The sequence below is a fragment of the Pseudoalteromonas luteoviolacea S2607 genome (assembly GCF_001625575.1).
Taxonomy (GTDB): Bacteria; Pseudomonadota; Gammaproteobacteria; order Enterobacterales; family Alteromonadaceae; genus Pseudoalteromonas; species Pseudoalteromonas luteoviolacea_E.
In genome coordinates this window covers 57,672-173,014 of record NZ_AUXV01000002.1, presented here as the reverse complement: position 1 = coordinate 173,014, position 115,343 = coordinate 57,672, and the positions used below count along the sequence as shown (strand labels likewise).

General features: G+C 42.5%; 94 protein-coding genes (1 of these 94 only partly in view). 54 read left to right on the top strand and 40 right to left on the bottom strand.

What is annotated here, in order from left to right; all coding sequences use genetic code 11:
* Positions 1 to 26 precede the first annotated feature (26 nt).
* From N480_RS02175 to N480_RS02115, 13 genes are all read left to right on the top strand, one after another.
* Positions 27 to 2,237: a CapA family protein gene (locus N480_RS02175; protein WP_155732737.1), complete on the top strand. Its 2,211-nt coding sequence runs from the start codon at positions 27 to 29 to the stop codon at positions 2,235 to 2,237.
* A gap of 14 nt (positions 2,238 to 2,251) precedes the next feature.
* Complete coding sequence (locus tag N480_RS02170) at positions 2,252 to 4,222, top strand: hypothetical protein (RefSeq protein WP_231102212.1); 1,971 nt, start codon at positions 2,252 to 2,254, stop codon at positions 4,220 to 4,222.
* Entirely contained in the window at positions 4,222 to 7,338 is a 3,117-nt protein-coding gene (locus N480_RS02165) for a poly-gamma-glutamate biosynthesis protein PgsC/CapC (RefSeq protein WP_063370889.1), read from the top strand. Before N480_RS02170 ends, N480_RS02165 begins: the two co-directional genes overlap by 1 nt.
* Positions 7,325 to 9,616: a hypothetical protein gene (locus N480_RS02160; RefSeq protein WP_063370888.1), complete on the top strand. Its 2,292-nt coding sequence runs from the start codon at positions 7,325 to 7,327 to the stop codon at positions 9,614 to 9,616. Before N480_RS02165 ends, N480_RS02160 begins: the two co-directional genes overlap by 14 nt.
* Complete coding sequence (locus tag N480_RS02155) at positions 9,603 to 10,370, top strand: hypothetical protein (protein WP_063370887.1); 768 nt, start codon at positions 9,603 to 9,605, stop codon at positions 10,368 to 10,370. The genes N480_RS02160 and N480_RS02155 overlap by 14 nt, the downstream gene beginning before the upstream one ends.
* Positions 10,349 to 14,650: a hypothetical protein gene (locus N480_RS02150; protein ID WP_063370886.1), complete on the top strand. Its 4,302-nt coding sequence runs from the start codon at positions 10,349 to 10,351 to the stop codon at positions 14,648 to 14,650. Before N480_RS02155 ends, N480_RS02150 begins: the two co-directional genes overlap by 22 nt.
* Complete coding sequence (locus N480_RS02145) at positions 14,640 to 18,740, top strand: hypothetical protein (RefSeq protein ID WP_063370885.1); 4,101 nt, start codon at positions 14,640 to 14,642, stop codon at positions 18,738 to 18,740. The genes N480_RS02150 and N480_RS02145 overlap by 11 nt, the downstream gene beginning before the upstream one ends.
* Before the next feature lie 171 nt (positions 18,741 to 18,911).
* A complete protein-coding gene (locus tag N480_RS02140) occupies positions 18,912 to 20,120 on the top strand; it encodes a DUF642 domain-containing protein (RefSeq protein WP_155732736.1) in 1,209 nt (402 codons plus the stop codon).
* Between the two features lie 275 nt (positions 20,121 to 20,395).
* A complete protein-coding gene (locus N480_RS02135; RefSeq protein WP_063370884.1) occupies positions 20,396 to 21,832 on the top strand; it encodes a peptide MFS transporter in 1,437 nt (478 codons plus the stop codon).
* Positions 21,833 to 22,262: 430 nt separating this feature from the next.
* On the top strand, positions 22,263 to 23,309 hold the full coding sequence (hppD, locus tag N480_RS02130; RefSeq protein WP_063370883.1) for a 4-hydroxyphenylpyruvate dioxygenase: 1,047 nt from the start codon (positions 22,263 to 22,265) through the stop codon (positions 23,307 to 23,309).
* A gap of 133 nt (positions 23,310 to 23,442) precedes the next feature.
* Positions 23,443 to 24,756, top strand: coding sequence for a fumarylacetoacetase (gene fahA / locus N480_RS02125; protein WP_063370882.1), 1,314 nt, complete (start codon positions 23,443 to 23,445; stop codon positions 24,754 to 24,756).
* 122 nt (positions 24,757 to 24,878) lie between these two features.
* The gene (locus N480_RS02120; protein ID WP_063370881.1) at positions 24,879 to 25,979 is read left to right on the top strand and encodes a M23 family metallopeptidase; all 1,101 of its coding nucleotides are present in this window, start codon (positions 24,879 to 24,881) and stop codon (positions 25,977 to 25,979) included.
* On the top strand, positions 25,969 to 26,355 hold the full coding sequence (locus N480_RS02115) for a bactofilin family protein (RefSeq protein WP_063370880.1): 387 nt from the start codon (positions 25,969 to 25,971) through the stop codon (positions 26,353 to 26,355). Before N480_RS02120 ends, N480_RS02115 begins: the two co-directional genes overlap by 11 nt.
* Here the strand turns inward: N480_RS02115 and N480_RS02110 are convergent.
* Positions 26,352 to 26,819, bottom strand: a complete 468-nt coding sequence (locus N480_RS02110; RefSeq protein WP_063370879.1) for a hotdog fold domain-containing protein — start codon at positions 26,817 to 26,819, stop codon at positions 26,352 to 26,354. The genes N480_RS02115 and N480_RS02110 overlap by 4 nt on opposite strands.
* A gap of 222 nt (positions 26,820 to 27,041) precedes the next feature.
* Here N480_RS02110 and N480_RS02105 point away from each other — a divergent pair, with 222 nt between their 5' ends.
* From N480_RS02105 to N480_RS02095, 3 genes are all read left to right on the top strand, one after another.
* Positions 27,042 to 28,220 (top strand): multidrug effflux MFS transporter, encoded by a 1,179-nt coding sequence (locus tag N480_RS02105; protein ID WP_063370878.1) that lies wholly within the window; start codon positions 27,042 to 27,044, stop codon positions 28,218 to 28,220.
* A 250-nt stretch (positions 28,221 to 28,470) separates the two neighbouring features.
* Positions 28,471 to 29,106, top strand: coding sequence for a LysE family translocator (locus tag N480_RS02100; protein ID WP_063370877.1), 636 nt, complete (start codon positions 28,471 to 28,473; stop codon positions 29,104 to 29,106).
* A 12-nt stretch (positions 29,107 to 29,118) separates the two neighbouring features.
* Positions 29,119 to 29,577: a methylglyoxal synthase gene (locus tag N480_RS02095; protein WP_063370876.1), complete on the top strand. Its 459-nt coding sequence runs from the start codon at positions 29,119 to 29,121 to the stop codon at positions 29,575 to 29,577.
* On the opposite strand, the gene yegD is transcribed toward N480_RS02095, so the two are convergent.
* The 6 genes from yegD to sixA all read right to left on the bottom strand — a co-directional run bounded on the left by yegD (position 29,574) and on the right by sixA (position 36,494).
* Positions 29,574 to 30,935: a molecular chaperone gene (gene yegD, locus N480_RS02090; RefSeq protein ID WP_063370875.1), complete on the bottom strand. Its 1,362-nt coding sequence runs from the start codon at positions 30,933 to 30,935 to the stop codon at positions 29,574 to 29,576. The genes N480_RS02095 and yegD overlap by 4 nt on opposite strands.
* A gap of 87 nt (positions 30,936 to 31,022) precedes the next feature.
* A complete protein-coding gene (locus N480_RS02085; RefSeq protein WP_063370874.1) occupies positions 31,023 to 31,865 on the bottom strand; it encodes a DNA ligase in 843 nt (280 codons plus the stop codon).
* Positions 31,866 to 31,936: 71 nt separating this feature from the next.
* Positions 31,937 to 32,590, bottom strand: coding sequence for an HAD family hydrolase (locus N480_RS02080; RefSeq protein WP_063370873.1), 654 nt, complete (start codon positions 32,588 to 32,590; stop codon positions 31,937 to 31,939).
* Between the two features lie 25 nt (positions 32,591 to 32,615).
* Positions 32,616 to 32,915 (bottom strand): hypothetical protein, encoded by a 300-nt coding sequence (locus N480_RS02075; protein ID WP_063370872.1) that lies wholly within the window; start codon positions 32,913 to 32,915, stop codon positions 32,616 to 32,618.
* 132 nt (positions 32,916 to 33,047) lie between these two features.
* Positions 33,048 to 35,345, bottom strand: a complete 2,298-nt coding sequence (locus N480_RS02070; RefSeq protein ID WP_063370871.1) for a TonB-dependent receptor — start codon at positions 35,343 to 35,345, stop codon at positions 33,048 to 33,050.
* A 681-nt stretch (positions 35,346 to 36,026) separates the two neighbouring features.
* Positions 36,027 to 36,494 carry a phosphohistidine phosphatase SixA gene (gene sixA / locus N480_RS02060; protein WP_063370869.1) on the bottom strand — a complete coding sequence of 156 codons (468 nt, stop codon included), beginning with the start codon at positions 36,492 to 36,494 and terminating at the stop codon, positions 36,027 to 36,029.
* A 147-nt stretch (positions 36,495 to 36,641) separates the two neighbouring features.
* Between sixA and N480_RS02055 the strand changes: the two genes are divergently transcribed.
* The 5 genes from N480_RS02055 (at position 36,642) to N480_RS02035 (ending at position 46,087) form a co-directional block, all read left to right on the top strand.
* Positions 36,642 to 39,329, top strand: coding sequence for an insulinase family protein (locus N480_RS02055; protein ID WP_063370868.1), 2,688 nt, complete (start codon positions 36,642 to 36,644; stop codon positions 39,327 to 39,329).
* A gap of 204 nt (positions 39,330 to 39,533) precedes the next feature.
* On the top strand, positions 39,534 to 41,774 hold the full coding sequence (locus N480_RS02050; RefSeq protein WP_063370867.1) for a bifunctional diguanylate cyclase/phosphodiesterase: 2,241 nt from the start codon (positions 39,534 to 39,536) through the stop codon (positions 41,772 to 41,774).
* A gap of 828 nt (positions 41,775 to 42,602) precedes the next feature.
* Positions 42,603 to 43,001, top strand: a complete 399-nt coding sequence (locus N480_RS02045) for an MmcQ/YjbR family DNA-binding protein (protein WP_063370866.1) — start codon at positions 42,603 to 42,605, stop codon at positions 42,999 to 43,001.
* 184 nt (positions 43,002 to 43,185) lie between these two features.
* Positions 43,186 to 45,021, top strand: a complete 1,836-nt coding sequence (locus N480_RS02040) for a choice-of-anchor I family protein (protein ID WP_063370865.1) — start codon at positions 43,186 to 43,188, stop codon at positions 45,019 to 45,021.
* A 79-nt stretch (positions 45,022 to 45,100) separates the two neighbouring features.
* Entirely contained in the window at positions 45,101 to 46,087 is a 987-nt protein-coding gene (locus N480_RS02035; protein WP_063370864.1) for a 6-phosphofructokinase, read from the top strand.
* A 12-nt stretch (positions 46,088 to 46,099) separates the two neighbouring features.
* Here the strand turns inward: N480_RS02035 and nhaD are convergent, their stop codons facing one another.
* Both nhaD and N480_RS02025 read right to left on the bottom strand, forming a co-directional pair.
* The gene (gene nhaD / locus N480_RS02030) at positions 46,100 to 47,545 is read right to left on the bottom strand and encodes a sodium:proton antiporter NhaD (protein ID WP_063370863.1); all 1,446 of its coding nucleotides are present in this window, start codon (positions 47,543 to 47,545) and stop codon (positions 46,100 to 46,102) included.
* A 314-nt stretch (positions 47,546 to 47,859) separates the two neighbouring features.
* Complete coding sequence (locus tag N480_RS02025; RefSeq protein WP_231102211.1) at positions 47,860 to 48,798, bottom strand: DUF368 domain-containing protein; 939 nt, start codon at positions 48,796 to 48,798, stop codon at positions 47,860 to 47,862.
* Between the two features lie 117 nt (positions 48,799 to 48,915).
* On the opposite strand from N480_RS02025, the gene N480_RS02020 reads away from it, so the two are divergent.
* Entirely contained in the window at positions 48,916 to 49,782 is an 867-nt protein-coding gene (locus N480_RS02020; protein WP_063370862.1) for a DUF3530 family protein, read from the top strand.
* 2 nt (positions 49,783 to 49,784) lie between these two features.
* Here N480_RS02020 and djlA read toward each other — a convergent pair whose 3' ends face one another.
* The 3 genes from djlA to N480_RS02005 are packed head-to-tail and all read right to left on the bottom strand — an operon-like array spanning position 49,785 to position 52,357.
* Positions 49,785 to 50,654 (bottom strand): co-chaperone DjlA, encoded by an 870-nt coding sequence (gene djlA, locus N480_RS02015; protein WP_063370861.1) that lies wholly within the window; start codon positions 50,652 to 50,654, stop codon positions 49,785 to 49,787.
* Complete coding sequence (murU, locus tag N480_RS02010) at positions 50,644 to 51,321, bottom strand: N-acetylmuramate alpha-1-phosphate uridylyltransferase MurU (RefSeq protein WP_063370860.1); 678 nt, start codon at positions 51,319 to 51,321, stop codon at positions 50,644 to 50,646. Before murU ends, djlA begins: the two co-directional genes overlap by 11 nt.
* 1 nt (position 51,322) lies before the next feature.
* Positions 51,323 to 52,357 (bottom strand): aminoglycoside phosphotransferase family protein, encoded by a 1,035-nt coding sequence (locus N480_RS02005; protein ID WP_063370859.1) that lies wholly within the window; start codon positions 52,355 to 52,357, stop codon positions 51,323 to 51,325.
* A gap of 98 nt (positions 52,358 to 52,455) precedes the next feature.
* On the opposite strand from N480_RS02005, the gene lptD reads away from it, so the two are divergent.
* The 7 genes from lptD (at position 52,456) to N480_RS01970 (ending at position 61,133) form a co-directional block, all read left to right on the top strand.
* Positions 52,456 to 54,711, top strand: coding sequence for an LPS assembly protein LptD (lptD, locus tag N480_RS02000; protein ID WP_063370858.1), 2,256 nt, complete (start codon positions 52,456 to 52,458; stop codon positions 54,709 to 54,711).
* 14 nt (positions 54,712 to 54,725) lie between these two features.
* Positions 54,726 to 56,018 carry a peptidylprolyl isomerase SurA gene (gene surA, locus N480_RS01995; protein WP_063370857.1) on the top strand — a complete coding sequence of 431 codons (1,293 nt, stop codon included), beginning with the start codon at positions 54,726 to 54,728 and terminating at the stop codon, positions 56,016 to 56,018.
* Between the two features lie 11 nt (positions 56,019 to 56,029).
* Positions 56,030 to 57,022, top strand: coding sequence for a 4-hydroxythreonine-4-phosphate dehydrogenase PdxA (pdxA, locus tag N480_RS01990; protein WP_063370856.1), 993 nt, complete (start codon positions 56,030 to 56,032; stop codon positions 57,020 to 57,022).
* Positions 57,019 to 57,825 (top strand): 16S rRNA (adenine(1518)-N(6)/adenine(1519)-N(6))-dimethyltransferase RsmA, encoded by an 807-nt coding sequence (rsmA, locus tag N480_RS01985; RefSeq protein ID WP_063370855.1) that lies wholly within the window; start codon positions 57,019 to 57,021, stop codon positions 57,823 to 57,825. Before pdxA ends, rsmA begins: the two co-directional genes overlap by 4 nt.
* Positions 57,809 to 58,198, top strand: a complete 390-nt coding sequence (gene apaG / locus N480_RS01980) for a Co2+/Mg2+ efflux protein ApaG (protein ID WP_063355384.1) — start codon at positions 57,809 to 57,811, stop codon at positions 58,196 to 58,198. The genes rsmA and apaG overlap by 17 nt, the downstream gene beginning before the upstream one ends.
* A 3-nt stretch (positions 58,199 to 58,201) precedes the next feature.
* On the top strand, positions 58,202 to 59,002 hold the full coding sequence (locus N480_RS01975) for a symmetrical bis(5'-nucleosyl)-tetraphosphatase (protein WP_063370854.1): 801 nt from the start codon (positions 58,202 to 58,204) through the stop codon (positions 59,000 to 59,002).
* A gap of 115 nt (positions 59,003 to 59,117) precedes the next feature.
* Complete coding sequence (locus tag N480_RS01970) at positions 59,118 to 61,133, top strand: methyl-accepting chemotaxis protein (RefSeq protein ID WP_063370853.1); 2,016 nt, start codon at positions 59,118 to 59,120, stop codon at positions 61,131 to 61,133.
* 224 nt (positions 61,134 to 61,357) lie between these two features.
* Here N480_RS01970 and tkt read toward each other — a convergent pair whose 3' ends face one another.
* Positions 61,358 to 63,349 (bottom strand): transketolase, encoded by a 1,992-nt coding sequence (gene tkt, locus N480_RS01965; protein ID WP_063370852.1) that lies wholly within the window; start codon positions 63,347 to 63,349, stop codon positions 61,358 to 61,360.
* 257 nt (positions 63,350 to 63,606) lie between these two features.
* On the opposite strand from tkt, the gene metK reads away from it, so the two are divergent.
* On the top strand, positions 63,607 to 64,758 hold the full coding sequence (gene metK, locus N480_RS01960; RefSeq protein ID WP_063370851.1) for a methionine adenosyltransferase: 1,152 nt from the start codon (positions 63,607 to 63,609) through the stop codon (positions 64,756 to 64,758).
* 73 nt (positions 64,759 to 64,831) lie between these two features.
* Here metK and N480_RS01955 read toward each other — a convergent pair whose 3' ends face one another.
* The 3 genes from N480_RS01955 to N480_RS01945 all read right to left on the bottom strand — a co-directional run bounded on the left by N480_RS01955 (position 64,832) and on the right by N480_RS01945 (position 67,905).
* Positions 64,832 to 65,677 (bottom strand): HDOD domain-containing protein, encoded by an 846-nt coding sequence (locus N480_RS01955; RefSeq protein WP_063370850.1) that lies wholly within the window; start codon positions 65,675 to 65,677, stop codon positions 64,832 to 64,834.
* Positions 65,678 to 65,741: 64 nt separating this feature from the next.
* Positions 65,742 to 66,419, bottom strand: coding sequence for an START domain-containing protein (locus tag N480_RS01950; RefSeq protein WP_063370849.1), 678 nt, complete (start codon positions 66,417 to 66,419; stop codon positions 65,742 to 65,744).
* Positions 66,388 to 67,905, bottom strand: coding sequence for a CYTH and CHAD domain-containing protein (locus N480_RS01945; protein WP_063370848.1), 1,518 nt, complete (start codon positions 67,903 to 67,905; stop codon positions 66,388 to 66,390). The genes N480_RS01950 and N480_RS01945 overlap by 32 nt, the downstream gene beginning before the upstream one ends.
* A gap of 350 nt (positions 67,906 to 68,255) precedes the next feature.
* Between N480_RS01945 and N480_RS01940 the strand changes: the two genes are divergently transcribed.
* A complete protein-coding gene (locus tag N480_RS01940; protein ID WP_063370847.1) occupies positions 68,256 to 68,879 on the top strand; it encodes a TIGR04211 family SH3 domain-containing protein in 624 nt (207 codons plus the stop codon).
* A 37-nt stretch (positions 68,880 to 68,916) separates the two neighbouring features.
* On the opposite strand, the gene N480_RS01935 is transcribed toward N480_RS01940, so the two are convergent.
* The 4 genes from N480_RS01935 to N480_RS01920 form a co-directional block, all read right to left on the bottom strand.
* Entirely contained in the window at positions 68,917 to 69,171 is a 255-nt protein-coding gene (locus N480_RS01935) for a hypothetical protein (RefSeq protein WP_155732734.1), read from the bottom strand.
* 190 nt (positions 69,172 to 69,361) lie between these two features.
* Complete coding sequence (locus N480_RS01930) at positions 69,362 to 69,841, bottom strand: FKBP-type peptidyl-prolyl cis-trans isomerase (protein ID WP_063370845.1); 480 nt, start codon at positions 69,839 to 69,841, stop codon at positions 69,362 to 69,364.
* Between the two features lie 4 nt (positions 69,842 to 69,845).
* Entirely contained in the window at positions 69,846 to 72,257 is a 2,412-nt protein-coding gene (locus N480_RS01925) for a Lon protease family protein (protein ID WP_063370844.1), read from the bottom strand.
* 42 nt (positions 72,258 to 72,299) lie between these two features.
* The gene (locus N480_RS01920; protein ID WP_063370843.1) at positions 72,300 to 72,758 is read right to left on the bottom strand and encodes a zinc ribbon-containing protein; all 459 of its coding nucleotides are present in this window, start codon (positions 72,756 to 72,758) and stop codon (positions 72,300 to 72,302) included.
* A 360-nt stretch (positions 72,759 to 73,118) separates the two neighbouring features.
* On the opposite strand from N480_RS01920, the gene leuS reads away from it, so the two are divergent.
* From leuS to lipA, 13 genes are all read left to right on the top strand, one after another.
* Positions 73,119 to 75,707: a leucine--tRNA ligase gene (leuS, locus tag N480_RS01915; RefSeq protein WP_063370842.1), complete on the top strand. Its 2,589-nt coding sequence runs from the start codon at positions 73,119 to 73,121 to the stop codon at positions 75,705 to 75,707.
* A 47-nt stretch (positions 75,708 to 75,754) separates the two neighbouring features.
* Positions 75,755 to 76,261, top strand: coding sequence for an LPS assembly lipoprotein LptE (gene lptE, locus N480_RS01910; protein ID WP_063370925.1), 507 nt, complete (start codon positions 75,755 to 75,757; stop codon positions 76,259 to 76,261).
* Positions 76,261 to 77,328, top strand: coding sequence for a DNA polymerase III subunit delta (holA, locus tag N480_RS01905; RefSeq protein ID WP_063370841.1), 1,068 nt, complete (start codon positions 76,261 to 76,263; stop codon positions 77,326 to 77,328). Before lptE ends, holA begins: the two co-directional genes overlap by 1 nt.
* On the top strand, positions 77,325 to 77,954 hold the full coding sequence (gene nadD / locus N480_RS01900) for a nicotinate-nucleotide adenylyltransferase (protein WP_063370840.1): 630 nt from the start codon (positions 77,325 to 77,327) through the stop codon (positions 77,952 to 77,954). Before holA ends, nadD begins: the two co-directional genes overlap by 4 nt.
* 86 nt (positions 77,955 to 78,040) lie before the next feature.
* Positions 78,041 to 78,358 (top strand): ribosome silencing factor, encoded by a 318-nt coding sequence (rsfS, locus tag N480_RS01895; RefSeq protein WP_063370839.1) that lies wholly within the window; start codon positions 78,041 to 78,043, stop codon positions 78,356 to 78,358.
* 1 nt (position 78,359) lies between these two features.
* Positions 78,360 to 78,830: a 23S rRNA (pseudouridine(1915)-N(3))-methyltransferase RlmH gene (rlmH, locus tag N480_RS01890; protein ID WP_063361820.1), complete on the top strand. Its 471-nt coding sequence runs from the start codon at positions 78,360 to 78,362 to the stop codon at positions 78,828 to 78,830.
* 7 nt (positions 78,831 to 78,837) lie between these two features.
* Complete coding sequence (gene mrdA, locus N480_RS01885; protein WP_063370838.1) at positions 78,838 to 80,709, top strand: penicillin-binding protein 2; 1,872 nt, start codon at positions 78,838 to 78,840, stop codon at positions 80,707 to 80,709.
* Complete coding sequence (rodA, locus tag N480_RS01880) at positions 80,706 to 81,812, top strand: rod shape-determining protein RodA (RefSeq protein ID WP_063370837.1); 1,107 nt, start codon at positions 80,706 to 80,708, stop codon at positions 81,810 to 81,812. Before mrdA ends, rodA begins: the two co-directional genes overlap by 4 nt.
* A complete protein-coding gene (locus tag N480_RS01875; RefSeq protein ID WP_063370836.1) occupies positions 81,812 to 82,570 on the top strand; it encodes a septal ring lytic transglycosylase RlpA family protein in 759 nt (252 codons plus the stop codon). The genes rodA and N480_RS01875 overlap by 1 nt, the downstream gene beginning before the upstream one ends.
* A 143-nt stretch (positions 82,571 to 82,713) precedes the next feature.
* Entirely contained in the window at positions 82,714 to 83,877 is a 1,164-nt protein-coding gene (locus N480_RS01870; RefSeq protein ID WP_063370835.1) for a serine hydrolase, read from the top strand.
* Between the two features lie 163 nt (positions 83,878 to 84,040).
* Positions 84,041 to 84,319, top strand: coding sequence for a DUF493 family protein YbeD (ybeD, locus tag N480_RS01865; protein ID WP_063370834.1), 279 nt, complete (start codon positions 84,041 to 84,043; stop codon positions 84,317 to 84,319).
* Between the two features lie 16 nt (positions 84,320 to 84,335).
* On the top strand, positions 84,336 to 84,989 hold the full coding sequence (gene lipB, locus N480_RS01860) for a lipoyl(octanoyl) transferase LipB (protein WP_063370833.1): 654 nt from the start codon (positions 84,336 to 84,338) through the stop codon (positions 84,987 to 84,989).
* Positions 84,986 to 85,951 (top strand): lipoyl synthase, encoded by a 966-nt coding sequence (lipA, locus tag N480_RS01855; RefSeq protein ID WP_063370832.1) that lies wholly within the window; start codon positions 84,986 to 84,988, stop codon positions 85,949 to 85,951. Before lipB ends, lipA begins: the two co-directional genes overlap by 4 nt.
* 67 nt (positions 85,952 to 86,018) lie before the next feature.
* Here the strand turns inward: lipA and N480_RS01850 are convergent, their stop codons facing one another.
* Positions 86,019 to 86,798: a hypothetical protein gene (locus tag N480_RS01850; RefSeq protein ID WP_063370831.1), complete on the bottom strand. Its 780-nt coding sequence runs from the start codon at positions 86,796 to 86,798 to the stop codon at positions 86,019 to 86,021.
* 393 nt (positions 86,799 to 87,191) lie between these two features.
* Positions 87,192 to 87,530 carry a helix-turn-helix domain-containing protein gene (locus N480_RS25740; RefSeq protein ID WP_231102210.1) on the bottom strand — a complete coding sequence of 113 codons (339 nt, stop codon included), beginning with the start codon at positions 87,528 to 87,530 and terminating at the stop codon, positions 87,192 to 87,194.
* Between the two features lie 260 nt (positions 87,531 to 87,790).
* On the opposite strand from N480_RS25740, the gene N480_RS01840 reads away from it, so the two are divergent.
* A complete protein-coding gene (locus N480_RS01840; RefSeq protein ID WP_063370830.1) occupies positions 87,791 to 88,483 on the top strand; it encodes an XRE family transcriptional regulator in 693 nt (230 codons plus the stop codon).
* Positions 88,484 to 88,538: 55 nt separating this feature from the next.
* Here the strand turns inward: N480_RS01840 and N480_RS01835 are convergent, their stop codons facing one another.
* Together N480_RS01835 and N480_RS01830 are read right to left on the bottom strand one after the other, a co-directional pair.
* Positions 88,539 to 91,196, bottom strand: a complete 2,658-nt coding sequence (locus N480_RS01835) for a glycosyl hydrolase family 18 protein (protein WP_063370829.1) — start codon at positions 91,194 to 91,196, stop codon at positions 88,539 to 88,541.
* A 47-nt stretch (positions 91,197 to 91,243) separates the two neighbouring features.
* Positions 91,244 to 91,633: a hypothetical protein gene (locus N480_RS01830; RefSeq protein WP_063370828.1), complete on the bottom strand. Its 390-nt coding sequence runs from the start codon at positions 91,631 to 91,633 to the stop codon at positions 91,244 to 91,246.
* Positions 91,634 to 92,124: 491 nt separating this feature from the next.
* Between N480_RS01830 and yghU the strand changes: the two genes are divergently transcribed.
* Entirely contained in the window at positions 92,125 to 92,994 is an 870-nt protein-coding gene (gene yghU, locus N480_RS01825; protein WP_063370827.1) for a glutathione-dependent disulfide-bond oxidoreductase, read from the top strand.
* Positions 92,995 to 93,041: 47 nt separating this feature from the next.
* Here yghU and N480_RS01820 read toward each other — a convergent pair whose 3' ends face one another.
* The gene (locus N480_RS01820) at positions 93,042 to 93,509 is read right to left on the bottom strand and encodes a VOC family protein (RefSeq protein ID WP_063370826.1); all 468 of its coding nucleotides are present in this window, start codon (positions 93,507 to 93,509) and stop codon (positions 93,042 to 93,044) included.
* Positions 93,510 to 93,684: 175 nt separating this feature from the next.
* Here N480_RS01820 and N480_RS01815 point away from each other — a divergent pair, with 175 nt between their 5' ends.
* Together N480_RS01815 and N480_RS01810 are read left to right on the top strand one after the other, a co-directional pair.
* Entirely contained in the window at positions 93,685 to 94,440 is a 756-nt protein-coding gene (locus N480_RS01815) for a Nif3-like dinuclear metal center hexameric protein (protein ID WP_063370825.1), read from the top strand.
* 5 nt (positions 94,441 to 94,445) lie between these two features.
* The gene (locus N480_RS01810) at positions 94,446 to 95,255 is read left to right on the top strand and encodes a methyltransferase domain-containing protein (protein WP_063370824.1); all 810 of its coding nucleotides are present in this window, start codon (positions 94,446 to 94,448) and stop codon (positions 95,253 to 95,255) included.
* Positions 95,256 to 95,437: 182 nt separating this feature from the next.
* Here the strand turns inward: N480_RS01810 and N480_RS01805 are convergent, their stop codons facing one another.
* Both N480_RS01805 and N480_RS01800 read right to left on the bottom strand, forming a co-directional pair.
* Positions 95,438 to 96,307, bottom strand: a complete 870-nt coding sequence (locus N480_RS01805) for a winged helix-turn-helix domain-containing protein (RefSeq protein WP_063370823.1) — start codon at positions 96,305 to 96,307, stop codon at positions 95,438 to 95,440.
* Positions 96,308 to 96,563: 256 nt separating this feature from the next.
* On the bottom strand, positions 96,564 to 97,145 hold the full coding sequence (locus N480_RS01800) for a TetR/AcrR family transcriptional regulator (protein WP_063370822.1): 582 nt from the start codon (positions 97,143 to 97,145) through the stop codon (positions 96,564 to 96,566).
* A 126-nt stretch (positions 97,146 to 97,271) separates the two neighbouring features.
* On the opposite strand from N480_RS01800, the gene N480_RS01795 reads away from it, so the two are divergent.
* Entirely contained in the window at positions 97,272 to 98,315 is a 1,044-nt protein-coding gene (locus N480_RS01795) for an alkene reductase (protein ID WP_063370821.1), read from the top strand.
* A gap of 17 nt (positions 98,316 to 98,332) precedes the next feature.
* Here N480_RS01795 and N480_RS01790 read toward each other — a convergent pair whose 3' ends face one another.
* Positions 98,333 to 98,722: a rhodanese-like domain-containing protein gene (locus N480_RS01790; RefSeq protein ID WP_063370820.1), complete on the bottom strand. Its 390-nt coding sequence runs from the start codon at positions 98,720 to 98,722 to the stop codon at positions 98,333 to 98,335.
* Positions 98,723 to 99,237: 515 nt separating this feature from the next.
* Between N480_RS01790 and N480_RS01785 the strand changes: the two genes are divergently transcribed.
* The 3 genes from N480_RS01785 to phaC all read left to right on the top strand — a co-directional run bounded on the left by N480_RS01785 (position 99,238) and on the right by phaC (position 102,436).
* A complete protein-coding gene (locus tag N480_RS01785) occupies positions 99,238 to 99,987 on the top strand; it encodes a 3-oxoacyl-ACP reductase (protein WP_063370819.1) in 750 nt (249 codons plus the stop codon).
* Between the two features lie 93 nt (positions 99,988 to 100,080).
* Entirely contained in the window at positions 100,081 to 100,425 is a 345-nt protein-coding gene (locus N480_RS01780) for a phasin family protein (RefSeq protein ID WP_063355347.1), read from the top strand.
* A gap of 241 nt (positions 100,426 to 100,666) precedes the next feature.
* A complete protein-coding gene (phaC, locus tag N480_RS01775; protein ID WP_063370818.1) occupies positions 100,667 to 102,436 on the top strand; it encodes a class I poly(R)-hydroxyalkanoic acid synthase in 1,770 nt (589 codons plus the stop codon).
* Positions 102,437 to 102,461: 25 nt separating this feature from the next.
* Here phaC and N480_RS01770 read toward each other — a convergent pair whose 3' ends face one another.
* Positions 102,462 to 103,349 carry a hypothetical protein gene (locus N480_RS01770; RefSeq protein WP_063370817.1) on the bottom strand — a complete coding sequence of 296 codons (888 nt, stop codon included), beginning with the start codon at positions 103,347 to 103,349 and terminating at the stop codon, positions 102,462 to 102,464.
* An 87-nt stretch (positions 103,350 to 103,436) separates the two neighbouring features.
* Complete coding sequence (locus tag N480_RS01765) at positions 103,437 to 104,414, bottom strand: FHA domain-containing protein (RefSeq protein ID WP_063370816.1); 978 nt, start codon at positions 104,412 to 104,414, stop codon at positions 103,437 to 103,439.
* Positions 104,415 to 104,599: 185 nt separating this feature from the next.
* Here N480_RS01765 and N480_RS01760 point away from each other — a divergent pair, with 185 nt between their 5' ends.
* Complete coding sequence (locus N480_RS01760; protein ID WP_231102209.1) at positions 104,600 to 105,436, top strand: substrate-binding periplasmic protein; 837 nt, start codon at positions 104,600 to 104,602, stop codon at positions 105,434 to 105,436.
* Between the two features lie 190 nt (positions 105,437 to 105,626).
* Positions 105,627 to 105,854, top strand: a complete 228-nt coding sequence (locus tag N480_RS01755; RefSeq protein ID WP_063370814.1) for a hypothetical protein — start codon at positions 105,627 to 105,629, stop codon at positions 105,852 to 105,854.
* A gap of 49 nt (positions 105,855 to 105,903) precedes the next feature.
* Here the strand turns inward: N480_RS01755 and N480_RS01750 are convergent, their stop codons facing one another.
* From N480_RS01750 to glyA, 10 genes are all read right to left on the bottom strand, one after another.
* Complete coding sequence (locus N480_RS01750) at positions 105,904 to 108,981, bottom strand: ligand-binding sensor domain-containing diguanylate cyclase (protein ID WP_063370813.1); 3,078 nt, start codon at positions 108,979 to 108,981, stop codon at positions 105,904 to 105,906.
* 26 nt (positions 108,982 to 109,007) lie between these two features.
* Positions 109,008 to 109,493 carry a phosphatidylglycerophosphatase A gene (locus N480_RS01745; protein WP_063370812.1) on the bottom strand — a complete coding sequence of 162 codons (486 nt, stop codon included), beginning with the start codon at positions 109,491 to 109,493 and terminating at the stop codon, positions 109,008 to 109,010.
* A gap of 8 nt (positions 109,494 to 109,501) precedes the next feature.
* The gene (thiL, locus tag N480_RS01740) at positions 109,502 to 110,467 is read right to left on the bottom strand and encodes a thiamine-phosphate kinase (protein WP_063370811.1); all 966 of its coding nucleotides are present in this window, start codon (positions 110,465 to 110,467) and stop codon (positions 109,502 to 109,504) included.
* A gap of 44 nt (positions 110,468 to 110,511) precedes the next feature.
* Positions 110,512 to 110,922 carry a transcription antitermination factor NusB gene (gene nusB, locus N480_RS01735; protein WP_023398524.1) on the bottom strand — a complete coding sequence of 137 codons (411 nt, stop codon included), beginning with the start codon at positions 110,920 to 110,922 and terminating at the stop codon, positions 110,512 to 110,514.
* Positions 110,923 to 110,933: 11 nt separating this feature from the next.
* Positions 110,934 to 111,398, bottom strand: coding sequence for a 6,7-dimethyl-8-ribityllumazine synthase (gene ribE, locus N480_RS01730; RefSeq protein ID WP_063370810.1), 465 nt, complete (start codon positions 111,396 to 111,398; stop codon positions 110,934 to 110,936).
* Between the two features lie 119 nt (positions 111,399 to 111,517).
* Positions 111,518 to 112,630, bottom strand: a complete 1,113-nt coding sequence (gene ribBA, locus N480_RS01725) for a bifunctional 3,4-dihydroxy-2-butanone-4-phosphate synthase/GTP cyclohydrolase II (RefSeq protein WP_063370809.1) — start codon at positions 112,628 to 112,630, stop codon at positions 111,518 to 111,520.
* A gap of 34 nt (positions 112,631 to 112,664) precedes the next feature.
* The gene (locus N480_RS01720) at positions 112,665 to 113,321 is read right to left on the bottom strand and encodes a riboflavin synthase (protein WP_063370808.1); all 657 of its coding nucleotides are present in this window, start codon (positions 113,319 to 113,321) and stop codon (positions 112,665 to 112,667) included.
* An 8-nt stretch (positions 113,322 to 113,329) separates the two neighbouring features.
* On the bottom strand, positions 113,330 to 114,445 hold the full coding sequence (gene ribD / locus N480_RS01715; RefSeq protein WP_063370807.1) for a bifunctional diaminohydroxyphosphoribosylaminopyrimidine deaminase/5-amino-6-(5-phosphoribosylamino)uracil reductase RibD: 1,116 nt from the start codon (positions 114,443 to 114,445) through the stop codon (positions 113,330 to 113,332).
* The gene (gene nrdR, locus N480_RS01710; protein WP_063370806.1) at positions 114,445 to 114,894 is read right to left on the bottom strand and encodes a transcriptional regulator NrdR; all 450 of its coding nucleotides are present in this window, start codon (positions 114,892 to 114,894) and stop codon (positions 114,445 to 114,447) included. Before nrdR ends, ribD begins: the two co-directional genes overlap by 1 nt.
* A 176-nt stretch (positions 114,895 to 115,070) precedes the next feature.
* A protein-coding gene (gene glyA / locus N480_RS01705; RefSeq protein ID WP_063370805.1) for a serine hydroxymethyltransferase crosses the window boundary here: on the bottom strand, positions 115,071 to 115,343 show its 3' portion. Its footprint extends 984 nt past the window's final position; the window shows 273 of its 1,257 coding nt (coding positions 985–1,257); the start codon falls outside the window, past its right edge — the gene reads right to left on this strand; it ends in the stop codon at positions 115,071 to 115,073.

The following is a 115,343-nucleotide window of genomic DNA, read 5'->3' as shown; positions in this document are numbered from 1 at the left end:
CAATGTTAAAATGAATGGTGAGAACAATGAAAATAGAAAAAAAAATAGTCTTAGTTCTAACAGCCATTCTTCTTAGTGCATGTTCTGTTGAAGACCCATACGAGACTGGCCCAACTCAAAGCCAGCAGCAAGAGCAAGCTGAACAAGATAAAGAAAACGCCCAATCTGCAACGTTCACGGTGACCATTAAAGATGCCACTGGGGTGGAAGTTAAAAATGCAACGTTAAGTATTTCAGGAACAACCTATACAACAGACGACTCAGGGCAAGTCGCACTGCCTGACTTACCACAAGGTAACTATACCATATCCGTCAATAAGTCTGGCTTTCAAAGCTATTTGACGACATTACAAATAGACGATGAAACCGAGTCTTTTGACTTCAATATACAAAGCAAACCATCGCAATCCGTCAGTTTATTTTTTGCCGGGGACACAATGTTTGGTCGACGTTATATGGACCAATCGTTAATAACCATGGGGAATTTTTTACCGGATGTCGAAGGTGCATTAATTCGCGCCAGCTCAGCTGCCGAGAACGCGGTCGCTCTCACACAGTACGTTAAACCTCTAGTACAAAGTGCTGACTTTGCCTCAGTGAATTTAGAAACCCCTATTCTCAGTACCCCTGTCAGCGTGCACCCAACGAAGGAGTTTGCATTCTTTTCTCTACCAGAGACGTTACAAGGCCTTACAGAAATAGGCGTAGATTACGTCGCACTGGGTAATAACCATGTTTATGATTATTTGCAAAATGGCCTTGATGACACTTTAAAGTACGTTACAGAAGCGGGACTACTGCGCAGTGGCGCGGGTAATAATGATAGTGAAGCCTTTGCACCTCTTATCACTAACGTGAACGGTCTCACCGTAGGAATCATATCAGCGACCTCGATAACTGGTGAAGATAACCCAATTGACTATATAGCAAGCGCGCAAAAAGGGGGAGCAGCCGACTTAACAGATACAGCCAGCGTCACGAGTGCAATGGAAAGCGCCATAGCCCAAAGTGATTACGCAGTTGCGCAGCTTCATGGTGGCGATGAATATTCGTACGCACCAACTCGCTATATTAGTAATCGATTTGACGTGTTGGGCGCTGAAGGCCCAGATCTCATGATTGCTCACCACCCTCACGTTGCACAAGGGTTTGGGTTAATCGATGGCACCCCTGCGCTTTTAGGGTTGGGAAACTTTGTTTTTGAACAAAACCGTATCGAGACCTTATTGGGCGTCGCCGTCATTGTTGAAGTCGATCCAACCTCAGAGCTCAAAACTAAAAGTGCCCGTGCGTATCCTATCTATCTCGAAGACTATCAACCCAAATTGGTTACAGGCTTTTTAAGCGACTATTTAATACGCAGACTCGGAGAATTTTCTGACCCAAATGTGGCAGTCATACCCAAACAAGGGTTTGCGGAAGTTCGGTTCGCTCAAACAGTTGCACCGACTGCCAGCACACCCATACAAGTTACCCTACCGGCTGGCCAGCATATTGTTGACTTGCGAGCATATGCACCGAGCAATGCATTTTTAACTGGCATACAAAGCACCGAGTCTGCAGAAATACGCATGGGGCGCGACTTAATGTTATTTGGTGATTTTGAGGATTGGGATAACGATGAAGAGTTTGGCGAAGTTTCTCGCTGGGAAAACGACAGTGACAATCTTACACCTTGTCTAACGGGTGCCCACCGAGGCCGTCAAGGCATGTGTTTAGTGAGAACGCAATTCGACAACCGTCCCTTGAGAATGCCATTTAAACATACTATACGAACGATGCCCATAACCCCTGGCGACTCCACGCTCTTGGCCTATCACGACATGAGTTTATATGGCTATAGCAAAGGAGAGAATGCTGGTGTGTTGAGTGCCGAAATGTCGATTTTAACGTCGGAAGACAACCTTGTATTCTCAGAGCAAACGTTGCAAATTAAAGCTGCGGGTAACTATGACTGGCAAACGTTTGAACACTCTTTCAGCTTGCCTGAAGATTCAAATGTACTAGGACCTGAGAACCTACCTGCAAGGGCTGTTAAGCTCACATTTTTACATAGCCCTCCTGATGACGGAGAAGCAACACTGATGTTAGATGATATTGCACTGATATCATGGCAAAAAGATATTATACTTACCAATGGCGCATGGGCTCAAAACACTATGCATGGTATGGACTTTTTACAAGTTGATAGTCAAAAGGATGTCACAATTAGCCTTACATTCTCGTCTTTCCAATAAAGGAATAATTGGTAGTGTCGATAAAGCAACAGTTTTTCATCATAAAACGGCAAAAGACCTTCTGGTCTACGATGCTGTTAGGCATTTTGATATTGCTTGTCACGTTAAGTGGTACCTTACATAGACTGAATGCGTTTATATATCTAGAATTCAACCAACAATTGAATCGGCAAGACACGCAAGTAGTCGTCATTGAGTCAAACAACTTACTGACGCAACAAAACCAAATTATCACCCGACTCAGAGAACAAGAAGCTAGAGCCATAGTAATCTTTAGTCATGTTTCAGGAGAACAGCAACGCTCTTTTGACAATGTCTATTTTCCATACGCTGACCCCAGATATTGCTTGCCTTCACTAGAGTCGTGGCTTGGGTATGAAATCGTGCTAAAGCAGACTCCCTCGGGTTGTAAGAGTGTTTGGCATGCCGTTTTAGGTGATAAAGACGATCCACAAGATAAATTACTCGACTTTTCGCTATCCCCTGCAGCTTTGACAAAGTTTAACGCGTCACGCCTGCTCTCAGGCGATGTCTTTGACGCACAAGTTAAAGATAAACTGGTACTCGTGTCACAAAAACAACTAGAATTCGCATTGCAGATAAGAGCACCTAAAATCGACATATTTAACGATCCTGTTTATCTGCATGCCTACATTGCGGATAACTTGCTTGAGCAAAACCTTGTTGCGCAAATGCCCTTGCTGCAATCAAGCATCTTGCAGCTCATCATCTTAACGCTTCTACTTATCACCTATCAGCGCAGTAGTTTTAATATTGCACTGCTCATCGCGGGTGTCGTGGTTACAATTAGCTTGTTAGTGGCGTATTTAGGCGTGCTTTGGTTTGACTATTTTTTACCGACTGGCCAAATTATTTTTACCACGCTTGTGACTATGCTATGGGTGTTTTTCTCGCGTAAATGGGTTGAAGAAATTGAGCTCAATGACATCATAAGTAATGTTCAACAACGTATGATGGGACGGTATCTCCCACAAGCATTTAGCGCACAAACAAGCCCTTGGGACGCCATCATTACGTTGGTAAATCAACAGTTAGCCTTGAGCCGTTCAATCTTTTTAGCCAGAACAGAAGGCGATCATCGTCTACATGAGATACGCGCGATTAATTGTAGTTTGTCAGATATACACGAAATGCGCAGAGACTACGAAAGACCGCCCTATTCCGACGCCATAAAAGCATTTGGTGCAATCCATATCACACGGCCTTTTTTCAATGACTTGTCAGAGTCAGAAGCACAGTATGTGGTACCGCTTATGTACGCCGGCGATATTCGTGGTTTTTGGGCGATGACAGTTGAACCAAATGAGTACTTTGATGAAGAGCGGTTTGTACAAAACGTTAACCGCTTTGCCAATCAAATCGGCGAACTGCTGTTCCATTTTCGTATTTATGAAAACCAACAAAAAGCAAATACCAGCGCTTTAACTAAAGTCCTTACGCTCGCATTGCAAAAACCGCTTAGCCAACAAGTCAAGTCTTCCATAGGCGATATGGAACAGAAACTCTCGACGTTAGAGCATGTTTTCAATCAAATTCATACAGCTGCCATTATGTTTAATCTATTTGGTCAGGTTGTACAAACAAATCAAAGAATTGAAGAGATTGCCAAACATAACGAAATGTCCCTTTTCGAAATGACCGCACTCGACTTATTGGAGCGTGTCACGCATTTAGACAATGAAAAAGCCAAAGGTAAACTGCGCTACATTACGCTGCAACAAGGCGAGCTATATATGCCAGCACAGCTAGGACAAGCGACCTTTATTTTGAGTATTCGTTCATTGCGAGCTTCACGTACAACGAGCAGTATTGGCGAACCTTTTGAGGTCGGAGGCATCCTATTTGAATTCATTGACATCTCTTACTTAGTTCAACAACTCGATGATCCGACTAAGTTATTGCGTCAGCTTCAAATGCAACAAGCCGATCTCGAAGAATCTTCTGAAATTAAGGCTCAGAGTTAATGGATTGGGCTTTACAGCTATTCCCAAGCGGCAGCGGCCTAGGTCAATCAGTCATCACCACGGTATGGGTAGGTATCGCCGTGGTCTGCATGTTGAATTTGCGATTTGGCTTTCCATTAACTGGGTTAGTGGTACCGGGGTATTTGGTTCCCCTCTTTATTGTCACGCCGATTTCTGCGGTGGTGATATTAATTGAAGCGATTGTCGTTTACGTAGTTATGCTATCGACAGCCAAAATATTGATGGAGCGCTTCGGATTCAGTGAAATGTTTGGCAGAGACCGATTTTTTGCCATCATTTTGATAAGCATCCTAGTCAGGGTGGTCATGGACACATTACTGTGGCCACTTGTCGCACTCTACCTTGCCCAGTGGGATATCACTTTTGACTACTCTAGCCAACTGTATAGTTTGGGGCTAGTTATCATCGCCTTGACCGCCAACGTCATGTGGAACGGCGGTTTTAAATATGGCATGCGTGTCACTTTAATCCAGTTATTTCTTACCTACTTGTTAGTGCGTTATGGCCTGATGCCATTTACTAATTTTAGCATCGCCAATTTGGCAATCATGTATGAGGCGGTTGCAGCTTCGATAATCGCTGCCCCAAAAGCTTACATCATTTTGGTTATAACGGCGTTTATCGCTTCTCGAGCCAATATAAAGTATGGTTGGGAATTTAACGGTATCATGTTGCCTGCATTGCTGGCACTACAAATCATGCAGCCGACTAAGCTGCTGACTTCTTTTGCAGAAACAGCAGTGATCCTAATCATTGGGGGGTCAATTCTCACCTTTACCAAACTGCGTCATGCCAACTTTGAAGGCGCGAGGTTACTGCTCTTTTTCTTCAATATAGGCTTTGCATACAAAATTGCTTTGAACTACCTCGTTGTGAATTACTATCCCACGCTAAAAGTCACCGATACTTTTGCATTTGGTTATATGCTTTCGACGCTCCTTGCGCTAAAAATCTATCAGAAAAACGCGCTCGGACTGGTCATCAGAGCCACTTTTCAAACGTCGATTGTAGGTGGTTTGGTTGCAATTACGATTGGCTTTTTAATCATGTTTGTGCCAGCCATTTTTACTTATAAGCCTGCTGATTTGAGTGTTGTAAACAATACAGAGATTGAGCTGAGTCAACAAATCAGTGCGTATAAGAGCTTTTTGTATACCGAGCAAACCGACCATGTATCAATTAGCCAATATCAACAGGCACAAACATTACAAAACTTTATCAGCGCAATTCGCGTACTAAACCGCGATAGGCAAGATCCGGACAATATTCGGCTTGCTCGCAGGTTACTTGCTCAAGCGCAGTTTACTCTGCAACAAGACGATAAATATTTATATATCAAAGATGCTATGAGCAATACCGTACGTGGCTTTTTTGCTCTTGCGAAAGCCCCGAGTAGAAACCATATAATCAGTGTGCCACACCCCTCTAGTGAGCGTGTTGCCAGTGATGCTGCAGGATTGCTATTCCAATTATTAGATAGTAACGCACTGGTTCTCGGAACTCAATTCACCCCCTCTATCGCAACCCAGCAAGTATCTCAACAAAGTGCATACTATCGCGCTTTTTTCTCGGTTGTCGAGAACGTCGAAGTGCTACAAATACGCTCTGTAAATCAATACACCCGTATTGACTTACAACTCAGTCCTTTCGGACTGCAGAGTCAATTTTGGATATATAACCAACTGCCGGCTTCTTTGTCGCAGCGTGAACTCACAAATTTGATGGGCTTTGAACGAGGGCAATTTGGACTCCTTCATCGCAACAGTTTACCCACGCCGGACTTTACCGGAAAAATGGTCGAAGCATTTATTGATGGTCAAAGTTACTCAAATTTACTGTCTGAAGTCGTGTTAAATACCAGCACCTCTTCAAATTCTAAAGTCACTTTTACAGAAGCTTCATTAAACGAGATCATCGATGAGTTTTCTCTGCATATTAGCGCCAAAGGCAGTAACCACTATAAAGAGTTAACCAATAATGAAGCCGCGCTTTGGGAGTTCGAAATTCTAGGGCCGCTCTATACATTGGTATATGAGCAAATTGACAGAGAATTTAGTCAGGACGAACTAAACCGTTTAGAGCGTATCAACCACATTGCGAATATGATGGGGTACCAGCTACAAATTCTAGATAACCCCCTAGAACAATACATTGTTATTGCTCCCATCAACTCGCCACAGTACTACCAGCAAGGTCAGGGACTTTATGTCATCAATATGCACCCAGAAGCCATGCTAAATATCCAAGTGCCACGACCTTTATTCGAAAGTAATACGTTAAAGTTTTCTGGTGACCTTTTTGCACGCTCAAATGCCAAAGCTTTACTCATAGCAGGTGCACACCCCTATGCCAATGAATTAGCCAATGTGATGGCGCCAGCCAATGTAAGAAGCCTCTTTAATGTCGTGCACCAAAGTACGTTGAGGCACTTTGCCCAAACACCTATATTAAGCTTGCAGGTAAGAAGTCATAGTGCGCCATCTTATATACGCCCGAGCGCCATCGCTTTTCAGTTTACACAGCCCAATACCCAGCACTCCAGTACTTTAACTGAACTACAAAAGACACTGGTGGACTTAGGTGTCTCATCTCAGGTGGTTGCAGGACAAGCTCAGACGAGAGGGCTAGAAATTGGTACATCTCCTCAATCGGGATATCGCTTATTTAGTCCTCGCAGTGAACTCGCTACACTTTGGCTTGCTTCAGACTTCAAACAACATTTTGCTATTTCTGAACAAGCCTTATTGCAGCGCCTAATTGCAGTTTCTCATATCCCTGAACTCAAAACACTGAGAACTTCCGTGTTGGGCCCAGACGATTGGCGACACGATAACACAGCGATCTCAATTAGTGACATCACAGCGCTCACTGAGCAATATGCACAAGATCAGCATTTGCCTTTATTAAGTCAATTTTGCCAAGCCCTCAGTCAATGTCGCTTGCAAGCTGTTCGTCTAGAACGAAATCAACAGCTGGCACTCACCATAAAGCTAGACGACAAACTCGTCGCAATCTATACACCCACCAGCAATAAAGTACTGTCTCTAGAGGACTTTAATTACGCAGCCGGAGGTATTCAACATGTATTGGATTAAGAAAATCCTCCACGCGCTGTTCGTAAGTTCATTAGTACTGGTAACACTTTGGGCATGCTATAACGGTTATGTTTGGCTCTCATCTGCAGAGCGGCTTGAAGAGCGTAGCGAAGAAGAAACACGTTCGGTTGTACATTGGCTACCCGAAGATAAATTTGTCTCTTTTAATTTTTCTAGCTCTCGAACACTTGCCATACGCTTGCTCTCCAACGCTATTTTTGATGGCCAGCAAGCCTTTGACGAACCTGTTAATTACGCAATCGAATATCAATTACTCGACCAACAAGGCCAAGTATTAGTTGAACATGTTTACCACCACGCATCAAAGCTGGTACTTGCTGCGCAAGAACAACAAGTTAAGCAAATTATCGAGGATAGAAAAGCGCTTTCGGTTGCGTCTGGGCAGTCCTTTTATGTGGACACTTCTATCTACCCCAGCGCCAGCCAAATAAGATTAAAGCTTATTCCAGAGGAAGATACCTTACGCGGTGTTGTGGTTCGCCTGCATGCTAAAACACCAGCTGACAATGACGGTAGCCAACAAATTTGGCTGAAATTGCCCGTAGAGTGGCGAGATAGAATGCTCAATTACCACACTTTAGGCGGGAATGCGCTCGCGCAATGGGAGCTCAGTAATGCCGTCAGTTTTGACTGGCAAAAGCTCGCTCCACAGGGGATCCCAAATATAGATTTCGTGAGTGACATTTTATATGAAACACTGCCCTATAACGTCATCACCTATGATTTTTCAGCGCAGCAGTTGGACTTGGACAGCTTTTATTCCACAAAGGAGCTCACCGCCACTTTTCGAGTTTCGAACAGTGAAGATTTGGTTTTCTCCAGTTCTGCACCGCTTAGTACGCTGCGTATCTCATGGCATGATCTCAAACAGCTTAGCGCACCAAAAGAGCTTAAGGCTGAATTCGTAGCTGACAATCTGTATAGAATTCAGGGCATAAAACCCGGCCTCATTACAGTACAGTCTAGTTTGCCCGCACTCACGCAGTGGCGGCAAGGGGAACAACCAGTAGTACCGCTACACAGCTATTACTATATTATGAGCCCAACTACCCCTGTCACCTACTCAGTCACTGGAAACAGCGATATTGTTATGGACTTCAGAAACTTAGATACCCAGGGCTCAGAAGTTAACATTACTGTGTATAACAGCGAAGAACAACCAATTGAACGCTATCGGCTTGAGTTAGAATCCCTGATATCGCAATACGACAGAATGATCACTCCAGAAACACAACGCCAAGTCATTAATGAGAGCCAAAAATACTTTTTAAGACTGCCTCCAAGCTCTGCAAAAGTAACTATTTCCAGTCAAAATAGCGTGGCTGTAAAGCTTCAAAGCCGAAATCAGAATTTTCATTATCAAAATGTGTTATGTGATCAACTTTGTGAGAACCCACTGCCGAGCTTTATCGAAATTGGAGCCTGGTTCGCACAAAAGGCGATAAATGAATTTACCTTTACTGAATTGCAGCAAATACTGAAAGTAAGGCTCTTTGAGGCACCGCCGCTGCCGGTGGTAAAAGAAACGATTTACGTTTCTGAATCACTTTTTGACAGGCACCCAATTTCCAACACTGCACTTGTGTATAGTCCGAGCAGCTACTTTGAACCACCTCAAGTGCCCTCTGCGGCGCATTTTCGAAAGGTATCTGATCCGCAAAAGCTGTCGGTGGTTCAACAGGGCGAACTAAAAACGCCTAAGCTTATCGCTATTAATAATCAAGTACCCAAGTACTCTGAAGCTGAGTTAAACGCAAGCTCACTCTCCTTGGTATCCTCAGGTAAACAGGGGAATACACGCTCGATATACACAAACACAGGTGAAGCACGTGACTTTATAAAAACTCGGTTATTTAAAATCGCTCAAGGCGAGACCTTGTCTTTAAGGTATGCCAACAGACCCAAACCGGTATCTATCGTTATTAAACCATTTTTATATCCCGTGGCTTCGCACAATGATACGGCATTAGTGATCAACACCAACCTCTTTGCTCAGTATCAAAAAGGTCTAAGTGAAGAGTATACAATTGCAGCTAAAAGGTATGCTTTGATGCCAGCTAAGAATGAAGCTTATATGCTTCATCCTCAGTCAACAGATGTTATTAGTTACCCCCCCATAACGATAAAAATAGGTACTGACATTCAATCACTTGAAAAATTTGCCATTACAGCTGAACATGATATGTGGATTACCATTTTAGAAGAGCACAATGCGCAACCTTTAACTCCTTTATGGTGGCAGAATGAAAATACATAATATGATTGCCATAACACTTTTGCTCTGCTGGTTCTCTTCGGCCGCAGCCCAGCCCCAGATCCAATGGCAAGACATAGATAAGTGGTTTATACAGCCCACCAGTATCGGGCCTTGGAAATATCAAAAAACGGGGTCCAAGAACAATACAGTACACTCACTTATCAACACCACAAATCAGCATGGTGGAGGTGTCTTATTGTACCGTGCGACAAATAAACCTTGCTTTGTTTCTGTGCCACATCAGTATCATGATAAGTATACGCTTACGATTGGGCGTACTCTTTTTGAATCAAGTTGTAACCTCATGGTTCACAATACACACCACCGCCACAGCGAAAGCCCTGACGCCAACCCTATGGATTACTCTAAACGAAAATCTGGGCTGCATGTTGCAGCAGTGAATGCATTTCATCGCAAATACCCTAATGGGCTAATTTTTCAACTTCATGGATTCAACCAAAAAAAGCGCAAAACAACACAGGGCAAAAATGCAGATTTTATTTTAAGCCAAGGGCGCAGTTACAATGCTAAATTAATGAAAATACAGTCATGTTTGCTTGCCCTTAGCAAACATACCTATATATACCAAAAGGATGTATTTGAGTTAGGTGGTACTAAAAATGTACTGCATAAAATAGGGTTAGCCCCCCACCGCTTTATTCACATAGAAATTAGTAAACCAATGAGAAAAAGACTGAAGTCACACCCAGTAAGTATGGAGCAATTCAATTTATGCCTCTCTTACTCTGCTTAGTACTTTTATTAGGAGCAACCTCTACGCCAGCGATAGCGCAAGAAGCATACTTGCAGGCTGACGTTAGTTGGTACGATGCACAAACCCGACAACTTTCGCGCAGTGCAGCCGATATCACTATAGAGAAAAATCAAACACGGTCCTTATTCTTACCGGCAGGCCAGTGGCTATCAGTGGATCCAAGCACATTAGAACAGGTCGACTTTTGGCAAGGGCAAACATTTTATGCCCTCGCTAAAATAGATAAAGATCAATGGTTGTGCCGTGAAAATAGCTGCCAGTTGGCAGCAGCTGAACGTGCTCGAGTGGTCAATCTGAGCAATGTAACGGACAGCCCGATACAAATTCATGTCTGGCGTGGCTACCAACACAACCACAGAGACCCTTTTCGTAGGGCAGTACGTTTGCCTTTACCCGGAAAAACAGTAACGTTAGCACAAGAGCGGAATGTTCTGTACCCGCTTAGTAACTCACAAAGTGTAAAAGTGTTCTTTAAACATGCAAAGAAGCTAAAACTCACCGTGCATCGAGATCTCTATGATCTTAGCGAGGGCGGAAAAGTATTTGCGTTAGTTAATGATAAGCCTGTCAGCATCATCAACGTCTCCAGCGCACAGGCACAAGAATATGATAGACATAAACTCGGTATTGCAAATGTAGATTATTTAGCAGTGCCAGCGAACAGTTATTTGACCCTGCAAAGCCACACCAAAACATGGGTAAAGCTAGAGCAAATGCACCGTGGTATTTACGACGTGGATGCAGCGATAAAACAGCAAGAAAAGTTATTTAACCCTTATTGGGTTAATAATCTGGATGAATCACTTACTCAAATTTATCTCGAGCACGATATATCCGCCTTAGTGCAATTTAGGCCAGAACAAGCGACCCCTATAGCACTTAGGCGCTATCAAGACTTAATTAGCACCATTTCAACAGGCAGCTATTTAACACCAATCAGCCCATCAAATCAGTCGATCGCAATTCACCGGCGTAAAGTGCCTTTATACCAGCCACTACGGGAGGCCAAGCAACAGTTATTCCAAAGCCGTGTTAACAATAACTTATTATTTGCACGACTTAAAAAGTCACTTCACTTCGACTTGAGTCAGGAACAGAGAGTGACGCCTCGGGCCTTGTTATATATCAGAAGTAATCGCAATACCGAGCTGGTTGTAGATGTCGATGGAGAACGCACCAAACTATCTGTCGAGGCCAGACAAGGGTTTGTACCACTGCACATTGATGTAGCTATGGACGCAAAACAAATATCTTTGTTTTCAGCCAGCAAGGCTAAGCTAGATGTTGCGGTGCAAATAAGAACACTACTGCCGCTACCAAACAATGAGCTGCTTTACGCACAGCCTAAAAAACTAAGCGACAAAAGTGCAGTTACGACTAAGCTATTGACACAAATACAACAAACAAAAGCAGATAGTTATTTAAACAGCCTTTCTGTGTTTAATATACCTTTGCTATCGGAGTCAGATGCGTTTACTGATACAAAGCAAAGCAGTGCAGCAGCATTGTCTCATTGGCGCTACCAATTAGGTGAAGTGGAGTATCTTGTAAAACAGTCACCGACTGAAGCGTTGCCAAAGTTAAGAATGCTAGTTAACAGTCCCTATTCTGAAATCAGGTTACGCGCTTGGCATCTACGCCTAGAGATCCTTTCCCAGCTAAATCAAGACAACGCAGTGCTACGCTATTTGTCAGCACTGCTGCAACAACCAGATAAAATGCTCAGTGACTTTGCTGCAAATGCATTACTCAAACGGTATCAACAAAGTAATCAGGTTTTCAATATTCAAGGCTTATGCGCCTTAAAAGCTTCTTTAAAAGGTTGCCCACAGTTGGTCATAAGCACCTTATTTGCACAAGGTAAATTTCTAGAGACCTTATGGCTTGATCATGATACAAAGTTGTTTTCTGCACAAAGCCACAAGCTATATCAAGGTCTAGGCTATGCTAGCTACACAGAGTACTCGCAAGAAGATTTACCAAATTATGATCTCAGTTACTTTGAACAAGCCCAATTAATTGGCGATACAGCAACTTACAAGGCATTTAAAGTTGGCGAGTCACCACTTACATTAACAGCGCATTCCCCTGTCAATATCAAAGTAAACGCCCGTGTGGAAGGACAAAGTGATGGCGACAATGCCATTAAGTGGTTACACGTAGACACACAAGCTAAAAATTATTTTATGCCTTTATTTAGCGATGTATTGTCAACAACCTCAGTAAAAACACCAAACGAAGAAAATATACTCTCTATCGCTTCGAGTAGCATGATCACGTTGGAAGCCGGAGAAACACTCACACTCGGCAGTAAAACGCCTGTATATTTGCAACTTCAAGTTTTTGACTCTACCCATTTTGACCCATATTCAACGCAACAGTTGAGTCAGTTTGAACTGGGCACACCATTTATGAACCTGTTGCATCAACAGTCTGGTACTAATTTAAACTCGTTGACCACACTGCTCAATAATGCACTGTACAGACTCGAAAATAATACTTTGAAAGACTATGAGTTTACTGCGTTGTTCTCTAAACTCAGTACATTGCAAGTACCCTCACAACTTGCCAAACTCCATGATCGTGTTCAAAGCTACGGGCATTGGGTCGCCGCCGAACAATACGTGAACTATGCTGGCACACAACTCGTCGATTTATCCGCACTTGAGTCTCGCAGTATTGCAGAGCAAATTAGCCGACATACCTCACAAGTCGATAACGCCAAAGGCCTCACAATACGCCCGTATCATACTTTGTCCCTAGATTTCAGTGCATTAGAGTCACTACAAACTCGTTTAGTGTTTCATTTCTCTGATGCGGAGCTGATTTCAAATGCCGCAGCACTCGTTGCTATAGAGACCGCGAACGAAAAAACGGTATGGCCAATTACGGGCAATGTGAGCACGTTCGGTTTACAACAATCGGAACTCGGCAGTGGTATCGTTAAAGTTCGTTGGCTAAACCCCTATTTGTCGCAAGTTTTGCAAGTTGAAGTGCAAGTGCTAAATCAAAAAAATTGGCAAAATATAGAATTGGACCAAAGGCAGTTATTTTATTATGCGAGCAACTCACAGCCTGTGTCTGCTGCGCTTAAAAAAGATGCACTGGTGAAAATAGAGTATATTAAAGACAACCTGCGAAAAGAGGCGATAGACTTTTATCCAGCAGGCGTCATCACCATTCCCAATAGCTACTCGAGATTGGCAAGACTCTTTACCTGGCAGCTCAATTTAAACCGACAAAAAATCGCTGTAGCACCGCCTGTTACGCCCATTCCACTTAAACGGCCTAAGCTCCACTTTGACAGACTAGCACGGCATTTTAATACACCATTGATCAATGCCGACGGCAATAAAACGCATATTGAAGGCTTTGTCAGTTACGATCGAGATGGCATTTTCCAAACCAGCGAGCCTATAGAAACAGCCCATAGACTCGATATTGGTATACGGCTTAGAAACCGCTTTAAGCAACACTGGTATTTACTCGAAGGTGCATATCGCGTAAATAACTTGCGCTATGAATCATGGTCACTAGATGGCGTCTACAACTGGTTAGATGATGATTCCCCGTGGTATTCCGAAGTGGGGCTATATAATCGCTGGCAAGAGACAACTGCAAGCCAAGAAACACACCTCACAAGTCATATTGATGCTACTATCGGCCAAATTTGGCGAGATGATACATCTGTAAGACATCAATGGTGGTGGCAACCCTACTTTTATTACACCAGCATTGATAAACAAGAATATCTTGATGACCCACTCATTAGCCAAGATATGTATAACTTTTACCGTGCCCAGCATATGCATGGTTGGCAGGCCGGTTATAGAATTCGTTATCAACCTTGGGTTGATAGTCAATTTAATGGCCAAGTGTCAAGTGTATCGAACGAAGATTGGACGAGCCTAGATACCGTCACGTTTAGCGGTAGCTGGCAACAATATTATCAAGGACATATTTTTAATGTTGGACTGAGTAGCAGCTATGTATTCGCGGATGATCATCGCCCCAACGCAACATGGCAATATCTCACTTCAATTGGCTGGCAAACACTATTTGACTTTAGCGAACACACCGCGGGTTGGATCAGCTTAAATTGGACACAAGATTGGTTTAGAAACAACCACAATGTGCGCTTAGAAATCACACTTGGCAACCTGCAGAATACCGGTTTTGCCCCCTTTGCACATGACGAAATTATATTTGAGTCTCTACAGTTAACGCACTTCTTGGAGCAAGACATTAATGGCAGATAAGACCCTCAGGGATCAACTCCAAGATTTATTATTTGCTGACACTGAAAAGTTTTGGCTCAACCTATACCAACACAAATATCAGCAACTTGTTGACGAACTCAGCGACTGGGAACTGGTTAAAAACAAGCCCGATCATGAGCAAACGTCCTATTGGCAGCTTTTGCAAACTATTGCTTTTTTACGACATAAAATTGAAAACCATTACGGGCAATTACAGGCAATTGATGCTGATTATAAAAATTTTATAGAACGGCTAAACAAAGCCGAACTCAAAGCGGAAAAAGAGCTGCACATACTCAAATATGCTGAACAGCTCGGAGCAACGAGACTGCAACTTCAGCAAGACAAAGTCGCTTTCTCAAGGTGGTTTGACGAAGGTGCCGTTATTTCACGTTACCAGAGTAAAGTGGCAGAACTCGAACAAAACCTAAAGTTTTTAATATCAAAGCTTGGCGCACTGACAAATCGGTATTTGCGATTGAGTAAAGACGATCTGAGTGCGGCATGGCAAAAGCTAGATTTACAGCCTTTCTTCTTACATTTATTGGCGAACAGCAATAGCGTTCATATACGACATGGTATGATTCGCGCCTTGGTAAACCAAGTTTCTTTGATCCATGAGTTTAGTGCAGATCCAGAACTAGATGCGGATTTGGTCGCACAGCTCATTGAGTTACTTGAAGCGGAAAACACGCCTTACCTAGCAGTAACCGATATTTTAGAAATTCTCATCCACCAAAGGCCCACTTTTATCCGCAGTTTTATGTGGGCAAAGGTAGATGAGTCAGTAAACGATTACGCCGAAAAGCCAAAGAACAATGATCAGTTGTTTATTCTTATCGCACTGCCGCGTGTGCTCGTACAACAACGTGAACTGACCAACTCAGACATAAAATTGATAATGCAGCTGAGCAGTCACCCTTACCCGAGAGTACGTCAAGCAACTATCGAGTGTACGCCCTATTATGAAGATGAATTTGCTATACAGTTACTTGAAGATAGATTCAATTCAGAAACTGCAGATGCGATTCGTTTTACTTTGATTAAACAGTTGACTGCGGCGAGGTTTGGCAAAGACAACTTTGCAATGCGCCATTGGCAGCACTGTATTCAAGGAGAGGAAAGCTTCGAAATAAAGCGTATAGCTTTAGAGCAAAGTGCTCGGTTAATGCTTAATATGCAGTTAGAAACTGACGAGCCCGATCAAGTCTTTGAGACGTTTATTCAAATACTCAATAAACAGTTAGAGGTGGAGCCCAATATTGCTGTAAGACGCTTTATCACACGTACTCGAGAGCAACTCAACAGCTTTTATTTACAATCTTTGGTCGTAACGATTGAAGATCAAATAAGCCTCAATCAATCGGCTGTTTTAGAGACAAACCAAAATATCGATGACGTAGGTCGAGCACTGAGTTTTATCGCGCAATCGGAAGAAGACTTTAATGGCTACCAAAAAGAAGGTAAATGGCAAATAAAGCTCGGCACTTCAAAAGGTCGGCGTTTTTGGCGTATATGGCATGAGTTTTTTACACCCAGTACGGATAAGAGACAAAGCTTCAGCCATACCCAAGCTAAAAAACCGTCGGCTCAATTATATGTACCAAGCTGTTCGACTGCCGAGATAAGTGAAACAAATGTGCCTGGCGAGGCACTTTATAACCTTAAAGAGCATTCATCACGACCATATTTACCCTTACCCGACTATTTACTGTCGGTTTTGAGCCAAGATAATATTAATCCTGAAGCGAGAAGCTACACGCCCGACGGGATATTAACCATTGTGCGCCCACCATCTCTGTTGAAACGCCTGCGTGCGTACTGGCATATCTCGTTGCGCTTTTCAGCGCTCGACCAAATGCGTAAAGGCGGAGACATTGAGCAACAAAACTACCTTGAAGCTATTAGAGCATTAGGCTTTACAATTAAATTTAGCCCTTATGGTGCCACCCTCAATGCACACTTCCCTGTAGAACAAGGCATTCAAAAGCTATTTGGAAGGGCCTCTATCAGTACTGCACTTATCAATATTGGGTTGGGGTTTAAAGAGTATTTGTACTCCATTTATCAAAATAGCATTAGTCAACTGGTGTTTTTTGTTTGTGCCTTTATGGCGTACTTTTGGTCAAGACATATAAAAGTCAGCCAACAAATTCGTAAAAATAGAAAGCACATTCCGATTTCCATTGGGGGCTGGGGGACGCGCGGCAAATCGGGCACTGAACGACTAAAGTCAGCTCTGTTTAGCAGCATCGCCTTAAAAGTCATTACGAAAACCACGGGATGTGAAGCTATGATGATTTACGCTACCAGTGATGGCGAGCAACATGAGCTGCCTTTATTTAGGCCATTTGACAAAGCCAGTATCTGGGAACAAAGTGATGTGCTGACCTTTGCTAAATCTGTGAAAGCCGATGTCTTTTTATGGGAATGTATGGGGCTTACACCAAGGTACGTAAGGATATTACGCCGTTGGATGAATGATAATTTTGCCACCATAACAAATGCGTATCCTGATCACGAAGATATTTTAGGGCCAACAGGCCTGGATGTAGCACGTGAGATGTCTGCGTTTATCGGTAACGACACTCAAGTTTTTACCGCCGAGCAAACGATGTATCCCGTCCTGAACAAGTCCGCGGAGCACAAAAACTCGACACTCATTCAGGTTCACTGGGGAGACGGCTTTCAAATCACCGACGATATTCGCGCTCTTTACCCTTACGAGGAGCACCCTGACAACATCGCTTTGGTCTGTAAAATGGCCCAGTACATAGGCATCAACAAAGACTACGTATATAAAGAAACAGCTGAGCGAATAGTACCAGATATCGGAGTTTTGCAGCATTTTGAACAAGCCCCCATTGGTAATCTGACACAATCATTTGTCAACAGTATGTCGGCCAATGAGCGACTCGCGACAATTGAAAATTGGCGACGGCTCAACCTATTCGGCATAAGCCAAAAGCCAAAAGTACAAACTATTGCACTTATCAACAACCGCAATGACCGAATTGCACGAACGAAAGTGTTTGCACATATTTTGGTAGAAGATCTCATTTTTGACCATATTGTCGTAATTGGCACTAACGTTGATGGGTTTTCAGCGTACTTTAATCAAGCGCTACAGGCACGTATAGCCCGAATTGTGGCAAATAACGATAGAGAAGATTTGGTCAAACTGCTAGAGCAATTTAAATGCTTGGTTTCTGATCAAATGTTGTGCGACAAATTTGCAGCGTTATTACCGGATGTCAAAATTGGCATTCAAGATCTTCACGACATAAAACAAATTGACACTTTGTTTGAACAACAGGTGAGCTGCCAGCGACAACTAGCACTACTAAAGCAACTCGCCGCTGATTGGCACATGGCACACCAATTGGTTGCCATTGAAGATTTAAAATCAAACGCTAAAACGCTAACTGATAGATTAACGGTGCTGTTGAATAGTCGTACACATTTGGTTGAAAACCCCTACATTAACGCCAATGAGCTCACATTAAAGTTGGCCAAATTGGGGATAGACGGCCAGCATCAGCTCATTGTTGGTATGCAAAATATCAAAGGCGCTGGACTAAATTACGTATATGCTTGGCAAAAATGGCATCATTTACATCAAACTTGTGACCAGCTTCTAAGCCCAAATATAAGTCAGGCACAATTTAGAGCCGGGTTACTTAAACTCTCGCAAATCTCTGGTATTGGCGTGATTGAGCACGACTACTTTAATCGTTTTTTAGCGCAATTGAGCAAACTGCCACACGCACAAAATGAATTTAGTCAGGCGGAAATAGCCCACCTTAAAGAGCGCTTACAAAGTGATGAAGGTGATCAGCAGGGTGAGACTGATGACGTAAAACAAAACCGAGTAACGCGGTTTTTATTACAAGTTGTTGAGTCTTTCCTTGATGCTGGTGCTGCAGTGAAGCGTAAAAAAACCGCTCAACAGGTTTACAAAGACATCGCCATGCAACGAATTACCATGGAAAAAGCGATTGCTGTGCTCGCAGCACTCAACCGTAGCCAAAAGCCTGGTTGGCTGGCCCTACAGCAGAAACGGAAAAAGCTGAACTCAGGAAAAAAGTAGTACTTTTTAACTAAATTTAACCAAACATTACTGGCTGGAATAATAAATTCCAGTCATTTTTTGTGTTTTAATTGACCTGAGGTCCGATAACTAGGAAAATAAGATTAGAAGCAATCAAATAAATTAACAATTTACTAACATTGGATGTTGAGTAATACTTGGGAGTAGCGTATGAAGTTATTGAAGTCATCTGTTTTATTAATCACCGCATTAACAGCAAGCCAATCTGCATTAGCTGATAATAATTTAGTTAGCAATGGATCTTTTGAACAATCGGGTAATATCACAGGGACTTGGAAACTTTTTAATGAGCTACCAGGCTGGCAAAGAAGCGGCGCTCGTTTTGAAATTCAAACAGACCGTTTGGGGCTTATCCAACCACAACAAGGAAGCCAGTACTTAGAGCTAGATTCAACTAGTAACTACAGTGCTTACCAGATGCTTGCTACAGAAGCAGGAAAGCGCTACGTCATCAGTTTTTATTACTCACCTCGTGTCGCAAACAATGCGCAAACAAACCAAGCAACTGTGAGCTGGAACGGTCAAGTCGTCGCAAATTTAAATGGCACATCACGTGGATGGCAGCATGTTACAGTAACCGTCACAGCAGACTCTGCGCAAAGCACACTTGCCTTTAGTGGCAGTGGCACCTCTGACTCTTATGGTGCACTGTTAGACAATGTATCTGTAACAGCAGACTGTGTAACCGGTTTATTTGGTATCAACAATTTTGGCGATGCTGGTAACGGCTATATATTTAACTTTGACGTGGAAAACGGCACCTATAGCAAAGTCTCTGGTGTATCGCACACCGCATCAAATATTGCTTCAAAAGATGGCATCTTGTACTTCATGGAGCAAAACGACAAATCAACTAAAGCGTCTACGCTTTGGTCTCTTGATTTAGATGGTAATGTGGAATCTGCAGTGGCTAATGCGACGTCATGGCCTATATACCGCTCTGCAATTAGCGATGACGGCTTATCTCTGCGCGCTACAAGCAAAACCTACATGTATGACTACGACTTAGCAACTGGTGCAAAAACAGTGCTAGGTAAGTTGAAGTACGCAGGCGATGACTTTAGTCATGGTGACATCGCTTACTCTGCTGATAACAATGTACTTTATGTATTAACAGGCAAAGCACTTTACACGTTAGACACTGCTGATATGACGCTTACTGAGATCGGCAAGCACGGTGTAAATTGGGCATCAGGTTTGGCGATATCAGATGACGGTACTCTTTATGTATCAGGTCGCCAAAGTGGTCAAAACGCTAAAATTTATACATTGAATCCAAATACTGGGGTTGCGACCTATATCATGGACGGCCCTGAGCATATTAACGATTTAACCTTTGTCGACAATTATTGTCGTTAATCACAACTTGTTGAAACAAAAAAGCCAGCTTTGAGCTGGCTTTTTTATATCTAAATACGTCTAATCCTAGCTGGTAAGGCTTCCCCAAAGTCTGTCCGCTGGGTATACTGACTCGCTTTTCATGCATAGTTAGTCAACATTTACTTTGCGTGTAAGCAATTTGGGAACTGGCCACCCGTTCAAAGTGTGCGCTAATTTGGCTTCATAAAGCTGTATTAACTCACCAATAATATTAAGGCCACAAAACACATTATGATTAAGTTTAGGAAGAAAACATGAATTCATTACCTAATCGAGGCGAGATCCTAGGTCACCCTAAAGGCCTATTCTTGCTTTTCGGCACGGAAATGTGGGAGCGATTTGGCTACTACGGCATGCGTGCAATCTTAGTACTTTATCTAGTAGCGCAAGTACAAAATGGCGGTTTTGGTTGGACTAATGCAGACGCATTAAGCCTATATGGTACATTTACAATGGCTGTATACCTGACCCCTTTGTTCGGTGGTTGGCTAGCAGATAACGTACTCGGACAGCGTAAAGCCATCATCATTGGTGGTATTCTCATGGCTGCAGGCCACTTTATTATGGGTATTCCTCATAGCATTGTTGCAGGCCAAGAAGAAAACGTTTTTTATATTGGCTTAACACTACTATGTATTGGTAACGGTTTATTCAAGCCAAATATTTCTACTATGGTTGGTGATCTGTATGAAGAAGGCGATAAACGCCGTGACGGTGCATTTACTATCTTCTACATGGGTATCAACATGGGTGGCGCCCTAGGTCCACTAGTGGCAGGTTATGTCGCCGCCGTTATTAGCTGGCAGGCTGGTTTCGTTGCCGCGGGTATCGGTATGGTGATTTCAGTTGTCATGCAGATGCTTTTAAGTCAAAAATACTTAGGTGACATCGGTGTTGTACCATCAGCGAAGCTCTCACAACAGCAATCAGCGTCAGGCACTAAAGAACCGTTGACCAAAGTAGAAAAAGATCGAATCCGCGTTATTTTCACTATGTCTGTATTCAGTATCATCTTCTGGATGGGCTTTGAGCAGGCGGGCGGCTTAATGAACCTGTTTGCCAATGACTATACTAATCGTATGTTAATGGGCTTTGAGATCCCAGCTTCTTGGTTCCAATCTTTGAACTCTATTTTCATTATTATATTTGCGCCAATTGTCGCAATGATTTGGCTTAAGCTAGATAAAAAAGAGCCTAATTCACCAGTTAAATTCGCCATAGGTCTCGTGTTTTTAGCACTTGGCTTCCTTACAATGATGTTAGCGCTTATGACTGAAAGCGCAGAGCCTGGCCAAACATTACAAATTAGCATGATGTGGTTAGTACTATTTTACCTTTTCCACACGCTTGGTGAGCTATGCTTGTCTCCAATCGGTCTTTCTATGGTAAGTAAATTAGCACCACTACGTCTTGCTTCTTTACTTATGGGGATCTGGTTCCTGTGTACCGCCGTTGCTAATAAGATCGCAGGCTTTGTAGGCTCTTTCTTGGGCGAAGGACAAGAAGCAATGAATAATGCAATGGGCATCTTCATTGGCTTAGGTGCAACCGCATTACTATCAGCACTTGCAATGTACTTACTAAGCAACAAGCTTGTTGACTGGATGCATGGCGCAGAAGGTGATAACGAGCCTCATACACAAGAGCACTATCTAGAAAAAGAGCTTGAAGTGAGCGGTGAAAGACAATAAACCGCAAATAAAATTTACTAAAAACCGCGCCATATAGCGCGGTTTTTTTATATTCCCTCAATAAAATGTATAGATAATTTTACACTGAACTGTGCTTTACATGGATTTGTATCATGGCTGTTTGCAAACCTGCATTTATAGAAAAATTTACCAAAAACATAAAAAATAAAATAAATTCATATGGTTAAATTAAAAACAGCAGAATAAACAACAGTTTTTCTGTGCAATTTTTCAGTTTAATTACACAATTTCAATCTAAAAAAATTGTCTGTTTTCATTTTTTGTCTAAATGCGCGTAAATGTGCAGTCAAATTTACAAAATGCAGCTTAGGCAATTGCACTCAAAACCTTTCACTTTAGGTAAATTTGATTAATCATCCACTGCATAAATTACAACAAGCAATCCAGTGCTTAATGCAGGAGAATGACAATGAGTGAAGTAAATAATCCTCTTGGCCTTGTAGGTATCGAATTTACTGAATACGCAACCCCAGATGCAGATTACATGGACAAAATCTTTGCGGATTTTGGTTTTTCTAAACTTAAAAAGTTTAAAGGGAAAGACATCGTTCATTACAACCAGAACGAGATCCATTTCTTACTAAACAACGAGCGTGACGGTTTCTCAGCTGAATTTGCTAAGTCACACGGTCCAGCTATTTGTTCAATGGGCTGGCGTGTAGAAGATGCAGCGAAAGCATTTGAAGTCGCTGTAGAGCGTGGTGCAAAACCAGCAACTGATTCTGCAAATAAAGACCTACCATACCCTGCTATCTATGGCATTGGTGATAGCTTAATCTATTTCATCGACGTATTCGGTGACAAAGGTTCTATCTTCGAAAATGATTTCGAAGATTTAGCAGAGCAAAACATTGTTGAAGACAAAGGCTTCCTACGCATTGACCACCTAACAAACAATGTTTACAAAGGTACAATGGAAACGTGGGCAAACTTCTATAAAGGCGTATTTGGCTTTGAAGAAGTTCGTTACTTCGACATCAAAGGTCAGAAGACAGCCTTACTTTCTTACGCACTTAAGTCACCTTGTGGTACTTTCTCGATTCCAATCAACGAAGGTAAAGATGACAACAACAACCAGATCGATGAGTACCTAGACGAGTACAACGGTCCAGGCGTACAGCACCTTGCGTTCTTAACAAACGACCTTGTTGGCTCTCTAGACAAGCTAGACAAAACAAACATCGCAACGTTAGATATCGTTGACCACTACTACGATACAATTTTCGACCGTGTTCCTTGGGTTGCTGAAGATAAACAAAAGATCAAAGAGCACCAGATCTTAGTAGATAGCCAAAGCGAAAACTGTTACTTATTACAGATCTTCACTAAGAACCTATTCGGTCCTATCTTCATTGAGATGATCCAGCGTGTAGACGATGGCGGTTTCGGTGAAGGTAACTTCCAGGCTCTATTTGAGTCAATCGAACGTGACCAAGAGCGTCGTGGTGTGATTTAATCACTTACCAGTTAAGACAAAATAAAAAGCAGCTTTTCTAAGCTGCTTTTGCTATTTAAACTTGGCCATATTCTGGCGAAAGCACAAATTAAAATGCATAGTCATATGCTGTTTGTATAAAGAAGGAAAGACCATGTCTTTTATCAATGAAACACACGATATAAATTTAAAAAGCTGGGTAGCGAGTGCAAACCAAGCAGGTACTGATTTCCCTATTCAAAACTTACCTTTTGCGTCATTTCGTCGTAAAGGCAGTAGCGAAGAGTTCCGCGGCGGTGTAGCAATTGGCGACCAAGTATTAGACCTTGGTGCGGTTGCTGCTGCAAATATCTTTGACGGTGTTGCGCAAGAAGCTGCTGAAGCCGCAAACGCACAAGCGCTTAATGAATTTATGGGCCTTGGTAAAGCACATTGGTCAGGTCTGCGCCTTGCACTTTCTCGTGCATTGCGTGAAGGCTCTGAGCACCAAAGTACGCTTGAAAGTGCACTTGTAGCACAAAATAACGTTGAATATGCATTACCATGTCATATTGGTGACTACACAGATTTCTATACTTCAATCTATCACGCAACTGCAGTAGGTAGTCTGTTCCGTCCAGATAACCCACTTCTCCCTAACTATAAGTGGGTACCAATCGGTTACCACGGTCGTGCATCATCTATCGATGTTTCTGGTCAAACCTTCCCTCGTCCAAAAGGCCAGACTAAAGCGCCTGACGCTGAAGCGCCTTCTTTTGGTCCTTGTAAGCGCCTTGACTATGAATTGGAGCTTGGTATTTATCTAGGTAAAGGTAACGAGCTTGGCGATGCAATTGGTATTGAAGATGCGGAAGATCACGTATTTGGTTTCTGCCTGTTCAATGACTGGTCAGCGCGTGATTTGCAAGCTTGGGAATATCAGCCACTAGGTCCATTCCTTGCTAAAAACTTTGCTTCAACCGTATCTCCTTGGATTGTTACAACAGAAGCACTTGCGCCTTACCGCACTGCATGGCACCGCGATGAGAACGATCCTCAGCCTATGAGCTACCTTGAGTCTGCACAAAACCGTGAAACGGGTGCATTTGATATTCAGATGGATGTACTTATCGAAACGGATAAAATGCGCAGCGAGAACGCAGCACCGAGCAAGGTATCTGAGTCAAGTTTTAAGCACAGCTATTGGACAGTTGCACAAATGGTCACGCACCACACTGTTAATGGCTGTAACTTCCTACCGGGCGACATGTTAGGTTCTGGTACACAGTCAGGTCCTGAACACGAAGAAGCAGGTTCACTACTTGAGCTTTCTCGCGGTGGTAAAGAGTCAATCACATTGAGTAATGGCGAAGAACGTAAATTCCTTGAAGATGGTGACAAGGTTATCATGCGCGGCTGGTGTGAAGCTGATGGCTTTAACCGCATTGGCTTCGGCTCTGTAGAAGGCACTGTGCTTCCAGCAAAATAATTGAATATTATAATTCTATTTAAATCAAAGGCGTGCATAAACACGCCTTTTTTTTGTATTTTTATACTGGCTTTTTGTATAAAAATTGTTAGAGTTAAGCGTTATCTAAATTTTTGAGTGTTATGTTAAGCGTTATCAAAAGCCTAATAGTTCAGCTATTTCAACCTAAACAACTTATGTTGCGTCAAAACGGCAAAGTCTCGCTGTTGACTGTGCAAACTTGGCTACAAATCACCCTAACAGTGAGTGTTTTTGCAACTTTAATTTGGTTGGGTTTCGCAACTGCACAATATTTCAAACAAAAACATGGTATATCTCAGTTAAACGAATCAGTTGCCTTACGCGAACAAGATTGGCTAGCGCAAAAAGCTGCGCTAGAAGCCAAACTCGCACAACAAAATACCCGCATCGCACAGCTAGACGCTCAACACTCGGTATTAAACGAACTTATGGCTTCTTTGCCAAGCACCATCACTGAAGAACCAAGTGTTGAGTTAGAAGTGCAAGCTGAGCAACCTGAAGACGAACAACCTGACGAATCAGAGCACACGCACGATGGCGACTTTCATCACCATGCTGTTGAGCTCGATGGTGCTCAAACTCAGTTGCTTCATCAATTGCATGAGCTAATTTCTAGGCGAAACGACGTGTTAATTGCCAGCATGCAAGAGGCAGGCATTCAAGCACGGACCTCAACGCAAGCGCAAGGTGGTCCATATCACCAAGTACAAGGCAGGCTGTTACCCAAGGCTTACTTACAAGCGATCGATAGCTCGGTAAAGCTTAACCAACTAGAGAACTTAGTTCAAACACTGCCAAAAAGCATGCCTGTAAAAGAAGATAAATATTATATCTCCAGTGCCTTTGGTTACAGAAAAGACCCAATCACAGGTAGGCGCGCTTATCATAAAGGAGTCGACTTAGCCGGTTGGCATAAGACCGAAATAATCGCCCCTGCTGATGGCAAGGTAACCAGAGCAGGAAAAAATGGCGGTTACGGTAAGTTTGTTGAAATCCAACACGCTAACGGTGTCACCACCCGCTACGGCCATTTACACACGATCAAAGTTAAAAAAGGCCAGCGGATCAAGCAGTCTGATGTCATTGCATTAATGGGCAGCACAGGAAGAAGTACCAGTACACACTTGCACTATGAGGTATTACAGGATAAAAAGCATATTAACCCTGTTAAACTTGCAAGAGTACTGGAACGTGTTCAATAAACTTAAAAACAATAAATCCACTGCGCTTTATGTGGCAATGATCTCCCCCAACACCCAAGTCATTGGCGATATCAAATGTGAGGGAGAAATCCAAGTCGATGGCAACATTACTGGCAACCTAGAAGTTGAACACTTAGTGATCGGCGAGCACGGCACGATAGAAGGCAATATCACTGCAACACAAGTCGAAGTCAAAGGCACAGTAAATGGCTGTATCACAGCTCAGAAAGTGCGTTTAGAACCTTCAGCCAAAGTCCATGGCGATATCATACACGATACGCTCAGTATAGAGGCTGGCGCGCATATTGAAGGCCAGTTAAAGCACAACACTGACCTGTCAAATGTCACCCCAATTGAGAAGCAAGAGCAAGCTTAGCTTTTTTCTGTGATATACATAGTGATGTCGGCGTGAAATACTTTGACGCCTTCGTTATTAAACACCTCAACAGGCACGATGAGATCTTCTCTGTCTTGCCACTGACGAGGCATTGGGATTTGTGCCTGCGCTTTTAAATCCGAGTCTGCTTTTTTCAGATACTGCACAGTCATGCCTTTGGGGATCCACCTGTGTGTATGGTTTGGCACCGTTGCATCCGTCACCACGCCCGCACATAATTCTGCAAGGTTGCATTGTGCAATCGCGTGCACAGTTCCAATATGATTGTGAACAGCGCGCCTATTGGGCATTTCGGCGCAAATACGACCACTACTTAAGTGCGTTATTTTAGGCTTGATAGTGGCAAAGTACGGCGCTCTTTTACATATTGCTTTACTGAATAACCAATTACCAAAAGGGAGCCACTTAAATTTTTTATACGTTTTTAATAGCGAGCTAGCCATATACTGTCCTGATGAGTGTTTTTAGCCAAACTAACACATCAGACCAGTTAAGACTAGCACAAAATATTGCGTAAGATTTCGCCTGCTGGCGTACTAGTTTACTCAGTCAAAAGCGTAAACTCAGGCACTTTTAGCCTAGAGAATAAAATATTTTCCAATTTCGGCGTTTTGTCCTGTCTTTTTGCTATCTGCACAATACAATAGCGTCGAAAAGGAGACACCATGCAACACCGTACCAGCAAATCTTTAATTTTTATTCTCGCCCTGCTTGTCATTTTTTGCCCGCTAGGCATTGATTTATATCTGCCCGCTTTTGTTGACATGCAAGCAGCGTTGTCAGTTAGCGAAGCTAAAATACAGCAAACCGTTAGCATATATATGCTGGCAGTCGGCCTTGGGCAATTAATTGCTGGTCCGCTTGCCGACAAATATGGCCGAAAGCCCATTGCAATCTGCGGTATCACCCTGTTCACTTTAGGTGCTGCTTTAGCAACACTCGCACAAACTTGGGAGTGGGTCATGATAGCTAGAATACTGCAAGGCTTAGGTGCATGTGCCACATTTGTTAGTGCGTTTGCGATTGTCAGGGATAGCTTTGGCCATAAGGGGAGTGGCCAGATGATTACTTATCTCAATGGTATTGTATGTTTTATTCCCGCACTCGCCCCTATTTTAGGCGCTTGGTTAACAGTCGAGTTTGGCTGGCGAAGTAACTTTGCTTTTCTAAGCATCTTTGCGATTTTAGGTTTGATAGTAATTTTTCTAATGTTTAGAGAAACCAAACCTGAAGACTCAATCTATCAAGGCCATATATTAGATTTTCGCCGTTTTAAACCTATGTTGAGCAGCTCTAAGTTTATGTTTAATGCCTCCATCACCATGGTTTGTATGTCTGCGATGTTAGTGTTTGTCGTTGGTGCACCTGGTTGGATCATGTCCCATTTAAATATGCCTATGTCCGATTTTACTTTATGGTTTGCCATAAATGCCGCGATTAGTATTGTATCAAGCTTTATTGCCCCACAATTTATCAAACGCAATAGCCGCAGAGCGCTGCAGTTTGGACTGGTGCTATTCTGTGGTGCAGGTGTTATTACGTTTATCTTGCCTCAAACAGATGTTCTAACTTACATGCTCCCAATGTACTTAGCATCAATTGGCTTTGCATTTACCCTAGGAGCCGCAGCTGGTAATGCCCTTGCAGAATTTCCAAAGCAAGCGGGTACTGCTTCGGCCTTGATTGGATTATTGCAAATGAGTGGCGCGGGTTTATTGGCATTTTCAACACAACCTCTAGGTCTAATAGCACCTTGGCAACTAGCGCTACACTTAGTCATGGCAATTCCGTTTTTAATGCTTTTGTTTTCAAAGTATCGCCACTCATTGCATAGTACGGCTTAATATAAATAACCTAAATAAGTCGTAAAATTGTCACATTGTAGAGGCATACTGTACCGCAATAGCTTACAGGCTGTTGTTTAGAAGGCACTAGACTTCTTTTAGCATTGTTTAGACAGATAGACTCAAGATCCCCCAACCTTGCTATGCGGGCTCAATGGCCCGCATAATTTTTATAAATCTCAATAAAGCATTTTCAATTTTTTTATATCATATTAAACTAGCTCTGAAGTTAGAATAAGAACAACTCTTTATGCTGAATCCCGAATACTTGATTTCTTTTGCAGTAGCAAGCTTTGTTATTGCTGTCGCCCCTGGTCCCTCAAATGCTTTTTTAATGGCACAAACTTTCACTAATGGAAAAAATGCAGGTATGCAAAGCGCGCTTGGCTTCGCTCTCGGCGGGGTTGTACATACGATATTTGCAGTGATTGGACTTTCGGCAATTTTGAAAGCATCAGAGGCTGCTTACACAACAGTACAGTACTTAGGTGCAGCGTATCTTGCTTATTTGGGTGTTATAACACTAAAAGACACGTTTACCCCCTCACAAGGCCATCAACAAGAAGAACACGTAAATACAAATAAACCCAATAAGAATGTCACTTTTCAAGCCATGATGACCGAGGTACTAAACCCCAAAGTAGCGCTATTCTTTATTGCCTTTATTCCGCAATTTGTTGATACAAGCCTTGATGCATCAACCACTTTGCAGCTCGCACTATTTGGTTTGCTCTACCCTATTTTGGCTTTTCCTATAGACTGTGCATATGTGTATGGAGGGGATAAAATTGCTGGGTATTTCCGCACACACCCACAGGCACCAATATGGATTGACAGGGTATCAGGTACTATTTTTATAGCTCTTGCAGTAAATCTCTTGTTATAGAAGGACTTATTAATGGAACAGAAACAATCAATTATTCCAGCTAAAAAGCACATCGCCTTGGTCGCACACGATGGTAAAAAACAAGCGATGGTAAATTGGTGTGCAAATCATACAAGCATTTTGAGTCGTCACAGCCTTTGTGCGACAGGCACTACAGGTAATTTGATAGAAGCCAAAACCGGCTTAGAAGTCACAAAATTGCTCAGTGGCCCAATGGGTGGAGATCAGCAACTGGGGGCGCAAATCGCCGAACAACACGTAAATATGCTGATTTTCTTTTGGGACCCGCTTTCATCTCAACCCCATGACCCAGATGTTAAAGCATTATTACGCCTTGCCGCTGTCTGGAATATTCCGGTCGCTTGTAATGAAGCGACCGCCGATATGTTGTTAGCATCATCATATATGGGGTGTGAGTTGCTAAGGCAGCAACCTGATTATGACCAATATTTATCAAATAGAATAACTTAGCGATAAATACGTTCGGCCCACTTAGTCAGGCCCGCGGTCACACTCCCAAAGTTGTCACCATTGACCATGGGGATTTCCCCTAAGGCCTCACGTAGCGCGTGTTTCAATAAAGGAGACTGTGCACTACCGCCTGTTAAGTAAATCGTGTCAGGTTTAACCCCCGCATCTGTAATCGCTTGCTGCGCTAAATGGGTAATTTGCGATAGGCTTGATTTTACCGATTCTTCCAATTGAGCGGCATTGATAGATTGTGACAGGCATGCTTCTAAAAAAGACAGATCTGAGCAATGTTCCCCGTGCGTACTTAGCCCAATTTTTGCAAGCTCGGCTTGCCTAACAAATTGATGGGTCATTTTGTTTTCATGGATGACTTGTAAACGTGCCAGTTTCTGCGCCTCTTTCACATCTCGCAGCATAGTCACAAGCTCTCTGCCAAATGTACCGCTATAAAAGTCACTTTGCATCTGAATATCGTTGATTTTACACGCTTGCCAGAATATTTGATGAGGCAGAGGAAGACCTGATTTAAATTCCCCTCCTAGTCCACATACTGGCATCAGTTGGTGAAACGCCAAAGCAATATCTAAATCATTACCGCCTATACGCTTGCCTGTGTGCGCCATAAAATCGCCGCTGCGATCTGTTTTATTTTTAAAGCTGGGGCCCATTTGCACAAATGAACAATCACTCGTCCCCCCGCCAATATCAACGACCAATACTTTCTGGTCTTTATGCAGATCTGATTCGAAGTCAATGCCTGCTGCCAGTGGTTCATACAAAAACTCAACGTCTTTAAAACCAGCTCGACGGGCTGCTGTCGTCAAAATATCAATTGCCTGACGATTACTTTCTTCACCCCCAACGGCTTGGAAATTGACAGGACGACCTATTACGGTATGAGTGAGTGTTTTTCCTAAATGACGTTCTGCACGGCGCTTTAGCTCGATGATCATTGCACTTGCAATATCTTCGAAAAACGCAATTTGCTCTGGCTTTAGACCAATGGCGCCAAAGAAAGATTTAGGAGACTTAACAAAGTAACCCTCTTCTGGCATCGATATATATTCTTCGATAGCTTCTTGTCCAACAAAAACACCGCTTTCAGCATTTTCTAAATCCAGGTCATTGCGGGCAAACTGCGCACTTTTCAATATACCTGCACGCGCCGTATGATATGCAGCCTGCTCGCTACCTTTTAACTCTCGGGCAACTAAATCTGATATCAAAGAGTTGTGAAGTGCATACAAAGTAGAAGGCAAGTAGTGTTTGCCATGCTCCAAAGGGACAAGACTCACTGCATTTTGCTGCAATACACCCATTGCACAATTTGAACTACCATAATCAAAACCGACAACCATCGTGACCTCACAACTGTAAAGAAAAAGGCCGCGAAATGTAGCATAGCCAGCGCCTGATTTAAAGGTAAATTGAGGTAACGCCCTACTCTACAACTGCTCTCTTATTCTTACAAAGCTGGCAAATCGGGGTTTGCCATATTTGGTTTTTCCTTGGTATTGAAAAGTAATTGTACTACCAATGGGTGGTGGCGTTTCGCGCTGCTTATCACTAAACCCAGTGCCGATATTAAATGTGATCCCTGATGGCATACGCACTTTGATTGCCCCCATCATACCTTTATATTTACCCTTCCCAGGTATGTGTGCAATCACTATTGCCTCGGCATCAAATTTTGGCTTATATTTTAGAATTTGCGCAGTTCGACCATTTACATGCGTAGCGTGTTTTTCATGTAACATCACGCCCTCCCCACCTCGCGCAAGTACGTCCTGATAAAATGAGTCTAGCTCTGACTTATTTTTAAAGTGAAACTGCTCAACGGCTTTAACGTGCATAGTGGGCAGCTCATCAATCAATTTTTTGTACGTTTGATATCGCATTTCAAAAGACTGCTCACGCGCTGGCGCATCAAAAATAAGGTAGTTTACTTGCTGCCAGTTCTCATGGTTGGGCACTTTCCGTCGTATCAAGCTACTCACAAACGCAAAGTTGTTATACCCTGCCCAAAGCTCTCCATCTAACCAACGGTTTGGCAAAATAGCCGTGAACCAATGCGGTGCATGTATAACGTTTCCTTTACGTGTTTTAAGTTGCTTGCCATCCCAAATAGCTCTTACTCCATCATATTTTTCGCTAACTAAGTAATGATTGACCGGCTGTTGCTGTTCGTAAACTTTAGCAAGTTGAACAGACGGGGCATTTTGAGCTAAAAGGGGGAACGTTAAAAAAGCGAGAAATAGGGCCATAAGCCAGAAGAGAGGTTGTTTCATGCTACTGTCCTTTGCAGATAAAAAACGTATATCCAACTTAAAAAGTAGCACTTTTAGCTCAGTTGTACAGGCTAACTGTTTGTTATTACATCCTGATAAGCAACTTCCAAACTATTGCAAATCCACTGTGCTTTTGAAAAGTCTTGCCGTTTTGAATGCTGATGAGGGATCACAATGGTATTAACCCCAGCATCCACAGCAGACGTTAGTCCGGTGAAGGAGTCTTCTAATGCAATCGCTTGCTCTGGCGATATATCGAGCTGTTGCATTGCCTTTTTATATGGCTCAGGATTGGGTTTTGGATGTTCTACATCGTCTTTGCAAATGACACAATCGAATAGCTCTAATAGGCCATAATGTGATAATACAGGGATCGCTTCTTCAGACGTGCTACCTGTCACCAGCGCCAACTTAAACCTCTTTGCACAGAGCGATAAAATGTCTCTTGCATGAGGCATTAACACTGGTTTATGCACTTTTGCAGTCTCAATGAACTGAAGATTCTTTTCATGAGCTAGTGTATGTGCTGCTTTGGGTAAATCATACCGTTGCTGTAATATGTGCCCAGTTTTCACAGTGGGTACACCTGAAAACTCATTACAAAAAGTCAACTCGTCAATAAATACCTTAAATGGCTTTAGGACCTCACACCAACTCAGGTAATGAAGTGTTTCTGAGTCTACTAATGTACCGTCAAAATCAAATAGTAACGCCTGTATACTCATAAACACTCCCTTTTCTAAATGAACGTTAGCCTTTCAATGCTGTTGGCGGTTCAGCATAGGCTTCTTCACCAGTTTCGACCTCGACTAGCTCATAACCACGCTGTTTTCTAACCACCTTTAATACTGGTTTTTCGAAAGCAGATTTCAACCTGTCAGCGTCTGCTTGTAAATCTTCGATGGTATGTCCAAAAGGAGCTGCGCCAGTCTCTGACCAATTCGTTACCTTTCCGTTGATGTTATACTCAACTTCATGAATTTGGTATAGCGCTGACTCGTTGTCTTTGCCTTCACAATAAATCACGCGATAGTTCCAAAATCCAGACATGTTTAACTCCTCTTACTAATTACTACGCTGCGACTGTACCAACTAATTCGGTCAGTTGCATTAAAGAAATAAAAAACCCGCGCTATTTTATCAATAACACGGGTTTATAAAGGTTTGCTTCACTTCAGTTAATTAGAAGAAGCGAACCTTAAATTCAGCACCGATAAAGCGCTCTTCATTCAACATACCTGTATTGTTGTTGAAATCTACGCCACCGATTACCACTTGCTCATCAAACAAGTTACGTACAAATACTGATGCTTCGTATTCATTGTCACCAGATGCCCAAGCATAACCTGCTCTTACACCCGTTTCGAATAATGCTTCACCTTCAAACTCAACTGACTCATATAAGAAGAAGTTAATCTTGCTACGGTATGAAGTGTCGGCGTATACAAAGAAGTCACCGTTTTCCAGCTCTTTTGTATAACGTAATGTTGCGTTTGCTATCCACTCTGGAGCGTGCGGTAAGCTGTTTCCATCCAACTGATAAAGGCCAGCTTCATTTATGGAGTTTGTGATCGTACACTGAGCACAGCCTTGGATAGCTAGGCTTGGATCATCGATTTCAGTTTTGTTATAGCTTAGGTTGAATGTAGCGTTTAGCTCATCCGTTAACACCCACTCAGTATCTAGTTCGAAGCCATAACCTGTCGTTTTATCAGCATTGACTAAACGGTTAAAGTTTGCGCCACCACCAACCGCAGTTAATTGCTGATTATCCATTTGATAGTAGAATACTGTACCATTCACACGACCTTGGCCATCTAATACATCAGACTTTACACCAAATTCGATTGAATTAGTCGTCTCTGACTCAGCAACTGTCACTTCGTCACCGAATAGAATACGGCCTTGAACACTTGGTGCACGGAAGCCATTCGCTAAACGGGCAAACAAGTTAACGTCATCAGTTAGTTTATAAGTCGCACTTAGATCCCAACTTACATGACTATCACTTGGGTTTGCACGGCCTTCTAAGAAGTCTGGCGAACCATTAAAAGGCGTTGGATTATCCGTTCTTTTCGCGTAAAACTCTTTTTCATCGTCAGAGTAACGAAGACCAAGAGTCACATCTAGCTTATCTGAAACGGTGTAGTCAAATGAACCAAATATCGCCCAAGCTGAAGTATCTTGATTCTGAACAGCGTAACCATTTTGTAAACCATACTGTCCCGCTGCTGCGTCGAATACACCAGTATCAAAGCTGAAGCTCTCAATGGTCATCTCTTCTTCAAACAAGAAGACACCTACTTGGTAATTAAAGTCTCCTGAGTAGTTACTAGATAGGCGTAACTCTTGTGTATATTGATCATGCTCAGGAAGACCATCAGCAGTTTCAGATGAGAATGGAATGAAACCAGGCGCCATAGCTGGTGCAAACTGATTACCATATGCACCATCGACATCTGCACGAGAGTATATTTCTGCACTTTCCCAAGCGGAGATCGATGTTACTGTGTGTTCGGCTAGATCCCACTCAAGTTTTAAACTTAGACCTTGAGTTTCCACTTGCTGTGTCGCACGAGATGCAGCATCGTGATAAACAACATCATTATCATAAATTGGGTTGATGTTGTTTGACCCTTTCTCAATCAGGTTTGCACGGAAAGGAATTGGACGGCCGTCTAAATCACGAACGTGGTAATTTAATAAACCTGTAAAGTCATCACCTTCATATAAAAATTGAATACGTGCTGCTTTTTCGCTGTAACCACCTAAAGAGTCATCTTTTGCGAACTCATTGGTTACACCTTCAGGTGAACGCACATCGATGTAGTCTGGCTGTTCTTGCCACAATACAGATACACGCGTAGAAATTCTATCAGTCAGACCTGTGCCTACGGCACCTTCAAAGTCAACAGACTCACGGCTACCGTATGATACAGATGCATAACCATCAAATTCTTGACTTGGTTTTACAGAATCGAATTTAACAAGACCGGCTGGTGTATTACGGCCGAATAACGTTCCCTGAGGACCACGAAGGACTTCGATTCGCTCAATATCAAAAACAGGGAAGCCTTTTAGAATAGGGTTTTCTTGAACAACTTCGTCAACAACCAAAGAAACAGGCTGTGAAGCATTTAGATCGAAGTCAGTGTTACCAAGACCGCGGACATAAAAGCGCGGGAATGTACGTCCAAACGAAGATTCTACCGATAAGCTCGGGATCTTAGCGTTCATAAAGCGGATATCCATACCAGCTGAACTGTAGGCGTCAAGGTTGTCGCCTTGTAATGCAGACACTGAAACTGGCACTTCTTGTGCATTTTCAACACGCTTACGTGCTGTGATTTGGATCACTTCCAGTTGATTACTTTTTGCTTGCTCTTCTTCAGCAAGCGTTGTGAATGAAGTACCTGCCACAGCAGAGAACAACGTTGCATTGATCAAAGTTGCTAACGTAGATCTTTTCATTGCTTTCATGTTGGTTTTTGACCTTTTTTATGCACTCTTTGAGTTCAACGGTAATTTGGGCGCCGTTTCACATTGGCTATGGCGTTCAATTTTGCGCGTTAATGACAAACAACGCGGACCTCGTACTCGAGAGTGCAAAGCGAAAAACGAGGCTGAACGCAACGGGCGTAATTATAGCAGCAAAATTTTAAAATGCTTCAAATAAACACATAAATTACACACATTTTTACAACGTTCGACGACGTTAGGTCAAACTTTACAACTTTTAGCAACAAAAAGCGGACATTTGTCCTTATAAAAAAATAAATATTATGGTCAGGAAATAGTTTTTTACCTATTCTTTAAACAAAACATCAATATTTCGTTGATGTTTCAAAAATAGCTAAGCTATGCACCAAAATGTACAACCTAGCAAAAAAGTAACTATAACCGGTTACAATCGCCCAAAATGGTAACCGGTGTCATGAAAGCGTGCGCATTCTATCTAAGCCCGTTCAACTAAGAGAGGACATTAGACCGCATATTCAAAACTTATGCGCTTTGCACAAGGTTATAGAGTGCAGAAATTGGAATTGGTTCAAAAAACATATCGTTTTTCAAAACACGAGCAATTACACCACCCCATGGAAGTGACGCATCAGTGCACATCACCTGACTGATGCTATCAATGACGTTCAGTAAATATAGGGGCTAAATGGTTGGCGAATGTAAGCCAATAAAAGAAGCTTTATGTGTATCTGGATCATATTGCACGACTGCAATACTGGCAGTTGCAAAGATAGGCATTTCACCTGGCACCAGTTGATCTACCATATAACTTACAATCGGCATATGCGCGACTATCAGCCAAGAATCAACCTCTTCATTCATACTGACTAAGGTCTCTATATAATCCACGGCAAAAGATGCACTACCACTTGGGACAATGTCAGCACAAGTTTCTTCAAATATAAAACGATTACTTCGTTTTACTTCAAGTGCAGTTTGTTGTGCTCGCGTATAAGGACTCACGAGTAACGCTTCTGGTTGATGTGTCTCCAGCAACCACTGGCCCATTTCAAAAGCCTGAGCGTGACCCTTTTCAGTCAGCAATCGCGCAGCATCATCCGCTTGCATTGGTCCTGCTTCACCATGTCGCATAATCAATAAGGTTTTCATAGCTCTCCGAAAAGTATCGAAATTTTTATCTATATCAGTAGTAAACCTAGTTATTTGTCCGCTATATTAAAACAAAAGATTCATAACCGTTAGTAATTTACATATTCGACAGACTATCTCACTTATTTATATATCGGCGGCGCACATTTGAAATTAAGTAACAATGATAATAAACAATATAAGCACCTGACACTGGACAATGGTCTTAAGGTACTTCTTGTCAATGATCCAAGCAGTGAGAAGTCTGCATCCTCTTTAGCCATAAATATAGGTCATTTTGACGACCCTATAGATCGCCAAGGTATGGCTCACTTCATTGAGCATATGTTGTTTTTAGGTACAGAGCAATACCCAAACCGAGGCGAGTTTTCCCAAATTGTAAGCCAATTTGGTGGCAACTCCAACGCATGGACTGGCACAGAACACACCTGTTATTTTTTTGATGTTCGCGCAGACAAATTCGCAAAAGTCTTACCGCGCTTTGCTGATTTTTTCATTGCCCCATTATTTGAAGAGTCTGCACTTAATGATGAGCGAAATGCCATTGACTCAGAATTTAACCTCAAAGTAAAAGACGACAACAGAAGAATCATTCAAGTTCACAAAGAAACGGTCAACCCAGCTCATCCGTTTACAAAGTTTTCGGTTGGCAATCACGATACACTTGGTGACAAACAAGGGCATATTCGTAAAGAGGTTGTAGATTTTTTCACAGCACACTACCAAGCCCAGTGGATGACTTTAGTTTTGGCTGGACCTCAAACACTCGAGGAGCTAAGTACCTTGGCTCACAATCACTTCAACTCGATTGTGGGTTCAGGTACGGAAAAGCCCCCTATTTGCGCGCCTATGTATCGCAAAGAAGACTTAGGGCTGTTACTTCATATTCAGCCCCGAAAGCATTTGCAAAAGCTGATAGTGAGTTTTGCGATGCCTGATATCAAAGAATTATATCGCTATAAAAGCTTGAGCTTTCTCGCGCACCTTTTAGGTTATGAAGGTGACGGCTCGTTATACGCAATCCTGAAAAAAAATGGCTGGATTAACGCTTTGTCGGCAGGTGGCGGGGTAAATGGTAGTAACTTCAAGGATTTCAATGTTAGCTTTGCTCTGACAGATGCCGGTATTGAGTTTTACGAAGATATTGTAGAAATGCTATTTGAGTACATCTGCTTAATAAAAGACAAAAAAGCTTCACTGCCCGCACTCTATTTAGACAAAAAACGGTTGCTAGAACTGGCTTTTGACAATCAAGAAGTTAATAAGCTCATTGATTGGGTGAGTAATGTTAGCGTCAACATGCATCATTACGACAACGACAACGTGCTATATGGCGATTACTGTATGGCCGGTTTCAATGAGGCACTCCATGAGCAATTGTTGGGATATTTATCACCACACAACATGCGTTTAGTCATGATCCACCCAAGTGCTACGCACGAAACAGAAACAATCAATAAAATCGCTCAATGGTATAATACCCCCTATCAAGTCGAACATATCAGCACTGAATGGTTGCATGCCCTAGCTAACATCCGCTCACCGCTGCCTGAGATGATGCTACCAAATGTAAATCCATACTTGGCTGACGATAATGAGTTGTTTGAAATTGAGTCGACAGCACTGACGCCAACACAGTTAAAAGATAAACCTGGGTTTGAGTTTTGGTTTAAGCAAGACGCTACTTTCAGAGTTACTAAGGGCCACTTTTACTTAGAGTTAGACTCCGAGACATCCATTACAGACAATAAAGCAATGGCACTTACACGGCTTTTCGCAGATCTATTCATGGATAGTGTGGCTGAACAATTCTATTCTGCGGAGCTTGCAGGACTCAGCTATCACTTAACATCCCATCAAGGTGGGCTAACACTGCATACCGCCGGCTTATCTTCTTGTCAGTTAAAACTCGTCACGCAGCTGGTAGAAGCGCTGCAAAAGCAACCCATTAGTGCAACTCGGTTCGCTGAATATAAAAAGCAACTTATAAGACACTGGAAGAACCACAATAAGAATAAACCTGTGAGTGAGCTGTTCAGCATATTGGGCGCTAAACTGATGCCGTGGAACCCAACACCGGAGGCACTAGCAAAAGCATTAAAAAATGTTTGCTTTAATGAATTCAATGCTTTTCGCTCAGCATTTTTTAGCTCAATACATGCAAAAGCATTCTTGCACGGCAACTGGCAGCTCAAGCATGCCAAAGCGATTCAGCAGCAACTGTTATGTAATTTCGCTACCAGTGAAATATTAGAAGATTTGAAAAAGCCACTAAACACGATTGAGACGCCTGCATGTGAAACATATTGCAAAGAGAATAGTGAACATGCTTTTGTTCACTACATCCAAGCACCTACAAATAATGTTGAGGACAAAATAAAAATCATGGCATTTAACCAGTTAGTGAGCCAGCATTATTTTGAACAGCTAAGAACACAAAAACAACTCGGGTACTTAGTAGGTGCAGGCTACGCGCCATTTAATACCAGAGCAGGCATTGCCTTTTATATTCAATCTCCCAAATTTACGAGTGCCGAGTTAGTCGAGCATCATCATCAATTTATGCAACAGTTCGTGACGCATATTGATGAGCTTGAGCAAACCCAGTGGGACGATATGAAGTCAGGTTTAAAATCACAAATTGCGGAGAAAGACAAAAATCTGCGGCTGCGCTCACAGCGCTTCTGGGTCGCGATAGGTAATGACGATCACGCTTTTTCAATGCAAGAACAGTTATTAGAAAACCTTAACACCCTAACTTTCGAGCAGCTCAAACGATTTATCGTTGACGTCACCGCTCCAGATTTCCCAAGCCTAACCTTGCAGATGAATTAGCGCGTTACATTGAATCCACCTGCGGCATAAAAAATGTTGCTATGCCGCAGCCATGAGCATGCTCAGCTGCCTGCCTGAAATACCATAAAATAATAAAATCCCTGTTAGTATCTGACCGACTCTTTTCGTGTTTCATCAATTTTGCTTTGACTAAGGCAGGCTGTTTCGATTAGATTAGGGATGATTACTTCGAACGCTTGCACTATGGTACATAAAAAAAATATAAGCATATTCTCAGCTCTTATTGCCCTTTTTATCCTGAGTTCTTCAGTGCATGCGCATCCATATGTAGAGCCGATCTTTAATAACCCCATGCCATTCGTTGCTGTGGCTTTGGTGGCGTTTACCCCTTTTTTGATTTTGCTTATTTTAAACCGCAAAGCTTCTCGCTCATTATCCAACCTGCGAATGTCAGAGAAATGGCTGAAAAGTACAGTTGAAGGCAGTGGCGATACACTATGGGATTGGAACATTCAATCAGGTGAAATTATCCGCATCAATGATAAATATGCGCTTAATGAAGCTAAGGGTGAACACTTCATACCAAATGCAAGCAGAATACACCCGCAAGATATACCCATTGTAGAAAAACAACTCAAACTCCACTTTGCAGAAAAAACAGCTTTTTTTGAAGCATCTTATCGCCTTAAGGATAATTTAAATCAGTATCACTGGGTACTGGATAAAGGGAAAGTCATTAGCAAAGACGATAATTTAAACCCACTCAGAATGACTGGGACGGTACGTGATATCAATCATTTAAAAAGTACCGAAGAGCGCCTAAACCTGTTTGCCAAATGTGTCGAGTCTTTAACCGATGCTATTGCCATTTATGATAATCATTTTAAATTGGTCGATTTGAATCCAAGCTATTTGCGAATATTTGGTGGCAAACGCACGCAATACCTTCACTCAGAGTTTCAATTACCAGGGTACGACAGTCGATTTATAAGACAGATAAAATCCGCTTTAAAAGAAACTGAGCACTGGCAAGAAGAGTTAAAAATCTACAACCAACAAGGGTTAATGTTGCCTATCGAGGTAACTATAGATGAAATAAAAAACAGCCATGGCCATATCACTAACTACGTTGTGGTTTTTTCGGACCTAACAGAGAGAAAAAAAGCGGAGTCGCAGCTACACAATCTATCAAATCGGGACCGCATAACAGGCTTACCAAACCGAAACTTGTTTTTTACAAACTTAAAAAAGCTGTCTCAGCAAGGCACACACCATGCTTTGCTCGTATTCGACCTAGATAATTTTAAGAAAATCAATGACTCTTTAGGCCACCAGCTTGGTGATAGCTTGCTCTCAAAGCTTGCCATGCGGCTCAATAAATTATGTAGGCAACAGGACACCTTTTATCGACTGGGTGGGGATGAGTTTGCATTGGTAATGTCTGGCACAAACGATATTCACACCATAACAAAGGTTGCAAAACAGTTTTTAGCCGCCATCGCTACACCGTTTAAAATGGCAAACCATGAGCTGGTTATTACGTCATCCGTCGGTATCGTGCTCTTTCCTGAAGATGGGAAAACTCCAGAAATATTGCTTAAAAACGCTGATACCGCAATGTATCATGCTAAGCAAAAAGGAAATCACTACCTATTCTTTAATGACTCAATGAATGAGCAGGCTGTAAAACGTCTACAAATAGAAAACTTGATGCGATTTGGCCTCAAAGAAGATCACTTCGTTGTGTATTACCAACCCAAAATGGATATTCGCACTGGCAAGCTTGTTGGTATGGAAGCGCTCGTTCGCTTTATTACACCAAAGAAAGGCATTATTAGCCCGGGCGTCTTTATACCCATAGCCGAGGAAACTGGCCAAATAATTGAAATCGGTGAAGTCGTACTAGATAAAGCGTGTAAAGATGTTAAACGCTGGGTCGATAAAGGTTTGTTCAATGGACGTGTAGCGGTCAATTTATCAGCAAAACAATTCAGTTTGCCAGACTTAACAGCGCGCATCGATATTATCTTGCAAAAAAATCAACTGCCATCGTATTTTTTGGAGCTAGAAATTACAGAAGGTACGGTTATGGACGATCCTCAAGAAGCAATTTCAATTATGCGTTCCCTAAGTTCTAGGGGGATCCATCTTGCAATGGATGATTTTGGTACAGGTTACTCCTCATTGGCGTACTTGAAGCAATTTCCACTTAATACCCTCAAAGTAGACAAAGCATTCATTGACGATATGGGCAGTGATAGAGGGCGTAATATGGTTGACTCTATTGTTACCATCGCGCATAACCTTGATTTACACGTCGTAGCAGAAGGCGTTGAGGAAGAGGAACAACTTGCGCTGCTAAAACAACTAGATTGCCAAACGCTACAAGGGTATTATTATTCAAAACCGCTATCGGGTGAAGAATTTGAGCGCTTTTTGGAATCTGAATCAGAACATAAGCCAAACCTCCAATTAGTTAACTAAAAGTGTTAAAAGAGGCGCCAAAACACTCAAAGATTCTTCGCAATTCAGTCTACGCAGCATAAAAGCTTCCCCCCTCTAACACCATGCTCACCTTTCAACCAAAGCGATTACTAATCATACAAACCAGCAGATTTTAGCGTGTAAATCACCCAAAATGACATAAATTGTTGCAAAATATTGCATTATTTAATTTAATACCAGCCTTGAAGATACAAGTATTTGCACGTATTTAGTTCTAAAAATAGGTATTTCAATAGAGAATTCAAGAAAACTCTATAAAAAACAACTTTTTAGATCTTATTTAATGAATAACCTGTTGAAGTTGGCTGTAATTCACTCCTTTTCTATGACGGGCACTTTATCTAGATGACATTAAGTCAATGATAAAAATGTTTAGTGAAGCTGTGAATTATTTAAGTTGACGTAAAACCTATCTTTGTAAATCTAAATAGTGAAATTGCTTATACTAAGCTAAAGTTAGTAGTAAGTAGTCAACGCAGTACTTGTTAGATCAATTGGTCATGGTGTAGTTTGCAGCTAGGCCGTTTTGTGTAGTGTGCTTTTTGCACACTTGAGTTGATTTAAAGTAGATAAAGGCGGACGGAGTAAAGTAATCAATATTCACTTGATTAAACAATGGTTTTTCAGCAGATTATGAAATTTACTTGTTTGATCAAATTGCTAAAGTGAAGTTTTGAATACTTATTAAGCTCACACATTACATCAGTGGTGTGCAATCAACCTTACATATTACAGAAATCTCTCAATAGCTGCTAAAATTAGCCCCATGTTGTATTAATTAATATAGTTTTTTCAAGGACACGGGCTATGGATCAGAAGAGTGTACATACATATTTACAGGCAAAGCCTGGAACCTTTATTACAAAACCGTTTGCCCAAGAGGTAGACGTCTATAAAGTGCAGCATAAAATGTTTGCGACCCTTTATGAGGGTAAAGAAGGTCAAACAGATGCAAACGGCGAACCTGTTTGGTGGTTAAACTTAAAGTGCGATCCTGATGAAGCTTTGTTACTTCGTGACAAATATTCGTCTATTGTACCTGGCTATCACATGAATAAGCGCCTTTGGAATACCATAGTGCTTGATGGCAGCATACCTGAAGATGAGCTTAGACAGTTAATTGACGACTCCTACAACATTGTTGTGGACAATTTACCGACAGCTCAACGCGAAGAGTTAGCTCGTATCACCTCAAGTGATAATTAATTGGCCCCCCTCGCACATTGTGCGAGGGCCATTTTAACGCCTATCTATATTTTCCCCTTCCTTACATTAGCAACTTCACATTCAAGCTAAATTTAATTGCTAATCGAGCAAGACTGTAATCCTTTCGTCAAACCATTGTGATTCACTTCTTAAGTCAATTTTTGCTTTAGGAAAAAATCTAACAATGAATAAACTTATACTGCCCCTAGCTCTTTCTACTTTACTTATTGGCTGTGCGCTGGATGGGGACGATGGTTCAAATGGCAAAGATGGTGCAGTAGGTGCACAAGGACAAACGGGCACAACAGGCCCCACTGGTGAAAAAGGAAATACAGGGGAAACAGGCGACAAGGGTGAAACAGGAGCCGCAGGCCAACCTGCAACCATTCAATTAGTGCCTACACTCGTTGGGCGTGCAGTACTAAATGCTCAAAGCCCAGAAGGCGCTGCGGAAATCGTAGCCTATCATGCACAGAGTCAGCGTATTTTTGCTCTCAATAGCTCGGCGTCACCAGCAACCATTGAAGTAATAGATATTGCCCAGCTAGATACAGAAGCGCTAGTTAAAAATACAGAGGGAGTGGTCACGAATACAAACTTGCAAAGTGACGCTACAATTAACCTCAGCGAATTTGAAACAGGCGATGCAAACAGCATAGCAATTCATGGTAATTTAATGGCCGTAGCCGTTGCTAAAGAAACAGGCCAAGCCGGTAAAATTTTGTTTTTTGAGATAGCACAAGACGCTATTAAATTTATCAAATCAGTGACCGTTGGAGATTTACCCGATATGGTTACATTCTCTCCTGACGGAAACAAAGTTATTGTGGCTAATGAAGGTGAGCCAAAAAGTGATTACAGCATAGACCCAGAAGGCAGCATCGCCATTATACAGACGACCAACGGTCAAGTTGCAGATAATGCGACACTGCTCAACTTTAATGCCTTTGACAACCAACAAGCCACGCTAGAAGCACAAGGCGTTGTGTTCGCCAGCCCAACCGGAAGAACGATAAAAGGTAAAACGATTGGCACTACGGTCTCCATGGATTTAGAGCCCGAATATGTTTCCGTGAGTAAAGATGGCCAATATGCTTATGTCTCTCTTCAAGAAAATAACGCCATGGCGATTGTCGACCTTGAAACCAACGAGCTGAATGTTAAAGGGTTCGGGTTTAAAGATTGGAGCAATTGGACACTAGATGCATCTGACAAAGACGATAAAATAAATTTCGCATCCTATCCAGGTCTTTATGGTATGTATCAGCCTGACTCTATTGCAACTTACCAATGGCAAGGTGCAAACTTTATAATCTCAGCCAATGAGGGCGACGGGCGAGAGTATTTCTTTGACGCCCAAGATGAAGCAACCTGTCTTGCCCAAGGCGGTCTTGAATTCGACGAAGATGATGGGTGCTTAGCATACACAGATGAGTCGCGCGCAGAAGACCTAACGCTAAGTGACAACTTCTCATATCTCAATAATGATGACCAAGATATTGGCCGTTTAAAAGTTTCGACCGAACTAGGCGATGCAAACAATGACAACCAGTATGAGGAGCTATATACATATGGCGGACGCTCTTTCTCAATCTGGGACCATAATGGGCATAGAATATATGACTCTGGCGACGATGTCGGCAAAATCACAGCAGCTATACATGGTGAAGCGTTCAACAATGATGAGGATGAAAACTCGGGAGATACTCGCTCTGATGCTAAGGGTGCCGAACCAGAAGCGCTAGCAATTGGAGAGATTGGCGACAGAACCTATGCATTTGTGGGGTTAGAACGTATGGGTGGTATTCTCGTCTACGATGTGACCAACCCATTTAATGTTACAATGAACACGTACATGATCAACCGCGGGCTACAAAAAGATGCGGAAATTAGCGGTGATTTAGCGCCTGAGGGAATGGTATTTATCAGTGCTCAGAATAGCCCGATAGGTCAGCCACTACTTGTCGTAGGTAATGAGATCTCTGGTAGCGTTTCTGTGTGGTCAATCACACAGCAGTGATTTCTAAATCATTGACATTTAAGCATCGCTGTCTAGGATAAGAGCTAACAGCCAACCATAGACTGACTGGAAGTTTGCCATGCAAAGGTTAGCAATTATTACCAGCGGCGGCGATGCGCCAGGCATGAATGCAGCCATTCGTGCCATCGTCTTATCTTGTCACTCAAAGCACATTGAGTGCTTTGGGTTTTACCATGGTTACAACGGGCTGATGGACGATGAATATCAACTTCTTACTCCAGACATGGTTAGGCCAATTACACAGTATGGCGGTACAATTTTAAAAAGTGCACGCTGCCCTCAAATGCACCATGACTCAGGCCTTGAGAAAGTCGCAAGAACTCTACGACGACATCATATTGATGCGCTTATCGTTATAGGCGGAGATGGTTCGTTTCGTGGCATGATGGCGTTACAATCATTTTGGTCTGGACGACTTATTGGTGTCCCTGCAACCATAGATAACGATTTAGCCTGTACAGACAGCACCATTGGTTTTGCCACCGCCGTAAATACCGCAACACAAGCTATAGATAAAATTAGAGACACCGCAAATGCGTTTGAGCGTGTTTTTATTGTCGAGGTAATGGGAAGACATAGTGGCCATATTGCGTTCAATGTCGGTCTGGCGACAGCCGCTGAAAGCATACTATCTTTCGAAAACTGCCCTACTGACAATTTTAAGCTTGTAGAGCGCGAGCTTGTTGAAAAAATCCAAACTCAGCAAAAAAATAATCACAGTAGTTTTGTGATTGTCCTTGCTGAAAACCTCTGGCCTGAAGGCCCTCAAGGGCTCAAAACAGCTCTATTTGATGCTGCTAAAATCGAAAGCGCGGTGTGTGTTTTGGGTTATATTCAAAGAGGAGGTAGCCCTGCCCCAGAAGATAGGATTCTCGCAACGGAACTTGGCATTGAAGCCGTTAGCGCAGCTATTTCAGAGTCAGGTGTTATGATAGGTAAAGTAAACGGCACTTTGACAAGAAGCAGTATTATTCGGGCAACAGAGCAAAACAAGCCCGTAGACCAAGCCCTGCACTCGGTCTACCAGCAAATGGCTTATTTCTAAGTACGCAATAGCTTAGCCATAAATATCAAATAGGTCAGCATTCAACCACAAATGCACCATAATACTGGCCGCATAACCCAGCGCTATTACCGGCGTCCACTTTAAATGGCCAAAAAAGGTATAGTAGCCTCTCGCTTGACCCATTAATGCCACGCCAGCAGCGGATCCTATCGACAACAAACTGCCACCTACACCAGCTGTGAGCGTAATCAACAACCACTGACCATGAGACATATCGGGTTGCATAGACAGCACAGCAAACATAACCGGAATATTGTCAATTACGGCAGAAATGACACCTAAGAACACGTTTGCTCCCGTTGTCGACCAACCGCCATATAACATATGCGACATCAAGTTTAGATAACCTAGAAAGCCCAATCCACCAACACACATTACGATGCCGTAAAAGAACAACAGCGTATCCCACTCTGCTCTAGAGACTTTACTGAAAACATCAAAAGGGACTACACTACCCAGCTTCTTAAGCCTGTCTTGATCACCTTCTCGCTCTGCCATCGCTTTTTTGCGCGCCAAGGATCCGGGAAGTGTTACACGTAGGAAGTACCCAAAGAACTGTAGATAACCTAACCCCATCATCATGCCTAATACAGGCGGTAAGTGAAGTAAGCTATGGCACATAACAGCGGTTGCCACAGTCAGTAAAAATAAGGTCAAAATCCGTAATGCACCACGTTTTAATTCAACGACTTCACAACTCGAATTGGGCTTTTTATCAGCCACAAAGAAGCTCATGATTGCCGCCGGAACAACATAATTAGCAACAGCTGGCACGAGCAATACAAAAAACTCGTTAAACTTAACCATACCCGCCTGCCACACCATCAAGGTGGTGATGTCACCAAATGGACTAAAAGCGCCACCCGCATTCGCTGCGACAACGATATTAATGCAACTTAGGTTGATGAACTTTTTATCCCCCTCAGCGACCTTCATTATCACAGCGCACATTAATAGCGCGGTTGTTAAATTATCGGCAATTGGCGAGATAAAAAAGGAAAGAAAACCGGTTAACCAAAACAGTGTTTTATAACTAAATTCTTTACGCACCATCCACGTTCGCAGTGCATCAAACAATCGTCGCTCTTCCAGTGCATTGATATAGGTCATCGCCACCAGCAAGAACAGCATTAACTCCGCAAATTCAAGCAAGTTATGGCGAAAAGCATGCTCTGTCGCTTCAGGCATACCTTGCTCAACATAATAAGCACCTATTAGTATCCATATTAAACCAGCTGCCACCAGCACAGGTTTTGATTTACGCATGTGGAGCTTTTCTTCGAGCATTACCAATGTGTATGCAACGATGAATATTGCTATGCAAATAAACCCTAGCGTATTTGCAGTTAAATCGAGTTGAGAAGTAGAGGCAAACGCTGAAAAACTCGTTCCCAGCAGACAGAAAAATAGCAGGCAACTTATCCCTACAAGTTTCATTTCAAGGCTTTTCCTAAATAAGTGAGCACATCTTCGCCAGAAGGTAACACACTTTTTACACCTGTGGCATTGTACACAAGTCTACATTTACAGTTATTTTACGATATGGCATGTAAAAGACTGAATTTAAGCAATACGACGCAGAGCGCCATTATCATAAATGGCATATGTGAATATTAGATTAAAGCAGGAAGTCTTTCAGTGACTTTGACTCTTTAGCGCCAGTCATAGCACTAGAAATTGCAAAGCCGCAAATAGCGTTTTATTTACGGCTTGTCTTGTATATTAGGCAAAAATCAACCTCAATCAAGCACTCAATTTTTATGGCTGATACGGTCCAAGGTAAGGATTAAAACCAAGCCGACTATGGCCAAAGCAATACAAACAGCTAATTGTGCGTCTTGACCTGTTAATTGCGTGAATTCCATCGGAGAAATGTTTTTTTGCATGAGTGGTTTTTCTATACCACTGGAGTTTACATAGGTTGTCACCACTTTTTTCCACGGCCACAGCATATTTAATGAACCTATTAAAAACCCAGACAGCAGTGCAAACGTTACTTGCTCATATTTACTTAGTAACCAAGACAAAAATCTTGAAAACATCATTAATCCACAAATACACCCAAGCAAAAATAACCCAATTAAAACCAGCTCTTTGTTATTGATAGCAGTCAGAACATGCCCATACATACCAAGCAAGAGTAAAATAAAACTCCCTGAGATTCCTGGTAAAATCATCGCGCAAATTGCAATACTACCTGCAACAAAATAAAACCACGTTTGTGCTTGTGCTTCAGCGGGGCTCATTGCAGTAATGACATAAGCAAGCGCTGCTCCTAATATACAACTTGCGATATGCTGTGCCTGCCATTTATCCACTTGTTTGGCGATATAAATAAAAGACGCAATAATCAGCCCAAAGAAAAACGACCACACCAATTGTTGATGATGTTCGAGTAAATAAGTGATTATTTTTGCCAAAGATAACGCGCTTGTGAACAAGCCACCGAATACTGCCAGTAAAAAGCTACCGTCGACATGTTGCCAAGCTTCTTTAAATTGGCCTTTAAGCACCATTTGCAGCGCACTTAAGTCAACACTTTTAATGGCGGCCAATAAGCGAGCATAAATGCCAGTAATAAATGCAATCGTGCCGCCCGAAACACCCGGTACGACATCTGCTGCCCCCATACCAGCCCCTTTAAAAAACAACCATATATAATCACGTTTGCTATCTGTCGTATTTGACACCGATATACCTCCAAAACTATCAACTTTGCCAGTGTATCAAATTCCCTTATCAAAATACTAAAGTTCGTCGCTTTACTGTCGATAGGTAAGTACAGCAGTTCATTTAAGCACATTACAATGAAGGGTATCCGATTTTCACTCGTATCTACATGCTTCATACTCTTGAATTTTGTCAGTTCAATTTGCCAAGCAGTTGAGCATGTTGCGCCTATCGCAAAGTCTGCTGTGATCGAATCTGACCTGAATCACTGGCTGTCACCCGATTCATTTATCACCATTAAAGATGACGAAAGAGAAATTCCCGTTTTATATTCTGAGTATATGAGTAGTAGCAAACGCGGCATTGTCGTCATGTTACCGGGTATAGATCAGAGCCCTGTTCAGGGGAATGGATTGAGTTATTTAAGAGAAGCGCTCAATGATGATGGCTATGATACCTACGTAATTCCTTCTCCGAGCTTCAATTATGGGCCTGATGTCATGAGCAGTGCAATTGGCAGCGCAGACAGTAACGTTCCCCAAAAACCCACTGATGTTGCCGTCATAAGTGAAATGGCGCTCAATGACTATAAATCAGAGCTTGTTGCGAGATTTTCTGCACTGTACAAAACGCTTGCACTACGCGAAAGTGAGCATATTGCTATTCTTGCTTTTGGCAACAGTGCAGGGCTGATCACAGAATACCTTGCTACCTTACCCAATATTCGCGTAGATGCACTCATCACAGTAAGTGCTCAGTTAGCAAACCCAAACAGAAATAAACACCTCCCAGCGAGCCTTTCCCTCGTTAGCCCTGCACTTTTAGATGTCTATTATTCATATGACAACCCTGCGGTGCTACATACGATCAAAGCGCGTCGCAGGTGGGCAAAACGCAATAGTAAGTATGACTATCGCCAAAGGCAATTATTTGGTCAACACACCCAAGAGCGACAACATCAAAGGCTAAGAAAAGAACTATCAGGCTTCTTAAGGCAACTGTGAGGCTACCTTTTTTTCAATACTTCATACGCAGCTTGAATATTCTGAGACTTGGCTTTCGCTATTTCCATCATGTGCTCTGGTAGACCTTGAGATACTAGTTTGTCAGGGTGATGCTGCGCCATGAGTTTTCGATAGGCACGCTTGATGTCCTTCTCATTTGCTCCCTGCTCAAGACCCAATACAGCCAAAGCCTGCGCTTCAGATACCTCTGGTTGAGGTGGCGGCGTATACGTTCGCTGTTGACCGTGCTGATTGTCACGGTTTCCAGAATGAGTACGCTGCTGAGACTGCCACTGAGCACGTTGCTGCCTAAATTTAAACTCTGCTTGGTAACGCTTTAAAATAAAACGAAAATGCTTCTCACCAATACCTAAGTATTTACTTACCAACTTCAAAAGCTCAAGCTCTTTTGGTGCTAGGTGCCCGTCAGAAAAGGCCATTTGAATTTGAATCTCTAAGAACAGTTGCAATAAGTCATACCGTCGTGCAAACGCTTCTTTGAAATCACCCACTGATTCTTTGATTGAAAACTCCGTACTTTTTCCCGCATTGAAAGCACTTTGTGCCTCGGTGCGCTCTTCACCATGGAGCCGCATTTCGTCCATAAATGCCGAGGCTGCTTGAATATGAATTTCGCTGACTCGGCCATTAGATTTTGCAATATGACCCATAACTGAAAAACAGCTTGAAAAGAACAGAGCTTGTCGCTCATTTAAATCATCGCCGCTGAAAAACCCCTGAAATCCACCCGCTTTATCAAAATCTTGTTTTAAACTTTTGTCGAATAAATGACCGAGATAGAAACCTAAAATAGCCCCCAACCATTTGCCAAACAAAAAGCCAAACCCGGTGCCTAAAAGCTTACCCCACATGTTCAGACTCCATTTCGCGATTGATCTCTTCTAGCCTCTGCGGTGTACCAATATCATGCCAAAGACCAATATATAACTCACTGGATACTTTGTGCTCTTTTATCCCTTCACGCAAAAGTGGGCCTAATGGGACTTTGCCGTTTTCTAGGTCATCAAAAAATGCTTTGTTGTAGAGGCCTATACCAGAAAAAGTATATTTGTTTTCATTCAGCGGTTGATGTGTCAGGCCAAAATCACCTTGCGGATTGTGAGCGGGGTTTTCGACTAGGACAATATGGGCTTCTCCTGCATGCAGTTGCAGCTTGGTCAATGCGTGCACATCATAGTCTGTAAAAATATCACCATTTATTACGATAAACTCATCTTCTTCGCTACATAGCTTTGGGAGTGCTTGCTTAATGCCGCCAGCGGTTTCGAGGCCCCCCTGAGGCTCATGGCTATATTGAATTTGCATTCCCAGCTGCTCACCGCAACCAAAAAACCTTTCTATTTTACTCCCCTGCCACGCTAAGTTAATGACCACTTCTTCAATACCAGCCCTTTTTAAACGTTCTAGATGATAAGTAATCAGTGGCTTTCCAGCAACTTGCAAAAGCGGTTTTGGCAGTTCTGAAGTCAGTGGCATCATACGCTGGCCACGACCAGCCGCTAAAATCATGGCTTTCATATTAACCCTTCAATTTAACCTTTATCAAAGGTATTATCTCGGATTGCAACCAAGTTGCAAGCCACTGAAACTCTGCATAACGATTTCCCACTTCGACTACATACTCCAAAGTCGGAACAATATTTTGTAGGTAACCTGCTTTTCCATCACGTAAGTGCAACCGCACAAATATACCCGCCGCTTTTAAATGTCTTTGTAGCCCGGTTAAATCGAAGTGATAAACATACTGCTCTAGAGTCATATCTCCAAGCAAACCAGCTTGAAGCAGTTGCTGATAGCTCTCACTGCGCAATTCGAGAAACTCTGCTTGTGGCAACCTAATGTAGCAATCTTTAAGTAAAGATACTGCGTCGTAACACACAGGGCCAACCACTGCATCTTGATAGTCAATTAATCGACCATTATTTTCGCTATACATTACGTTGCGACTGTGAAAATCTCTATGCATCACGGTTTGTGGCTGTGCTAGCATTTGTTCAGTTAACCGCGTATTTAGCTCCGCCCACTGCGTGCTCATTTCTTCACGTAATGTAATGCCTAACCAAGATTCAAGTAACCACACTCGAAAGATATTAGTTTCTTGCTGAATAAATTCGGCGTCATAAGGGTTCATCCAAGGAGACGGTTCTACCTGTGCTATATTAGGTAACCAACTTATTAACTCTTGGTACCTGCGCTTGTCAAATTGATGGTCAATTAAATCTGCAAGATGTGTAGAACCCAAGTCTTCCAGTAATACAAAGCCTAACTTTTCATTAAATGCATAAATTTCTGGTACAGCTAAGCCACTGTTTTTAAAGTTTCCGTTTAACTTAACAAACGGCAAAACCGGCCCTTTTTCTGGCATCACATCCATCAAAATGTAGCACTCTTGCCCTACCACAACTCTGAAATACAAGCGAAAGCTGGCATCTCCCGTGATGGCCTCGACTTTTAGTTGTTCAGGCGTATTTTCTTGTTGTGTCAAAAACTGCTCGATAAATTGCAACCTGTCTTGACTTCTTTGTGCTCTATCGTCTGAGTTTAACCTCGTCATTTTTCTCACCAATTACTGATCTTAATTACTGTATTTAACACGGTTTTCATTTATCATGTCTGGCTTGAATAGTGGTGCTAGGTAGACAAGGTTGATAAATGAGTAAAAATTGGGGCATTCTAGTCCTACCCCTGATTAGTACAACGGCTATAGCTAATTCGAACACTGTTGGCGGACTCTGTAAAGAGTATATTCAGCCTAAAGAGTGGCAACCAATGCCTGATTTGGTGCCTAACACTATCGATATTCAAGCAAACAAAGTTGAACTGCAAGGTACCGAAAGCGCAGAGTTTTCTGGTAATGTTGCTGTATATACCGACACGATGACAATGAATGCTCAAAGTGCATTGGTTGATAAGAGGCAGAGCTTACTCAATGCTACTGGGCCTTTGTTGTTCCAAGATAGCTACACCCTAGTAAATAGTTCGGGTATGTATGCTGATCTCAATAATAGTGAGTTTAGCTTGCTCGGCGCTGAATACCGTCTTACACAACAACAAGGCCGTGGTAAAGCCGAAAAGTTACACGCCTCTCAAAATCAAGTTGGATTATTCAATGCGAGTTTTACAACTTGCCCAGGCGAATCGCCGTTTTGGGCTATTGAGGCAAGTTCCATTGTTTTAGATAAAGAAAATGGGTGGGGCGAAACCTATAACACCGTGCTAAAAATACTAGACACACCCGTTATTTATGTGCCTTACTTTACTTTCCCAATTGATGACAAGAGAAAGTCTGGCTTATTGACACCCACCATATCAAGCTCGAATAGATATGGCCTTGAGCTCGTCACCCCTTACTACTTCAACCTCGCTGAAAATTATGATGCGCTGTTAACACCTCGTTATATGTCTAACAAAGGTCTACAAATTCAAGGCGAGTTTAGGTATTTAACAGATCAACATTACGGCCTAGTTGCAACTGAATTTTTGAGCAATGACAAATCTGAAGCTAACCTAGACGAACGTTATCTGGTTCATTGGCAGCAACAAAGTTACTTCGATGATTTTTGGCGAGCAAGCATAGATATCACGAATGTCAGTGATGATAACTATTTGACAGATCTCGGCTCTAGCTATGCCAACCAAACGGATACACAGCTGACCAGAAAAGGGCAACTTAGTTACCTTGGAGAAGATTGGCTCGTTGATTTACAAGTACAAGATTTTGAAGTGTTAGGTAACCACTCAGAGTCCTACTCTACTTTCCCCGAAATTACGATAAAAAATCGTACAGCGGAGCAATATCTCGGGCTAGATTGGCGATTTACAGGACAGCTAAGTCACTTTAAAAACAGTAATGCTGAAATAACGGATGCTACGCGACTGCATCTAGAACCAAGTGTGACATATAATTTGAGCGAGCATGCTTGGTCGTTTGATTCTCGTTTTGCACTACTACACACGCATTACGAACAAAACGGCAACTTTGCTACAGACAAGTATCAAGAGTCGATTTCAAGAACATTGCCTCAAGTCAGGCTCCATGGCCAACTAAACCTCGAGCGCAGTATGAAAGGGATCCTAGCAGGCGGTACACAAACACTAGAGCCACAGATTCAATACCTTTATACACCTGAAAAAGATCAGAGCAAAATCGGCCTATACGACACCGTAAAAATGCAAGATGACTTTTTTGGTTTGTTCAGAGAGAGACGCTTTTCTAGTGTCGATTATATTTCAGAAGCAAACCAGTTTACACTCGGTGCCACAACACGTCTTTTGGACAAAAAAAATGTTGAGAGATTCAGCTTTAGCGTTGGCCAGATCATTTATTTAAGTGAATCAGCCAAGCCGACAGAAGCGAATTTTAATAACACCTTCCGCGAAAATAACTACAACGCGTTATTTGCTGCGGAAACAAAAATCCATTGGCACCCTCGTTGGTATTTCTCTGGTGGCTTACAATATGATGCCGATGAAAAAGATTTAATCCGTTCGCATATGACGCTAGATTATCGAGGCAATAATAAAAAGCTAGTACAGTTGAACCATCACTATGCAAACGATGTCTCAGGTAACGAGATAGATCAAGTTGGTATTTTTACGAGCTTACCAATTGATGAAAACTGGCAAATGGTCGCAAGCTATCATCGAGATCTGACTGCCAAACGAAGCGTTGAAGTTTTCGCTGGCTTTCAATACGAATCTTGCTGTTGGGCCATTCAGATCACGGGAAACAGAACCATTGAAACTGACTTAAATAATAATTTGCAAACTCAAGATCCTGTTTTTGACTCGAGCATAAATATCAATTTTGTGTTAAAAGGGTTAGGAAGCAAGTCAAGATACGATGCAAGTCAGTTGCTAAAACAAGGTATCTTTGGTTACCGTAGACCATATTTTTTAAATAATTAACAACAAAGACTCTTATGAATTTCAAAAAGCTGTTACTAATTCCAATATTGAGTGCTGCCCTTTGTCAGCAGGCACTTGCTGAGCGCGTACAAATAGATAAAGTTGTTGCCACCGTCAACGAGGGCGTCGTTTTACAAAGTGAAGTAGACCAAATTGTAAACCGAGTGAAAGAACAAGCCAATCAACAAGGTACTGAGCTTCCGTCAGATAAAGTGCTCAGTATTCAGGCTACTGATAGACTTATCGACCAAGTATTGGTTTTACAACTAGCTAACCGCATGGGGTTAGAAATATCTGACGCACATCTAGATCAAACTTTAGCCAACATTGCCAAAGAGCAAGGCGGCACGATTGCTGACCTGCGCCGCTCAATTGAGGCCGCTGGTGAGAGCTTTCAAGCTTATAGAGAAGATGTGAGAAAAGAAATCACAATGAGCCAGGTGAAGCGTGGCGCAGTTGATAGACGAGTCTACATTAGCCCTCAAGAAGTCGAAAACTTAAACAAAATATTAGCTGAACAAACAGGCCAGAGTGAAGAATATGACATTGGCCATATTTTGATAAAAGTGGACAGTAAAGCAAACCCAGAAGAAATTGCAGAAGCCAGAGAGCGTGCAGAAAAGGTTATCGAATTCTTAAATGAAGGCAGAGAATTTAAGCGCATTGCGATTGCTTCATCAGGTGGTGCAAATGCACTGGACGGTGGACAGTTAGGCTGGATGGGTATCAATGAAATGCCAACGCTTTTCGCTGAAGCCATCAAAGGTAAGAAAAAGGATGAAATCGTCGGCCCATTGCGCTCAGGTGCAGGTTTCCACATTGTGAAGGTACAAGATGTGAGAGGCAGAGAAGTCGTTGAAACGATTGAAGTTCGCTCACGACATATCCTATTAAAGCCCTCGATTATTTTAAGTGAAGAAAAAGCGAGAGATATGCTTGCCGGATTCATAAAAGATTTGCGCGAAGGCAAAGCTGACTTTGCAGAGCTTGCCAAAGAGCATTCTGAAGACCCAGGGTCGGCACTAAAAGGTGGTGAATATGATTGGACAGACCCATCGACTTATGTACCTGCGTTTAGAGATACGCTAATGGGTCTTGAGAAAGATCAGATCAGTGAACCATTTCGTACAACATACGGATGGCACATTGTACAGTTGCTTGAAAAGCGAGTTGCTGATAAAACAGAACAAGCAAAGCTCAATCGCGCTCATCAGCTTTTATTCAGAAGAAAGTTCAAAGAAGAAAGCTTTAAATGGATGAGAGAAATGCGTGAGCAAGCTCACATCCAAGTATTAGAAAGCCAATAAGAAGACGCCATATGTGCTTGAGAATAGCAATTACACCAGGCGAGCCGGCAGGAATTGGGCCTGATTTGGTTCTAAAGCTAGCGCAGCAAAGTTGGCCTGCGCAGCTTGTTGCTGTGGTCGATAAAACCATATTGGAGCAGCGGGCAAAAGAGCTGAGCTTAGATATTGAGTTGCTGCCATTCAGCCCAGAGCAACCCGTGCAGCCGGCTAAAGCAAAGCAACTATATTATTTGCAAGTTGACAAAGGGGCTGATGTAGTCCCTGGTCAATTAGATGAAAAAAATGGCCAGTACGTTTTAGATACATTGCGTATCGCGTCAGAGAAAAATATGGATGGTACCTTCGCTGCGGTTGTCACAGGCCCTGTTCATAAAGGCATCATCAATCGCGCTGGCATCTCTTTTAGTGGTCATACTGAATACTTCGCACATCAATCGAACACCCCTGATGTGGTGATGATGCTGGCGACAAAAGGACTGAGAGTAGCACTTGCCACAACACATATCCCCCTTGCTTATGTGTCGAAAGCGATTACGAAAGAGCGCTTAACCAAAGTCGCCAATATTCTTTATCACGATTTGCAAACTAAGTTTGGCGTCGCAGAGCCAAGAATCTTGGTATGCGGCCTTAACCCTCATGCGGGAGAAGGTGGGCATTTGGGTAGCGAAGAAATCGATACCATTACGCCCGTGCTAGAGATGTTAAACCATGAAGGTAAAAACTTTATTGGTCCGCTACCTGCTGACACGCTGTTTCAGGCTAAATATTTAGATAATGCAGATGCCGTGCTCGCAATGTATCACGATCAAGGGTTACCTGTGTTAAAATATAAGGGATTTGGTAACTCGGTTAATATTACCTTGGGTTTGCCTTTTATTCGAACTTCTGTCGACCACGGAACTGCACTTGATTTAGCAGCATCTGGCGATATAGAAGTTGGTAGCTTTGAACTAGCAATACACGAAGCAATTAAGCTTGCAAGCAAGAAATTACAGAATTCATGACAGATAAAGTACATTTAGGGCATCGCGCCCGTAAAAGATTTGGCCAAAACTTCCTTAATGATGACAGTATTATCGATAAAATTGTCACCGCCATCGATCCAAAGCCGGGCGATAATCTAGTAGAAATCGGACCTGGCTTAGGTGCGATTACAGAGCCCGTGGTTGAATTGAGCGGCAAACTAACGGTTGTTGAGCTGGATAGAGATTTGGCTGAGCGCCTAATTGAGCATCCATTTATGGGCAGTAAACTCACTGTTCATCAAGGCGATGCGATGAAGTTTGATTTTTCAAGCTTGGTAGACGAACAAGCTAAGCTGAAGATCTTTGGTAACCTGCCTTACAATGTGTCTACCCCACTACTCTTCCACTTGTTTGAGTTTGCAGATCAGGTTGAACACATGCACTTTATGCTGCAAAAAGAAGTCGTTAACCGTATGGTTGCAGGACCTGGTACTAAAGCTTATGGTCGACTCAGTGTCATGACACAATACTACTGTCACGCGATGCCTGTTATTGAAGTGCCACCAACTTGCTTTAAACCTGCACCAAAAGTTGATTCAGCTGTTGTTAGATTAATACCAAAAGGTCCTGACAGTCGCAGTGCAAAAAGCACAAAGATTCTCAATACCGTTTGCTTGGAAGCATTTAACCAACGACGCAAAACATTGCGAAACAGCCTGTCAAACTTGCTTACAGTAGAAGAAATCACACAACTGGGTATTGATCCGTCACTTAGAGCGGAAAATATCTCTCTTACTCAATTTATTGACATTGCAAACTGGATTTATGACAACAAACAGTGAGATTGGTTCGCCGATAAAAGTATCGGTAGAAACATTTTATGTAGAAGCTCAGTCACAGCCTGAGAAAGATAAGTACGTATTTGCCTATACCATCACAATCAAAAATCACAGTTTGTGCAGTGCTAAGTTAGAAAGCCGGTACTGGTTAATTACCGATGCAAATGGGAAAGAGACTGAGGTTGAAGGAGACGGCGTTGTCGGTGAACAACCAACCATACGTCCAGGAGAGAGCTATCAGTACACCAGTGGTGCGGTACTCGACACACCGGTCGGCACAATGGAAGGTTACTACCTTATGCGCAATGAATTTGGTTCGGAATTCAAAGCCCCAATCAAGGTATTTCGTTTAAACCGACCTGATATTTTGCATTAAGAAATGGCAACTTACGCAATAGGTGATCTTCAGGGGTGCTATCACCCCTTTAGAAACTTGCTTGATAAAGTCGGGTTTAATCCCAGTCAAGACCATCTCTATTTGGTGGGAGACTTAGTTGCTCGAGGGCCTGACTCCCTGTCTTGTATGGAACTTGTCTATCGTTTAAAGGATTCTATTACGGTTACATTGGGAAATCATGACTTACACCTTTTAGCTACGGTTTTGACGAACAAACAGCCTAATCCAAAAGATAAACTCGAACCACTATTAGCCAGTGATAAACTCGATCGCTACGTCACTTACCTACAATCGCAACCACTGTGCTCCTACGACACTCAATTTGACAGTTTTATTTCTCACGCAGGCATTTACCCTTTATGGGATATAGATACGGCAATTGAACTCTCCAATTGGGCCAGAACATGCTACCAAGGCTCAAACGCGGCAAACTACTTCAGTGCCATGTATGGTAAACAACCTACAGTTACAATCGACACTCACGACACGCAGGTCAAATTTAATTCGATTATCAATGTATTCTCTCGTATGCGATTTTTGACCAATGACTTACGTCTTGATTTTGATAATAAAGGAGGCTTAGCGAACACTGACGAACTACAACCTTGGTTCTCACACCCAAGATTCAAAACGGCGAGTACGCAATTTATATTCGGCCATTGGGCTGCCCTTGAAGGTAAGACCACTACCGAAAACGCGATCGCTTTGGATACAGGATGTGTGTGGGGAGGTCCGATGACACTGCTAAATTTGTCAACAAATGAACAAATATCCAGCAAATAATCGAAACCTGTCCATTTTTACTGAATTTTCTATTCACATCTGCTATAAAATACTTAACTAATGCGCAATAAATCCGATAAGTAGTTGTACTGCTTTAACTTGATGGTAAACCCGTATGAATTTAACCGTTAGCCAACGTATTTGGGGTGGCTTTATAATTATTACCCTACTCTTATTATCCATCGGAGGGAACTCACTGCTCAGGATCGCAAATATAGATAGTTCTACTCAGCTCGTCAACACGCTTTCTTTGCCTGCTTTAGATCGTAGCGCGGCACTGCAAATTGAGTTTACTCAAATGAGTAAGATTGCCCAGGCAAGTTTTTATACTCAATCTAGTGGTGATTTGAATAGCCTTAAGGCTGCTTTTAATGAGCGCCAAAAAGCATTCGAACGGAGTTACTCTGATTTAAACGATACCGTGAGTAACGAACCTAGTTTGGCCAGTACCAGTAAAGAAGTTAGTTCAAGCTTTCAAACTTTTTCCGGTTCAGTTGGCTCTCTTTTCCAAGACAAGGCAATGGAGCTGAGTCTAAACAAGCAACTCAAGTCGCAACTTGAGGAAACTGAAATTGCGGCAGACGACGCTGCTACAGTAGTTGTTGATATTCTAGATTTAGAAGGCTTTGAGAGTATTAACCAAAGAGCTTATCAAGCTGCCAATAAGCTTGAGAACTCATTTAGCTCTCTCGCAACCAGCAGCGCAGACATGCTGACAATCAACGAAAAAAGCACGTTAGATATCGTCAAAAAAGAGCAAAGTTATGTTTTTGAAGATATCGACAGAAATATTGAGTTAATGCGCGCTACGGTCGCTGAACTTGATGAAGACTTGCTTAATGATTTAGATACTTATTATCAAACGCTATCGGAGCAACTTTTGGGCAGCAATAGCATACCCAATAATCGTGAGCGCTTGATCACAGCAAGAGAGAACACTCAAAACGAGCTGAACGTTGCTGAGCAAGCTACTGAGAAAGCACTTAAACAGCTGGGTGATTTAGTCGCGCAGTCTAAGCAGTTGGCGTTTGAAATCCAAAATGAGGTGACTGAAGATGTTTCCTCGGCCAATATCGCTACGTGGACAGGCATGATTGCTGCAGCGCTGCTTGCCATCGGTATTGCTTATGTCACAGTTAGTCGAATCACAAAACCACTTGCAGAAGTAAACAGAGTACTAGACATTGTTGCTAAAGGCGACATGACACACTCGTTAGATGCCTCAGCAAAAGATGAATTCGGTGAGCTGGCGCAAAGTTGTAATACTTTAATTGAAAGCTTAAAAGATCTTATTGCTGGTATTGTGTCACGCTCAACGCAGCTTGCTGCCGCTTCTGAACAAACATCCGCGATTACTTCTGAATCAAGCCATGCAATTAAGAGTCAACAATCCCAAGTTGAGCAAGCCGCAACAGCAACCACTGAAATGAGCTCTACAGCACATGGTGTGAGTAACAGTGCGCATCAAGCCCTTGAAGAAATTAAGAATGCCGATCAAGAAGCTGAGCGTGTTAAAGGGATCTCCCATGACAACAAACGAACCATTGAGCAACTTGCACACGAGGTTGAGGAAGTTTCAACTGTCATCAATAAACTGCATCAAGACAGCTCCGCAATCGGCGGTATATTAGACGTGATCAGAGGTATTGCTGAGCAAACTAACCTACTTGCGCTTAATGCAGCAATAGAAGCCGCACGTGCTGGTGAGCAAGGGCGAGGGTTCGCCGTTGTTGCCGATGAGGTTCGCTCATTAGCCAGTAAGACCCAAGAGTCAACCCAAGAGATTCAATCCATGATCGAGTCTTTACAATCGGGGGCAGAAGAAGCCGTTAGTGCTATGTCTAAAGGCCAGCAGCAAGCTGAGTCGTGTGTAGCACAAAGTGATATTGCCAATGAAGCGCTTAACAGCATTACAGATGCTGTATCACGAGCTCATGATGTTAGTGAAGAAATTGCCACAGCGGCAAATGAGCAGCAACAGGTATCTCAAGAGATCAGCGAACGACTTGAGTCTATCGTCACAATCGCGGAGCAGACAGCTGAGGGAGCAAACCAAACGTCAATCTCCAGCTCTGAAGTCGCTAAACTCGCTGAAGAGTTACGACAATCCGTATCTCAATTTAGAGTTTAAAATACAATAGGCCATAATTCGTTATGGCCTTTTTTCTTTTCTAAACAACCGCCACTCGTTAATACTCAACTAATATTTCAATAATCCACAATCACGCACCAGCAAAAGCTGTGGCGCTGCCTCTCAGAGTTTTTACACACATAAAAAACCGCCTGCAATTAAATGAGGCGGTTTTTAAAGCTAGTCATGAGTCTTTCTAAGAAGACTCATCTCTTTTAAGTGGCTTAAAAAAGTGCTTTTGCTTTTTCTACTACATTTTCAACAGTGAAGCCAAAGTGCTTGAACAACTCACCAGCTGGCGCTGATTCACCAAATGTGCTCATGCCAACAATTGCGCCATTCAAGCCAACATACTTGTACCAGAAGTCTTCAATGCCCGCCTCGATAGCAACTCGACGAGTTACCCCTGCTGGCAGAACCGACTCTTTGTAGTCAGCCGACTGCGCATCAAATACATCCGTAGAAGGCATTGACACAACTCTTACTTTCTTGCCATTGTCGCGTAATTGTTGAGCTGCTTCGACAGCCAACTGCACTTCTGAACCGGTCGCAATTAAAATTACTTCAGGGTTTGAATCACAGCTCAATACGTAACCACCACGTTTAATCGCCGCTACTTGCTCGTCTGTGCGGCTTTGCTGCTCAAGGCCTTGACGCGTGAATACAAGAGATGTAGGGCCATCTTTACGCTCAATTGCTTGCTGCCAAGATACTGCAGATTCAACTTGGTCACATGGACGCCAGCTAACTAGATTTGGTGTCAAACGCATATTAGCCAGTTGCTCTACTGGTTGGTGCGTTGGACCATCTTCACCTAGGCCGATTGAGTCATGCGTATAAACAAAAATACTTGGTTGCTTCATCAATGCCGCCATACGAACAGCATTTCTCGCGTATTCCATGAACATTAAGAAAGTAGCACCATATGGCACGAAGCCTTTGTGAAGTGCAATACCATTCATGATCGCTGACATACCAAATTCACGTACACCATAGAAGATGTAGTTGCCGGATGCGTCTTCAGCTGTAAGGCCTTTTGAGCCTTCCCAAATTGTTAAGTTTGAACCAGCTAAGTCAGCAGAACCACCCATAAATTCAGGTAGCATCGGACCAAAAGCGTTCAATGCATTTTGAGACGCTTTACGTGTTGCTGGGTTTGCTGGATTAGCTTGCAGCTGAGCAATATACGCTTCTGACTGTTCAGTCCAATCGGCTGGCAGTTCGCCTTTAGTACGGCGCTCAAATTCTGCCGCAAGTTCTGGGTAGTTAATTTGGTATTCCGTGAATTTAACTAACCACTCGCTTTGGATTTGCTGACCGTGCGCTGCTGCATCCCACTTAGCGTAAACACCCTCTGGGATTTCAAACGCGCCGTGCTCCCAACCTAAGAATTCTCGCGCCGCTTTGATCTCTTCGTCACCCAATGGTGCACCATGACAATCATGACTGCCCGATTTATTAGGAGAGCCATAACCAATTACTGTCTTACAACAGATCAGTGTTGGTTTACCTGTTTCTGCGCGCGCAGCTTCAATTGCGGCTTTAATTGCTTCGCTATCGTGACCGTCAACAGCTGGGATGACATGCCAGCCATAAGACTCAAAACGCTTTGGTGTATCGTCACTAAACCAACCTTCAACTTCGCCATCGATTGAAATGCCGTTGTCGTCCCAAAATGCAATTAGTTTACCAAGGCCTAATGTGCCCGCTAAAGAACACGCTTCATGGGAAATACCTTCCATTAAGCAACCATCACCTAAAAACGCATATGTATAGTGGTTAACAATGTCGTATTCATCACGGTTAAATTGTGCCGCAAGCGCCTTTTCTGCGATTGCCATACCCACTGCGTTAGTAATACCTTGACCAAGTGGACCCGTCGTCGTTTCAATACCCGGCGCATACCCATATTCTGGGTGGCCTGGTGTTTTTGAGTGCATTTGACGGAAATTCTTCAAATCATCAATAGAAAGATCGTAGCCACTTAAGTGCAACAGAGAATAAATTAACATTGAACCGTGGCCATTTGATAATACAAATCTATCACGATCAACCCATTCAGGGTTATTTGGATTGTGCTTTAAATAGTCACGCCAAAGTACCTCTGCGATGTCAGCCATTCCCATGGGTGCCCCTGGGTGGCCTGATTTAGCCTTTTGTACAGCGTCCATGGATAGAACGCGAATTGCGTTTGCAAGTTCTTTGCGAGATGGCATGGATTCTCCTACCTTTAAATGTTTGCACGGTTGTTTTAAAGGCCCATTCTTACCTAATAAAATTACCACTGCAATTAAAATCATCAGAAAAGTAATAAATTCACATTGTTTTTAATTCATTAATTCAGTGGGCTTAAAAACAGACGTCTAGGCGTAAAAAAGCTATGCATAGTTCAATGTTTTAGTTAGAATATCCTCTTAATTTTTTAGCGCTGTTTTACGCATGTTCGCGAAGCGCACTATTGTGAGATAAAATAATGGCGAAACACTTATTCACTTCAGAGTCAGTTTCTGAAGGCCACCCGGATAAAATTGCTGACCAAATTTCAGATGCAGTACTAGACGCAATTCTTGAACAAGACCCAAAAGCACGTGTTGCTTGTGAAACCTACGTAAAAACAGGTATGGTCATGGTTGGTGGTGAAGTAACCACGAGTGCTTGGGTAGATATCGAAGAGCTAACTCGTAAAACGGTTCGCGAGATCGGCTACACTCATTCTGACATGGGCTTCGATGCAGATTCATGCGCAATCTTAAATACAATTGGTAAGCAGTCTCCTGACATTAACCAAGGTGTTGACCGCTCTCGCCCAGAAGATCAGGGTGCTGGTGACCAAGGTCTGATGTTTGGTTATGCGTGTAACGAAACTGATGTTTTAATGCCGGCACCAATCACATATTCTCACCGTTTAGTTCAGCGTCAAGCTGAAGTGCGTAAAGATGGCACACTCCCTTGGTTGCGCCCAGACGCTAAGTCACAAGTAACGTTTGCGTATGAAAATGGTCAACCAGTAAGCATTGATGCTGTTGTTCTTTCAACTCAACACTGCGACTCTATCTCACAAGATGACCTTGTTGAGGCAGTGATGGAAACAATCATCAAGCCAACACTACCAAAAGAGTTAATTACTGAAGCAACTAAGTTCTTCATCAACCCGACTGGTCGTTTTGTTATCGGTGGCCCTATGGGTGACTGTGGATTGACTGGTCGTAAAATCATTGTTGACACGTACGGTGGTATGGCTCGTCATGGTGGCGGTGCATTCTCTGGTAAAGATCCATCAAAAGTTGACCGTTCTGCAGCATATGCAGGTCGTTACGTTGCGAAAAACATTGTTGCAGCAGGCCTTGCAGACAAGTGTGAAATTCAAGTTTCATATGCGATTGGTGTTGCTGAGCCAACTTCTATCAGCATCGATACTTTTGGTACTGGCAAGCTTGAAGAAGCTCGACTAATTGAGCTAGTTCGTGAACACTTCGATCTTCGCCCATATGGTTTAATTACAATGCTAGACCTAGAGCGCCCAATCTATCAGCCTACAGCTGCATACGGTCACTTTGGCCGTGAAGAGTTCCCGTGGGAAAAAACAGATAAAGCTGACGCACTAAAAGCAGCAGCAAACTTATAATCCAAGCGAAGTAAGTTAACTAAAAAAGGCGCACAAAGCGCCTTTTTTGAATCTTTTTCACTTTAGTTTACGTTTACCCTATTAGAAATTCCTCAACGTCTTCTTTTATGTCGGTATAATCATCATCACTTAAATCCAAAGACAGCATTACATCATCTCGAAACGCATACCAGTCTGCACAGCTTCTAAAATGCTTTATTTCAAACGTAAAATTTTCTGCAAGTTTTAAAATCGCCATCGTCTGTTTTTCTAATTCTGATTCACTGTCTTGAAAAAATATCGCATCGTGATGCCGTAATATGATCTGACAAACACGTTTTGGTAAATGCCAAGAGCTCGCTAAGTAGTACCCCACCACAGTGTGATTTGTAGGGTACTGTTGTTCTTCATACTGTAATAGAGTGTGTTCAGGTCGCTGTGCAGCTTTTGACAACACATCCCCATAATCATTAAATCTCATAGCCATGGCAGGAATGCCAGCATCATGAAATAGGCCGAGTAGTTGTAAGTCTTCTATCGGCGTTTGTGCGCGCACTTTCTTACCGATCAACATTGCAACTTGAGAAATTTCAGATGCACTATCCCAAAAACGCTGCAAAGAAATGCAGCTATCATTTTGATCAAATGCGCTTTTTAATAAGTGCCCCGTCACAACTTGGGTAATGCAATTCATGCCAAGGAACATAACGGCTTGCTTAATGTCCGTAATGGTTCTAGACATACCATACGCTGGGGAGTTGATCACCTTTAAAACGGCGGCGGATGTCGCTACATCTACTGAGATAATGTCAGCAACTCGGTTTAATTCAGGCTCATCTTGATTCAGTTCATTTTGCAAACTCTGCAAAATTTCGGGTTTAGCGGGGAGGTTAAATCCAGATCGCAAGTCAGCTAGAACCTTGTCATCAATATCTATCATAGGTCAACAATCAGGTGGCTTTGATTTTAGTGTAGTAGATGAAAATTACCCTGTCGCCACTATTTCAAAATCCATCACAATCACCAGGAGGTAACGTCCAACCAGTTAACAATCTGGGGCTTTCAGTTAGTCTAATTTTAAGAGAATCTAACATGCTCTTGGTGTTTTTAAGTGATGCGATATTCGCTACCCAGTTTGGTACAGCACCATTGAGCTTGGCTTGTGCTATATAGGTGATATTAAGGCCAGTGGAAACTTCTAAAAATACCCAGTTAATATCAATGTCTGTGATTTGCAAATGTGACATAGTCCCACTTTTAGTTTCAACAGAACGTATTTTCAAAATATATTGCTGTTCGCCTAGTTGACTAAAGCAGGACAGCGTGAGCATCTCTCTATCTGCTACAGGCCAGGGAAGATTCAACTTAGTATGAACAAGGGATTGATGCGGCTCAGGTTGTGCTAACAATGTGACTGATTGGACATTATTCATCCAGGCAGGAATAGACTCTGTGTCGGTAAGCTCATTGATAACAGACTTTGTTGAAGTATTTTCTAACCTAGCTTGCCCTTTAATTTGCGTAAGGCCGTTTGGTAGTTTCTTATAATGGATCTCTAGCCATTCATTAGACTTATACAGCTTCCATGATTCATTGCCACTCGCTAGGCTCATGGTGGCGGCGCACATTAATGCGCCGAATAGACAGCCTTTACCAGTACGGTTCACAATTAAGCGAAGCATGTCGGCTTTGCTCCATCGCGCTAATTAAGAAGTCTGCTTTTTGCTGAAGCCAAGTTAGGATTTCCACAAAAGAGGTCTCTTTTTGCCCTTCACATAACTGTTTTAGGTAATGCAACGTCTCTAACTCATGAATGCCAAATACGATGTCCACCCAAGGCGCTCTAAAGTCATGTCGCTGTGGTGAATCATATATGCTACCAAAACAATTTCCGCTCAGTAGCATCTCTTCGAGCACGCCTCTAGCCTGTAAATACTCACCCACTGAGAGCGGGTTACTGTCAGAAAAGGTATTACGCAAATTCTTCCAATCCGCATCAAACGTTCTTTTAGCTTTCGACTTTGCACTACTTTGCGCAGCTTTTATCGCTTGTTGATCCCAATTTTGACGCCAACTTTTATCCAATAGCCAACGCGTTAAATCAAGTATCAGCTTGTTATATCTAGAACAGTGAAACAAATCTTCTAAGTCAGTTGGAGTTGGTTGTACATCTTTAAGGTCATTGATCACTTGCGCCAATTCTGGTGCACCATGAATACGTTTGTAATAAGCATGACGTTTAGACGTGTAGGTTTTTAAATAGCTAGCGCTTTCAACCCACTGGAGCTCACCTAGCAGCCATTTGAGTTCTTTCTTGAGTGACTCTGTAGACTCCTTTGCCACGAAGTCATCAAATAACCAAAAAGCATGTCTGATCAGTCTTATTCCATCAATAATTCGCTTAAGCGCTTTTAGCGTCGGTTCATTGACATAGCATTGTTCGTGTTTTTGAACAAACTCAATCGCGTAATTCACCGTTGCAATCAGTGCTTGCTCCTGAGTACAGTCATCATCTAACGGCACGAAACCAATTGCTTTATCAACGGTCAATGGTAAATTATCTGCCAGTCGATAGCCCCTTGCCGCTTTCGAATAAAAACCCAACCTCAGACCTATGTGAGAGAGTAATTGGTCTGCAAGCTCAAACAAATCACTTCTATCGCCTTCGACTAATTCGATTTCTAGTTCACAGATTTGTTCTGTTTGGCCGCTCGCCGAGATCTCGCCTTTATCTAAAACAACCTCAATTTCACCGCCGTTGTTGGTTTCAATAAGCCAAGTTCTGCGAATAAAGTTAGTGCTAAATATCGGGTATAGATTTTCCGCGATTGACTCTAAACGCATCCCCATGGGCCAGATATTGGCATCAAAAGCAAAAATATCAGGTTTATTACCAGACAGCGGTAAATTATATTCTGGACGTTGATGAAGTCCCCCAACGACCTGTCCTGAGAGCTTAATTGTCTGCTCGCAGTTGTTATCCGCACACCTCGTACGCAGGCCGATATCTAATGCGCGTAATTCTCGACTTGGAGAATCATAGTAGGCATTTTGAAGGTTTTTTGCTGGCTTATTGTTTACCCGCTTTGCAAATTGTGTGATTAAAGCCGGGATCAAGGGAACTTCATTATCTGAAACCAAAAACTTCAGTTCTATTTCAGTGTCCATTAGGGCGAGATTTACCTATGTAATTTGAGAACAACCAAAATATACAAAGGTACCGACATTTGCAATCTTTTTACTCTTTCAGCGATATAAAAGCACTAAAAATTACAGGGTGTTATCATCTTAGATACATATGTCATCATCAACTCAATTAACACGTCGATTTAGCCAGATTCCCGTTAATCTGGATGCTAAATACATAATCAACTTAATAATATATCGAACCAGTCGATTCGCGATTGATTACATATGTGCTAAAAGTGACTGTTTGTGCTTTAAGCGCTTGCCAAGCGCTACTTAAATCCATACTATTTTGATAATTGTATATAAAACTTAAAAATAAAGGCTCGCGAATGTTCAAAAAGCTCGCACTGCCACTTTTGTTTGTTTTTGCTCCTCTTACGTTGCATGCACAAGATTTAGATGACGCAAATCAGCAAGAACAGACGGCACAGCAAAGCACACCTAACGGCTATATCGTTGATAACCTCTACTTATACATACATTCGGGTCCAGGTAAAAACTATCGCATACTCGGCTCCGTTGAAGCCGGCACTGCAGTGACAATTACGAACGAACAAAATAATGACTTCGTCCGTATTATCGACGATAAGAATCGGAATGGCTGGGTAGAATCTAAGTTTGTAACAGCAGATCCGGGGCTCAAGCAACAAGTCAATGATCTGACTCAGCAGCTTACTGTATCACAAGAGCAGTTGACTACGTTGCAAACAACAATGCCACAGTTGCAAAGTGATTATGACTCGCTAGAAACACAAAATAGCGAGCTACAAAAAACAATAAGAGATTTAAATCAGCAAATCGAACTGCAAGCCCAACAGAACCAAAACAAGGTAGAGCGAGAGCAACATCAACTTTTATCTTATGGCGGTGCAATCGCCCTAGGTGGTGTTCTGCTTGGTGTGATACTCACCTTGCTACTGTCTCGCCGTAAGAGATATGACGGCTGGAGTTAATAAAAAAACCCACTTTGATACCAAAGTGGGTTTTCATCTAAAGTACGAGTATTAATAGAGAAAAGAAAAAAACAGCGCCCAACGAGAAAAATATACATCCTACATCAGCGAAATACTTATCTAAAAGTAACTCTTTTAATCTTGTATCATCTAGATTGTCTAATTTGTCTTTAAGTGAAGGCCTTGAAAGATTAAAAGCAAACGCTTCAGTCTGCCCTATATCAAACCTATCTACCGAAAGCTCGTAGTAAAAGTTTGGGTAAGAGGAAGATAAGTAATTTTGAATTATCATCAGTTTATTATTACTTGCTCTTCGACAATAAATCCCTCCCATAAAACTACATACAATTAAAAACAGATATCCCAAGTATCACCTCCTTGCCATTGACGATACCTGTTCCCATTAAAATAACAAACTAATCAAAAATCAAGCTATACTTAACAAATTTTACATTTTAATGTTTGCGACAGCTAAAAATAGATTATTTAATTTTGAGCAACTCCACCTCAAAAATTAACAGTGAACCAGCACCTATCTTGCCCGCAGCACGGTCTCCATACGCGAGGTCTGGATGTATAAACAAACGAAACTTATCGCCTTCAACCATTAACTGCAACGCCTCTGTCCAGCCAGTAATCACTTGTTTTGGACTAAACGTAAGCGCTTCACCTCTGTCTACCGAACTATCAAATACCATCCCACTCAACAAGGTGCCATGGTAGTGAACCGTTACCGAGTCATTTATTGATGGAGACGCACTGCCCTCACCTTTGTGAATAATTTCATACTGCAGCCCACTGACAGTTGTAATGATGCCTTCTTTTGAAGCATTTTTTGCTAGAAACTCTTCTGCATCAATACGGTTAATCTGCGCGATTTGTTTTTGTTTTTGATTACCACTGTAAATGAACCATGCAAGCCCTAAAGCCAATACTGTGACAATAATACTTGTTACTGACATACCTTTATTCACCTTCTTCCGATGTGTCTTTATCTTCACCATTTACCACTTGTGCAATTTGCTCTAACCTGCTCAATGCTCTCTGATTTATGGAACCTTCAGGGTACGCGCCAGTTTGCGTTTCACCAGCTGGTACTCCCATTAACAGCTCTAATGCTTCATCGACATTTTTCACGGCATAAATTTGGAACTTGTTGCTTCTAATCGCTTCAATAACCTCATCCTCTAGCACTAAGTTGATCAAGTTAGAATGCGGAATAATAACGCCTTGTTTGCCAGTCAGTCCGCGCATTTTGCACAGTTTAAAGAACCCTTCGACTTTTTCGTTCACACCACCAACCGCTTGAACTTCACCATGCTGATTTATTGAGCCTGTTAGTGCTAATGATTGATCAATAGGAATTTGAGTAATCGCCGAAATCAATCCGCATAATTCAGCCAAAGAGGCACTATCACCATCTATGTACCCATAGCTTTGCTCAATCGCAATATTTGCACTTAAAGTCAAACTGAAGTTTTGTGCGTATCTATTGCCTAGATATCCCGTTAACAACATGACGCCTTTGGAGTGAATAGACTTGCCAAGTTCTGCTTCTCGCTCAACATCGATTACACCATCTGAACCGGCATACACAGTCGCAGTTATTCTCGCAGGGTTACCAAATGAGGTGTCGCCAATATGTAATACGGTTAAACCATTCACTTTGCCTACAGCTTTACCCTGAGTTGCAATTAACGTATGACCCTCTTCAATATCACTGAGCATGTTTTCACTCAGCTGCCCTGTTCGATATTGCTTACCGACAAGCGCTTCATTGATATGATGCGCGTCAATTTCATCTTCATTATCTTGCTTCGCGTAGTAACTCGCTTCTGCAACGAGCTCTAGCACATCTGCAAACCGTGCAGATAACTTACTCTGATGCTCAGCTTGGCGATAGCTAAACTTTAACAGCCTTGCCAAAGCTTCTGCCGATAAACTACATCTGAGCGTTTGCTCACAATAGTCCTGAACCTTGGATACGAACTGATATTGCAGCCTGTCACTTGATGGCAAGTAATAATCGAAGTCTGACAAGACCCTAAATAACTCTCCGAACTCCTCATCATATTCACTGATTGTGTAATACAAATCTCTTGAGCCAAGTAAAATGATTTTGACATCCATCGGGATCAATTGTGGTTTGAGCGTAAAGCTGCTGCCTACCGAGCTGTCTTGATACGGCAGATCATTCTTAATTTGATGCGTCTTTAGCGACAACTTCAATCCATCCCAAACCTGAGGTGATGAGATCACTTTGTCCGCATCCATTATCAAGTAACCGCCATTCGCCCTGTGCAAAGCACCAGCTTGAATAGAGCGATAGCTCGTAATCAAAGAACCTTGCGCACTTTCATACTCAATTTTGCCAAAGATGTTGCCAAAGGTCGGGTTGGGCTCATAAACGACAGGAGCAGGAGCACCTTCTTTGTACTCAATTAAGATGTTTGGTGCAAAAAAGTCCGTCAACATGCCTTTCGCGTCAAAATCGTCTTTTTGCTCGTCAGATGCTGCGGACTCGTCATCAAGCCAATCCAATACCGCTTCAACAATCTCCACTCGCAAGTCTTTCAAATATCGGATAACACCAATGTGACTCGCATATTTATGCTCAAGCGCTTTGAGCAACGGCTTGGTAGCAAGTTCAATTGTGGTTTTTTTAAGCTTGCGCAGCTTCTCTGATGATTCGCGTTTCCAACGCGGCAACTCAATGAGCGCTTCGATGAGCCCATCTTCTAATTCATCGATGGAGTCGTAGAATTGTGCTTGCACTTGCTCTTCTAAAGCGGCGAATTCATTGTCATCTAATTGCTTGCCGTTGATGACTGGTGCAAAACTCACCACACCGTTTTCTTCCATCATGACAACGCTTTTCTCGATTGCCATTTGTTCGACAGCTGTTATTGCCGCGTTGTATTTATTGTCAAAGTCTCTATCTATCGACTTTTTCTTACGCTGATAACCTGGGTTATCAAATGCCGCTGGAAACGTATCCACAACCTCATCTAAAAAAGCGTCAACATCATCTGCGAGTTTGCGACTTTCTCCTGGTTGCATAAACATGGTAATTGGCTCACGGTGGTCTTCGTAGTTATTAACGTAAAGCCACTCTTTTGGGGTGGGCCTAGATTTACTGTGCGCTTCGAGCTTTTCCTTTACCATTGTAAAACGCCCAGTTGCAGCTTCTCCCATTACAAACACATTGTAACCGGGTAAATCCATACCTAGTGCAAAATCTAAGGCGCTTTGTGCGCGCTGCTGACCTATGAAAGGCAAAGACTCTGGGTAAGGGTTTTGCATGCACGAGCGAATATGTTGCAAAGAAACACTCGGTGCGAGTTGCTCCGAGAGAAGCGGCTTTATTGTCTTAGTCATTCCTGAATTCTTTATTGTTAATACCCGATTGATATCGAGTTTTTAGGGGGTCAGCGCCTTACGATTAAAACTACCGTGTCCACACTCGCTACAAGCTGTGATCTCAAAGGCGTGATATATATCAATTTTATTCCCGCAATTCTTACATACTAATTGCCCCAAAGCTATCCATTCGCCTTGTTTATAAACGCCATCGTGTTCAAAATCTGACATTAGCGCTTGCCACTCAAGTTGAGTGCGATCTTCAAGATAAGCCAACTCATATAATATGGATGCCTTAAACTCTTCCCAAGCAACGCCTTCGTAATGCTCATGGTGAGTGTTAATATGCGCCAAATCACGCTTGAAATAGTGCCGATAATCATTAATTTTGTTTTGCCCAAATTCTCGCCACTTCTCCTCTTCTTGAATAAAGTTTTCCACGAGTTTTTTTAACTCGTGCTCTTTAACGTCTTTCATCCAAGTCGAAAAATCGCTTAGCCATTGCTTATAATCAGCCATTGCGCCTCCTTATCAAACACCTCAATTAACTCGAGGAGTTGATGGGTTAAGTTTGGCGCTCTCATTTAGTTAGTAGTCAAAGTAAAACCAACACTTCCGCTATCAAAGCGATACAAGCTTACATTCGCTACATATACAGAGAACATCTCACTATTGAGAGTATAGAACAGTCACCCAAAAGAGCCATTTTCCCTGCTCTGAGGCCATACTTATCCAGTCTGCCAGATGGAAACCTGCATTTCTGCTAAAAAACTCACAATTACTTGCAAAATGACCTTCTGGAACTGTGATCAGGTCAAGTTTTCGGGTATGCTATTGGCCAATTTTTATTATTAGTTTGCAAGAAGTCTGGAAACGTCAATGCAAGAGCAATACAACCCACAAGAAATCGAACCCAAGGTTCAGTCCTATTGGGAAGAAAACAAAACATTTAAAGTAGTCGAAGACGAAAACAAAGAAAAATACTACTGCTTATCTATGTTCCCTTACCCAAGCGGTCGACTCCACATGGGTCATGTTCGTAATTATACAATCGGCGACGTGGTATCACGCTTCCAGCGATTGCAAGGTAAAAATGTTATGCAGCCAATGGGCTGGGATGCATTTGGTCTACCAGCAGAAAACGCAGCCATTAAAAACAATACTGCACCAGCTAAGTGGACGTATGAAAATATCGACTACATGCGTAACCAATTAAAGCAACTTGGTTTTGGCTACGACTGGGACCGCGAAATTGCTACCTGTCACCCAGAGTACTACAAGTGGGAACAGTGGTTCTTCACTAAGCTTTATGAAAAAGGTTTAGTATACAAGAAAATGTCTACCGTAAACTGGGATCCAGTTGACCAAACGGTACTTGCAAACGAGCAAGTAATTGATGGCCGCGGCTGGCGCTCAGGTGCACTTGTGGAACAGAAAGAAATTCCGCAGTGGTTTATTAAAATTACAGACTACGCACAAGAGTTACTTGACGACCTTGATAAACTAGAGCACTGGCCTGAACAAGTCAAAACCATGCAGCGCAACTGGATTGGTCGTTCTGAAGGCTTAGAGATTGACTTCAAACGCGCAGACAATGGCGAACATTTCACGGTTTATACAACTCGTCCAGATACTTTTATGGGTGTTACTTATGTTGCAGTAGCGGCTGGGCACCCAATCGCGTTAGAAGCGGCAGAAAACAATACAGCAGTTGCAGAGTTTGTTGAAGAGTGCAAAAACACCAAAGTGGCTGAAGCTGATCTTGCGACTATGGATAAAAAAGGCATCGCGACTGGCTTTACAGCAATCCACCCTCTAACAGGGCAAGAAGTGCCGATCTGGATCGCAAACTTTGTACTGATGGATTATGGTTCTGGCGCAGTTATGGCAGTACCAGGACACGATCAGCGTGACTATGAGTTCGCAACTGCATACGGTCTTGAGATTAAACAAGTTATCAGCCCAGCAGACGGCGCAGAAGAAGTTGCAGATTTAGAAAACGCCGCATTCACAGAAAAAGGCGTATTGGTTAATTCTGGTGAGTTTGATGGTCTAGACTTTGACGCTGCATTCAACGCGATTGCAGACAAATTAGAAGGTCTAGGTGCAGGCAAACGTAAAGTAAACTTCCGTCTTCGTGATTGGGGGGTAAGCCGCCAGCGTTACTGGGGTTCACCGATCCCAATGCTAAACAAAGAAGATGGCTCTGAGCTTGCTGCAACCGAAGACATGTTACCTGTTCGTTTGCCTGAAGATGTTGTTATGGACGGCGTAACATCGCCTATCAAAGCAGACCCTGAATGGGCAAAAGCAACCGTAAATGGTGAGTCTGTATTCCACGAAACAGATACCTTTGATACCTTTATGGAATCGTCTTGGTATTACGCACGTTACTGTAGTCCTCGCTACGATGAAGGGATGCTTGAGCCAGGTGCTGCAAATTACTGGCTGCCAGTTAACCAGTATATCGGTGGTATTGAGCATGCAATTCTACACTTACTATACGCTCGTTTCTTCCACAAGTTACTACGTGACTTTGGTTTAGTTAACTCTGATGAGCCATTTGAGCGTTTACTATGTCAAGGCATGGTATTGGCTGACACTTATTTCCGTAAAGACGAAAAAGGTGGTGATGTCTGGATCTCGCCATTGGATGTAGAAACAGAAAAAGACGACAAAGGCAGAGTGACAAAAGCTTGGCACAAAGACGACGGAGAGCCTGTCATCTCTGCTGGCATGAGCAAAATGTCTAAGTCCAAGAATAATGGTATCGACCCTCAGACTGTAATTAAACAGTATGGTGCGGATACAGTTCGCTTGTTTATGATGTTTACAGCACCACCAGAGCAAACACTTGAGTGGTCTGACTCTGGCGTAGAAGGTGCGCAAAGGTTCTTACGTCGTATCTGGAAATACGCAGTAGATGTTAAGAATGCAGGCGCGTCAGATCTAGATTTAGCGGCATTGAACAGCAACCAAAAAGCGCTGCGTCGTGAAGTACATAAAGCAATTGCTAAAGTCACCGATGACGTAGAGCGTCGTCAAACATTCAACACTGCAATCGCTGCTATTATGGAGCTTTCTAACAAGCTTGCAAAAGCGCCGTTAAAAGACGCGCAAGATATCGCGCTTGCAAATGAAGCGCTTAATGCAATCGTTATCATGCTAGCACCAATCACACCGCATATGTGTCATGAATTGTGGGAGCAACTTGGTCATGAGGGCGATGTACTTGACGCAGCTTGGCCACAAGTGGACCAAAGTGCGCTTGTAGAAGATGAAAAGCTCATTGTTGTACAAGTTAACGGTAAACTTCGTGCCAAACTGACAGTGGCAGCTGATGCGACTAAAGAGCAAGTTGAAGCACTGGCATTTAGCGAAGAAAACGTAACTAAATTTACTGACGGCAAAACAATTCGTAAGGTTATTTACGTGCCAGGTAAATTACTCAACGTGGTTGCCAACTAATGGTCGCCTTTACGCCGCGAGTAAAAACAGCAGCAAGTCCTCGTGGCTTGGCTGCTGTGCGTGCGCTACGAAATGGACTGGCAATGCTGCTGGTCTGTTTCTTTATCACAGGTTGTGGATTTCACTTAAAACAGGCCTCCTACTTGCCTGAAGACCTGAGTACACTGCAATTAACAGGTGATGACCAAAAGTCAGCGTTGTACGAACAATTAAAATACGAACTACAGCGTTCTCAAGTGAAAATCGATGAAACCGACCAAGTCATGCACACGGGTCCTGTGCCGGAGCTCCACCTCTATAAAGATTCACTTAGTAGGCAGACACTTAGCCTATTTTCAAATGGTCAAGTAGCCCAGTATGAACTGGCTTATGTCGTCTCTTATCGACTTACTCGACCAGGCCAAGAACCTTATGAGCAAAGCTTTGAGTTATATCGTAACTATCAAGACGACCCAAACAACTCGCTTGCCAAGTCAAAAGAACTAGAAATCATTTTGAGTGAAATGCGCAAGCTAGCCACGAAACGAATCCTTCGAGAATTGTCACAACTCTAATGCGCTGTTATGCAAATCAATTAGCAGGCCAATTAAAGCAAGGCCTGCAACCATTCTACATCATATTGGGCGAAGAGCCTTTTCAAGAAGGCAACTGTGCCTTAAGCGTGCGCCAAGCAGCTAAAAAACAAGGTTTCGATGAAGTTATTAAATTTGCAATTTTACCCGGCTTTGACTGGCAAGAACTCGCCGCTCAATATAACAGCATGTCGCTTTTTAGCGCAAAAACGCTCATCGAACTGGATTTAAATCAACAAAAGCCTCCAACACAGGGCACAGCTATCCTCAAAGAGATAGCCAGCAATATCAACCCAGATGTCATCTTGATTGTCAAAGGCAATAAAGCCAGTCAAGATATACAGCGCACAGCTTGGTTTAAAGGCCTTGAAAAGAATGGTGTATTCGTTCCTTGCTACCCATTAACAGGATACCACCTAGAAAAATGGCTCGACGAAGAGTGTAAACGGCTCAAAGTTAACTTAAAGCATGATGCAAAGCGCAGCCTATTAGCCGCCACTGAAGGAAATTTGCTGGCAGCGTCTCAAGAATTGGAAAAGTTATCCTTACTTTACAAAGATAAGCTAATTGACCAACAGCAGTTAATGAGTGGCCTACTAAATCAGGCAAAGTTTGATATCTTCGACCTAAATGAAGGGCTATTGAAAGGCAACCCTGGGTATATTATTAAGATTCTCAACAAACTTGCCACGGATAATGTGGAGCCCACTAGCGTTGCTTGGACACTCCAAAATCAAGCAAATACATTACTGACCATTAAACGTGCAATGGTTAACGGGCAGCCCATTAGCCAACTTTTCAAACAAAACAATGTCTGGAAAAATCAGCAGCAAGTCACCCAGCAAGCACTAGATCGAATTACTATTGCTCAGCTTGAAAAAATTATCACTCTGCTCGCGCAATATGATTCAGCTTTCAAACGAAATGTGCTTGTGGCACCATACCAAGGCCTCGCTCATATTGCTTTGAGCTTTTGCCAATCACTCCCCTTTGTCATGCCTTACGAAGGGGCAAATGAAGAGCACAGCAGTGGCGTGTACAAATCATGATAGCAATATTTGGCGGCACGTTTGACCCTATCCACCTTGGCCATCTAAATATGGCCAAACATTGCACTGAAGAGTTATCGCTTGATCGACTGCACTTTTTGCCAAACGCTGCACCTGTTCATAAAAAAGGGTCAGGAGTAAGCACCCAACACCGTCTTGAGATGTTGCGTCTCGCGATAAGCGGCAACCCTAAATTTGCGCTGGATGATAGAGAAATAAAACGCCTAGAGCCTTCTTATTCGGTGCTCACATTACAAGAGTTAAGAAAAGAGTATCCATTACAGCCAATTGTGTTTTTAATGGGTATGGATTCTTTTAACAGCTTGGATAAATGGTATCAATGGGAAGAAATTACTCAGCTGTGCCACATCGTTGTATATCAACGCCCAGGAGACGAGTACACAGCAACCCCTGCCCTGTCGTCTTTTTTAAAACAGTCTCAAGCTCGCTCCCCTGCAGAGTTGCATGATTGCCTCTTTGGTAAATGTTATTTTCTCTCCGGAGCGCCTTTTTCAGCCGCCTCCAGTAAGATAAGAAAAGCAATAAAATCAGGGGCAAGTGTGGAACCTTGGCTCAGCCCTAATGTCCTAAACTATATAGATAAAAACAACCTGTACTCTGATTAGTATTTAAATGGGCTTGGGAAATATAGAGAAAAGCGTGTTAGAATTACGCCCTTATTTGTAAGTATATGTAGCAAAGAGATTCTGATTTGGATTCAAAACAACTTTTAGACTTCGCCATCGATAAAGTCGATGATATGAAAGCCCGTGATATCGTTCAACTAGACGTACGTGAAACCTCTTCAATAACTGACTATTTAGTTATTTGTTCTGGCAATTCAAAGCGCCATGTCCAATCAATTGCTGAACATGTTGCAAAAGAAGCTCGCCATGCAGGTGAAACACCGCTTGGCCATGAAGGACAAGATGCGGGTGAATGGGTGCTGGTTGATTTGGGTGATGTGGTTGTTCATGTCATGCAAGACCAGACGCGTGACTTTTACGACTTGGAAAAGCTTTGGGGATAATGTGAAAATCCAGTTGATTGCGGTGGGCACCAAGATGCCAGCATGGGTGGAAACAGGTTTCAAAGAGTATCAGCGTCGTTTTCCAAAAGACATGCCACTAGAGCTTATTGAAATTACAGCGGGTAAGCGCGGCAAAAACGCGGATATTAAACGTATTTTACAGCAAGAAGGTGAAAAAACACTCGCTGCAATTCCCAAGGGAAACCGTATTGTTACATTGGAAGTCACAGGAAAGCCGTGGGATACGCATCAACTTGCGAACAACATGGAAAAGTGGCAACTTGATGGGCGTGATGTCAGTTTGTTAATCGGCGGACCCGAGGGTCTAGCACCTGAGTGCATTGCAGCATCTGAACAGAAATGGTCGCTCTCAAACTTAACGCTACCACATCCACTTGTCAGAATTGTAGTTGCTGAAAGCCTGTACAGGGGCTGGAGCTTAAATAACAACCACCCATATCACAGAGAATAATAATTATATGCTCAAAACACGGCCAACGATCCGCGATCATAGTGCAGAGGCAAACCTGTTTGCGCGACGAGCTTTTGTTGGCTTTGTTTTTGTGGTTATTCTCATCGGCATCCTCTTAAACAATATCTATAATCTTCAAGTTGAACAGCACGAAACTTATCAGACTCGCTCCAATGATAACCGCATTAAAGTGATCCCAATTGCGCCTAACCGAGGGCTCATCTATGACAGAAATGGGATATTACTCGCCGAAAACAGGCCGGTGTATAATCTAGAGGTGATTCCAGAGCAGGTGGCTGACTTAGAAGCAGCCTTGGACCTTCTAGGTAATATCATTGCTATAACAGACGTGCAAAAAGCCGCCGTCATTAAAAGCAATCGCCGCTCTAGACGCTTTAAAAGTCAGATTTTAAAAGCACGTCTAAATGAGGATGAAGTTGCTATTTTCTCCGTCAACCAACATCGTTTTCCTGGTTTCAGTGTTGAGGCAAGATTGGCTCGCCACTACCCTTATGGCGATGCATTGACACACGCTCTAGGTTACGTGTCTCGCCTCAATAAAAAAGAACTCAATGAGTTAGAATCACAAGGGCGCGCACAAAACTACAGAGCAACCCATGATTTTGGCAAATTAGGCATTGAAAAGTTTTATGAAGAGCGCTTGCATGGCCAAGTTGGCTCACAGCGTGTAGAAGTTAATAACCGCGGAAGGATCATTCGTTCATTAAGTGTTGAGCCCCCAAAGCCCGGGCAAGACTTGGTGCTCACATTAGATATCGGCCTACAAAAAATAGCGCAAGACGTACTCAAAGGCGTGCGCGGTGCAATCGTCGCAATGGACCCAAAAGATGGCGGGATCCTAGCATTGTATTCAAACCCCAGTTATGACCCTAACTTATTTGTACACGGCATAAGTAGCAAAGATTATCGGGCTTTATTAAACCCTGATAGACCACTGATAAATCGCGCGACACAGGGACGATACGCCCCCGCATCCACGGTAAAGCCGCATTTAGCTATCCTTGCATTGGAAGAAGGTGTGGTGACCGAGCAAACAAAGATTTGGGATCCTGGCTTTTTCCAGATCCCCAACGTGGCGCACCGCTGGCGAGACTGGCTTCGCTGGGGTCATGGACACGTGGACGTGTACAAAGCCATAGAAGAGTCCTGTGATACCTACTTTTATGAGACTGCTTATAAGCTCGGGATCACTAAAATCAGTAACTTCATGAGTCAATTCGGATTTGGTGATTTATCTGGCATTGACATACATGAAGAGACCCCTGCTATCTTGCCAACGACAGACTGGAAACGCCAACGTTTCAATGAAGCTTGGTGGCCAGGTGATACGATATCTGTCGGCATTGGCCAAGGGTATTGGACAGCAACGCCAATGCAGATTACGAATGCGGTCTCAATTTTAGTCAACAAGGGGATACATCGCCCCCCTCACCTAGTTCAAGTTGCTAAGCAAAACAACGATGTTGAGCAGATGTACACCGAAGAGAAACCTCCGGTTGTCTTACAAGAGCCTCGCAATTGGCAAATTGCACTTGATGCGATGCACAATACAGTGAAAAAAACGACAGGGACAGCTAACAAGGCATTCAAAGGCGCAACCTATGACCCAGCAGGAAAAACTGGCACAGCACAAGTCGTAAGTATCGCTCAGGGCGAAAAGTATGTGGCAGAAAACCTTAAAGAAAAACATCGTGACAATGGCATCTATGTGGGCTTTGCACCTTTTGACAATCCAAGGATTGTCGTCACTGTGATTGTTGAAAACCAAGGTGGTGGTTCGGCAATTGCCGCGCCCATTGCTCGAAAGCTCATGGATTACTACTTTGAAACTTACCCAAGTGATACGGAGGGTAAATGAATCAACTAAGAAATAAGCGCTCCTTCTGGCAACGTATTCATATTGATCTACCCTTACTCACTGCCTTACTGCTTATGATGGTAGGTAGCTTGGCAGTGGTGTACAGCGCCAGTGGGCAAAACATGGACATGATGACTCGTCATGCAACAAGAATGCTCGGCGCGATTATCGCGCTCGTTGTGATGGCTCAGGTTTCTCCTAATACTCTAAAAAGATTAGTGATCCCCCTTTATTTTGTTGGGTTAATTACGCTGATTGGTGTGTTTTTCTTTGGTGTAACGATTAACGGTGCTAAGCGCTGGTTAGACATTGGAATTACACGCTTTCAACCTTCTGAGATCATGAAAATTGCCGTCCCCATGATGGTTGCATGGTATATAGGTCGCCAACAATTACCGCCTAAAATTTTGCATCTTATAATCGGATTTGCGATTGTTATCGTCCCAACAGTATTAATTCAAAAACAGCCTGATCTTGGCACCTCATTACTCATTGCAAGTTCCGGTGTATTCGTGTTGTTTCTCTCTGGGCTCAGCTGGAAATTGATTGGTTCTGGCATTTTGCTGGCCATTCCTGGTGCATTTGCGATGTGGCACTTTGTGATGCATGAATACCAAAAACAGCGCGTACTCACACTGTTAGATCCTGAGAGCGATCCATTGGGTGCGGGCTACCATATTATTCAATCTAAAATCGCGATTGGCTCTGGTGGCATAGAAGGTAAGGGCTGGCTTCAAGGCACTCAATCCCAGCTTGAATTTCTACCTGAGCGCCATACAGACTTTATATTTTCTGTTTTGAGTGAAGAGTTTGGTCTACTCGGTGTTGTAATGCTGCTCAGTGTTTACCTATTTATTATTGGTCGTGGGCTTTATATTGCTGTTAATGCACAAGAAGCATTCAGTAAACTACTTGCCGGCGCGCTTACCCTTACTTTTTTCGTCTATATTTTTGTTAATATTGGTATGGTATCAGGATTGTTACCTGTCGTGGGTGTTCCCCTACCATTAGTCAGCTATGGCGGCACCTCAATGGTAACCCTCATGGCCGGTTTCGGTATAATCATGGCCATAGCTACAGATAAAAGAATGTTATTAAAATAATGAAACCTATCCAGCTCCTATTGATACTTGTCGTATTGCTCTCACAAGCTGCGTGCAGCAATCGTTACCACACACGTCAAGATAAAGCACCTTTACGCGCGCCGACACAATTAGAAATGCAAGATGCGAAAGTCACCAATGAAGTCAAAAGTGTAAGTGCTGGGCGCCCGTATGAGGTGCTAGGAAAACACTACTCTCCTATCTCAGATGAAAAAGGGTTTGTGCAAGAAGGTACGGCCTCTTGGTATGGCAGAAAGTTTCATGGTTACTACACTTCCAATGGCGAAACTTTTAACATGTTTGATATGACTGCGGCACACAAGACGTTACCGCTACCCAGTTTTGTCAAAGTGACCAATTTAGCAAACAATAAATCAGCCATAGTGAGAGTGAATGATCGCGGGCCGTTTCATGATGATAGAATCATAGATTTATCTTATGCGGCAGCCTACAAACTAGGCTATCACTTACAAGGTACAGCACAGGTTAAGATAGAGGCGATTACCATTGATCGTAAAACGCCTAGACTAACCTATGTGCAAGTTGCAGCAGCAAGCAATGAAATGAACGTGCAAGCACTTGCAACTAAATTGGCTGGTCGATTTAACCTCGGCGCACCTATCGCATTTGAAGATAATCTTTACAAATTGCGACTTGGACCGATTTTAGATGACCGACAGGCGCAAAAAGTGCTAAAAACCTTACAAGAAGGCGAATTTAATAAAGCTTTCTTGCTTTACACGGAGCAGGAACTTTAGAATAACCTAAATCCAATTAAATGGTTCTTGTTCAATAACACAGTGTCTGCAAATTAGAAGAATGCACACGCTGGACAAGAAGGAAATCAACTGGCCCGTCTATCGACAAGCACAGGCCAGAACAAATTAAAAAAGCGAGCATGATGACAGTATTTAAACCAAAAGTTGTTAAAAAAATCCTTGGTGTTGTGTGTTCTTTGTCACTGTTTTCAGCAAGTGCACAGATCATCCCCTCTCCACCTCAAATTAATGCAAAAGGCTATTTCCTTGTTGACTTCACAACAGGCAAAGTCATTGCAGAAGGCGAAGCAGATACTAAGTTACTTCCAGCTAGCTTAACGAAGATGATGACCAGTTATGTTATTGGTACAGAAATTTCTGCCGGAAATATTGCACCAACAGACATGGTTACAATCAGTGAAAATGCGTGGGCTAAGAACTTCCCAGGCTCTTCGGTAATGTTTATAGAGGTTGGCAAAAAAGTAAGTGTTGATGATCTGAATCATGGGATCATCATTCAGTCAGGTAATGATGCCTGTGTAGCAATGGCAGAACATATCGCTGGAAGTGAAAGCGCTTTTGCCGATCTCATGAATGCACACGCTGAAAAACTGGGCATGACCAATAGCTTCTTCATTAACAGTCATGGCTTAGATGCGCCACAGCAATTCACAACACCGCGTGATATGGCCACACTTGGCGCTGCACTTATCAAAGATGTTCCAGATGAGTATGCGCTATATAAACAAAAGTCTTTCACATTTAATGGGATCAAACAATATAACCGTAACTCACTCCTTTGGGATGCAAGCCTAGATGTTGATGGTATTAAAACCGGCCATACAGCAGAGGCTGGTTATAGTCTTGTGACCTCAGCAACCAAAGGCGACATGCGATTGATTGCAGTCGTGATGGGAACTGCGAGCGAACGCGCAAGAAAGGTAGAAAGTAAAAAGCTTCTTAACTATGGCTTTAGATTCTTCGAAACGATTACTCCTTACAAAGCTGGCGATAGTTTTGCTGATCAACAAATCTGGATGGGTAACAAAAAAACAGTATCTCTTGGGATCACGCAAGATACACCAATTACTATCCCTCGTGGCCAGCGTAAAAATCTGCAAGCAACTTTCGAGCTAGATCAAACTCTGACTGCGCCTTTAGCAAAAGGCACTAAAGTCGGCACTTTGTTCCTACAACTTGAAGGTGAAGACATTGCAGAGTACCCGTTAGTAACGCTGGAAGAAATTGAAGAAGGTAGTTTCTTTAGCCGCATATACGACTACTTACGTTTACAGATCATGCAATAACCCTGAGTTAAGTAAGTATATAAACACATGACGCCTCTCTTTGAGGCGTTTTTTTTTGCTGCAAAAATGATAGAATGCCCGCCATTATTGAGGTGATGATGCCTAAGTGAAAACGATTCACATTACATAATCATTGCTTAGTATCTGTAGTGAGGAAACCGTCGTGGTAAAACCTGTAAAAAACACTAAGTTTGATGAGTACTTAGAATTTCCATGTCCATTTACTTTCAAAATAATGGGCTTAGCCAATGTCAATCTTACGGATCAAATTCTTGCTAAACTGCAAACTATTGCACCGGGTGATTACGCGCCTAAAGTAAAGCCAAGCAGTAAAGGCACTTATGAGTCAGTAACACTAGTTGCGACAGTGACATCAAAAGAGCACATTGAGCAAATTTACACAGAGCTTGGCAGCATTGAAGCTGTCCGTTACGTACTGTAGTAAGTAAAGGAAGTCCATGAGCAACCAAAGCGTCATCATTCGCCAACTTGGGCGGCAAAGCTATGAACCAATCTGGCAAAAAATGCAGACTTTCACTGACCAACGTGATGAGTCTGACGCCGATGAAATCTGGCTAGTAGAACACGAGCCTGTCTTTACACAAGGTCAAGCTGGCAAGTCTGAACATCTGCTTGCACCGGGAGATATCCCTGTTGTCAAAGTCGACCGTGGCGGTCAAGTAACCTACCATGGTCCTGGCCAACAAATGATGTACGTTTTGTTCAATCTGCGTCGGTTGAAAATAGGTGTTCGCGAGCTGGTTACTTGGCTTGAAGAAACCATTATCGACGCCTTGCAAGAATATGATATCAATGCCTATGCAAAGTCAGATGCGCCTGGAGTTTATGTCGATAATTGCAAAGTTGCTTCACTGGGTCTAAGAGTAAGAAGAGGCTGCTCATTTCATGGGTTAGCACTTAACGTTAATATGGACTTAAGCCCGTTCTTGCGTATCAATCCATGTGGTTACGCAGGTATGCAAATGGTCCAAACGAGCGAAATTAATGGTCCTGCCTCGCTTGAACAAGCAGGTCAAGGGCTAATAAAACATATGCTAAAGCGAATAAACGCTAAGCATGTTGTTCACACTGAAGGGTTTGAGAACGAATGAGTAAGCCAGTCAAAATGGAACCGGGTGTAAAGCTACGTGATGCCGAAAAAATGGCATTAATCCCGGTAAAAGTCCTACCAACTGAGCGCGAGCAAATGCTGCGTAAGCCTGAGTGGCTTAAAATACGTTTGCCTAAATCAAGCGAGCGAATCGAAGGGATAAAAAGTGCCATGAGAAAACATGGCCTCCATTCAGTATGTGAAGAAGCATCTTGTCCAAACTTATCGGAATGCTTCAATCATGGTACAGCCACATTCATGATTTTGGGTGCAATATGTACTCGTCGTTGCCCTTTCTGCGATGTCGCACACGGTCGACCATTAAAGCCAGATGCAGCAGAGCCAGAAAAGCTAGCCCTTACTATTAAAGACATGAAGCTAAAGTATGTTGTAATCACATCTGTAGACCGAGATGATCTGCGTGATGGCGGTGCACAACATTTCGCAGACTGCATCAGAGAGATCCGCAAGCATAACCCTGGAATCACTATTGAGATCTTAGTACCTGACTTCCGTGGTCGTATGGAACGCGCGCTTGAGATCCTGACAGAGACGCCGCCAGATGTCTTTAACCACAACTTAGAGACAGCACCAAGACTATACAAACTAGCGCGTCCTGGTGCTGATTACAAATGGTCTCTTGAGTTACTACGCCGTTTCAAAGAAGCGCACCCTGAAGTGAAAACTAAATCAGGGTTGATGGTAGGCTTAGGTGAGGAAATCCCTGAGATTGAAGAGGTACTAAGAGACTTGCGAGAACACAACGTTGACATGCTTACAGTAGGTCAATACCTTGCACCTTCTAAGCACCACCTGCCAGTGAAACGCTACGTGCCACCAGCAGAATTTGATGCGTTAAAAGAGTATGCCGACGAAATTGGCTTCTCACACGCAGCTTGTGGACCATTCGTTCGCTCAAGCTATCACGCTGATCAACAGGCAGCAGGTAAAGAAGTGAAGTAAACTTCTTTTACTCAAATCAAGAATTCAAAAGCAAGCCAACCGGCTTGCTTTTTACTTTTTCGGCTTGTTATTTAATTATGAGCTGATCTTCCCAAGTATGAATAAGGTTAGGATTCGTCAAATTAAACACTTTAACAGCCATCGTTTTACCTGCAGCATTCTCACACTCGATGATTTGATAAAGCACCGGTTGAGCATCATTTACTACTACCTCATTTTTCACAAAAACATCTGAGTGAAAGGGTCCTTTCTTATCTTCACCGTTAAACAACCCTAGCGACACACCTCGATTAGCTAGCGTCGTACAATAGGATTGCGTGTTTTGATTGTTGACTCTAAGCAGGCTTTTTATTTTATATGCTGAGTGATAGCCAAAAGAATAGGGTTGGTAGACAAATTCTCCCGCAGGCTCTAAAGATATTTGCCAGTCAACGACAGGAGCACCCGGTATGTTGACCTGTACGGTGTAATTGCTTCCTTGTGCGTCGGTACAATTGATATGCACTGTCTTAGAATCTAACAACGCAGACTCATCATTGAGCTCTGTTTCTAAAATAAGACTATTTGCATCGTCTACATCTTTAGTAATATTTAAGGTACTTAAGTGAGAGTAAGTTTTAATCGAGTATACGTTGGCAAATCCACAATCGCTTTGAGCATCTCGTAGATTTACATGCAAAGATAATTTATGTGCTCGTTCACTGACAATGATCGCAGACTGAACAGGACCATATGCATAATTAGTTACGCGCTCAAATCCATCCACATCGACAATGCTCTGTTCTACAGCAAGTAAACTAAAACTTGAAAACAAAGTAGCTAATAAAGACACTCTTGAATAGTTCATAACAATTTCCTTTCGCAGTAAGTGTTAGAAGCGATACCGTTTAGCGATTTGAAAAACGCTAACAAACAACTTAGGCAACTGCAAAAGTCATGTTTAGTCACAGAAAATACGAGCGATATTAATAAGATTCTATACAATTCACTAGGTTATGACGCAATCAAAATATTCGGTAATAAACTATCAATAACACATAATGTGATCCCATTACTTCCAAAATGAACCGTTGCCCCTCCTAATCAAACCTTTGATAAAAATCATTGAAAGCATTGAACTTAAAGCCCGCTTGCTGAGCTCAAAAAGTGCACCGCAGAATTTACTTTTCATTTTATTACGCACCAAGCAGAGTGCGTAATAAATTGAATGAAGTACATGGTAATTCCTGTGCTCAAAAAATTACGCAACCAACTCAGGGTTATTACGAACACCGTCTATGGCTTGAGTTATATTCATTAGATAAACATCTTCTATCAGAGAAATAACATCGTTCCAGCGCGGGTTATATTCATTGTTTTCCCAACGTCTCAGTGTGCGCTCTTCAATGCCATAACAAGCTGCTGACTCTGCCTGTGTAAACCCACGACATTTGCGTGCATATTTAAGCAACTGCGCACCTTTTGGTGTCCTTACAAGTTCGCCCGTATTTGCACTTACATCCGAAGCTTGTTGAGTCGCAACTAAGTTTTGCGAAAGTCTTGCTTTCATTTGGGCATTGAAGATTGATTGTTTGGCCATTTCCGCTTTCCTTATTTTATTACGCAGGTGAATTAAAGTGACTGTTCTTAATCGTTATAACCCACTGCTGTTAATACATCCTGAATTGAAAACCATCAGTATGCGTAATTTTTTAAGAATTATAGAGTAATTTATTACGCACTTCAATGTGTACCTTGTCATTTTTTGCGTAAAAAATTGCATTGAGTTTATTTTTAAAGCGCTTTATAATGCGCCTATTACTGCGTAATAAGATGTAATGTAGGACTTAGAAACCGAATATGGACGGATCAAATACCTTAAATAGCCTATCCTCACGGGTAGAACACGCTATAAAACCACATAGTATCAGAGCATTTGCGTCAAAAATTGATGTGTCTGAGGGTACATTACGTCGAATTTTAAAAGGCGAAGACCCAAAACTGAGTATTGTAGAACGTATAGCTGATGAAGCTGATGTTAGTTTACTCTGGCTTATTACGGGCGAAGAAGACACAGCAACAACAGACTCACCTGCGTCGATGCACCCGATTGTAAAACTAGATGAGTTTAACGAAGCCTTTGTACTTGTTCCCGGTTATCACGTGTCAGTCAGTACTGGACATGGCGCATTTAATGGCCATACGCAAATAGCAAGGCACCTCGCATTTAGAAAGAAGTGGCTGGAATATAAAAACCTAGAAAAAAGTGAACTGGCCGTTGTTTTTGCTAAAGGCGACTCGATGGAGCCAACTATCCATAACAACAATACTATTCTGGTCGACCTTTCAGACAAAAAGCTCAGTGAAGGACTTATTTATGTTGTCCGCTTAGGAGAAGAGCTATACGCAAAACGCCTGCAACAGTATTTAGATGGATCTGTAAGGTTAATAAGCGATAACAAGGAATATGTCGAGCAAGTGGTTAAACCTGATGAAATGGAGCAGCTAGAGATTATTGGTAAGGTTGTTTGGATAGGTAAAGATTTAACCTAAATCGTCTGTGAGAGCAGCCTAAGTGGGTCTCAACCCCACCTAGGCAATTTTTTAATTACAGCTTTTGCCAAGCACTACTATTACCCGGCTCATCCCCTTTAGTCCACCACAACGCTTTGTAACGCGCACATTGGTTCGCCGCATCACAATGAGATACTTCAGCCCCCGTATTGTATGCAACATCTATATGCCAAGGAAACTCTGCTTGGCTTAACAAGTTCCAAGCATCTGCAAAGCGCGTCGGTTCGACTCCTGATACCCAATATTTTGCTTCCCAGATCAGTGTCTGTTTGACTTCTTGGTCAAAGTGACTCACTTTATCACCCGTGTTGTACACAGCATTCGCATCATATGCTGGGTGTCCACCAGCCCCTTTTGGCGTCACTGTAACGATAACCGTATCACTGTATGTATCAACACCATTGTCTGATACGTTTAATCGAAAGACTAACTGCTCCTCTTGATCCACTGAAGGAGCAACAAAGCTTGCTTTTACAGTATTCGAGGCCAATATTGCAACTGTAGAACCTGATATTTGTACCCAACTGTACGTCAAAGTGTCACCATCAGCATCTGTTGTGGCACTGCCATCTAAAACAACATTGTTTGCAGCAGACTCAACTTGCTGATCGGCACCTGCATTGACAACTGGTGGCGTATTCACTTTACTATCTGTCACGATAATCTGTACTTCATCGCTGGTGTTTCCACCTTTGCCATCAGTGGCACTAAAACGTAACACAATCGTTGCTTCACCTACTACATCAGGCGCAATAAACTCAGCGTTTAAAGTCGTCGTTAAACCCAAGTTCACTGCCGGTCCAGACACTTGTTGCCACTGATAAGTCAATGCGTCATTATCCGGATCATTTGCTGTTGCTGCTAACCGAACCACAGAACCAGACAACACACTCTGGTCAACACCCGCATTAACGACTGGTGCACCATTAGCGCCATCGACTTGAGGGTGGCCTAACGACTCATGCATCCAGTTTAGAATATCACCATTGTCAGTATCTATTTCCCAACCAAACATGCCACCAAGCCCCTCTTGTTGTACAAGCTGCCCTTTGGCTGTAATCGACCTTTGGTCATCATATGAGATTAAATCTCCAGTACTTGGGCGATAGATATAAGCAGCCTGTGCTACCGTGTCATAGTGGGACTCCCAATCTGGGTGCTTTGCCCACTGCGCAATATTGGCATACATTAACGTTCCCGGTTCTAGTTTAAAGGCATCTGCTGGTGCTGAAGGACCTGTTGCCTTACCTTGCATGTGGTGCGTCCCCGACGTATATTCAACACCGGTCCAACCTCTGCCGTACATTGCCACACCAGCCACAAGTTTGTTCCCAGGAACACCTTGTGCTTTTAACAAATCAATACCGGTTTTCAAGTTGTAGTGAGTGGTGCGCTTATCTGACGGCTTAAAGTCTGATGGATAGACTGCTGTTTGGTGACCGAGCCCTTCTAAATCCCAGGCCCCAAAGTAGTCATAAGACATCATTAGGATATAATCCATATACTTGATGGCTTCACCGTAATTAACTTTGTCTAATTTGTCATAACCAACATTAATGGCGGAAGTAAGTTCATATTTACGCCCAGTGCGCGCTTCCTCTTCATCGAGCATCGTACGAAGCTCGCGCATAAGCTTAATATAGGTATCACCATCACTTGGCGAGCCTAAATTGGGATTGGCCGCTGCGACTCCAGGGAACTCCCAATCAATATCGATACCATCCCAGAATTGCCATGTTCTTAAGAATTTACGACAAGACTCAACAAATGTTTTGCGTTTTACATCATCTGCCATAAAGTAAAATGGGTCAGACAGTGTCCAACCGCCGACTGATGGGATAATTTTCAAGTTTGGATAACGCTGTTTTAGCGCCATCATTTGACCGTAATTCCCTTTTATCGCATCTTGGTTCACCTGATCGCCAACAGGTTTCATATAAGCTGCCCATGGATCTGGTGGCGCTAACTCAAAATCTGTTAGTCCAGCAGTAACCTTTTGAAATGTATTATAACCAGTTGGGTTTTCCGTTTTAAAAGACTCATTAGGCCCTGTGATTGCGACGAAACCATAGAAGATATGCGTCAGGTTTTCTGCGGGAATATTGTCAATATAATAGTCCATTCCCTCAACACGATATATCGACCACTCTGCTGCATATGCAGCAACCATTTTGCCCGTTGTATTGACGTATGACCGATTGGTCATTTCAATAGGGAATCTAGGATCGTTAACTCGCATTGGTAATGGATCTAAATGAGTACCCGCTGTATCAGCGACAATCAAGGTCTTTGAATTCGTACTCTGTGTACAACCACTAAGATTACACAACTGCACAGTCAGATTAAATTTACCACCTTTTTCAAACGTTAAAGTTTCTACACCCGACTGTGAATTACCCACTTCCGTCAATGCTCGACTATGAACAACTTTGCCATCCAATAAGATGTTAACTGTTTCACCTGCTTCACCCGTCCACTTGGACCAAGGCACAGGCACGTCAACACGTGGGGCGACTACAACATCTTTATACGCAAGTGAATCAGTAATTGTGACAAGGCTATGCTTTTCCACCATCCACTCTACTTTTGGCGCTCCTGGAGCGGCAGCCAGTGATGGTAGAGCGGTAACTAAACCGGAGAGTAACATGGCCTTTTTAACATGGCTTAAAACCCTGTTGTTCGTATTTATCATTAGAATTCCTTCTACATGTTATTGTTATTTTGCTGTTCTTTAGGTATTTACTTACCTGCTTTTTTAAATTTCAAAGGGCCCTTTTCACCCCCCGAAAAATATTCCCCTACCAAATATTGTCCATCTTCAGAAAGCGTTAGGGTATGTATCCCCTTGGTCGTCCAACCAGGAATTTGTTGTGTCACTTGAACATTAATCGTAATGGTATCTTTGTCTCGAATCCCAGAGCCGTGTTCCACGAAAGGGCTGCCTTTAAATTCCAAGTAGTGTGCTGTAAAAATCTCATTCCCAAATTGAGACACTATCAAATGGCCATTTGCAAAATTGCTGTCGTTTACATCGTGCCAAAGGCCGGCTATTCGTCGTTGTTCATCAACTTTTTGGCTAACAGCAAACGAAGAGACAACGCTGTCATCAGCTTGTGAAAAAAACGTCATACCGAATGCCAGAGAAAGGGAAATAAAAGAAATTACTCGGAGCATATTTAGATGTGCCTATATTTGTATCAGTTAACAAAAATCCGGATTCATTAACACTAATGTACCCAATATCTTTAAAAACACAACCCAATTAATTACAATATAGGTACAAAAATATTACAAACAATTTTTGATGCCTTCTGCCAACAATTCAAATAACGCACTAATCAGCTGAATTATCTACTTATTACTTTTCCGCTTGGTAGCAAGCTCAGCCTTATTGGGCGGTTAACAATAAAAAAAGTTAATTTTAATGCCAATCAGTAACCAAACCATAAAAATTTGATGTTCATTATCAGGTCCTTTAATTGCTCAATAACTAGATCCCCCTCTTCTGTAATTCAGGAGTTCTATGCTTTTTGACTGGGCCGTGAGCACATATCGGAATTTGTTCGGTCTACTGCCTTTAGTATTTGATTGATAACTTCACTTTGAATAAAGGAACCAGCATGTCTAATCAACTCTATTCACCAGATAAAATTTGGCAATGGAAAGAGGGCAATGGTGGCAAGTTTGCCAGTATTAATCGGCCCACTTCAGGCCCTCGATTCGATCAACCACTCCCTAAAGGAGCGCACTCTCTGCAACTCTACTCACTTGCCACACCAAATGGTATGAAAGTCACGATTCTATTAGAAGAGCTATTAGAAGCAGGTATCTCAGAGGCCGAATATGATGCATACACAATAGATATCATGGAAGGGGCACAATTTTCCAGTGGGTTTACGCGGGCAAATCCCAATTCAAAGATACCAGCTTTGATTGACGCATCTCATAACCCTCCCTTGCGGGTTTTTGAATCAGGCTCAATCTTACTCTATCTCGCAGAAAAATTTGCAGCATTCATGCCTACAGATGTTACAGCAAAAACAGAGTGCTTAAACTGGCTGTTTTGGCAGATGGGTTCAGCTCCTACTCTGGGAGGTGGTTTTGGCCATTTTTACGCCTATGCTCCTGAAAAATTCGAATACCCTATTGATCGTTATACTATGGAAGTAAAGCGCCAACTTGATGTGCTGAACAAGCACCTTGCTAGCAATCAATTTATGTGCGGAAATGACTACACCATTGCAGACATCGCCATTTGGCCTTGGTACGGCCAACTTGTTGACGGCAAGCTCTACGATGCAGCTGAATTTTTAAATGTCGATGAGTACCCCAATGTACAGAGGTGGAGCAATGAAATTGCTGCCAGGCCAGCTGCCAAACGTGGCTGTATAGTGAACAAAACATGGGGCGAGCCTCATGAACAACTCCACCAACGCCATCACAGCAGTGACTTTGAGTTAAAAACACAAGACAAGCTAGTCAAAGAATAGCTTTTGCACCACTTCAGTAAGGGTCGATAGAGCAGGCCCTTACCAAACTATGATTGCTTGGACATAAACTCGCTCATGCGCTCTTGCAATTCTAATTCGCTGAGATCTTCAATGTGGGTTCCAATCGTCCAAACATGACCAAATGGGTCCTCCAGTGTGCCTGCTCTATCACCGTAAAACTGATTTTCAACCGCTCGTAGTTCCTTTGCGCCCATTGCTAGGGCTTGAGCAAATACCAAATCAACATCTTCCACATAATGCATCAAAGACACCGCTGTTCCACCCAATTGTTTAGGGCCTTGAAAGTGCATATCTGGGCATTCATCACTGATCATTAAATGCGAGTTACCGACCTTTATTTCCGCATGAGCAATACGCCCATTGGGTAAATTCATCTGCATCACAAGTTGTGCATCAAATGCCTTTTGATAGAAGTTAATCGCTTCACTTGCACCATCAACTATCAAATACGGTGTGAGAGAGTGATACCCCTCTGGAATTGCTTTTACACTCATAATAAGTCCCTAGATTTAAATGACTGTCACTAAAATTAGACGATAAATACCAAAGTACAACCTTACGCGCGATATCAAGCAAAAAGTAAACTTCTTGACAAGAATCTGGGCCGGTCTCTTTTCTTCCCTTTAAAAAGCGCTAAACTATGCGTTTTTATCATATCTAGGTAGCAATATGCAGCGTAAAAAACTGGTCAATCAATTAACTGAATTACTTAAACCCTTCCAGATAAATGACTATTGCCCAAATGGCCTGCAAGTAGAAGGCAAAGACGAGATAAAAAAAATAGTCACCGGTGTAACAGCTAGCCAAGCTTTGATCGATGCAGCCATCGAAAAGCGTGCTGATGCAATATTGGTTCATCACGGTTATTTTTGGAAAGGTGAAGATCAAACCATTACAGGAATGAAACAGCGCAGAATTAAAAGTCTCCTTGCACATGACATTAATTTACTCGCCTACCACTTACCATTAGATGTCCACCCTGAGCTCGGTAATAATGCGCAGCTTGGTGAGTTACTCGACCTTATCGTGGAGCGCCCACTTGAACCTTGGAATAAAAATAGCGTCGCAGTAAAAGGCAAACTAAAAAAGCCAATGACAGTCGCAGAGTTCTCAGCGCTAATTGAACAGAAACTGGATAGAGCCCCTTTGGTCAATCAAGCTGGTAACCACGAGATAAAAACCATAGCTTGGTGTACTGGTGGAGGCCAAAGTTTTATCGACCTAGCTGCGAGTCAAGGGATCGATGCATATTTAACAGGGGAAGCATCGGAGCAAACAATTCATAGCTCGACGGAACAAGGTATTCACTTCTTCGCAGCAGGGCACCACGCAACAGAAAGATATGGAGTTAAAGCGCTCGGTGAATATCTGGCTGACAAATATGATTTGGACGTTGAATTTGTTGATATTCATAACCCAGTGTAAAGAGTATGCCAAAGAAAAAACAGCAACCGAAAAGCGCTACACCCCATGATCGTAATTTCTGTGATATCGCAAGTAAGTTCAAAAACAACATTTATGGCACAACCAAAGGTAAGATCCGAGAAGCTGTACTACAACGAGACCTCAATGAGATATTATCGAAGTTAAATCAATCGGCGCCGCTTCGAATACTCGATGTAGGTGGCGGACAAGGCCAACTTGCTCTTTATCTCGCAAATAAAGGTCACCAAGTTACTTTGATAGATATCTCTGAACAAATGTTAAGTTTGGCTAAGGAGCGATCGATAGATGCCAATGTGTCACAGACAATGACCTTTATACATGCACCGTTACAAGCGATCCCGAAATTAAATCTGGGGCAATTTGACCTTGTAATGTGTCATGCTGTACTTGAGTGGGTTGTTGATCAACCTGAAGCGCTCGGCATATTGCACGCTTCCTTGAAGCCTAATGGCGTATTGTCGCTGATGTACTTCAATAAATCCGCACAAAGGTTAGCTAATATGGTTTATGGTAATTTTGACTATGTTGCAAACGGGCTTAAAGTAAAGCAGAAAGTGGGCTTAAGCCCCAACCAACCTCTTGAAAGCGAACATGTTGACCACTGGCTCCAAGAGTTAAATTTAAATCAGATTAGCAAAACCGGCGTGAGGTGTTTTCACGATTATCTGCGCGATTTGGACAAGGCTGAAAGTCAATTCGATGAGCTATTAGCCATGGAACTGAAATATAACCAAAAAGAGCCTTACGCATCAATTGGTCGTTACACTCACCTTGTGCTCAACCATAAAAATTAAAGCTGTCTTTTGGAAAAAAATGGCCTTAACAGAATATACCCACCACAGTATAGCCGTTAAGGCCAAGACATGTGCTGAAAGAGAGCAGCAAACTCACGTTGCCATAGGTGCACGAATATGTCTTTTGAATCCCTTTGATTTAAATTGAAAAGCAAATATATCAAAAAGTTAAAAAAATATTTTTAAAGTATTTCATTATGAAAATGCAGTAATACAGACTCATATAGGTCCACTTTTTTGGTCGCGACGCCTTGACCACCAGCCGCTTTAATCACACTGATTTGATTTTCAGATTCTACCCAGGTATATACATAAAAAGGCGTATCATCACCTCGAGTGCGCATTGCTCTGAGAAGCTTAAGTCCGGCGAGTGGCTCGCCCTGTCGACCCATGTCTGAAATCACCACATTGTATTCATACATGCTCAGTAGTAACAGGGCTTCTTGAGTAGAAGTAGTATTGTAAACGCCAATTTTATGTTTTAGAAAATAGCCTTGCTCTTTTTTGTTATTTGTCGGGTTATCATCAACCCAGAGGATTCGACCGATTGCATCTAGCGGCTCACTTGCTTTGAATTCCTTGTCATTCAAATGCTCAAAAGAATGGTTGATAATCAACCAGATACAAATAGAGCACATCAGGAGTGTAACACCAATCCAAAACTTCAAATGCGCACCATCTGAATGACGCTCCACACTCAGCAATTCTAAATTGAGCTGTGTTTCATCTTTAGGGCTTTGCTGTAGCACTTTTAATTCGGGGTTAAACTTGTAGCCTTGGCCTCGTACCGTAACAATAATATCTTGATCTACACCAAGGCGCTGTAACAAGCTTCGCGTATCCGATACCAATCGGGGCAGTGACCAGGGAGATACCACAGAATCAGGCCAGAGAAATGCAACTAGCTCTTGCTGATTACATACTTTAGGACGTGTATCTAATAAGTATAAAAGCAAATTAAATACGCGCTCCTCAAGCACAATTTTTTTATCTTCCACGTCTAGGGTTTGCGTCTTTGCATTTAACGTCGCATTAGAAAATCGATACTCCATTTCACAGCCATTTCCATTTAATTTACTAATAACTAAAAGAATTAATAGACTATACCAAACTCAGCAACAGAGCTACCCCTATCATTTAGTAAAAATGTCTAATGGAAAGTGCTGGTGTACAGTACCTTATGTGGAGCCAGCGAACAGGCCCCCTGATTTCGCGGCACTGGCTATGCAACAAAACGGCCTAGGGGAACTTAAAAGAGCAAATTATAAGCGCCCATGACAAAACATTCTGGCCGATCATCACACGACATTATTTGCACACGTCACTGAGTAATTGTCGAGCGATAGCCGAAATCACTGTTGGATCTTTTTGCGCCTGAGAATAGGTTCTTAGTCCATATATTCCAACAATCAGGCTTTGTGCTCTTTGCTCGGCAGAACGAGAACCAATTAGTCCGCCTTCTTGCGCTATTTGACCAAATACTTCACACATAAAACTTTGCCAAAGTATGCATTGGTTACTTAACACACTTTGCGCTTCATCGTCTTGTTGCGCAATTTCGTTGATTGCTTTTTGACTCAAACACGCTTGCGTTGGATCACCACTGATGCACTCAGAGACAATACTATCTAGATAAGCCTTCAACCCGCACTTAGTACTATTTTGAGCCGCAAATATGTCTTTTAACTCCGCAGTTCGATCTTGATTGTACTGCTCCAATGCAGCTAATAGCAGCCCCTTTTTGTTTTCGAAAGCACAATAAATTGATCCCGGGTGTAGGTTGGTTGCCCTTTTAAGGTCTTGCATACTGGTTTTGTTGTAGCCTTTTTCCATAAAAGCATTCATTGCCGCTCTCAAAACTTGCTCACGATCAAATGCTGCGCTTCTCATATTTCATCCAAATAGCTTACTTGAAATTCATTTTAAACAATTTTGAACAAATGTTCAAAAAAGAGGTTGAATGATCGTTCAAATATAGATATCTTGAATGAACATTCAAAAAAGAGTTTAAATCCCATGACAGAGAGATTATTTCAACCGTACCGTCTAAACAGCTTAATAACCTTGCAAAACAAATTATTAATGGCGCCATTGACGCGCTGCATGGCAGACGACAATCTTGTGCCAACTGAAGAGATGGCAAAATACTACGCACGTCGTGCAGATTCTGGCCTTATCATTTCAGAGGCAACGATTATTCGACCAGATGGTCAAGGGTACCCAAACACACCTGGACTGTTCAGCCCTGAGCAAATCGATGGTTGGAGAAAAGTAACAGACGCTGTGCATGAAAAGGGAGGAAAGATTTTTGCCCAGCTATGGCATACAGGGCGTGTTGCTCACCCTCACTTCTATAATGGTGATGTCGTGCTAGCCCCCAGTGCTGAAACTGTAGAAGGGACAGTACCACGAATGCGAGAGCTCACTTACATCACTCCGACACCTGCAACACATGAGCAAATCCAACAGCTTGTGCTTGATTACGCTCAAGCTGCTGCAAACGCGATTGATGCAGGGTTCGATGGTGTAGAGATCCATGGTGCGAATGGTTATCTCATCGACCAGTTTTTACATTACGACAGCAATAAACGTACAGACCAATATGGCCAATCACCCGAGAATATGAGTCGTTTTGCACTAGAGGTGGTCGATGCTATAGCTGCACGAATTGGTAATGAAAGAACTGCGCTGCGCATCTCCCCAGGCGCCTACTTTAATATGGCACCAGATGCTAGAGATACAGCTGTCTTTGATTATTTCCTGCCTGAGCTAGAAAAACGCCGGCTCGCGTATTTGCATATTGGTATTTTTGATGACGAGATGCAGTTTGAGCACTTGGGCGGCCGCGCCTCAGATTATGTTCGAACACGCTATAACCAGACCCTTGTCGGTAACGGTGGTTTCACAGCAAGCAGTGGTGACACCGCCATTGCAGAAAACCGCTTTGACCTACTCGCAATTGGACGTCCATTTATTGCAAATCCAGACTACGTTGCCAAAGTAAAAAGTAAACAAGAGCCTGTTCCTTACAATGAAGATATGCTTTCAACTCTATATTAATATCTAAAGATTAACGCTCAGTTGCTACGAATAAGTGGTAACTGAGCTGCTTTCCATGCAAGAAAGTCTCCTTCTAGGTGCTGTAAATTAAAACCTCTTTTGTATAAGACATCCTCAAAGATACGTGCCCTTCTGCCAGAACGGCAATAAACAACCAGCGTGTAGGGTTTTAAGCTTTGAAGTAACGCCGTTTGTGCTTCTATTTGGTCATAGGGAATATTAATGGCCCCTTTAATGTGTCCTGCAGCAAACTCTTCTGGCGTTCTAACGTCGATAATCTTAAATGCTACGTCAGACATTTGATTAATAATGAGTTCGTTTGCAGAAATCGATACTACATTTGCGCAAGCTAAGTGTGAGACTGAAATCAATAACCCCACACAGAAAAAGTTAATAAGCTGTTTCATTTTAGAAATTTCTCGAAATAACTCTCTGTGCGTTTTACTTTAATTCAATTCAACAACACACGCAAAAAATTCATTTGAAAAGTTGCTTTGTAAACTCATCTCAGGAAATTTTATAAAAATATTAAAATCAATAACTTAAATAAATTCTACAATTTAAGTTCGAGTCTACTATCCATTAGTCTAATACCGGAATTACAAATAGAGTCTATTACTTATTGCACGCGCGTTAGAGCTTATAAAACCTAGTCTAGTAATTCGATTAAATTTAAATTTGAGTTTTTACTCTAAAGTACTAGACTATTTTTTAGCTAATGAGCGAGTTAAACGCATAGTGCCTAAAACACAGACGAAATAGTGATGTTTTGTCTTTTATATTAAACAAATTGGTTATTATTTCGTCATAAAAGGCATGAACAATAGCGTTAGTTTCAACCCTACATGAGCACGACGTGCTCTCGTAATTTGTGGCTTAGTAGTCCAGTAGTTTTGCCACTACTATGTTCGGAAAAGCACATATGGAAAATAGAAAAATAGCAGTTGTTACAGGCGCATTAGGCGGCATCGGTACAGCCATTGTTCAACAGTTTGTCAATCAAAACTACCTCGTAGTTGCCGTTGCAAGCACACGTAGAAATGAGTCAGATTTCGATAGATGGTGTAACGAGTCTAACCTCAACCCAAATCTCATTGAGCCACTGTTTCTTGACGTAACCAATGCGCAAGCTTGCCATAACAGCATCGAATCAGTTATTGAAAAGCACGGCAAAATCGATGTACTTGTTAATAATGCCGGGATAACGCGTGACTCTTCTTTCAAGAAGATGAATGTTCAGCAATGGCAAGAAGTCATAGATACCAACCTCAATTCCATGTTCAACATGACACAACCGCTGTTTGCACATATGTGTGCCAATAAATCAGGTCGCATCATTAATATCTCCAGCGTAAATGGCCAAAAAGGTCAATTTGGACAAGCGAATTATGCCGCAGCAAAAGCAGGCATGATTGGTTTTAGCAAGTCTTTAGCATACGAGGGTGCCAAGGCAGGTGTGACCGTCAACGTAGTTGCGCCTGGTTATACTGAAACTCCGATGGTTGCAAAGATGCGTGAAGACGTATTGGAAAGTATTAAAGCGCAAGTACCGATGCAAAGACTTGCAACACCTTTGGAAGTTGCTCAAACGGTAACTTTCCTTGCATCAGAAGGTGCGGCATATATTACAGGTGAAACGTTGGCCTTAAATGGCGGCCTGTATATGAATTAGTAATCACAGTGACTCCATTTAGAAAAGCATGCTTTTCTGTAGTAGGTGGAAATTGCATTTTTTAACGGAATAACTCTCAATAGGAAGCAAGCCATGTACAACGACTTTTTCAAATCAATCACTGAACAAAGCGAAAAATTTTTCTCTCCTGCGATTCAGTTTAATCAATTAGTTGCTAAAAATATTGAGCAACTCGCAAAGATTCAACTAGATGCTGCTCACTCTTTTACTGAAACCTCAGTAGAGCAATTGAAAACAGCGGCAGAAGTAAAAGATGTAAAATCTTTCATCGACTTCAACGCAAGTCAACTGAGCGCGGTTAATAAGCTAAGCCAACAGCTTATCGAAGATGGCCAAAAATTAACTCAATTAGGTCAAGACTTTAAAGATAATCTTGAAACTATCTCAAAAGAAAGCGTTAAAGCTGCAAAAGCTTAATGTGTTAAGCAGCCTAGCCAAATACTCTTGCGCTGGGCTGACATTCAACTTGGTAACATCGTGATAATTAGATTAATGCATGCCAGTGCAAGTAAACATTAACTTTTAGCAATTTACTAGACAGGTCATTTTAAACTCCAGTTTAAACAATATGAATTATCAGGTTGTACACAAGGACACAATTGAATTTGCTTTTCGAAGCAACAACTAACCTGTCACACCTAAGACTAGGAAGCAAAAAATGGATATCGACAATAAAGATTTTACTCAGACCATGACAGCTTGGTGGCAGTATAATCAAGATCTCTACAATATTTTCTCCAGTAACCTCTTTAAAAACAGTCCAGTCCAAAAAGCACTCAATGAGCAAAGTGCCGAAGACTTTGGTCAATGGGCGCAAGAAATTACAAAGCAACCAGAGTTATTCGCAAAACAACAATTAAACTGGTGGCAAGAGCAGCTCAAAATTGTTCAGCAAACTTGGGAGCACAGTATGAATGCTTCAACCGAGGAAGTCATCTCAACCGAGCGAGGAGACAAGCGTTTCTTAGCCAATGAGTGGCAAGATAACCCGTGGTTTAGCTACATTAAGCAAAGCTATTTGCTGTTTGGCCAGTCATTACTCGAGTCAATTCGTCAAACACCAGGGCTTGATGAAAAGCTAAAAGAGCGCCTCGAGTTTTTTGCGAGACAAGTCATCAATTCAATTTCTCCAAGTAACTTTATTACGACAAACCCCGAGTTGTTAAAGCTGACGATTGAATCAGAAGGACAAAACCTGATTAATGGCTTGGAGCTGTTTAAAAAAGACATGGCAAAAAGTGGTGACATGCTAAGGATTAGCATGACCAATGAGAATGCTTATGAGCTGGGAAAAGACCTTGCAACTACCCCAGGTCGAGTCGTATTCCAAAATCACTTGTTTGAGCTTATTCAATACAAAGCAACAACCAAAGACGTATACAAAACACCACTCTTATTTGTTCCTCCGTATGTTAACAAATACTATATTCTCGACTTAAAAGAAGAAAATTCTTATGTGAAGTGGGCTGTGGACAACGGCCATACGGTGTTTATGATTTCTTGGAAGAACCCAGATTCAAGTATGTCAGAAGTTGGTTTTGAAGATTACGTAGTCGATGGTGTCATTGCTGCACTAGACGAAATAGAAAAGCTAACAGGTGAGGCATATGTCAATGCGATTGGTTATTGTATCGCTGGTACTTTGGTTGCTACTGCCATGGCGTACTTTACGTCAAAGCGTATGAAGCAAAAAATAAAGAGCGCTACACTGTTAACGACGCTACTCGACTTTTCGCAACCCGGTGAATTGGGCGTTTTTGTGAATGAAGGCACAGTTTCGGCGCTTGAAGCATACAATAAGCAAAATGGTGTAATGCACGGTCATTTATTGGGTGTATCGTTTAGCATGCTTAGAGAAAATAGCCTGTACTGGAACTATTACGTTAATAACTACTTAAAAGGTCAGCCTCCAATGGATTTGGATCTGCTTTATTGGAATGGCGACAGTACCAATCTCACAGCCAAATGCCACAACTTTATGCTAAGAGACCTTTACTTAGAGAATCGCTTAATCGACTCTAAAGAAGTCGATATTAGAGGTACTAAGATTGACTTGGCAAAAGTGAAGCAGCCCATTTACGCCCTGTCTACTCGCGATGACCACATCGCGCTTTGGCAAGCGACATTCAAGGGTTTTCAATTTACCAGTTCGAAAACCACCTTTGTACTTGGTGAATCTGGCCATATCGCGGGTGTAATTAACCCACCCAAAGCAAATAAATATGGATTTTGGAGTGGTCCAACTCCTGAAGGTGAAGCGAATGACTGGCTTGAGAAAGCTGAGCATAACAAGGGCTCTTGGTGGCCTCACTGGGGTAAGTGGATCACGCAATTCACAGAAGAAAAGGTACCTGCAAGAGCCATTAAAACCAAGGCCAATCCGGGAATATACGACGCACCTGGTGAATATGTGAAAGCAAGGCTATAAGTTTTTATCGCTCGTTGCCTTGTTTCTATAACTCAGGCTCACGCGGTGAATATATTTTGATGAGCAACGCTAGTTGCTCATTATTTATATTAGGAAATCCCTTTGCATACCTATAACGCTTGTATAGTGGCAAAAATACCTTTGTCCCAGACAGACTGTCTAACCGAGCAACAAACTTATAAGCACTTTTAGATGCACCTTCGCTTTCACCCGAGCGACAACATACTTGGTACATCGCCAATATTTGCGCGACTGTGTATTTTGCACCTGCTTTTTTCAACAGTGTTTCTGCCTCAACAAAAAATGCAGCCCCCGTCCAATATACTCTTTGGTAAGCTCTCAAGCGCCACATATTCACAGACACCTTGTCCAATTGGCCCATGTGAGAACGTGTTGCCACTTTGCCTCTTTCTAGGCCGTCTTGTATGCGCCTAAGAAACTCTGCCTTGCTATAAATACCATTTTGCAGCATAACCACATTTTGAAAATAAGTTGCTAACCCCTCGGCAAGCCAAAAATCTTGGTATGCAAACAGCGGATGATATAAGTGGGAAAATTCATGATAAAGGGTCCAGTCAGATGTTAAGTCATCTATAGAATTAAATTCGCCTATGCGCATATTAATTTCATCTATATGCCCCCTTACAACTTGGCCCCACGGAACTGGCTCCTTGGCTGATGTCATGCTAACGCTGATAGGAACCGTCGATTGAGCCATTGGGCCAAGCGTTTTCTCAACTGCATCCACACCGTAGTTTAACCACTCAAATATGACGGCTTGTTGCTGTGGACTTGGCGATTTACCTTTGAAATCAACGACAATTTCTCGGCTGAATGTTGCTTGATGGGAAATTAGCAGACACAAGCAAAATAGCTTAGCGATACTGCAATATGTAACTCCTTGCTTGGTCATTTGCTCTCTCGGCAGATTAAACGCAAATCAATAGACCAAGTAAAGCATGCATATCTTTCATTAGATATACATGCAATTTAATTCTTATTAGTGAGCTAGTTGTAAGCCATCATAGGAGGCTTCTGTATGTGCGCCTTTTTTAATGGTGAAATGCTTACCACCAAACCTTACTCTTCCTCGCTTACGCTCAATAATTTTTTCCGCTAGGCTTTTGTCATCGACTAAGTCCACAAACTGCTTTCGAGCGCGGTGGATTTGGATGTTAATGTGGCTTTCGCTAATCCCCAGATCTTTAGACAATTGAGATACAGAAACCCAGCCCCTCTCTTGCTCTTCTTCAACAGCGGCCTCATCTCGTGCTTTATATCTCGCTAGTAAAGCTGTCAAATAGTGATGCGTTCTGATATCAAAATCGAGAGAGGCACCATTGTGGTTAACTTTGAGCTCTGTTATCTCTTCGTCTAAGCTGATATCAAACAAAAACTCCAAGCTCGATTGGTGTGCATTGTCTATTGGCATCGTTGCTTCTTGTGAAGCCGCTTCAACTTGGAATAAATACCATAATTCGTTCGCAACACTTAAGTTGTCACTGTCAGTCAAAGCAACGATTTTGCCAGACTCTAAATGTTCGTAACACCAACATACTTTTTCATTATCATAAAAAACGACAATTTCAGGGTCGCTTTCTGAAGGCAAGAAATGATATTTTTCTAGAGAAATAACGTCGTCAGGCTGCTCATTGTTAGTTGGGATCAAAAGATCTTTAGGAGGAGAGGTTGAATCAACGACAAAGGTTTGCGGGTGCATTTCAGAAAATGTGATCTCATCATCTACCTTCAATGCAATTGCCTGATTATAGGCAATCCGCTGCCCGTTCATCCAAACTCCATTCTTGCTCAGATCTCTAAGCTCCCAGTTATTACCATTGTGCTCAATCACGGCATGAATTCGAGATATTTCTACACCGCTAACTTGCGTATCAACAGAATAAGTCAATCTACCAAAACGATGAAACGCTTTAAGGTAAATCACTTCTGTGCTGTCCTTTACTCTGAGCTTTGCCATAAATCACCTTGCTTCAAATCCTCTAAAGACACATGCATAGCATCGTATCTTTTTAGTCTATCTTATGGACTCATTCTAGCCATTAATGCGATGCAAATAAATTACGCCTTATTACAGTGTCGACAGATTACGCAAGGGGATGAATTAGCAGCGAATAACCATAACTCTGGCAATCTGCATTAAAATTGCCTAAAGTTATCAATGACTCCCATCAATCGATCATCATTATGCATGCTTTATCGCGTCAGTTTGTGATTCTTACCCTTTTTACTATGATTACCTGCCCTAGCCTGCACGCTGCTCAAAGGCACATTGATGCTAAACCTAGAGTGACGATTTTAGTTGATGACAGTTACCCGCCTTATTCATACGTTAGCAATGGTTATTTGTATGGTATCTATGTGGAGCAAGTGAAATTAGCAGCAAGGCAACTGTCAGATCATTATCAAGTAACACTTGAAGCCATTCCTTGGAAAAGAGGTGTGGCCGCAATGGAAAGCGGTGACGCTTTCGCGTTAATGCCTCCCTATATTCATAAAGACAAACGTCCCTATATTTGGCCTTATTCCGTTTCATTGGGCGAAGAAGCCGTCGTTGCCTTTTGTAATGAAGGGATCACCTTACAAAATATACTTCGTCGTAAGCCCAGCTCTAGACCGATTAATATCGGCATCAATGCCGGTTTTTTAATTCTCGACGATGAACTCGCAAGCGCGAGAGAAAGGGGGTTAATCAAGATTTGGGAAAACAAGGATACCCGGTCAAATATAAGAAAGCTGGCAAAAAACCGCCTCGACTGTTATTTAAATGATAGGTTATCTACCGTGATGGGTATAGAATCGTTGCAATCGGAATTGCAAACCTTAGCTATCAGAGAATTTAAAGAGGACCGTGTCGTTTTAACGCGTACAGCCCATATCGGATACACAAAAGAGAATGGTGATAAATTTCCTTACAAGCTCGATTTCATTGAAAAAATGAATAAAGCCTTGCAAACCGTTCAGCAAAAAAACACACGTTGATTCCCCCACTAGTTGACGCTGTCAGACTAAGTAAATAGTATTAACTAGCTCAAGTATGGGCCCATATTCACTTAGCTAGGCAATTTAATTCGCGCAAACTGCCATATCTCATAACCAAGCGGTGAATATACACTCAAATATTTAAGTGCGAGCAAGGATATATTGCTCAAATTATTTATAAGGAAAATCAATGAAACTTTCACTGAAAAAGAACAAGCTTAAAAACCTTAGCAAATCAAACACACTCCAGTTTAATCACACCCCAAAAATAGCGGGTGGCTTCGACCTCACTGCTGGTGGCTGTATGTCAAACAAATGCCGATTATCAAAAGAAGTTTGTCCTGTCTCTGAGGTAGGAGATTGCCACACAAAAGACTTGGATTGTGTGATAGTGACATTAGTAACCTGTAAATGCTAACGCACACGTAAGGCATGTTTAAAAGTGAGAAAGCAGTTGCTCTCTCACTTTATCGCATCCAAACTTTAATCTCTGCTAATCCATTAGTTTGTAGAAGCTGCAATTGCGACTCGACATTTTGACTATGTTCGAATTCAAAGGCATCTAGCTCGTCGTCAAACATCACGGTTGCTGCTCCATCACCGCCACTGCGTTTAACTTGGTGCAACGCAATATCAGCCAAATTAACTGACGCTTCCCAACCAATAACATGGCCACCAAGCATTTGTAGTGGATAGAATGACCAACCAACTGACACCGTCATATTCGTCGATCTACCATTGGGCAATGTGAAATCAAACTCGCCGATTGCCTTACAGAGATCTTTGACATACTCATCAACGTCACTGCATTGAAAGTCTCTCAGTAACAGCAGAAACTCATCGCCACTCCACCTTGCAACATAGTCCGAACCTTGAGTGCGCGTGTTTAACAAAGTAGCCAATTGTTGTAAACAGCTATCACCGCCAATAGGACCATTCGCGTCGTTGACTTTACTAAATTTATCAATATTGAGGATCATCAATACTAAGCTCTTTCCTTGCTCTCGTAAGGACTGCGCATTGCGCTGATAATGCTCAATGTCTTTAGGCAATTGATCAAATAAAAATCGCCTACTTTTCAGACCCGTTAATTCATCAGAGTGACTGACAAGCTTAAGCTGTGTATTAACTTTGTTGAGCTTTTCATTTGCCTTTCTAAGTTCTGTGGTACGCTCGGTAACCAGTGCTTCCAATGCAGCCTGCTTTCTTCTCTCTTGCGCTCTGAATACCCAGAAAACGAGATAAAACAAGAATATAAAGCCACATGTAATGATCAATCTGAAAAACACAGTTTCATCAAATCGACGCGGCAAAACCAGTTTCACCGCCTTCAAATGCGCCTCTTGCCAATCTTCTCCACGTCTTTTGACTTCCAGCTTAAAAGTAAACTCTCCGGGTGGTAAATTCGTGTAGATCGCTTCTCGGCGCGCTAGAGCGTCTCGCCATTGCTCGTCGTGACCTTCTAATTTATAGCGAAATTCAATACTTTGTGGGGCATAAAAATCTATCGCGGTATAGCGAATTGTTAAGTCACGCTCATTGGTATCTAAGGTAATACTCTCAACAATTTTATTTGGCGTTAATTCCCTACTTGGTGTTGTGATCCCTTCGAACCGTGGCTCAAGTTCACTGTCACTGAATAACTTCACACTTTTAGGAATACGCACAACGCCTTGCAAGCTCGGGTATAACAGCACATCATCTACCTCAACCACCGAGTCATGCCCAAGACCGGTGCAGCATTGACTTGGCATACCATCCAATTGCCTATCAAATGGGTTGATCACCTGCTCTACTTTTAAATTTTCAATTTCGCTAGTGAATTGCTCTATCGACATGCGATAAACACCTTTCATAGAGCTCACCCAAATAAAGTTCTGCTTCTTATCATAGTGCAAAGACAATATAGGACCATAAGGCAAACCATGGGATGCGTCTAATTGAAACCAGTCACCACTCGCGGTTTTGTAATAGAGTCCATCATAGAAGGTGCCTACCAAGGTTGTGTAAGTATCGACATGCAGAATGCTGGTCACATAAGCAGATTCCAGCGACGTTTGTCCACCGATTTTTTCGATCCCGCGTTCGTTGTACTTATAAGCTCCTTTATCAGTCCCTATAAATCCAAACCTCGGGAAGTCTACAACGTAAGTAACAAATTGACTGCCTAAAAACGCATTGTAGGTGAAAGGTGTTAGCCCATTGTAGTCGAGTCGATACAAGCCTCTGCCCGTTCCGATCCACAAGCCACCTTGGTTAGATGGGCTGATTGTAAATACTTGAGTTTGACGAAATTCTCGATTTGGAATAGCGAGCAGCCGTCCATCATCATAAATGACCACACCGCGTCCGGTTCCAAGATATAGACGACCGTCTAAAAACTCCATGTCATGAACTTCAACGCCCTTGAGCTGAGCAGGTGTAATAATGGGCTGGTAGTTATCATCTTGATCTAACATCCCTACCCCTTCGCGAGTCGCCACCCATACATTACCTTTGGGACCCATGGTCATCGCAGAGATTGCTTGTTTTCCTCTCAGTCCGGCCTGAAACCGCTCTACTCTCCCAGCATGTGCAAGCCAGAGCCCTTCATTAATACTCGCAAGCCAAACATTATTACTTTTGTCGATAAATAAGTCGGTAAACCAAATACCTTGATCAAGCTGTACAAGATCTACGGACTGCCACTCACCGCCACTTTCTTTGTAAAGCAACCGGCCATAGGTCGACACCCAAAGTCCACCTTGGTCGTCGCTTAAAAATTTGTATACCGCACTATTTCCTATCTCATCGAAGCGTCGTAAAACCTCATCAAAGTCGAGAAAAAACGCACCGAGCTGAGAAGCTAAATAGAGTTTTCCATCCACCCAAGCTAGATCATGAATATTCGTTTGGGCTAACTGTCTTGGCAACGAGATCTTACTTGATAGCTCCAGACGCATACCATTGGAGCCGACCGATTGCGCTTCCCCTATGCGAAGAAGGTGGCGTTCATTCACCAGCCAGATCCCATCTGGCGATGGGGCCATTTTTGTCACTGCTCCGACAATCTGACTGATATGGGTTAGGGAGAGCTTGCTGTCGTCTAGATTGTTTTTATCCAACATCAAGCGCTTGGCTGAAATGTAATATAGTCCGTTTGCGGCAACCCAAATATTGCCACGGGTATCCTCAATTATATCTTTGACATCAGCTTGAATTTTAAATTGCTGTGCCTTCATTGTTTGTGGGTCTATACGCAATACACCACGGCGTGTGCCAACCCATAGCATACCAAAACGGTCAACTAGCAACTTATTGATGGCATTGCTTACCAAAAAGTTACTATTTTGCGTATTGAAATTGACAAATTGGTGGCCATCAAAACGGCTCAGGCCAAATTGGGTTCCTAACCAAATATAGCCTTGCTGATCTTGTACCACACTTTTGATACTTTGTGATGGCAAATCATTTTGCATATTCCACTGCTTTACAACGTAGTCGTTGATCGCTCCATATGCACTTGTTGCGACCAGCATGATTAACAGTAGAAAAAACTTACGCATAGACTCCCTCTTACTCAAACGTTCGTTTAGCCGCCAAGGACACCTGTTTTAAACAAAGCCTGGATACAAATTAATGAAAACACACCTGCCAGTACATCATCGGCCATTATCCCTCGACCACCATGCAGCTTTTTATCTAGCATTCTAATGGGTCCTGGTTTTGCGATATCAAAAAATCGAAACAAGGCAAAGCCAACCAATAGCGATTGCCAGCTGATGGCCGCACCTATCATCGTGATATAAAAGCCGACAACTTCGTCCCATACTATGGCGGGGTGATCATGGACGTCAACATCACGTGCTGTTTTTCCACAAATCCACACACCAAAAACAGTCATTATGATAGCTAAGCTAATTTGAAACCAAACCGGTAGAGTCATGGTTGCAAAAATAAAAGGTAACGCTGCTAACGTACCTACAGTACCGGGCGCTTTCGGAGCTAAACCAGTACCAAAGCCCAATGCAAAAAATTGATGCGGGCGTTTGAGATTGAACTTCAACGGCTTATCCAAGCTCACTCCTAATTAAAATGTTCATATCCGATTTGCTCAGGCAAGATATACTTTTCACCATGCTTTAACAGCTCAATATTGCCAACATTATTGGTGATTTGGCCAATACATTTTGCCTCGACGCCATATTGACTCAGGCGCGCTTCAACAGCACTGCGGTTACTATCATTTACCGTAAATAACAGCTGGTAATCATCGCCATACGATAGACTCAACATATCGATGAGCGCTTGGTCTTCAATCGCTTTCAAATCATCCGAAATAGGAACACTTGCAACATCGATATCAGCACCCACTGTCGAATGGTTTAAGATATGCTGTAAGTCTGCCAACAAACCATCGGAGACATCAATACACGCCGTCGCTAACCCTCGTAGTACTTGTCCTGCAGCGACATGTGGCTTCGGATAATGAAGTTTCTCAGTAACACGCTTGGCCTGTTCCGGAGATAATTTGATGCCTCGTTTTCTTGATTCAATTGCAAGCGCAGCATCACCAACGGGCCCAGTTAAGTAAATCCAATCACCTATGTTCGCACCTGCACGTGTCAACGCTTTATTTTTAGGAATAATTCCTTTGGCGCAAATTGTAATTGTCAGTGGCCCCTGAGTCGTATCACCACCTATTAATTGCACATTGTAGTATTCTGCTATTTCATGCATGCCTTCGGTGAATTGCTCTAGCCAATCTATATCGACATTAGGCAAAGTCAAGCCAATTGAAACCCAAGTAGGCTCAGCACCCATAGCTGCAAGGTCGCTTAAATTGACCGCAAGCACGCGATGACCTAAAGCTCTGGCTGGAATATCAGGGAAAAAATGCACACCTTCGACTAAGGTGTCGGTGGTTACTGCAAGTTGACAGTTTTCAGGGACTTCAACCACAGCACAATCATCACCTATACCAATGGCCACATCACGGCGAGTAATACCGCGGCCTTTGAAGTAATGATTTATTAACTCAAATTCCTTCATACATTAAAAAAGCCGGCCAACGCCGGCTCTCCTCATGACTTTGCTTATTTGCGGATTTTCTTAACTGCTTTGTCCAACACGCCATTTACAAATTTATGGCTGTCTTCAGCACCAAATATCTTGGCCAGTTCAATCCCTTCGTTAATAGCCACTTTATAAGGTACATCTTCACGGAACTTAAGCTCGTAAGCACTCACACGTAAGGTAGCCAATTCAACCATGTCTAAGTCGTCAAATGGACGAGACAAATGAGGTTGAATCGCCTCATCTAACTGTTTATGGTTTACTGCAACGCCACGCGCTAAGTCTTTAAAATATTCAACGTCTACTTTAGAAACGTCATTTTCAATTAACATTTGCTGTTCAATATCGGCAATTGGATTGCCGCTAAGCTGCCATGAATAGACAGCTTGCAATGCAAGTACGCGTGCTTTACGTCTAGCTGCTGGTTTCACTGAGATTCCTCTTAAATTTGCTCAAGTACGTTAACCATCTCTAATGCGCCAAGTGCAGCTTCGCCACCCTTGTTACCCATTTTAGTTCCCGCACGTTCAATAGCTTGCTCAATACTTTCTGTTGTCAATACGCCAAATGCAACAGGGATATCGTAGTCTAATGAAACGCTTGCTAATCCCTTATTAGATTCATTGGCAACAAGATCAAAATGTGGAGTCCCGCCACGAATGATAACGCCTAGTGCAATGATAGCATCGTGCTCTTTTTTCATTGCTAGACGCTTTGCTGCTAGAGGTAACTCTACGGCACCAGGTACATATACCACTGTGATGTCTTCTTCTTTAACACCACCGGTGCGCTTTAGTTCATCTACTGCACCTTCCAACAAGCTGCTGCCGATAAAATCGTTAAAGCGAGAAATGACAATGGCGAATTTTTTACCTGGTGTGAATTTGTTACCTTCAATTATTTTCATTAGATGATTCCTAATCAGTTTTAGCAATAGCCAAATTGACGCGCATGATAGCACATCTTAAAGAAAAACACCTACTGTCCAAACCAGTCAGTAGGTGTAAAAGAGAGAAAGCCTTATTATTATTGTGGCTCTACATAATCTACGACTTCCAGGTGGAAACCTGACAATGCGTGATATTTCTTCGGTAAGCTCATTAAGCGCATTTTCTGAATGCCCAAATCGGCCAGAATCTGCGACCCAACGCCCACAGTACGAGAAGTACCTTGGAACTTACGATAGTTAATCTTTTCGCCTTGATCTTCTGCTGCAAACGCTTTGACCAACTGCTCAAGATCTTCTGTTTGTTCATTTTTACCTAAGATGACCAAAACACCACTATTTTCTGCGATGTACTGCATTGCACCATGTAATGTCCAGCTTCTATCTGCGCTGCGATCGGAAAGCAAAATATCATTGAACGTGCTTTGTAAGTGAACACGTACCAACGTTGCCTCATCGGCTTGAATTTCACCTTTTTGCAAAACATAGTGCAGTTGGTTATCAATAGTGTCTTTATAAGTCACTAAATCAAACTCGCCAAACTCGGTAGGCAGCTTACATTTAGCAACTTTTTCTATTGTGGTTTCATTTAGGTTTCGATACTCAATTAAATCCGCAATTGTGCCGATTTTAATACCATGTTCTTTTGCGAAAACTTCCAGCTCAGGACGTCTAGCCATAGTGCCGTCAGGGTTTAATATTTCAACAATCACAGATGACGGCTCGAGCCCAGCTAAACGCGCTAAATCGCATCCCGCTTCGGTGTGCCCTGCACGAGTTAGTACGCCACCCGGCTGCGCCATAATTGGGAAAATGTGACCCGGCTGAACAATATCTTCTGGTAACGCACCTTTTGCCACAGCAGCTTGAACCGTGCGGGCTCTATCAGCGGCAGAAATACCCGTAGTTACGCCTTTTGCCGCTTCAATAGACAAAGTAAAGTTCGTGGAAAATTGTGCACCGTTATTTCTAACCATAAGCGGTAAGTCAAGCTGCTCACATCGCTCTTGTGTCATAGTCAGACAAATCAAACCTCGACCATAAGTCGCCATAAAGTTAATTGCCTCTGGCGTGATATGTTCAGCGGCGATAATTAAATCACCTTCGTTTTCTCGGTCTTCATCATCCATCAAGATAACCATTTTACCGGCTTTAATATCTTCGATGATCTCTTTTGCGCTGTTTAAGCTCATAATCTTCCCATTAATTACTTTGTTTGTATGGCAATTATTTTATAAAGCCAGCTTGTGCCAACAAACTGGTTGTGAGAGTCGATTCACTGGCTGGCGCTTGTGTACCCTGGATCAAGCGCTCCAAATATCTTGCTATTTGATCAACTTCTAAGTTAACCATAGTCCCTAATTTAAAATCAGCGATAGTTGTTTCTTGCGCTGTGTGAGGCACTATGGTGAGTTTAAATCTGTTACCTTCTATGGCATTCACCGTCAAACTAATACCGTCAATCGCCACAGATCCTTTGTATGGAATGTACTTGAGCAACTCGCTCGGTGCAGATAGCCAATACTCTGTTGCTCGTGCGTTGGTCTCAATAGCAACAATTGTGGCAACGCCATCAATATGACCCGACACCAAATGACCGCCTAGACGAGATATAGGCTGTAATGCTTTTTCTAAGTTCACTTTCTGGCCAACGCTGTAGTCACCAAAGCGAGTCAACGACAGCGTTTCGTTCGACACATCAGCACGAAAGCCATCTGTATACTTTTCTACAACCGTTAAACATACGCCATTAGTTGCAATACTGTCTCCAAGCGCAACATCCGCCATGTCCAGTGAGCTTGACTTTACACGCACACTTAAATCACCTTGCTTCAAAGTTAATTCAGTGAGCGTACCTGTTGCTTCAATAATGCCTGTAAACATAGTTTCTCTTATTTTTTAATCGCGCTAATACGAATGTCATTACCAACTTGCGTACAATCGGTTAGTTGGAGCTCTTGGATTTGATTCATTTCAGTCAAAATACTACTTTGAAATAATCCCTTTCCACCTTCCCCTATAATCTTGGGAGCAAAATACACAATATATTCATCAATCAAGCCTTGCTCGTGCATGGCCCCACATAAGGTAGCTCCCGCTTCTAGCCACACCAAGTTAATGTCTCTGCTGGCTAAAAACTGCAGTACAGCCTTTAAATCCAATTTGTTTCTTACTGTTGGCAGGCAGACTTGTTCTACAAAATGTGGCCAGTTATGCTGATTATCAAGTTCTGAGCGTAAAATAATGACTCTTGACTGGCTTTGAAAAAGCGCAAGGGCTGGTGAGAGGCGGTTTTGAGTATCAATAATAACGCGAACAGGCTGACGTACATCGCCACATTCTAGCCCCTTTGGTACATCAGATAGCTCTTCTATTCTGACGTTAAGGCGCGCATTATCTGTAAGTACAGTATCTGCACCTGACAAAATCGCACAGCTTTTAGCTCTAAATGCCTGTACGTCTTTTCTGGCATCTGGTCCAGTTATCCATTTGCTCTTGCCGTTTTGCAATGCCGTTTTGCCGTCTAAGCTTGCTGCAAGCTTTGCAATCACATAGGGAACACCATGCTCCATACGCTTCAGAAAACCTTTATTAAGTCCCCGAGCCTCTTGTTCTAAGAGCCCAGAAGCGGTTTCAATACCAGCCTGTTGCAACATCTTTAGACCATTGCCTGCAACCTCAGGGTTAGGGTCCACCATGGCACAAATCACTTTACTGACGCCGGCATCAATCAAGCCTTTAGCGCAAGGGGGAGTGCGACCATAATGGCTACAAGGCTCAAGTGTGACATAGGCAGTCGCGCCACGCGCCCGATCGGCCGCTTCGCGCAGAGCGAAAACTTCGGCATGCGGGCCACCTGCTTGGATATGAAAACCCTGCCCAACGATCTCACCTTCATTAACAATGACGCAGCCCACGTTTGGGTTTGGCGTTGTCGTATTGAATCCCTGCTTAGCAAGCGCGATGGCTTGCGCCATATAGTCATAATCAGCCTGGGTAAAATGCATCAGTCACCAAGCCTCGCGATTTCTTCACCAAACTCTTTAATATCTTCAAAACTACGATACACAGAGGCAAAACGAACATATGCAACTTTGTCCAATTTTTTCAAAGCTTCCATGATGCATTCACCAATCATTTGACTGTTTACTTCACGTTCACCAGTCGCTCGAATTTGAGATTTGATTTGATGTACCACTTCTTCAATCTGCTCAGTACTCACAGGGCGCTTTTCCAGTGCTCTATGTAAACCATTGAGAAGCTTATCTTCGTTAAAGGGCTCCCTAGTCCCATCTTGCTTGATGACTCTTGGCATAAGGAGTTCTGCGCCTTCAAAAGTTGTAAAGCGTTCATGACAAACAATACACTCACGACGACGACGTACTTGGTGACCAGAGGCCACTAATCGCGAATCAATAACTTTGGTATCTTTCGCCGTACAAAAAGGACAATGCATATATTCTCACTGTGATAGTCAATCTCTACAATGCGGCGCTTTGTGGTTGGCAGCTAACATTTAATCCGTTGAGTTAACTCTCGTTTTAAATGCAGCAAGTGATTTTAAGTAAAATAAAAAAGGCCGCATAATTGCGGCCTTAATAATATCAAAAATAACGCTAATTGTGACTTAAATTATGCGTAAACTGGCAATTTAGCACAGATAGCTTTTACCTTTTCTTTAACTTCTGCTTGTACTGACTCATCATTGATGTTGTCTAGTACATCACAGATCCAGCCTGCTAGCTCACCAGCTTCAGCTTCTTTGAAACCACGACGAGTGATTGCTGGAGAACCAATACGAAGACCAGATGTTACAAACGGTGAACGCGGGTCGTTTGGTACTGAGTTCTTGTTTACTGTGATGTTTGCGCGGCCAAGTGCTGCATCTGCATCTTTACCAGTAAT

Bases quoted from the DNA above. Each gene is read 5' to 3' on its own strand.
- N480_RS01720 (WP_063370808.1), bottom strand. From the start codon at position 113,321: ATGTTTACAGGCATTATTGAAGCAACAGGTACGCTCACTGAATTAACT.
- N480_RS02045 (WP_063370866.1), top strand. From the start codon at position 42,603: ATGGATCAGAAGAGTGTACATACATATTTACAGGCAAAGCCTGGAACC.
- N480_RS01785 (WP_063370819.1), top strand. From the start codon at position 99,238: ATGGAAAATAGAAAAATAGCAGTTGTTACAGGCGCATTAGGCGGCATC.
- N480_RS01870 (WP_063370835.1), top strand. From the start codon at position 82,714: ATGACAGTATTTAAACCAAAAGTTGTTAAAAAAATCCTTGGTGTTGTG.
- holA (WP_063370841.1), top strand. From the start codon at position 76,261: ATGCGCTGTTATGCAAATCAATTAGCAGGCCAATTAAAGCAAGGCCTG.
- lipA (WP_063370832.1), top strand. From the start codon at position 84,986: ATGAGTAAGCCAGTCAAAATGGAACCGGGTGTAAAGCTACGTGATGCC.
- sixA (WP_063370869.1), bottom strand. From the start codon at position 36,494: ATGAAAACCTTATTGATTATGCGACATGGTGAAGCAGGACCAATGCAA.
- N480_RS01805 (WP_063370823.1), bottom strand. From the start codon at position 96,307: ATGGAGTATCGATTTTCTAATGCGACGTTAAATGCAAAGACGCAAACC.
- N480_RS01835 (WP_063370829.1), bottom strand. From the start codon at position 91,196: ATGATAAATACGAACAACAGGGTTTTAAGCCATGTTAAAAAGGCCATG.
- N480_RS01755 (WP_063370814.1), top strand. From the start codon at position 105,627: ATGAAACTTTCACTGAAAAAGAACAAGCTTAAAAACCTTAGCAAATCA.
- N480_RS01795 (WP_063370821.1), top strand. From the start codon at position 97,272: ATGACAGAGAGATTATTTCAACCGTACCGTCTAAACAGCTTAATAACC.
- N480_RS01875 (WP_063370836.1), top strand. From the start codon at position 81,812: ATGAAACCTATCCAGCTCCTATTGATACTTGTCGTATTGCTCTCACAA.
- N480_RS01850 (WP_063370831.1), bottom strand. From the start codon at position 86,798: ATGAACTATTCAAGAGTGTCTTTATTAGCTACTTTGTTTTCAAGTTTT.
- ribBA (WP_063370809.1), bottom strand. From the start codon at position 112,630: ATGAGCTTAAACAGCGCAAAAGAGATCATCGAAGATATTAAAGCCGGT.
- nhaD (WP_063370863.1), bottom strand. From the start codon at position 47,545: ATGAAACTTGTAGGGATAAGTTGCCTGCTATTTTTCTGTCTGCTGGGA.
- N480_RS01820 (WP_063370826.1), bottom strand. From the start codon at position 93,509: ATGAGTGTAAAAGCAATTCCAGAGGGGTATCACTCTCTCACACCGTAT.
- nrdR (WP_063370806.1), bottom strand. From the start codon at position 114,894: ATGCATTGTCCTTTTTGTACGGCGAAAGATACCAAAGTTATTGATTCG.
- N480_RS01810 (WP_063370824.1), top strand. From the start codon at position 94,446: ATGCCAAAGAAAAAACAGCAACCGAAAAGCGCTACACCCCATGATCGT.
- lptD (WP_063370858.1), top strand. From the start codon at position 52,456: ATGAGTAAAAATTGGGGCATTCTAGTCCTACCCCTGATTAGTACAACG.
- surA (WP_063370857.1), top strand. From the start codon at position 54,726: ATGAATTTCAAAAAGCTGTTACTAATTCCAATATTGAGTGCTGCCCTT.
- N480_RS02135 (WP_063370884.1), top strand. From the start codon at position 20,396: ATGAATTCATTACCTAATCGAGGCGAGATCCTAGGTCACCCTAAAGGC.
- murU (WP_063370860.1), bottom strand. From the start codon at position 51,321: ATGAAAGCCATGATTTTAGCGGCTGGTCGTGGCCAGCGTATGATGCCA.
- N480_RS02040 (WP_063370865.1), top strand. From the start codon at position 43,186: ATGAATAAACTTATACTGCCCCTAGCTCTTTCTACTTTACTTATTGGC.
- N480_RS02165 (WP_063370889.1), top strand. From the start codon at position 4,222: ATGGATTGGGCTTTACAGCTATTCCCAAGCGGCAGCGGCCTAGGTCAA.
- metK (WP_063370851.1), top strand. From the start codon at position 63,607: ATGGCGAAACACTTATTCACTTCAGAGTCAGTTTCTGAAGGCCACCCG.
- fahA (WP_063370882.1), top strand. From the start codon at position 23,443: ATGTCTTTTATCAATGAAACACACGATATAAATTTAAAAAGCTGGGTA.
- lipB (WP_063370833.1), top strand. From the start codon at position 84,336: ATGAGCAACCAAAGCGTCATCATTCGCCAACTTGGGCGGCAAAGCTAT.
- ribD (WP_063370807.1), bottom strand. From the start codon at position 114,445: ATGCATTTTACCCAGGCTGATTATGACTATATGGCGCAAGCCATCGCG.
- N480_RS02105 (WP_063370878.1), top strand. From the start codon at position 27,042: ATGCAACACCGTACCAGCAAATCTTTAATTTTTATTCTCGCCCTGCTT.
- N480_RS01950 (WP_063370849.1), bottom strand. From the start codon at position 66,419: ATGCTTCGCTTAATTGTGAACCGTACTGGTAAAGGCTGTCTATTCGGC.
- N480_RS01970 (WP_063370853.1), top strand. From the start codon at position 59,118: ATGAATTTAACCGTTAGCCAACGTATTTGGGGTGGCTTTATAATTATT.
- N480_RS02085 (WP_063370874.1), bottom strand. From the start codon at position 31,865: ATGAAACAACCTCTCTTCTGGCTTATGGCCCTATTTCTCGCTTTTTTA.
- N480_RS01975 (WP_063370854.1), top strand. From the start codon at position 58,202: ATGGCAACTTACGCAATAGGTGATCTTCAGGGGTGCTATCACCCCTTT.
- N480_RS01800 (WP_063370822.1), bottom strand. From the start codon at position 97,145: ATGAGAAGCGCAGCATTTGATCGTGAGCAAGTTTTGAGAGCGGCAATG.
- N480_RS02070 (WP_063370871.1), bottom strand. From the start codon at position 35,345: ATGAAAGCAATGAAAAGATCTACGTTAGCAACTTTGATCAATGCAACG.
- phaC (WP_063370818.1), top strand. From the start codon at position 100,667: ATGGATATCGACAATAAAGATTTTACTCAGACCATGACAGCTTGGTGG.
- yegD (WP_063370875.1), bottom strand. From the start codon at position 30,935: ATGGTTGTCGGTTTTGATTATGGTAGTTCAAATTGTGCAATGGGTGTA.
- djlA (WP_063370861.1), bottom strand. From the start codon at position 50,654: ATGTGGGGTAAGCTTTTAGGCACCGGGTTTGGCTTTTTGTTTGGCAAA.
- ribE (WP_063370810.1), bottom strand. From the start codon at position 111,398: ATGAAAATAATTGAAGGTAACAAATTCACACCAGGTAAAAAATTCGCC.
- rodA (WP_063370837.1), top strand. From the start codon at position 80,706: ATGAATCAACTAAGAAATAAGCGCTCCTTCTGGCAACGTATTCATATT.
- N480_RS02095 (WP_063370876.1), top strand. From the start codon at position 29,119: ATGGAACAGAAACAATCAATTATTCCAGCTAAAAAGCACATCGCCTTG.
- pdxA (WP_063370856.1), top strand. From the start codon at position 56,030: ATGTGCTTGAGAATAGCAATTACACCAGGCGAGCCGGCAGGAATTGGG.
- N480_RS02080 (WP_063370873.1), bottom strand. From the start codon at position 32,590: ATGAGTATACAGGCGTTACTATTTGATTTTGACGGTACATTAGTAGAC.
- N480_RS02150 (WP_063370886.1), top strand. From the start codon at position 10,349: ATGCCTCTCTTACTCTGCTTAGTACTTTTATTAGGAGCAACCTCTACG.
- N480_RS02120 (WP_063370881.1), top strand. From the start codon at position 24,879: ATGTTAAGCGTTATCAAAAGCCTAATAGTTCAGCTATTTCAACCTAAA.
- N480_RS02175 (WP_155732737.1), top strand. From the start codon at position 27: ATGAAAATAGAAAAAAAAATAGTCTTAGTTCTAACAGCCATTCTTCTT.
- N480_RS01945 (WP_063370848.1), bottom strand. From the start codon at position 67,905: ATGGACACTGAAATAGAACTGAAGTTTTTGGTTTCAGATAATGAAGTT.
- N480_RS02020 (WP_063370862.1), top strand. From the start codon at position 48,916: ATGAAGGGTATCCGATTTTCACTCGTATCTACATGCTTCATACTCTTG.
- N480_RS02050 (WP_063370867.1), top strand. From the start codon at position 39,534: ATGGTACATAAAAAAAATATAAGCATATTCTCAGCTCTTATTGCCCTT.
- N480_RS01830 (WP_063370828.1), bottom strand. From the start codon at position 91,633: ATGACGTTTTTTTCACAAGCTGATGACAGCGTTGTCTCTTCGTTTGCT.
- tkt (WP_063370852.1), bottom strand. From the start codon at position 63,349: ATGCCATCTCGCAAAGAACTTGCAAACGCAATTCGCGTTCTATCCATG.
- mrdA (WP_063370838.1), top strand. From the start codon at position 78,838: ATGCTCAAAACACGGCCAACGATCCGCGATCATAGTGCAGAGGCAAAC.
- N480_RS02100 (WP_063370877.1), top strand. From the start codon at position 28,471: ATGCTGAATCCCGAATACTTGATTTCTTTTGCAGTAGCAAGCTTTGTT.
- N480_RS01940 (WP_063370847.1), top strand. From the start codon at position 68,256: ATGTTCAAAAAGCTCGCACTGCCACTTTTGTTTGTTTTTGCTCCTCTT.
- N480_RS02035 (WP_063370864.1), top strand. From the start codon at position 45,101: ATGCAAAGGTTAGCAATTATTACCAGCGGCGGCGATGCGCCAGGCATG.
- N480_RS01935 (WP_155732734.1), bottom strand. From the start codon at position 69,171: ATGATAATTCAAAATTACTTATCTTCCTCTTACCCAAACTTTTACTAC.
- N480_RS01780 (WP_063355347.1), top strand. From the start codon at position 100,081: ATGTACAACGACTTTTTCAAATCAATCACTGAACAAAGCGAAAAATTT.
- N480_RS02005 (WP_063370859.1), bottom strand. From the start codon at position 52,357: ATGACGAGGTTAAACTCAGACGATAGAGCACAAAGAAGTCAAGACAGG.
- hppD (WP_063370883.1), top strand. From the start codon at position 22,263: ATGAGTGAAGTAAATAATCCTCTTGGCCTTGTAGGTATCGAATTTACT.
- N480_RS02075 (WP_063370872.1), bottom strand. From the start codon at position 32,915: ATGTCTGGATTTTGGAACTATCGCGTGATTTATTGTGAAGGCAAAGAC.
- N480_RS01840 (WP_063370830.1), top strand. From the start codon at position 87,791: ATGGACGGATCAAATACCTTAAATAGCCTATCCTCACGGGTAGAACAC.
- N480_RS01765 (WP_063370816.1), bottom strand. From the start codon at position 104,414: ATGGCAAAGCTCAGAGTAAAGGACAGCACAGAAGTGATTTACCTTAAA.
- N480_RS02140 (WP_155732736.1), top strand. From the start codon at position 18,912: ATGAAGTTATTGAAGTCATCTGTTTTATTAATCACCGCATTAACAGCA.
- rsmA (WP_063370855.1), top strand. From the start codon at position 57,019: ATGACAGATAAAGTACATTTAGGGCATCGCGCCCGTAAAAGATTTGGC.
- N480_RS01955 (WP_063370850.1), bottom strand. From the start codon at position 65,677: ATGATAGATATTGATGACAAGGTTCTAGCTGACTTGCGATCTGGATTT.
- leuS (WP_063370842.1), top strand. From the start codon at position 73,119: ATGCAAGAGCAATACAACCCACAAGAAATCGAACCCAAGGTTCAGTCC.
- N480_RS01920 (WP_063370843.1), bottom strand. From the start codon at position 72,758: ATGGCTGATTATAAGCAATGGCTAAGCGATTTTTCGACTTGGATGAAA.
- N480_RS01790 (WP_063370820.1), bottom strand. From the start codon at position 98,722: ATGAAACAGCTTATTAACTTTTTCTGTGTGGGGTTATTGATTTCAGTC.
- apaG (WP_063355384.1), top strand. From the start codon at position 57,809: ATGACAACAAACAGTGAGATTGGTTCGCCGATAAAAGTATCGGTAGAA.
- N480_RS01770 (WP_063370817.1), bottom strand. From the start codon at position 103,349: ATGACCAAGCAAGGAGTTACATATTGCAGTATCGCTAAGCTATTTTGC.
- yghU (WP_063370827.1), top strand. From the start codon at position 92,125: ATGTCTAATCAACTCTATTCACCAGATAAAATTTGGCAATGGAAAGAG.
- N480_RS02155 (WP_063370887.1), top strand. From the start codon at position 9,603: ATGAAAATACATAATATGATTGCCATAACACTTTTGCTCTGCTGGTTC.
- thiL (WP_063370811.1), bottom strand. From the start codon at position 110,467: ATGAAGGAATTTGAGTTAATAAATCATTACTTCAAAGGCCGCGGTATT.
- nadD (WP_063370840.1), top strand. From the start codon at position 77,325: ATGATAGCAATATTTGGCGGCACGTTTGACCCTATCCACCTTGGCCAT.
- N480_RS02110 (WP_063370879.1), bottom strand. From the start codon at position 26,819: ATGGCTAGCTCGCTATTAAAAACGTATAAAAAATTTAAGTGGCTCCCT.
- N480_RS02160 (WP_063370888.1), top strand. From the start codon at position 7,325: ATGTATTGGATTAAGAAAATCCTCCACGCGCTGTTCGTAAGTTCATTA.
- N480_RS01930 (WP_063370845.1), bottom strand. From the start codon at position 69,841: ATGTCAGTAACAAGTATTATTGTCACAGTATTGGCTTTAGGGCTTGCA.
- N480_RS01815 (WP_063370825.1), top strand. From the start codon at position 93,685: ATGCAGCGTAAAAAACTGGTCAATCAATTAACTGAATTACTTAAACCC.
- N480_RS25740 (WP_231102210.1), bottom strand. From the start codon at position 87,530: ATGGCCAAACAATCAATCTTCAATGCCCAAATGAAAGCAAGACTTTCG.
- N480_RS01750 (WP_063370813.1), bottom strand. From the start codon at position 108,981: ATGCGTAAGTTTTTTCTACTGTTAATCATGCTGGTCGCAACAAGTGCA.
- N480_RS02145 (WP_063370885.1), top strand. From the start codon at position 14,640: ATGGCAGATAAGACCCTCAGGGATCAACTCCAAGATTTATTATTTGCT.
- N480_RS01925 (WP_063370844.1), bottom strand. From the start codon at position 72,257: ATGACTAAGACAATAAAGCCGCTTCTCTCGGAGCAACTCGCACCGAGT.